The following is a 113,269-nucleotide window of genomic DNA, read 5'->3' on the forward strand; positions in this document are numbered from 1 at the left end:
GCCCAGGCCTGCAGGACGGGGGCGGTGGCGGGGTGGTGGGGGGCGGTGGTGTGAAGGAGTGCGATGGCGTGGGCGGCCTTGGCGGGGCCGCGCATGGGGGGTACGGCGGTGGGGGCGGGGGTTCGGTGGAGGCGGGCGAGGAGGGTGGCCGCGGCTTCCCAGGGGGCGGCGTCCGGGTCGTCCGGGTCCACGGGAGTGCCGTACGGCCAGTGGGTGACGAGTCGTCCGTGCAGTTCGGCGGGTGTCGGGGTGAGTGGGGGGAGGAGGATGCCGGGGAGTCGGGTGGCCACGGTGAGACGGAGGGTCAGCTCGGTGGGGTCGGCGTCGGGGGCGTGGGCCTTGGCGACGGTGCCGGCGTGTCGTACGACGGTGGCGTCTTCGCGGGCGGCGAGGGTGGCGGTGGTGCAGCGGCAGGTGCGGGGGCTCGCGTGGGCCGTTGCCGTGACGTGGGCTGTCAGGGCGGGGAGGAGGTCCGTGGTCACGGGGTGAGGGTACGGGGCGGCTGCCGGGGCGGCGTGGGCCCGCGCTTGCGGGCGCTCCGCGTTGGGGTGGGCCGGGGGGTGTTCGCGCGACCCGGCGCCAGCGGGGTGCCTCCCCCAGAGGGGGTACCCCCAGCGCCCACCCGTGCCGCCCTGGGGGCACCTCCCAGGCCCTTAAGGCACTGGGGGAGGCACGACTGCCCGCGGGAACGGCGGCAGGCGGCCGCAGGCGCAAGAAGCGCGGGCAGAGCAATGCCGGCGCAGCTCCCCAGCTGCGCCGGCATTTTGCCGTCCGCCGCACCCCCGTCCCCACGGGGTTTCATGGGTGGATGTCCCCGCCCGGACCGCTCTTCCGGGCCTGGGGTCGCTGTTCAGCGCCCCAGCATCTCGCCCACGGACGACGCCTGTGTGGCCACCGTCTCCCACCCGTCGAAGACGAGGAGGAGCAGGACCGCCAGGGGAAGGGCCATCAGCGTCGCCACCAGCGGATGGCGACGCCCCTCGCCGCGTTCCCGCGTGCGGATCAGCGTCCGCGGTGCCGTGTACGCCATGGTCCCTCTCCTGACCGTTTCTGTTGTCGTTGGCAGCGGCGGGCGTCTGACCTCGGGGGACGAGTGCTGCACCCGCCGCTTGACCTCAAATCTAGGCGCCGGACCCTCCCTCGACGTCATGCCCTCGTACCGATTGCCGGGCCTCCCGGAGGATGAGCCCCTCCCCCCGGTGTACTCCCCTGGGTGGAGACGGGGTGCTACGCCTCAGGGACATCCCCGAAGGGCCGCCCGCTCTGCCCCGCTTTCTCCGAGCCGTCCTCCCGCGGCACCGGCTGCTCCACCAGCGCGAGCACCCGGTTCGCCATGAACCGGGCCGTCCGCACCACGGCCCCGGTTCGGGTGACTTCGCTCACTTCCACCACCCCCCGCCGCACCGCCGTCTCCACCCGGCGCCCGGCCCTGCTCGCCACCACCTCGTACGTACGCGTCGTGTCCCCCGCGTCCACGACGATCTCCACACGGTCACCCTTCACGCGATCAATCCCCCTTCGCCGTCGGGTGGTTGGGACCATCGGCCGCGCGAACCAGGCTTGCCCGCGCGCTCCCTGACCACTCTTCAAGTCTCCCACCCCCCACTGACAATCCACCGCCCCGAGAGGGCGCGGCCTCTGCGCGCGGGCGGCCGTGGAAACGTAAGCTGTGGCACGTCACAGGACCGGGCAGCGGGGATGAACATGGCGATGATGCGCCTGAGGCGCGAGGACCCGCGCGTCGTCGGCTCTTTCAGGCTCCACCGACGACTCGGCGCGGGCGGGATGGGCGTGGTCTACCTGGGCTCCGACAAGAAGGGGCAGCGGGTCGCGCTGAAGGTCATCCGGCCCGACCTGGCCGAGGACCAGGAGTTCCGCTCACGGTTCGCGCGCGAGGTGTCGGCGGCCCGCCGCATCCGCGGCGGCTGCACGGCCCGGCTGGTGGCCGCGGACCTCGACGCGGACCGTCCCTGGTTCGCCACGCAGTACGTGCCGGGGCCCTCGCTGCACGACAAGGTCGCCGACGAGGGGCCGCTCGGCGCGGCCGACGTCGCCGCCGTCGGCGCGGCCCTCTCCGAGGGACTGGTCGCCGTGCACGAGGCCGGTGTGGTGCACCGGGACCTCAAGCCGTCCAACATCCTGCTGTCCCCGAAGGGGCCGCGGATCATCGACTTCGGCATCGCGTGGGCGACCGGCGCGTCGACGCTCACGCACGTCGGCACGGCGGTCGGCTCGCCCGGTTTCCTCGCCCCGGAGCAGGTGCGCGGCGCGGCCGTCACCCCGGCCACGGACGTGTTCTCGCTCGGCGCCACGCTCGCGTACGCGTCGATGGGCGACTCGCCCTTCGGGCACGGCAGTTCCGAGGTGATGCTGTACCGCGTGGTGCACGAGGAGGCCCAGCTGCGCGGCGTCCCGGACGCCCTGGCCCCCCTCGTCCGCGCGTGTCTGGCGAAGAACCCCGAGGAGCGGCCCAGCACGCTCCAGCTGTCGCTGCGGCTCAAGGAGATCGCCGCGCGGGAGGCCCAGGGCCTCGCCGACGTGCGTCCGCCGGCCCCGCGCGACGCCGAGACGGAGCGGCCGACCGGACGCCTCGCGGACACCTACCCGGAGCGGGCGCAGCGCCGGCAGAGCGGTCAGGGAACCCCGCCGCCGCGCAGACGCGGTCCCGCGCCCAGGAACAGCGGCTCGTCCCCCGGACGGAACAACCGGAGCGTGCCCCCTTCGCGGAGCGGCTCCTCGCGCGACGGCTCCCCGCACAGCTCCCCGCGCGGAGGCACTCCGTCACGGTCCGGTCCGCGCCCCACGCCGGCGTCCCGCAACACCACCCGGTCCGGCACCGGTGCCCGTCGTCCGGGACCCCGGACGACCGGGACCGGCCTGCGGCCGGCCAATCCGCGCCTGCTCAGGCAGCGGCTGTTCGTGTTCGTCGTCGTGACGCTGGTGGTGGCGCTGGGTATCGCACTGGTGCAGGGCTGCCAGGGCCCCGGCTAGGAACCCGGCAGCAACGACATCCGGGCCGCTACTCCCCTGGACGTCCCGTGGCCACCGCGTAGAAGGCGACCGCCGCGGCGGCTCCCACGTTGAGGGAGTCGACGCCGTGCGACATCGGGATGCGGACCCGTTCGTCGGCGGCGGCCAGGGCCCGGCCGGACAGACCGGACCCTTCCGCGCCCAGCATCAGAGCCACCCGGTCCATGCGGTGCGGTGCCACCTCGTCCAGGGCCCGGGCCTGCTCGTCGGGGGTGAGGGCGAGCAGCCTGAACCCGGCCTCGCGCACCGCCTCCAGTTGCTCGGGCCAGGTGTCCAGACGGGCGTACGGCACGGAGAAGACCGCGCCCATGGAGACCTTGACGCTGCGGCGGTAGAGAGGGTCGGCGCAGTCCGGGGAGAGCAGGACGGCGTCCATGCCGAGGGCCGCCGCGGAGCGGAAGATCGCGCCGATGTTGGTGTGGTCGTTGACCGACTCCATGACGACGACGCGGTGGGCGGTCCGGAGCACGTCGGCCGCCGCGGGCAGCGGTGTGCGCTGCATGGAGGCGAGCGCGCCACGGTGCACGTGGTAGCCGGTGACCTGTTCGGCGAGCGCGGGGTCGACGACGTACACCGGGGCGGTGGCCCGGTCGATGACGTCGCGCATGACGTCGACCCACTTCGCGGACAGCAGCATCGACCGCATGGCGTAGCCCGCTTCCCCGGCGCGCCTGATGACCTTCTCGCCCTCGGCGATGAACAGGCCCTCGGCGGGTTCGCGGCGGCGGCGCAGTTCCACGTCGGTCAGGCCGGTGTAGTCGTGCAGCCGCGGGTCGGCGGGGTCGTCGACGGTGATGAGTCCGGCCATGTCACGCCGTCCCGCGCGGGCCCACGGCGACGACCTCGCCGATGACGATGACGGCCGGCGGCCTGACCTCCTGGGCGGCGGCCGTTTCGGCGACCGTGGCGAGGGTGGCGTCGACCCGGCGCTGGGCGGCCGTGGTGCCCTCCTGGACGAGGGCGACCGGGGTGTCGGGGGACTTGCCGTTGGCCATCAGGGTCTCGGCGATCCGGCCGATCTTGTCGACGCCCATGAGGACGACGAGGGTGCCGGTCAGCTTCGCCAGGGACGGCCAGTCGACCAGGGAGCGCTCGTCGTCGGGGGCGACATGGCCGCTGACCACGGTGAACTCGTGCGCCACACCGCGATGGGTGACGGGGATGCCGGCCGCGCCCGGGACCGAGATGGAGCTGGAGATGCCGGGGACGACGGTGCAGGGGATGCCCGCTTCGGCGAGCGCGTGGAGTTCCTCCATGCCGCGGCCGAAGACGTACGGGTCTCCGCCCTTGAGCCGGACCACCGACTTGCCCTGCTTGGCGTGCTCGATCAGCGCGTTGTTGATGGCCTCCTGGGCCATGAAACGGCCGTAGGGGATCTTCGCCGCGTCGATCACCTCGACGTGCGGCGGGAGTTCGGCGAGCAGGTCGCGCGGGCCGAGCCGGTCGGCGATGACGACGTCGGCCTCGGCGAGCAGGCGGCGGCCGCGCACGGTGATCAGGTCCGGGTCGCCGGGGCCGCCGCCGACGAGGGCGACGCCCGGGGTGCGGGTGCGGTGGTGCGGGGCGACCAGGGTGCCGTCGCGCAGGCCCTCGACCACGGCGTCGCGGATGGCCGCGGTGCGGCGGGGGTCGCGGCCGCGCGCCTCCGTCGTGAGGACGGCCACCGTGACGCCCTCGCTGGAGCCCGTGGCCGGGGTCCACGCCGTCGCCGCGTCGGCGTCGTCCGAGCGGACGCACCACACGCGGTGCGCTTCCGCCTCGGCGGAGGCACGGGTGTTCGCCTCGGTGTCGCTGGTGGCGATGAGGGCGTACCAGGCGGTCGCGAGGTCGCCTTCGGCGTAGGGGCGCCGGTGCCAGGTGATCTCGCCGGCGTCCGCCATGGCCTCCACGGAGGGGGTGGCCTCGGGGGACACGAGGTGGACGTCGGCGCCGGCGGCGATCAGGGCGGGGAGGCGGCGTTGGGCGACCTGGCCGCCGCCGAGGACGACCACGCGGCGGCCGGTGAGGCGGAGGCCTACGGGGTAGGCGGGGTGTTCGGCCATCAGGTGAGGCTCCTCGGACAAGCGGTGGGTCAGCGGGCACGCTGCAGCTTCGGAGCGGGCCTGACGTGGGGATTTTAAGCGCGCGTCCGGTGGGGGCCGGGGTGGGTGGGGTGTTTTCCCCAGCCCTCCCCTTCCCGAAACCGGGGGCGCTGCCCCCGGCCCCCGCACGTGCGGGTGGGTGGACGGCTGTGCCCACCCGTTCCGCTCTGCGGAACGATTGCCCACAGCCGTCCAGGCTACTTCTCGGTCACCCCGGCCGAATCGAAGGTCGCCACCTCGTGCATGGCCCGCGCCGTGCTCTGGACCAGGGGGAGCGCCAGCAGCGCGCCCGTGCCCTCGCCGAGGCGGAGGTCGAGGTCGACCAGGGGGCGCAGGCCCAGTTTGTTGAGGGCGGCGACGTGACCGGGCTCGGCGCTGCGGTGGCCCGCGATGCAGGCGGCCAGGACCTCGGGGGCGATGGCCCGGGCCACCAGGGCGGCGGCGCCGGCGCTGACGCCGTCCAGGATCACCGGCGTACGCAGCGACGCGCCGCCGAGGAGCAGGCCCACCATGGCGGCGTGCTCGAAGCCGCCGACGGCGGCCAGGACGCCGACGGGGTCGGCCGGGTCCGGCTGGTGGAGCTCCAGGGCGCGGCGGACGACCTCGGTCTTGCGGGCGAGGGTCTCGTCGTTGATGCCGGTGCCGCGGCCGGTGACCTCGGCCGGGTCGGCACCGGTGAAGACGGAGATGAGGGCGGCGGACGCGGTGGTGTTCGCGATGCCCATCTCGCCGGTGAGGAGGGCCTTGTTGCCGGCCGCGACCAGGTCGCGGGCGGTCTCGATGCCGACCTCGATGGCCTTCTTGGCCTCCTCGCGGGTCATCGCGGGCCCGGTGGTCATGTCGGACGTACCGGCGCGGATCTTGCGCGGCAGCAGACCGGGGGTGGCCGGGAGGTCGGAGGAGACGCCCACGTCGACGACGCAGACCTCCGCGCCGACCTGGGTGGCGAAGGCGTTGCAGACCGCTCCCCCGCCGAGGAAGTTGGCCACCATCTGGGCGGTGACCTCCTGCGGCCAGGGGGTGACGCCCTGGGCGTGCACACCGTGGTCCCCGGCGAAGATCGCGACGGCCGCGGGCTCCGGGATGGGCGGCGGGCACTGGCGGGACAGGCCGGACAGCTGGGCGGAGATGATCTCCAGCATGCCGAGCGCCCCGGCCGGCTTGGTCATGCGCTTCTGGCGCTCCCACGCCTCGCCGAGGGCCTTGGCGTCCAGCGGACGGATCTGTGCGACGGTCTCGGCGAGCAGGTCGTGGGGGTCCTCTCCGGGCAGGGCACGACGGCCGTACGTCTCCTCGTGCACGACCCAGGACAGCGGGCGGCGCTTGGACCAGCCGGCCTGCATCAGCTCGGGCTCGTCCGGGAACTCGTCGACGTAGCCCACGCACAGGTAGGCGACGACCTCGAGGTGCTCGGGGAGCCCCAGCGCACGGACCATCTCGCGCTCGTCGAAGAAGCTGACCCAGCCGACGCCGAGGCCTTCGGCGCGGGCGGCGAGCCAGAGGTTCTCCACCGCGAGCGCGGAGGAGTACGGCGCCATCTGCGGCTGGGTGTGCCGGCCGAGGGTGTGCCGGCCGCCGCGGGTGGGGTCGGCGGTGACGACGATGTTCACCGGGGTGTCGAGGATGGCCTCGATCTTCAGTTCCTTGAACTGCTTCGCCCGGCCCTTGGGCAGCGACTTGGCGTAGGCGTCGCGCTGGCGCACGGCCAGTTCGTGCATGCTGCGCCGGGTCTCGGCGGAGCGGATGACGACGAAGTCCCAGGGCTGCGAGTGGCCGACGGAGGGCGCGGTGTGGGCGGCCTCCAGGACGCGGAGCAGCACCTCGTGCGGGATGGGGTCGCTGCGGAAGCCGTTGCGGATGTCCCGGCGTTCGCGCATGACCTTCAGTACGGCCTCGCGCTCGGCGTCGTCGTAGCCGGGGGCGGCCGGACCGGTGGGGCGCGCGGCTTCCGCGTCCACGCCGGCGCCCTGGGTGTCGAGGTCGTCGGGGCTCTGCGCGGGTTCGGCGTCCGCCTCGCGGGGTTCCCCGGTGGGGACGGCCACGCCCTGGGGCGGGGTCGGCGCGAGGTGCGGGATGGTGGGCACGGTGCCGTCCACGGGGACGGACTCCCCCACGGGCCGGCCCGGCTCGGGCTCCGGGGGGACGGTGCCGGTCAGGGGGGTGGCGGGAGTCTGCTGGGGGCCCTGGACCGGGGCCGCGTCGGACTCGGCCGCGCCCGTGCCGATGACGGGGACGGCGTCGGCCGCCTCGTCGGTGGCACGGGGTGTCTCCGGGCCTACGGCGGCCGGGACCTCGGGCGTGGGGGTCTCCGGGAGGGCTTCGTCGCCCGGCGTCCCGGAAGCGGGTGCGGCGGCTTCGGCCGCGGTGCCGTCCGCTTCCGCGGCGGGAGTCCCGGGGAGTACGGCGGTGTCGGCGCCCGGCGCGGGGGCGTCCGGGGAAGCCTCGGACGTCGGGGCGGGCTCCGGAGCGAAAGCCTCCGCACCTGGCACCGGAACGGCCCGGGCAGCCTCGGGCCCTTCGACGGCACCCGCGCCGGCCGCCTCGACGGCCTGCGGCGGGGCGGGTTCGGCACCCGGCACCTGGTCGGTCTGCGAGAACTCGGCCGCCTCGGTGGCCTGCGCCACGGCAGCACCAGGCGGCACCTGGACGGCCTGGGACGCCTCGGCCTCCTGCGCGGACTCCGGCGCGACGGCCTCCGGTCCGGGCGACTCAGCCTGCGGAACCTCCGCCTCCTGGGCGTGGTCCGGGGCGTCGGCCACCGCACCCGGTGCCTGAGCGTCCTGTGGCGCCTCCGCCGCCCGGGGCTGTACCGGTACGGCGGCCTCCGCGCCCGCCGCCGCGTCGGCCTGCGGTGCTGCGGGGCCGAGACCCGGCACCTGAGCGCCGTGGGAAGCGTCCGTCCCCGGGACGTACTCGGAAACGGCGGCCCGCGGTGCCTCGGCGACCTGAGCGGGGTCCGGCACGACGGCCGGAGCGGCGGGCACGGCGACCGGTGCCTGATCTGTCTGCGGTACCTCGGCCGCCAGGGCGTGCTCGGGTGCCGCGGGCTCGGCGGACGGCGCTTCGGCGGCCGGGGACGCCTCCGGCTCCTGGGCGTGCTCCGGTGCCGCGGGCTCGGCGGACGGGGTGAGCCCGGGTGCGGGTGCCTGGGCCGCCTCGGCGGTCCGCGGCGCCTCGGCCGCCTGCTCGGGACCGGCGGCGGGCGTGTCGGGCAGGCCGTGATCCGGGCCCGGGACGGGCCCCGGTTCCCCGCCCCCGGCCGGAACGCTCGCCGCGGCCTCGGCGCCGCCCGCGGCGGCACCGGGTCCGGTTTCCCCGGCCTCGGCCTCACCGGCGCCGGCGACCGCGACACCCCCGGTGTCCTGCGCGGCGATCGCGACAGCGGTACCCGCCGTGTCCTGTCGTACCGCCTCCGTGGCGACGCGGGCCACGACCGCCTGGGCCGCGTCCATCGGCTCCGGAGCCGGAACAACCGTTTCCCCGGCCACCGCCCCCGGACCCACCGTGGGCTGCGCGCCCCAGGGCGCCGCGGCCTGCGGTACCGCCGCCGCCTCGCGCGCGTGCGGAACGTCGAGGTACTCGGGGCCGAGGGACGGCGGACCGGCCTGGCGGGCCGGCACGTCGGCGGGACCGCGGTCGGCGAGGGAGCGCACCGGGCCGGCGTTGACGTCGGGGATGGGCGGGCCGAGGTGCAGCGGGCGGCGCGGCGCCGGCTGCGGCGGCTCGGGGAGCCGGACGCCGCCGAGGTCGACCGAGCCGCTGTCGCGGCCGGCCATCTCGTGCGGGCCCGGCTGGTGCACGGTCTCGACGACCGGCTCGGGCGCGGGCGGGGCGATCTCGTTGCCCCACGCGCTCTGCGCGCCGGGCAGCAACAGGTCTTCGTCCTCGGCGGGACTGTCGGAGAGGTAGGCGTACGCGTCGGGCGCGGGGACGCCCGGCTGCTCCACCATGCCTGCGTTCTCCGGCAGTCCCTCGCCCGGGACCTGGCCGGTGTCGGTCATGCGTACCCCTCGCCCATCGGTTAGTGCTCCTACGACCAGCTCACCCGGAACGGCGCACCGACCGCCCCACACTGAAGAACGAGCGTGCGTCCCCAGCGGCACGAACGGCCCGTCCGAAAAAGGCGACAAAGCCCTTCACCGTCATTGTCGCGGCCGTACGGCCGTCGCGTCAGCTTGATCGGCGACGGTTCCGCTGTGGACTGCGCCACGTTGCGCGTCCTCCGGTTCCTGCCGTACCACGACCCACCCCAAAAGGGGCGCGCTTTCCGGACATTGACCGACGAAGCATCGGGCGTCCGGGTGCGGTACAACGATCGGCCAGCCTACCTCGCACGGTCGGACAATCCGATCACGGGGACGGCAATCGGATCAGTTGCCGCGTGCGGGCAGCACCCCGCTGAGCAGGAACGCGACGCTCCGTTCCTTCTCCGTCCAGGCCCGCGTGTCGAGTTCGACGGACTGCAGCAGGGCGCACTCCACCTGATAGCCGTGCTCCGCCAGGTTCCGGCCGATGAGTTCGGCCCCGTCGCGGGTGGCGGCGTGCGTGACGATGCGCTGCGGACGGCGGTCGGCGACCGCGGAGACGACGCCCGCTCCCCCGCCGCCGACCCTGACGACGTCCGGCTCGGGGAGGTTCTCCAGGACGTGCGGGGCGGTGCCGTGCACGATCTGGAGCTGGACCCCGTACCGGCGGGCGGTGGACTCGGTGCGGGCGCAGGCGCGCGGGTCGCTGTCGACGGCGATGACGGCGGCGCCCGCGCGGGCCGCCTCGGTGGCGAAGGCGCCGCTTGCGCAGCCGATGTCCCAGACGAGGTCGCCGACCCGCGGCCCGAGCCGGGCGAGCTGGGAGACGCGCAGCGGTTCCCGCTCGCCCTCGCCGAGGTCGCCGCCGTACTCCTCGGCGGGCAGCGACCAGCCGCGGGGCCCGGCGGAGAGGTCGCGTCCGGCGAGCCAGCCGCCGGACTCACCGGCGCCGGCCCGGCCGCCGACGACGATGACGACATTGGGGTCGCGCCAGGTGTGGTCGGCGGCCTTGTCGGAGGTGACCACGCTGACCTGCTCGCGCCCGGTGCCGAGCTCCTCGCAGATGACGAAGGTGCGGTGGACGCCCTCCATGAGCAGACCCAGTTCGGCGGGCCCGGCACCGGGTGAGGTGAGAACCGCCACCTTGGTGTGGGCTCGGCATACATTCACCGCGCGTCGCAGGGTGCGCGGGTGTGCGACGACCACCTGGGCGTCGTCCCAGGGCATGCCGGCACGGGCGAAGGCCGCGGCGACGGAGGAGACGCCGGGGACGACCTCGACCTCGAGACCGAACTCGGGTGCGCGCAGGGTCCGTACGACGCCGAAGAAGCCGGGGTCGCCGTCGGCGAGGACGACCGCGGTGCCGCGGTGGGCGGCGATGCGGCGGGCGGCGAGGGCGACGGAGCCGAGCCGGATGCGCTCGGCGCCGGGGGGCACCTCGGGGAGTGCCAAGTGGTGGGCGGCGCCGGCCACCAGCGTGGCGGCGCCCAGCGCGGCGCGGGCCGCTGCGGTCAGCGGCGAACCGTCCCAGCCGATCACCGTGACCCGGTCGGCCATCGTCGTCAGTCTCCTGGGGTTTGCGCAGGTCGTCGTCGGCTGTCCCGCCATGGGCGGGCTCCGTGAGACTACCTGGTGCGGCCGGGGACCGTGCCGCCGGTGCCTCGTGCGAAGGTCAGTTCCAGTCCGCGTACGGGGCGAATCCGCCGGTGTCGGTCAGTTGTCCGTCCGTGCCCTCGATGTCCTCGGGCAGCAGGCTCCACACGATGAAGTCGGTGCGTACGTCGCTCCAGCCGCCGTCCTCGGTGTGGACGTGGGCTATGCAGGCGCCTCTCAGCACGCCCTCGCTGATGCAGCCGATCTTCTGGGCGACCTGCTGCGCGGCGGTGTTGTCGGCGGCGGTGCGCAGTTCGACGCGCTCGAACTTCTGGTCGCCGAAGAGCCACTGCGCGGTGGCCAGCGCGGCCTCGGAGGCGTAGCCCTCGCCGCGCGCCCAGGGGGCGACGATGTAGGACATCTCGGTCGACCGTACGTGCCAGTTGGTCTTGGTGAGCTGGATGACGCCGACCAGGCGCTGGGTGAGGAACTCGGTGACGGCGAGGGCGAGCCCGTCGCCGGCCGCGCGTTCGGCGGGGGCGCACTCGGTGATCCAGGTGCGGGCGGCCTCTTCGGTGAAGGGCCGGGGGACGTCGGTCCAGGCGGCGACCTGCTCGTCGTTCATCATCTCGGCGAGGGCGGGGACGTCGTCCGTGTCGAGGGGACGCAGCACCAACCGCTCCGTGCTGATGGAGATGTTGGGGAAGGTGCTCGTCATGCGCCGCTCCGTAACCTGAGAGACCGTCGGGTGCTGCTGAACTGCCCAGCATGCAGCATGAAAGCACTGAACCGCACCACGGGGTCCACTCCGGTACGCGGAGTGGACCCCGTGGGTGCCGTGCGGGTCGCGCCGGTCAGAACGAGGCGATGACGGAGCCCGCGTACTTGTCCTCGATGAACTTCTTCACCTCGGGCGAGGTGAGGAGTTCGGCGAGCTTCTTGACGCGCGGGTCGTCCTCGTTGCCCTCCTTGACGACGAGGAGGTTCACGTTCGGGTTGTTCTCGGCGGACTCCAGGGCGATGGCGTCCTCGGCCGGCTTGAGGTCGGCCTCCAGGGCGTAGTTGCCGTTGATGACGGCCGCGTCGACGTCGTCCAGGGAGCGCGGGGTCTGGGCCGCCTCCAGCTCCTTGAACTTCAGGTTCTTCGGGTTCTCGGTGATGTCCGCGGTGGTGGCCGCGGTGCCGACGCCGTCCTTGAGGGTGATGAGCCCGTTGGCGGCGAGCAGCTGGAGGGCGCGGGCCTCGGTGACGGTGTCGTTGGGGACGGCGACGGTCGCGCCGTTCTTCAGGCCGTCGGCCTTCTCGGTCTTCTTCGAGTACAGGCCGAGCGGCTCCAGGTGCACCGAGGCGACGGACTTCAGGTGGGTGCCGTTCTTCTTGTTGAAGTCCTCGAGGTAGGGCTCGGTCTGGAAGTAGTTGGCTCCCACCGAACCGTCCTCGGTGGCCGTGTTCGGCGTGACGTAGTCGGTGAACTCCTTGACCTCCAGGTCGAGGCCGGCCTTGTCGGCGAGGTTGTCCTTGACGTAGGTGAGGACCTCGGCGTGCGGGACGGGCGTCGCGGCGACGACCAGCGGTCCGGAGGTGTCGGAGGCGGCGTCCTTGTCCGAGCCGCAGGCGGTGAGCCCGAGGGTGAGGGCTCCGGCGGCGAGGACGGCGGTGGTGATCTTGGCGGTGTTACGCACGAAAAGTGCCTTTCCTTGGGTGGTGCGGCCCCGTGTCGGGTGTTACGGGGAGTCTTCGGGGGTTACGCGACCTTGCCGATGTCGGCCGCGGCGGGCTCCTTGGCCTTCAGGAGCCGGAGCCTGGGCGAGGGACCGGAGCGGCCGCCGCGGCGGTGCAGGGCGCGGGCCGCGTAGTCGCCGGCGAACTGGATGAGCGAGATGGCCACGGCGAGGACCGCGACGGTGATCCACATCAGGCCGGTCTCGAAGCGCTGGTAGCCGTAGCGGACGGCGAGGTCGCCGAGTCCGCCGCCGCCGACGGTGCCGGCCATGGCCGAGTAGCCGATGAGGGCGATGACCGTGGTGGTGGTGCTGGCGATCAGCGAGGGCAGCGCCTCGGGGACGAGGACCTTGCGAACGATCGTCCAGGTGTTGCCGCCCATGGCCTGCACGGCCTCGACGAGCCCGTGGTCCACTTCGCGTACGGCGGTCTCGACGAGGCGGGCGAAGAAGGGGATGCCGCCGATGGCGAGCGGCACGATCGCGGCCTCGCTGCCGATGGTGGTGCCGGTGACCCAGCGGGTGAAGTCCATCAGGGCGACCATGAGGATGATGAACGGCAGCGAGCGGCCGATGTTCACGATCTGCCCGATGACCTTGTTCACCAGCGTGTTCTGCAGCAGTCCGCCCTTGTCGGTGAGGACGAGCAGGACGCCCAGCGGAAGGCCGCCGACGACGGCGATCAGGGTGGACCAGCCGACCATGACCAGCGTCTCGGTACAGGCCTGTTCGAGCAGTGGCTGCATCTCGGACCAGGTCACTTGGCCCCCTCCTTCACAAGTGCGGGCTCCGCCTGGTTCACGACGTCGATCTGCAGGCCCTGTTCGCGCAGGAAGCCGACGGGTACGACGTTGTCCTCGTAGCGGCCGGGCAGTTCGATGCGCATCCGGCCGACCTGGAGGCCGCCGACGGTGTCGATGGCCGCGCCGAGGATCGATATGTCGATGTTGTAGGTACGGGAGAGCTGGGAGATGACCGGCTGGGTCGCGCTCTCGCCGTGGAAGGTGACGTCGAGGACGGTGCGGTCGTCGCCGGAGGCCTCGCCGCCGACCGGGAAGAGCGCGGCGGCCAGTTCGGAGCCGGGGGTGGCGAGGAGTCCGGTGACCGTGCCGGACTCGACGACGCGGCCGTTCTCCATGAGGGCGGCCGAGTCGCAGATCGACTTCACGACGTCCATCTCGTGGGTGATGAGCAGGACGGTGAGGCCGAGCCGGCGGTTCAGGTCGCGCAGGAGGTGCAGGATCGAGCGGGTGGTCTCCGGGTCGAGGGCGCTGGTGGCCTCGTCGGAGAGCAGCACCTTGGGGTCGCCGGTGAGGGCGCGGGCGATGCCGACACGCTGCTTCTGGCCACCGGAGAGCTGGGCGGGGTAGGCCTTGGCCTTGTCGGCGAGGCCGACCAGGTCGAGCAGTTCCATCGCCTTGCGGGAACGTTCCTTCCCCGACTTCCCGAGGATTTCCAGCGGCAGTTCGACGTTGTCCTGCACGGTGCGCGAGGACAGCAGGTTGAAGTGCTGGAAGACCATGCCGATACGGCTGCGCGCCTGCCGCAGTTCCCTACCGGCCCGGGGTCCGCGGCCGGCGAGCGCGGTGAGGTCCTGGCCGTCCACGGTCACCGTGCCCGAGGTGGGGCGTTCGAGCAGGTTGACGCAGCGGATGAGGGAGGACTTGCCGGCGCCGGACTGGCCGATGACGCCGTAGACCTCGCCTTCGCGGACGTGCAGGTCGACGCCGTCGAGGGCGGTGACCTCGCGGCCGCGTGAGCGGTAGACCTTGGTGAGGCCCGAGGTGGTGATCACGTGGGTATCCGTCACTGTCGAGTGCGCGGCACGTCGTGGGCGCCGGGCACGAGGCATTCAGGGTCGGAAGCAGCGGGCGGCACGACTCTCGCGGGCGTGGCGAAGGAGTCCGTGGAGAAACGTGCGCGCGGGGCGTGGCTCAGCCGCGCATGCGGGGCATGGGGACGGACATGAGCCGGCTCTCGCTTCGGGGCGCGAGGCTCAGATGGTGCGGGGGCCCTCTAGAAGGCGCACATTCGGCGCTGACACATACAACGAGCACCGGGCGTCAGGGTCGCCTCGGTCGCAGGGGTGCGGTCGCTCGTCGTGGTCATGCGATCAGTAAAGCAGACGTTCGCTCCTGACCGGACACGGCTGTCCGCATTCTGGACAGCCGTGGACAGCGGTGCGCGCACGTCAGGGACGTACGGAGATCTCCACTCCCCCGTCCGTGACCAGTGCGGACAGGGCCGAGAGGTCCTCGACGACGAGGTCGGCGGTCAGTTCGTGGGCCCGGTGGGTTGTGGCCAAGGCCACGGTGGTCATGCCGGCGGCACGGCCGGCCTGGAGTCCGGCGGGAGCGTCCTCGAAGACGACGCAGTGCGCGGGGTCGACGCCGAGGGTGCGGGCGGCGAGGAGGTAGGGCTCGGGGTCGGGCTTGCCGCGGGTGATGTCGTCGGCGGCGATCAGGGTCTTGGGCAGGATGCCGACGGCTTCGAGGCGGGCCTCGGCGAGGCGCCGGGTGGCGGAGGTGACGACGGCCCAGCGCTCGGCGGGCAGCGCGGCGAGGAAGTCCTCGGTCCCGGGCAGCAGGCGCACACCGCCGCCCGGTACGTCCTCCACCTCCAGGTCCTCGATCCGCGCGACGGCCTCCGGCACGACGTGGGCGGGCAGCAGGTCGGCGGCTATCTCGGCGGCCGGCCGCCCGTGCAGCTCGACCCGCCCGAACTCCTCGGCCGTGATCCCGTACTCGACGGCCCACCGCGTCCAGCAGCGGTTCACGGAGTCGAGGGACGAGACAAGGGTTCCGTCGTTGTCGAACAGCAGGGCCTGCGCGTGGATGGTCATGCCATCGACCCTACGGGGTCGCCCCGGCGGGCCCGCGGGCCCGGACGCTCCCGGGGGCGGGCGCGGTGGGGGAATTCCGGCGTAATAAAGTCACTGACATGCTTGATGTCCTGACGGTGGTGACCGGTGTCGCCGCGCTGTTGCTCGGCGCCTGGTGCGGGTGGGCCGCCTACCGTGACCAGCCGACGAAGGACTGGCACTTCATCGGGATGGCCGTGGTCACGCTGCTGGCGCTGGTCCAGCTGGTCGTCGGGATCGTGCAGCTGGCCCGGGGCGAGAAGCCGGAGCAGGGCACGACGGTCTTCGTGGCGTATCTGCTCGGCGCGTTCGCGTGCGTCCCGGCGGCCGGCTTCATGTCGCTGGGCGAGCGCTCCCGCTGGGGTTCGCTGACGGTCGCCGCGAGCGGTGTCGTGCTCGCCGTGCTCGAGGTGCGCCTCTATGACATCTGGGGAGGCTGAGATGGCCGCGACGCAGGAGAAGCCGGCCGGGACGCGGCTGATCGGCGGTCCCGGACTGCTGCTGGTGTGGCTGTACGGGGTGATGGTCGTCGGCGCGGTGTCGCGCTCCGCGTACCAGATCGCCACCGAGTTCGACCGGGCGCCGCTCGCCTACGCGCTGTCGGCGGCGGCCGGCGTGGTCTACGGCTTCATCACCTACACCCTGGTGCGCGGCGGGGAGACGGCCCGCAGGGCGGCGCTGGTGTGCTGCGCCGCCGAGCTCGTGGGCGTACTGACCGTGGGGACCTGGACGCTGGTGGAGCCGTCCGCGTTCCCCGACGCCACCGTGTGGTCGGAGTACGGGATGGGGTACCTCTTCATCCCCGTGCTGCTGCCCCTCACGGCCGTGTACTGGCTGCGCAGGGCGCGGCCCGCGTCCTGATCAGGCGGTCGTCGCGTAGGCCTGCGCCTGCTTCTCCAGGACGATCATCGGTACGCCGTCGGCGCCCTGGGAGGTGCCCACCCGCTGGTAGCCGACCTTGCTGTACAGGCTCAGGTTGCTCTCGCTGCGGTGCCCGGCGTGCAGGCGGAACGTCCTGGCGCCGCGCTCGTCGGCGAGGGCGGACTCCGCGGCCCTCAGGAGACGCGCGCCGATGCCGTGTCCCTGGAGGCGGGGGTGGACGCAGAGCTTGCCGATCGCGGCGGCGCCGTCCTCGGTGATCCTGCCGTGCACCGAGCCGACGATCTCGTCACCGAGGCGGGCGACGAAGACGCAGTCGACGGCGACCTCCTCGCGGACCGAGTCGAGGCTCTGGACGAGTGGGTCGATGCGGTAGTTGCCGTAGAGCGCCGCCTCGCTCTGGAAGCACAGGTACTGCAACCTGAAGATCTGCTCCGCGTCCTGCCCGGCCGCCGCAGAGATGGTCACGCTCATGCCCATGTGCGCATGCCTCCCGCTCACCTGATCACCTGTCGTCCTTCACTCCTATCCCCGTCCTCAGCGCGCCGCAACCTCCCGTGTGAGCAAACGACGCAGACATCCCAGGCATCTGGAACGTTCCGGGCCAAGACCGCCCTGTGAGATACCCAACTCCCCCGCGATCTCCCGGTATGTCGGGTCGCGCGGGGACAGCAGCGCCTCCATCAGCTCCGGGCAGCGGCCGGGCAGTCGGCGTACGGCGTCCCGCAGGGCGCGGCGACGGGCGGCGGCGAGTGCGAGCCCTTCGGGGTCGTGCTGGCCGGTGCCGGCGGGATCACCGGTCAACGCCGTTTCCCGGCGGGCCCTGCGGCGGATGCGGCGGGCCTCCGTACGGACGGCCCGGCGGAGCCAGCCCGGGGGGTCGGGCGGCGGACCGCAGGCGTCGAGGCGCTCCAGGAGGCGGAGCCACACCGCCTGTTCCAGATCGCCCGGTTCGGTCCCGGAGCCGAGCGTCTCGGCGGCGGCCTCCGCGGTGAGCAGCGGACGCAGGGAGACGACCAGCTCGTACGCGGGGACCGGCTCGTGTGTCATACGGGCGACGACTCGGCCGCCCCCGGCAGGGTTGCCCGGGGCGGCCCGAACTCACCCCTGACGGGGCGAAACAGGTCAGTTGTTGACGAAGTCCTCGCGGGCCAGCAGTCCGGTGTCCGGGTGGTCGGTGAAGACACCGTCGATGCCGGTGGCGAAGTACGCCCGGTAGGCGCCGAAGACGTCGCCGTAGGCGTCGGGGTCGGTGCCCTTGCGGAAGTCGGCGGGCAGGAAGGGGTTCTCGTTGCGCAGGGTGTAGGGGTGCAGGATCAGTCCCGCCCGGTGCGCGTCGCGGACCAGGGTCGTCGGCTCGGTGAGCCGGCCGGCCGCGTCGCGCGGGATGACCAGGTCGAGGGTGGGGCCGATGCCCTGGGCGTAGCCGGCGATCTCGCGCAGGCCCTTGCGGGTGACGAGGTCGGCGACGGTGCGCGGGTCACCCGCCTCGACGAAGTCCCAGGGGCGGGTGGTGGCGCCGGAGAGGAGGACGACGAGGGAGTTGTCGACCAGCTTGTTCAGGCGCTCGATGCTGGTCGGTTCGAAGGACTGGAGGATGACCGGCGCGTTCTTGTCGTCCTTGCCGTGCCGGCGCAGCAGCTTGGCGACCCGCTCCTCCAGGCCCAGCCCCAGCTTGCGGAAGTAGGTGGGGTGCTTGAGCTCGGGGTAGATCCAGACCTGCTTGCCGCGCTTGCGGGTCTGCTCGTCCTGCCAGCGCAGCACCTCCTCGAAGGTGGGGATCTCCCAGCGGCCGTCGTAGAGGGTGTTGTGCGGGCGGTTGGCGGGGATGCGCTCCACGGCGCGCAGCCGCTTCAGCTCGGCGAGGGTGAAGTCCTCGGTGAACCAGCCGGTGACGGGGACGCCGTCCAGCGTCTTGGTGGTCCGGCGGCCGGCGAACTCGGGGTGGTCGGCGACGTCCGTGGTGCCGCCGATCTCCGGTTCGTGCCGGCAGACGAGGTGGCCGTCCCTGGTGGGGACGAGGTCGCCGGCCTCGACGATGTCCGCGCCCATGTCGAGGGCGAGCTGGTAGGCGCCGAGGGTGTGCTCGGGCCGGTAGCCGCTGGCCCCGCGGTGGCCGACGATGGTCGGCACGGGCAGGCCCTTCAGCCCCCGGCCGCCGCCGTGCCGGGCGTCGGCGGCTCTCGCGGTGCCGCCCAGTCCCAGGACCGTTCCGCCCGCGCCGAGCACCGCCGCGCCGAGGAGGGCCCGCCGTCCGGTTCCGCCCGCCTGTTCGTTCGACTCCCGCGTTCCCATGAGGACCCCTTCTGCTGTCTCGGCTCGTCCGGTGCGGGGCGATCGTAGGTGGGCGCGGATGACGCACGGGAGACCCCGGGCCGAACACACGGATGATGTTGCGTGGCGCACGCCCCTCATACGGATGACGTACGTCTGTCGTATTCCGTCGGAGATGTGATGGCTCGTCCGGTTGGGCCGGACGGACGGGGGCACGCGTGCGGTGTGCGGGTCCGGACGGCTTCCGGCACGGCGTGACCGCCGTGTTGCGGGCGGGCCACCGCGGGTGAACCCGGGTCAAGAGTGAGTAAGACCTCGGTGAACTCCGCCGAGCCCGGTGTGCGCAACCCCCTGGGCCGCGAGTAATGTCCTCACCTGCACAGACTCATACGGCATAAACCGACGTCCGTTTCCCACCGGAGGGCCCGTTGTCCCGCTTCGCGCTCATCAAGGCAGTGCTCGGTCCGATCATGCGCCTGATGTTCCGCCCACAGGTGGAGGGCGCGGAGAACATCCCGGGCGACGGCCCCGTCATCCTGGCCGGCAACCACCTGACGTTCATCGACTCGATGATCCTGCCGCTCGTCTGCGACCGTCAGGTCGTCTTCATCGGCAAGGACGAGTACGTCACCGGCAAGGGCCTCAAGGGCCGGCTGATGGCGTGGTTCTTCACCGGCGTCGGCATGATCCCGGTCGACCGCGACGGCGGCCGGGGCGGGGTGGCGGCGCTGATGACCGGGCGCCGGGTGCTGGAGGAGGGCAGGATCTTCGGCATCTACCCGGAGGGCACCCGCTCCCCCGACGGCCGTCTCTACCGGGGCCGCACCGGCATCGCCCGGCTCACCCTGATGACCGGCGCGCCGGTCGTGCCGTTCGCGATGATCGGCACGGACAAGTTGCAGCCGGGGGGTGCGGGTCTGCCCCGGCCGGGCAAGGTGACGGTCCGCTTCGGTGAGGCGATGGAGTTCTCCCGTTACGACGGCATGGGCCGTGACCGGTATGTGCTGCGCGCGGTCACCGACTCGGTGATGACCGAGGTGATGCGGCTGTCCGGGCAGGAGTACGTGGACATGTACGCCAGCAAGGCGAAGGCGGCGTAGCGCGAGCTTTGCAGGGGTAGGGGCGGGCTCGGGTCGGCTTTCGGGCGCGGGTGCGTCGTGGCTTGTCGCGCCCACGCGGCGGAGCCGCATATTGAAACAGCCCCGCGCCCCTGAGGTTGGCTGCCCAGCCGCTTGTTTCCCGGCCCCCGTGCTTCTAGGGCAGGTCGTCCAGCCGTTGGTTCCGGAGCATGAACCATGCCGCTGCCGCCGCTGCCAGTAGGACTGTTGCTCCTGCGCCTGCTGCCAGGGTGAGGCCGTCCACGAAGGACTGGCGGGCCTCGTCGAGCATCGGGCCGGCGATGCCGGCGGGCAACTGGGACGCCGCTTCCACCGCGCCGCCCAGCGACTCGTGCGCCTCGGCCGGGGTGCCGGCCGGGCCGGTGAAGCCGCGGTAGACACCGGTGACGATGGAGCCGAGCACGGCGATGCCGAGGGCCGCGCCGAGTTCGTACGCCGTCTCGGAGACGGCGGAGGCCGCGCCCGCCTGTTCCTTGGGCACGCTGGAGAGGATCACGTCGGCGGTCACCGTGAAGGAGAAGCCGGCGCCCAGGCCGACCACCAGCAGCGCCGCCCCGAGCAGGGGGTAGCCGGTGGACTGTCCGATCACCGTCAGCGCGGCCAGGGCGAGACCGATGGCCGCCAGTCCCCCGGCGACGACCGAGCGCACCGACCAGCGCCGGGCGGCCCGGCCGGCGACCAGTCCGGCCGCCACCGCGCCGATCGCGGCGGGCAGTTCGGCCAGGCCCGCCTCGAACGGGCGCCTGCCCTGCACGAGTTGCAGATACTGCGAGAGGAAGAAGACCAGCCCGGACAGGCCGAGGACGGTCAGCAGATCGGCGAGTACGGCTCCGCTGAACCCCCGGTGGCGGAACAGCCGCATGTCCAGCAGCGGGACGGGGAGGGTGAGCTGACGGCGCACGAAGCCGTACAGGGCGCCCGCGCCCAGCAGCCCGGCGGCCGGGGCGGACCACGTGAAGCCGTGGCTCGCGGTCTCCTTCACCGCGTACACGACGCCGACCATGCCGACCAGGGACAGGACGACACCGGCCAGGTCCCAGGGGCCGGGGGCCGGGGTGCGGGACTCGGGGAGCAGCTTGGCGCCGACGGCCACCAGGACGGCCATCACGGGCAGGTTGATCAGGAAGACCGAGCCCCACCAGAAGTGTTCGAGGAGGAAGCCGCCGAGGACCGGCCCGACGGCGGTGCCCGCGGAGGCGGTCGCGCCCCAGATGCCGATGGCGAGGCTGCGTTCGCGCGGGTCGTGGAAGAGGTTGCGGATCAGGGCGAGGGTGGCCGGCATCAGGGTGGCGCCGGCGACACCGAGCAGGGCGCGGGCGAGGATCAGCAGCTCGGGCGTGTGCGCGTAGGCGTTGAGCACGGATATCGCGCCGAACGCGGTGGCGCCGACGAGCAGGAGCCGCTTGCGGCCGACGCGGTCGCCGAGGCTGCCCATGGAGACGAGCAGACCGGCGATCACGAACGAGTAGACGTCACCGATCCACAGCAGCTGGGTGCCGGTGGGGGCGAGGTCCTCGCTGATGTAGGGGGTGGCCAGGCCGAGGACGGTCGCGTCGACGGCCACCAGCAGCACGGCGAGCACCAGGACGGAGAGGGCGAGCCACCGGCCCGGGCGCTTCAGCTCCTCGATCGTGGTCTCCGGCCCCAGGGCGCTGGTCATGATTCCTTCCCTCACGCCGGGCCGTCCGGGCGTCGTACGCCGCCGAGCAGCAGCTCGACGATCATGTGGGTGAAGTCCTTGGGGGCGACCCGGCCCTCGGCCACCGCCCAGGCGGCGGAGGCGAGCAGTCCGTAGAACGCCTCGGTGAGCCAGGCCGGGGTGAGGTCGATGCGGAACTCTCCGCCGGCCTGGCCGCGCCGGAACAGCGCGGCGATGCGCTCGTCGATCGCGGCCCAGCCCGCGTTCTGCTCCTCGCCCTCGAACAGCTGGTTCTCGGAGTAGAGGAAGGCGAGCAACGGGGCGTGCGGTTCGATCCCGGCGACCAGGCGGCGCACGGCGTCGGCGGCCGGCCCCTCGTCGGGCCGGGCCGCCTCCAGCGCGGCCTCGCACTCGGCGATCCCGAGCGCCTCCAGCGCCCGGACCAGCGCGTCCCGCCCGGCGAAGTGCCGGTGCAGCGTGGCGCGGCTGATCCCGGCGGCCTTGGCGACCTCGTCCATGGTCGCGGTGGATCTACGGGTCAGCAGGGCGGCGGCGCTGCGCAGCACATGGTCACGATCGACAGCCATGAGACAACCGTACTCCACGTGAGACATAAATGTCTCACTCAAGGCGTACGGGTCTCACGGCTGTCGCGTGAGGAACGGCTGAACGGTCAGTGCCAGGGCAGCTGTCCGCGCCGCTCCCAGTAGGCCCGGGGCTCCTCGACCAGGGCGGCGAGGCGGGACAGCTGGTCGTCGGTGAGGTCGACGGCGGCGGCGTGCAGGTTGGAGGCGAGCTGGGCGGTGGTGGCCGCGCCGGAGAGGACCACGCCGGCCCACGGCTGCCGCAGGACCACCGCGAGGGCGACGGCGTCAGGGCCCAGCCCGGTCTCCTCGGCGACGGCCCGCAGCGCCTCCGGGGCGTGCGCGGCGGCGAGCCGGCCGTTGGCCATGCCCTCCTTGACGATCACGGTGAGCCCGGCGTCATGGGCCTCGGCGAGCGCGGGCCCGGCGGAGGTCTCCAGGGCGTTGTACGTCGACTGGACGGTACGGAAGAGGGGCGCGTCGTCGACCGTGACGGCGAGGGCGGCGCGGATGGCGTCGGCCTGTGCCGGACCGCTGGTGGAGAAGCCGACGGTGAGGCCCCGGCCCGCCGCCTCCGCGAGCCGGGCGTGCAGCTCCTTGTCGGTGAGGGCGGGGCTCTCGGGGGTCACCGAATGGATCTGGTAGAGGTCGAGCCGGTCCCCGAGCAGCGCCTCGGTCTCGGCGCGCTGACGCTCGTACGCCGCGAGGGAGTGGTCCTTGACCTCGTGCCGCTCGGCGTCGGTGGACCAGTCGGCGGTGTAGGTGTAGCCCCATTTGCTGCCGATGACGACGTCGTCGACGTCGGTCCTCCTCTTCAGCCAGTCGGCGAGGAACTCCTCGGAGCGGCCGTAGGAGCGGGCGGCGTCGAAGTAGCGGACGCCCTGGGCGTAGGCGGCGTCGAGGAGTTCGTGCGTGCGGGTGCGCAGCGTCTCGACGCTGCGGTTCTCTCCCAGGTCGTCGTCGCGGCCGAGGTTGATGTAGCCGGGGCGGCCGATGGCGGCGAGGCCGAGGCCGAGGTGGCAGGTGGGGGTTGTCGCTGTTGCCAGTCGGGCGAAGGGCATCGCGGGCTCCGTCGGTCGGGTCCGGTTCGGCGTTCCGACCAACGTAACCCGCGGTGTCGCTCCGCTCAGCCAACCGGGGCGCCTTGGAGCTCGGGTCGTGCGGTGGTTCGGCGAGTGCGGCGCCGTCGTGACTTGTCGCGCCCACGCGGCGGAGCCGCACATCTCCACAGCCCCGCGCCCCTGAGGGATGTCGCCCTACCGCTTCTTTGCCGTTGCCCAAGCGTGCTGGTTGGCCAGGTCCCGCTTCACCTCCGCCAGCTGGACCGCGACCGCGCTCGGGGCCGTGCCGCCCCTGCCGTTGCGGGAGGCGAGGGCGCCCGGGACGTTCAGGACCGACCGCACCTCGGGGGTGAGGTGGGCGGAGATCTTCGTGAACTGTTCGTCGGTCAGTTCGTCCAGTTCCTTGTTCTCGGACTCGGCGACCTTGACGCACTCGCCGGCCACCTCGTGCGCGACGCGGAACGGCACGCCCTGCTTGACCAGCCACTCGGCGATGTCGGTGGCGAGGGAGAAGCCGGCCGGGGCCAGTTCCTCCATGCGCTCGCGGTGCACGGTGAGGGTGGCCAGCATGCCGGTGAAGGCCGGGAGCAGGATCTCCAGCTGGTCGATGGAGTCGAAGACCGGCTCCTTGTCCTCCTGGAGGTCGCGGTTGTAGGCGAGCGGGAGGGCCTTGAGGGTGGCCATCAGGCCGGTGAGGTTGCCGATCAGGCGGCCGGACTTGCCGCGCGCCAGCTCGGCGATGTCCGGGTTCTTCTTCTGCGGCATGATCGACGAGCCGGTGGAGAAGGCGTCGTGGAGGGTCACGAAGGAGAACTCCTTCGTGTTCCAGATGATGATCTCCTCGGCGATCCGGGAGACGTTCACGCCGATCATCGCGGTGATGAAGGCGAACTCGGCGACGAAGTCCCGGGAGGCCGTGCCGTCGATGGAGTTGGCGGCGCTGCCGTGTTCGAAGCCGAGGTCCTCGGCGACCGCCTCCGGGTCCAGGCCGAGGGAGGAACCGGCCAGCGCGCCCGAGCCGTACGGCGACACGGCCGTGCGCTCGTCCCACTGGCGCAGCCGCTCGGCGTCCCGGGACAGCGCCTGGACGTGGGCGAGGACGTGGTGGGCGAAGAGCACCGGCTGGGCGTGCTGGAGGTGGGTGCGGCCGGGCATGGCCACGTCCGGGTGGGCCTCGGCGAGGCCGATGAGCGCGTCCTGGAGGTCGGCGATCAGACCGCCGACGGTGCGGGCGTGGTCCCGCAGGTACATGCGGAAGAGGGTGGCCACCTGGTCGTTGCGGGACCGGCCGGCGCGCAACTTGCCGCCGAGGTCGGGGCCGAGGCGCTCCAGCAGGCCGCGCTCGAGGGCGGTGTGGACGTCCTCGTCGGCGATGGTGCCGGTGAAGGAGCCGTCGGCGACGTCCGCTTCGAGCCGGTCGAGCCCGGCGAGCATGCGGGTCAGCTCGTCCTCGGTGAGCAGGCCCGCCGTGTGCAGCACGCGGGCGTGGGCGCGCGAGCCGGCGATGTCGTAGGGCGCGAGCCGCCAGTCGAAGTGGACGGACGCGGACAGCTTCGCCAGGGCCTCGGCGGGACCGTCGGCGAAACGGCCGCCCCAGAGCCGTACGTCACCGCTGTTGCTGCTCACTTGGTGCTCCTCGAAGGTTCCGGATGTGCCGCCGCCTCCCCACGGTCGAGTGAGGAGGCGGCTGTCAGGCTAGTGCGTGTGAGGGGTCGTCAGCCGGTTACGCGAGGTCGCGCTTGGCCGCGATCTTCGACGACAGGCTGTAGATGTCGATGAAGCCCTTGGCCGCCGCCTGGTCGAAGGTGTCGCCCGTGTCGTACGTGGCCAGGTTGAAGTCGTACAGCGACGACTCGGAGCGCCGGCCGGTGACGACGGCGCGGCCGCCGTGCAGGGTCATCCGGATGTCGCCGTTGACGTGCTGGTTGGCCTCGGTGATGAAGCCGTCCAGGGCGCGCTTGAGCGGGGAGAACCACTGGCCGTCGTAGACCAGTTCGCCCCAGCGCTGCTCGACCTGCCGCTTGTAGCGGGCGAGTTCGCGCTCGACGGTGACGTTCTCCAGCTCCTGGTGGGCGGTGATCAGGGCGATCGCGCCGGGGGCCTCGTAGACCTCGCGGGACTTGATGCCGACGAGGCGGTCCTCGACCATGTCGATCCGGCCGATGCCCTGGGCGCCGGCGCGCTCGTTGAGCTGCTGGATCGCCTGGAGGACGGTGACGGGCTTGCCGTCGATGGCGACGGGGACGCCCTCCTTGAAGGTGATGATCACCTCGTCGGGCTCGCGCGGCAGGGCGGGGTTCTGCGTGTACTCGTAGACGTCCTCGATCGGCGCGTTCCAGATGTCCTCGAGGAAGCCGGTCTCGACGGCGCGCCCGAAGACGTTCTGGTCGATGGAGTACGGGGACTTCTTGGTGGTCGCGATCGGCAGGCCCTTGGTCTCGCAGAAGGCGATGGCCTTGTCACGGGTCATGGCGTAGTCGCGGACCGGGGCGATGCACTTCAGGTCGGGGGCGAGGGCGACGATGCCGGCCTCGAAGCGGACCTGGTCGTTGCCCTTGCCGGTGCAGCCGTGGGCGACCGTGGTGGCGCCGTGCTTCTGCGCGGCGGCGACGAGGTGCTTGACGATCGTCGGCCGGGACAGCGCGGAGACCAGCGGGTAGCGGTCCATGTAGAGGGCGTTGGCCTTGATCGCCGGGAGGCAGTACTCCTCGGCGAACTCGTCCTTGGCGTCCGCGACCTCGGCCTCGACGGCACCGCAGGCGAGGGCGCGCTTGCGGATGACGTCCAGGTCCTCGCCGCCCTGGCCGACGTCGACCGCAACGGCGATGACCTCGGCGCCCGTCTCCTCGGCGATCCAGCCGATGGCGACGGAGGTGTCCAGACCGCCTGAGTAGGCGAGTACGACGCGCTCGGTCACGGGTTTCTCCTCACAGTGCATTCGCTGACATGCATGAGTATGCAGTAGTCCGCATGAATCGTCAATCCGGCCGTCGACCCGGGGCCGGATTGAACATCGGAAACCGCTTTCGCGTACTTGTCGCCGGACGCAGGCGCCGCGTCGGACCGATCGAGACACCACGACAGACACCCGTGACACCCCGACCCGAGTGAGGCATCCGCATGTCCAGGGCCCTTCCGAAGTACAACAAGCGCCGCGTCGGCTTCATCGGCGGTGCCGCCGCGCTGGCGCTGTCCGGCGCGGTGATCGCCGGCTCCGCCCTCGCCGGTGAGTCGTCCGGGGACGGCGGCGACGCGAACGCCCGGACACTGGCGGGACCGGGCACGATCTCCTGCCCCGACGTGGCCCCGCGGCTCCCCGCGATCCCCGCCTCCGTCCAGGCCGAGGTCGAACGCAACCTCGGCGACCTCGACACCCAGATCGCCGAAGCCGACAAACGCCTCGTCGACACCGCCGGACAGGGCGGACCCGACTTCGTCCGGAACGCCATCCTCGGCCCCCTCGAGGACAAGCGCGTCGCCGCCATCAACCGCATCGCCACCGCCATCGGCCGCACCGCCGAACGCCCCTCCGGACTCGACGCGCTCGCCCCGTGCTCGCTCGACGCGGAGGGCTCGGCCGGGCAGGACGACGCGGGCGCCGGCGAGGAGGCGACGGCACCGCCCGCCGAGGACGGCGGGGAGGACGCCGGACAGGGCGCCGGGGAGGACGCCGGACAGGCCGGGGACACCGGCGTCGGCACCGTCTCCTGCCCCGACGTGGCCCCGCGGCTCCCCGCGATCCCCGCCTCCGCCCAGGCCGAGGTCGAGCGCAACCTCGGCGACCTCGACACCCAGATCGCCGAAGCCGACAAACGCCTCGTCGACACCGCCGGACAGGGCGGACCCGACTTCGTCCGGAACGCCATCCTCGGCCCCCTCGAGGACAAGCGCGTCGCCGCCATCAACCGCATCGCCACCGCCATCGGCCGCACCGCCGAACGCCCCTCCGGGCTGGACTCCCTGGCCGCCTGCACGCTCACCCAGTGAGGTGACAGGCGCCGTGGCCGCCCCGCACAAGCGCCGGCCGGGGCGGCCACGGTATTTCTCCGGTCGGCCACCAATTGCTTAGACAAACGAAAGATCTGGCCTCATAATCGGTGGACATGGGAAAGACCTATGAGCGCATAGACGGCCGCCTCCGCACCTTCATCGAGGAACAGCCGGTCTTCTTCACCGCCACCGCCCCGCTGTCCGCCGACGGCACGGTCAACCTCTCGCCCAAGGGACTCAAGGGTTCCTTCGCGGTCCTCGACGAGCTCACCGTCGCCTACCTCGACTTCGCCGGCTCCAACGCCGAGACCATCGCCCATCTGCGGGAGAACGGCCGGATCACCCTGATGTGGTGCGCGTTCCAGGGGCCGCCGAACATCGTGCGCGTGCACGGCCGCGGCGAGCCCGTCTTCCGGGACGACCCCCGCTTCGGGGAGCTGCTCACCCGTTTCCCGGACATCGACACCTCCCTCCACGGCCTGCGCGCCGTCATCGTGGTGACGGCCGAACTGATCCGGGACACCTGCGGATACGCGGTGCCCTTCATGGCGTACGAGAGCGAACGGGACCTGCACGCGAAGCGGTTCGCGCGGGAGGACGACGCCTCGCTCGACGCGTACTTCACCAAGAAGGAGTACATCGCGACCAGCCTGGACGGACTCCCCGGGCTGCCGCTGCCGCTGCCCCCCTCCACCGCCTGAGCCGCGCGCCCGGGTGTCGCCCCCTGCCGTCCTCGTCCACCTGCTCCTGCTCGGCGTCGGCCGTCCGCGCCGCCGCCGGACCGGACGGCAAACACCGGGAGGGGGCGCACGACGGTCACTCGCCGCCGAGCCGCGAATCTCCTCTGAACACTCCTGCGTGACGGCACGTATCTGTGGGCCAAGGGTCAAGTCCCCACGGAGGAACCGTGACCACCACGCTCGCCGGCGGCCGTGCCGCCCGCCGCCAGACGATGCGCCGCATCCGTCCGCGCCGCTCCCCCGCCGTGCCCCTGCTGCTCGCCGTGGGCGCGGGCGCGGGGGGCGTGCTGTGGTTGTGGTGGACCAACACACCGTCCATCGCGGACACCACCGGGAAGATCGTCGCCGCGGGCCGGATCACCGGCCTGCTCGCCGGCTATCTGATGGCCCTGGTGGTGCTCCAGATGGCGCGGGTGCCCGCGCTGGAGCGCCGGGTGGGTTCGGACCGGGTCGCCCGCTGGCACGCGATGAGCGGCCGCTACACCGTCAGCCTGGTCATCGCGCACGTCTTCCTCATCATGTGGGGCTACGCCCGCCAGGCGGGCAAGAGCCTCGGCGACATCGTGCAGCAGACCATCACCTCCATCAACACGCTGCCCGACATGGGCAAGGCGGCCATCGGCACCGGTCTGCTGTTCGTGATCGCCTTCCTCTCCATCGGCCCGGTCCGGCGCCGGCTGCCGTACGACGGCTGGTACCACGTGCACCTGCTGACCTATGCGGCCGTCTTCCTGACGTTCTGGCACCAGATCACCACCGGCAACGAGTTCGCCGTCGAACCGACCGCGAAGACCTTCTGGTACGGGCTCTACGGCGTCGTGACCGCGCTGGTCCTGTGGTACCGGATCATCACCCCGGTGCGGCTGAACATGCGGCACCGGATGCGGGTCGAGGCGGTCGTCGAGGAGACGCCGGGCATCGTGTCCGTGCTGATCGGCGGGCGCAGACTGCACCGGATGGGGGCGGAGGCCGGGCAGTTCTTCCGCTGGCGGTTCCTGGCGCCCGGGATGCGCTTCAGCTCCCACCCGTACTCGCTGTCGGCGGCGCCCCGCCCCGACATGCTGCGGATCACGGTGAAGGCGATCGGCGACCACAGCTCCCGGCTGCGCGAGCTGGAGCCCGGCACGCGGGTGTGGGCGGAGGGTCCCTACGGGGCACTGACCGCGCAGCGCCGCAGCCGCGGCAAGGTGCTGCTGGTCGCGGGCGGGGTGGGGATCACCCCGATGCGGGCGCTGTTCGAGACGCTGCCCGGCGCCTCCGGTGACATCACGCTGCTGTACCGGGCGAACAGCACGCAGGACCTGGCGCTGTGGGGCGAGCTGGCCAGGATCGCCGACGAGCGGGGCGCCCGGCTGATGTACGCGGTGAACAGCCCCGACGGGGAGCGCCCCGACATCTCGGCGGAGAGCCTGCAACGGAAGATCCCGGACGTCGACCGCCACGACGTGTTCCTGTGCGGGCCGCCCGGGTTCGCGCAGTCGGTGTACGACGCACTGCGCGAGGCGGGAGTCCCCGCCCGGCGCATCCATCACGAGTCGTTCGAGATTTGAACCCTCCCCAGTTGGAGCAGGGGATTCCTGGCTCAAGCAGCTCATCCGCTCAGCGAACGAAAGAGTCTGACGCTCTCGGCACCAGCCGGGACGGAACCTGCCCGGTTGCCCGTTAAGACAAAGGAGTTGCGTGTGCTTGGTTCTCGCACCGCACGACAGTCATCCTGCCCGGACCTGCGGACGGTCTGTTGCCTTCTGGGCGAAATCGCGCGCCTCGACCTGCTCCCCCGGCGTCCGCATCACCCCCGGGCTGAAGCCCAGGGCTTCCTCGGAGGTTCCAGGTGAAGAAGAGTCACCCCGTCCGGCGTGCCGTGCTCGCGACCGCCGCCACCGTGTCCGGCATCGTGCTGCTGCTGTCGCTCAAACCGGCGTCCGATCCCGGCTCGGCCGCCGCGGCCGGCGGCGCGGCCCCTCCCGCGGCGGCCCAGTCGCCGCAGGGCGGCGCCCAGCCCATCGGGAACGGCACCGTCACCGGTGACGCCGCGCGGACCCAGTACGGCGCGGTACAGGTCCGGCTGACGGTGAGCGGCGGGAAGATCACCAAGGCCGAGGCGGTCCAGGCCCCCAAGGGCGGACAGAGCGACCAGATCACCTCCCGGTCCGTTCCCAGGCTCAACCAGGCGGCCGTCGCGGCGCAGAGCGCGGAGATCGACGCGGTGTCGGGGGCGACCTACACGAGTTCCGGCTACAGGAAGTCGCTGCAGTCGGCGCTGGACAAGGCGCGGGCGGCCGGGCCCGCGGAGTCCTCCGGACCGGGGAACGGCGGGAACGCCGGCAGTGCGCAGGCGCGGACCGTCACCGGGGACGTGGCGCGGACGCAGTACGGGCCGGTACAGGTGCGGATCACCGTCAGCGGCGGGAAGATCACCAAGGCCGAGGCGGTGCAGACGCCCAAGGGCGGACAGAGCGACCGGATCACCTCCGACGCCGTGCCGAAGCTCAACCAGGCGGCGGTGGCGGCCGGCGACGCGGAGATCGACGCGGTGTCGGGGGCCACGTACACGAGCGCGGGGTACAAACAGTCGCTCCAGTCGGCGCTGGACCGGGCCGGTGGCTGACGCGGTGGCCGAACCCGCCGAGGCTCCCGCCGCGGTGCGTCACGCGGAGGAGACGATGGGGACCGTCTTCTCCCTCGACGTCCGCGGCGGGGAACCCGCTGGGGTGCGCGCGGCGCTGGAGGAGGTGGTCGCCGGGCTGCACCGGGTCGACGAGGTGTTCAGCACGTACCGCGACGACAGCCAGCTCTCCCGGCTGGCGCGGGGGGAGCTGGGCGTCGGGGAGTGCGATGCCGAGGTCGCCGAGGTGCTGGAGCTGGCCGCGGAGGCGGAGCGGGTGAGCGACGGCTGGTTCAGTCCGCGCTACCGGGGGCGGCTCGATCCGACGGGCATCGTCAAGGGCTGGGCCACCGAGCGGGCGGCGCGGCGGCTCGCGGCGGCGGGGGCGACGGGGGTGAGCGTCAACGGGGGCGGTGACGTCCAGTTGTTGGGGGCGCCGGGGGCGGGGCGGCCGTGGCGGGTGGGCGTGTCGGACCCGTTGCGTCCGGGCGGTCTCGCCGCCGTCGTCTCCGCGGCCGGCGCGGGCGAACTGGCGGTGGCGACGTCCGGTACCGCGGAGCGGGGGGATCACATCGTCGATCCCCGGACGGGGCGGCCGGCGGTGACCGATCTGGTCGCCGTGACGGTCGTCGCGCCTCGGCTGACGTGGGCGGACTGCTGGGCCACGGCGGCGTTCGCGATGGGGTCGCGGGAGGGGTTGCGGTGGCTGGAGTCCTTGCCGGACGTCGAGGGGCTGCTGATCACCGCGGGTGACGAGGTGCGGTGCACCGGGGGGCTGGCGGGTTGGCTGGGGTGAGCAGCGCCGCGGCTGAGGTACCAGCGTGTCACTCACCCGCGTTCGCGGGTGCCGCTGCGCCCACCCGTGCCGCCCTGGGGGTACCTCCCAGGCCCTTAAGGCACTGGGGGAGGCACGACTGCCCGCAGCTGCGGCGCGGGGACTGCAGCTCCCTCAGGGGCGCGGGGAACTGCGCGACCAGCCGCATACGGCCCGCACCCGCGTGCCCGGTGTCCCCGCCCCCCGCGGAGCGTTCAGTGGCCGTTCTGGGCCAGGCGCAGCAAGTGGTCGGCCAGCGCCTGGCCCCCCGTCGGCTCCCGGCTGATCAGCAGCAGCGTGTCGTCGCCGGCGATCGTGCCGAGGATGTCGTGCAGTTCCGCCTGGTCGATCGCCGAGGCCAGGAACTGCGCGGCACCGGGCGGGGTGCGCAGGACCACCAGGTTCGCGGAGGCCTCCGCGGAGATCAGCAACTCCTGGGAGAGCCGCCGCATCCGCTCCTCCTTCGCGGACTCCCCCAGCGGCGCCCGGGGGGTGCGGAACCCCCCCTCGCTCGGCACCGCGTAGATCAGGTCGCCGTCGGTGTTGCGGATCTTCACCGCGTTCAGCTCGTCCAGATCGCGGGAGAGCGTCGCCTGGGTGACGCTCAGCCCGTCGTCGGCGAGCAGCTTCGCCAGCTGGCTCTGCGACCGCACCGGCTGCCGGTTGAGGATGTCCACGATCCGGCGGTGGCGTGCGGTGCGCGTCTGCGGCACGGCAGGCCCGGCGTGCTGGCCCTGGTCCTGCTCCTGGCTCATCGTCGTCTCATTCTCCGGATCGTCCTTCCCCGCCCGCCGTGCCGGCCTGGTCCAGGATGCCGGGCAGCGCCCCGAGGAAGGCGTCCACCGCGTCGTCCCCGAGGTTCAGCGGCGGCATCAGCCGTACGACATCGGGGGCGGGCGCGTTCACGAGGAATCCGGCGTCCTGAGCCGCCTGTTGCACCTGGGGCGCGAGCGGCTCGGTGAGCACGATACCCAGGAGGAGGCCCGCACCCCGGACATGGTCGATCAGGGCATGGCCGGATCCCTCGATTCCGTCACGGAGTTTCTCGCCCTGCCGCTTGACGTTCTCCAGCAGTCCCTCGTTCTCGACGGTGTCGAGAACGGCGAGTCCGGCGGCGCAGGCGACCGGGTTGCCGCCGAAGGTCGTGCCGTGGTGGCCGGGTCCCAGCAGGTCGGCGGCGCGGCCGAAGGCGACGGTGGCGCCCAGCGGCAGGCCGCCGCCGAGCTGCTTGGCCAGGGTGACGACGTCCGGCAGGACGCCCTCGTGGGCCTGGTACTCGAACCAGTTGCCGGTGCGGCCGATGCCGGTCTGCACCTCGTCCAGCACGAGCAGCGCGCCCTTGGCGGCGGTGATGGCGCGGGCCGCCTTCAGGTAGCCGGGGGGCGGGACGACCACGCCGCGTTCGCCCTGGATGGGTTCGATGACGACCAGGGCCGTCTCCTCGGTGACCGCGGCGTCCAGCGCCTGCGCGTCGCCGAAGGGCACGTGGGTGACGTCGGCGGGCAGCGGCTGGAACGGCTCCCGCTTGCCGGGCTGCCCGGTGAGCGCGAGGGCGCCCATCGTACGGCCGTGGAAGGCGCCCTCGGTGGCGACGACGTGGGTCCGTCCGGTGAGCCGGCCGATCTTGAAGGCGGCCTCGTTGGCCTCGGCGCCGGAGTTGCAGAAGAAGACCCTGCCGTCCCGGCCGAAGAGCCGGAGCAGCCGCTCGGCGAGGGCGACGGTCGGCTCGGCCATGAAGAAGTTGGAGATGTGGCCCAGGGAGCCGATCTGGCGGCTCACGGCCTCGACGATCGCCGGGTGGGCGTGGCCGAGGGCGTTGGTCGCGATGCCGCCGACGAAGTCGAGGTACTCCGTGCCCTCGGCGTCCCAGACCTTCGGGCCCTCGCCGCGTACGAGGGGCAGGCGCGGCGTGCCGTAGTTGTTCATCAGCGCGCCCTGCCACCGTGCGGTCAGTTCTGCGTTGCTCACGACTCCCCCTGTTCGTCGGGCACGACCATCGTGCCGATGCCTTCGTCCGTGAAGATCTCCAGCAGGATCGAGTGCTGGACCCGGCCGTCGATGACGCGGGCGGTGGTCACGCCGCCTCGCACGGCGTGCAGACAGCCCTCCATCTTCGGCACCATGCCGGAGGACAGCTCCGGCAGGAGCTTCTCGAGCTGGGACGCGGTGAGGCGGCTGATCACCTCGTCGGAGTTCGGCCAGTCCTCGTAGAGGCCCTCGACGTCGGTGAGGACCATGAGAGTCTCGGCGCCGAGCGCCGCAGCGAGTGCCGCAGCCGCCGTATCAGCATTGACGTTGTAGACATGTCCGTCGTCCTGGGAACGGGCGATCGACGAGACGACCGGGATGCGGCCGTCGGCGAGCAGGGCCTCGATCGCGCCCGTGTCGATCGCGGTGATCTCGCCGACCCGCCCGATGTCGACGAGCTCGCCGTCGATCTCGGGCCGGTGCCTGGTGGCGGTGAGGGTGTGCGCGTCCTCGCCGGTGAGGCCGACGGCGAACGGGCCGTGCCGGTTGAGCAGTCCGACCAGTTCCCGCTGCACCTGTCCGGCGAGCACCATGCGGACGACGTCCATGGCCTCCTCGGTGGTGACGCGCAGGCCGGCCTTGAACTCGCTGACGATGCCGTGCCGGTCGAGCGCGCGGCTGATCTGCGGGCCGCCGCCGTGCACGACGACGGGTTTGAGGCCGGCGTGCCGCAGGAAGACGACGTCCTGGGCGAAGGCGGCCTTGAGGTCCTCGTCCACCATGGCGTTGCCGCCGAACTTGATGACGACGGTCTTGCCGTGGTGCCGGGTGAGCCAGGGCAGCGCCTCGATGAGGATCTGTGCCTTGGGCAGCGCGGTGTGCTTACGCGTGGTGCTCATGACGAGTAGGCGCTGTTCTCGTGGACGTAGTCGGCGGTGAGGTCGTTGGTCCAGATGACGGCGCCGGCGTCACCGGCGGCGAGGTCGGCGACGATGTGCACCTCGCGGTAGCGCATGTCCACCTTGTCGCGGTCCTCGCCGACGCCGCCGTTCTTGCAGACCCAGACGCCGTTGATGGCGACGTTGAGCTCGTCGGGCTCGAAGGCGGCCTTCGTGGTGCCGATGGCGGAGAGGACCCGGCCCCAGTTGGGGTCCTCGCCGTGGATGGCGCACTTGAGGAGGTTGTTGCGGGCGATGGAGCGGCCCACCTCGACGGCGTCGTCCTCGGTCGCGGCGTTGATCACCTCGACCTTGATGTCCTTGCTGGCGCCCTCGGCGTCGCGGATGAGCTGCTGTCCGAGGTCGTCGCAGACGGTCCGTACCGCCTCGGCGAACTCGGCGTACGCGGGAGTCGCCCCGGTGGCACCGGAGGCGAGCAGCAGCACGGTGTCGTTGGTGGACATGCAGCCGTCGGAGTCGACCCGGTCGAAGGTGACCCGGGTCGCGTCCCGCAGGGCCCTGTCGAGCACCTCGGCGTCGAGGTCGGCGTCGGTGGTGAGGACGACGAGCATGGTGGCGAGGCCGGGGGCGAGCATGCCGGCGCCCTTGGCCATGCCGCCGACGGTCCAGCCGTCCTTGGTGACGACGGACGTCTTGTGGACGGTGTCGGTGGTCTTGATGGCGATGGCGGCCTTCTCACCGCCGTGTTCGGACAGTCGGGCGGCGGCGGTCTCGACGCCGGGGAGCAGCTTGTCCATGGGGAGCAGGACGCCGATGAGTCCCGTCGAGCAGACGGCGATCTCGCCCGCGCCGGTGCCGAGCACCTCGGCGGCCTTCTCGGCGGTGGCGTGGGTGTCCTGGAAGCCCTTCGGTCCCGTGCAGGCGTTGGCCCCGCCGGAGTTGAGGACGACGGCGGACAACTGCCCGCTCTTCAGCACCTGCTCGGACCAGAGCACGGGTGCCGCCTTGACGCGGTTGGAGGTGAAGACGCCGGCGGCGGCGCGGCGGGGGCCGTTGTTGACCACGAGGGCCAGGTCGGGGTTGCCGTTCTCCTTGATCCCGGCGGCGATGCCCGCCGCCGTGAATCCCTTCGCTGCCGTCACACTCACGGCGCAACTCCGATCGTCGTCAGCCCGGTGGACTCGTCGAGCCCCAGGGCGATGTTCATGCTCTGGACGGCACCGCCCGCGGTGCCCTTGGTCAGGTTGTCGATGGCGCTGATCGCGATGATCCTGCCCGCGGCGGCGTCGTACGCGACCTGGACCTGAACGGCGTTGGAACCGTGGACGGACGCGGTCGCCGGCCACTGCCCCTCGGGGAGCAGACGGACGAAGGGCTCGTCGGCGAAGGCCTTCTCGTAGGCGGCGCGCACGGACTCGGCGGTGACGCCGGGCTTCGCCTTCGCGGTGCAGGTGGCGAGGATGCCGCGGGGCATCGGTGCGAGGGTCGGCGTGAAGGAGACCACGACCCGCTCGCCGGCCGCCTCACTGAGGTTCTGGATCATCTCGGGGGTGTGCCGGTGCCCGCCGCCCACGCCGTACGGCGACATGGAGCCCATGACCTCGCTGCCCAGCAGGTGCGGCTTGGGTGCCTTGCCCGCGCCGGAGGTGCCGGAGGCGGCGACGACCACCGCCTCGGACTCGGCGAGACCGGCGGTGTACGCCGGGAAGAGGGCGAGGGAGACGGCGGTGGGGTAGCAACCGGGCACCGCGACGCGCTTGGACCCCTCCAGCGCGGCGCGGGCGCCCGGAAGTTCGGGCAGGCCGTAGGGCCAGGTGCCGGCGTGCGGGGAGCCGTAGAACGTCTCCCAGTCGGCGGCGTCCCGCAGCCGGAAGTCGGCGCCCATGTCGATCACGAGCACCTCCTCGCCGAGCTGCTCGGCGACGGCGGCGGACTGGCCGTGCGGCAGCGCGAGGAACACGACGTCGTGCCCGGCGAGCGCCTCGGGCGTGGTCGGCTCCAGTACGCGGTCGGCGAGCGGCAGCAGGTGCGGCTGGAGCGCACCCAGCCGCTGGCCGGCGTTGGAGTTTCCGGTCAGGGCACCGATCTCGATCCCGGGGTGTGTCAGGAGCAGACGCAGCAGCTCACCGCCCGCGTACCCGCTCGCTCCGGCCACCGCCGCACGTACCGCCATGGAAAACCCTCCTCCTGGATGGCATGACTATACGTTTCCTTGCACGTTTATGCAACGGTAGGCGCGTGCGGGCCGCCGTCATGGAGACGGCGGCCCGTGTCCCGGTACCCGCTACCGCTGCTTGATCCGCAGGAACGTCACCGAGTTCGCCGGGAAGGTGTACGTGAACTTCTCCGCCGCGCCCCGGAAGGTGGACGTCACCGGGGTGACCGGGGCGTCCGTCTCGGTGTTCACCGCGTCCGCGTCGGCGGCCAGGGTGGTCACGCGGGCCTTGGAGGAGACCCGCGCACCGCCGAGGTCGATCGCCGTGCGGGCCTCGGCCGGCTGGGCGTTGACGACCTTGACGATCAGGTCGCCGGTGCGGGCGTCCTCGGTGACCACCTGGCGGAACGGCTCGGCCGGCTTGTCGTCGGTGAAGCCGCCCCACTCCTGGCCGTCGAGGTAGAGGGTCACCTGGCGGCCCCGCACCTTGACGTCGATGTCGTAGGCGCGGCCCGTCTCGATCGAGCCGGCCTTGGAGATCAGCGTCGACTTGCCGCCGTCCGAGGCCTGCTCGACGGCGGACTGGGTGTTGTTCCAGCCGCCGAGGTTCCACCAGTAGTAGTTGCCGGTGTCCTTGACGCCGAAGGCGACGAGGAAGCCCTCCTTGCCGGCCTTCTTGGTGGCCTTCACGTGCAGGTCGTAGTCGTGCCAGGCCGGGTCACCGGCCGTGACCAGGGTGTTCTCGGCGGCCTCGTCGCTCTGCACGTACTGCCCGTCCTGGACGCTCCAGCTGCCGCCGCCTTGTTGCGTCCACTTCGAGGCGTCACCGGAGAAGTCGTCGCTCAGCAGCGTCGTGCCGTCGGCGGCGGTCACCTTCACATCGTCGTACGCCGCGCTCGTCGCCCACGTCGACAGGCCGACGGCACCGGTGACGGGGCCGCTGACGTCCGGGGTGGTGCTCGCCCGCGACGGGACCACGCGGTCGCCGACGTTGGTCATGAACAGCTTCTGGACCTCGTAGTTGGCCGAACCCCAGGAGTCGTGGTTGTTGAACCAGATCATGTCCGGCGACCACTGGACGTAGTCCTCGTTGGCGAGCAGCGGCGCGTACGAGGCCAGCTTGACGATGTCGGCGTTGCGCTCCAGGCCGGTCATGAAGGCGGCTTCGGCGAGGCCGTTCTTCCAGGCGTTGCCCTGGGAGGCGTACTCGCCGAGGAAGACCTTCGGGCCGTTCCTGTCGTAGGAGTCGTAGCGGTCGTTGTTCTGCAGGAACCACTGCGGGCTGTTGTAGTAGTGCTCGTCGACCATGTCGACCTCGCCCTCGCGGTTGAGCTGCCAGGCGGTGTCGAAGGTCGTGCCGGAGTCGTCGGGGCCGGAGTTGGAGACGACGGTGATGTCCGGGTGCTCCGCCTCGATGGCGGCCCGGAACTGCTGGAAGCGGGCGAAGAACTCGCGCGGCAGGTTCTCCTCGTTGCCGACCCCGATGTGGGTGAGGCCGAAGGGCTCGGGGTGGCCCATCTCGGCGCGGACCTTGCCCCAGGTGGAGGTGGCCGGGCCGTTGGCGAACTCGATCAGGTCGAGGGTGTCCTGGATGTGCCGCTTCAGCAGTGCGGGGTCGTCGGTGGCCTTGTTCTGGCCGCATCCGGTGACCAGCGCGGGGACGACGGGCAGCGGCATCGCGCCGATGTCCTCGGCGAAGCGGAAGTACTCGTAGTAGCCGAGGCCGTAACTCTGGTTGTAGCCCCAGAAGTTGGCGTTGGTGGCGCGCTCCTCGACCGGGCCGACGGTGTCCTTCCACTGGTAGGAGCGCTTGCGCTGCCAGCCGGAGGCCTCGCTGTAGTCCTCCATGGAGCCGGTGTTGACCAGACAGCCGCCGGGGAAGCGGACGAAGCCGGGATCCAGGGCGGCGATCTTCTCGGCGAGGTCCTTGCGCAGGCCGTTGGGCTGGTTCTTGTAGGTGTCGCGCGGGAACAGCGACACCATGTCGAGGGCGGCGGCACCGGAGGAGGCGACGGTGAGCCGGCCGCGGTTGCTGGTGCGGGACGCGGTGAACCTGGCCTCGTACTTGGCCCAGCCGCCCTCGACGGCCACCTTGCGGGCCTTCGCGAGCTCACCGGCGGCGTCCTTCAGCGTGACGGTGAGGGTGGTGCCGCTCTCGGCGCGGGCCCACACGGAGAAGTCGTACCGCTCGCCCTCCTCCACGTGGACGCCGGTGTTGTAGCCGGAGTTCGTGACCGACGAACCGGCGGCCAGGGAGAGGTAGTTGCGGTTGCGCTCGTTGAGCCGGCCGGAGTCGTTCACCACCTCGGCCGTGCCGCCCACCGCCCAGGAGGTCAGGGGCGTGTAGGAGCCGTTGTCTGCGGTGGAGTACTCGAAGGACCGGTTCTGCACGAGCTCGGCGTACAGACCGCCGTCGGCGGCCCGGTTGATGTCCTCGAAGAAGACGCCGTACATCGTGTCGTCGATCTCCGCGCCCTCGGCGCCCGGGTCGACGGTGATCGTGTAGTCGGTGGTGTCCTCGGCGTGCGCGGGGGCCGGGACGAGGGCGGCGGCCGTCAGGAGCGCGGTGGCGGTGAGACCGAGTCTGAGGCGGGTGCGGTGGCGTGCCGTGCGTGACATGGATACTCAGCGGCTCTCTCTAGGAGTGGGTGACTCTAGGAGGTGTTCGATATATCGATCATTGGTCAGCACTTCGAACGGCAAGATAGGGAGGAGGCAGGAGCACGTCAATGGGTCGTGCGACGACGAACACCACGCGGGAACGAGGCGGGATGGGCGAGTTCTGGCCAGTGCCCGACGTACTGGGCTATCTGAGCGGCCGCTGGCGGGCGGAACGGACCGTGCGGGACCTGGCGAGCGGCGAGGAAGGGCGCTTCGAGGGGACGGTCGTTTTCGGCCCACTGGAGGGCGGCGGCCTGCTGCAGAGCGAGTCCGGCGACTTCACCTGGCGGGGCGTCACCCGGCCCGCCGAGCGGACCCTGCGCTTCCTGCCCGGTCCGGGCGGCACGGCGGACGTACGGTTCGCGGACGGGCGCCCCTTCCACGACCTGGACCTCTCCGCGGGACGGTACGTCGCCGACCACCCCTGTTCGGCCGACCTCTACCGGGGCGAGTTCACCGTCCGGGACGCGGACCACTGGCGGACCCTCTGGCGGGTGCGCGGTCCCGCGAAGGACCTGGAGCTCACCACCGGCTACGCGCGCGTGGGCTGAGCGGACACCCCTTCGAGGCGCAGGCTCCAGCGGCCCGCCCGGCCGGCGACGCCGATCGTCGACAGCGAGCGGACGTCGATGTTCCAGTACGTGGCGGGCGGGGCCTTGAGCACGTACACCAGGGCCGCGCGGATCACCGACGGCTCGGCCACGGCGACGATCCGGCAGCCGTCCTCGACCGGCCGGGTGTCGAGCCAGCCGCCGACGCGGCCGATGAAGGCCGGCAGCGACTCCCCACCGTGCGGGGTGGACCGCGGGTCGGCGAGCCAGGCGTCGACGGCCCCCGGCTCCCGGGCCATCGCCTCCCCCAGGGTCAGCCCTCGCCAGCGGCCCATGTCACAGTCTCGCAGGGCGAGTTGCACCAGCGGCGCGTATCCGAGACCTTCCCCGGTGGCACGGCTGCGCGGGGCCGGGGAGCAGTAGCGCAGATCGGCCGCGGCGAGCGGCAGCAGTTCGTGCGCGACCCGTTGCACCTCGCTCCAGCCGGCCTGGTCCAGCGGCCGGTCGTCCTCGAAACGTTCGGCGAGGACCGAGGAGCTCCCCGCGGCGGCGACGAACGTGACCCGAAGTGCCATGCGGGGATCGTGAGTCTCCGGGGTGCGCGGGTCAAGAGGTGTCACGGAGACGTCACTCAAGGTACATCCGGGCTTACCGGCTGGTAGGGACGCCTCGGACAAGTGCCCCGAAACGCGCCGTCATTCCTGGACGAGCGCCATCCAGTGGTCGGGCCGCTCCAGCGGCCGGAACCCGAGCTTCGCGTAGACCCCGTGCGCGTCGTGCGTGGCCAGCATGATCCGCTTCAGCCCGCAGGGCCGCAGTTCCTCCCGCACGGCCGCCACCAGGGCCGTACCGATGCCCTTGCCGCGCACCGACGGGTCCACGTACACGTCGCACAGCCAGGCGAAGGTCGCCCGGTCGGTGATGACCCGGGCGTACGCCACCTGCTCCCCCGAGAGCATGTCGTGGACGCCGAAGTTGAGCGAGCCCTCGATCGCCCGGTCCTGCTTCTCACGGGAGCGGCCCAGCGCCCAGTAGGCGTCGGTGGACAGCCACCGGTGCACGCGTTCGGCGTCGATCCGGGCGGTGTCGGTGGAGATCTCGTAGCCCTCGGGGAGGCGCGGGGTGTCGGTCATGGCCGGATGCTCGCAGGTCGGGCGGGGCGGCGTCGAACCGTTATCCCCGGTGTCCCGGCACCTCGTCGCAGGCGGCGCGCAGTCGCCGTACCCCCTCCGTGATCTCCTCGGTGCCGGCCACCGCCGCGAAGCTCAGGCGGAGGTGGCCGGCCGGGGGTTCGGCGCTGAAGTAGGGGCGGCCGGGGGTGACGGCGACGCCCGCGCGCAGGGCGGCGGCGGTCAGGGCCGACTCGGACGTGCCGTCGGGCAGCCGCAGCCACAGGTGATAGCCGCCGGACGGGATGTGCGGCAGGGCGAGTTCGGGCAGGCGCAGGCGGAGCGCGGCGGTCATCGCGTCCCGGCGGGCCCGCAGCGCGGCCGAGACCGCGCGCAGATGGCGCGGCCAGGCGGGCGAGCCGACGAGTTCCAGCGTGGCCTCCTGGAGGGGCCGGGGCACGAAGAAGGTGTCGACGACCTGGATGGCCCGCAGCCGTTCCAGCACCGGGCCGTGCGCGGCCAGGGCGCTCACCCGGAAGCTGGGCGAGGTCGCCTTGGTCAGCGAGCAGACGTGCACCACCACCCCGTCGGGGTCGTCGGCGGCGAGCGGGCGCGGCAGCGGGCCCGCGTCCTCGTGCACCAGCCGCCGTACGAAGTCGTCCTCGACCACGAAGGCGCCCGCCTCGCGGGCGATGCGCAGCACCTCACCACGCCGGTCGGGGGCGAGCACGGCTCCGGTGGGGTTCTGGAACAGCGGCTGGCAGACGAAGACCCGGGCGCCGGTCGCCCGGAACGCGTCCGCGAGCAGCGCGGGCCGTACGCCGTCCGCGTCCACCGGGACGGGCACCGGGCGCAGTCCCGCCGCGCGGGCGATGGCCAGCATGCCCGGGTAGGTGGGCGACTCGACGAGGACGGGGGCGCCCGGCGGGGCGAGCGCGCGCAGGGCTGTGGTCAGCCCGGACTGTCCGCCCGAGGTGACCAGCACGCCCGCCGCCGTCACCGGCCCGCCGACACTGCGCGCGAACCACTCGCGCAGCTCCGGCAGCCCCTCCATGGGCGGCCGTCCCCAGGCGCCCGGCCGTCGTCCGGCCCGGGACAGCGCCGCCGCCATGGCCCGTTCCGGCTGCAGGGAGGGGTGCAGATAGCCCCCGTTGAACTCGATCACGCCGGGCGGCGGCGCGGCCAGCGAGACCAGCACCCCGGAGGCGTCCACCGAGCGCGGTACGAGGTCGGCGGCGCCGTCGGCGCTGAGGGCGACCTCCTGCCAGGAGGTGTCCCCGGCGGGCCCGGCCGTCGTCCGGGGCTGGGCGCGGAAGGCGCCGGCGCCGGGCCGGGTGACCACCAGGCCCTCGGCGGCGAGCTGCGCCAGCGCCCGGGAGACGGTCACCGGACTCACCCGGAACCGCTCCACCAGGGCCCGACTGGAGGGGAGCTTTCCACCGGGAGAGTAGCGGTCCAGCTCCCTCCGCAACTGCTCCGCCAGCTCACCGACACTGCTACGCTCATGCATGAGAGCACAGAGTAGCGCTACCACTGACCTGCCGATAGCAGTCACCGCCCCCCGCGACCGCCGCGGCTTCGGCACCCTCCAGGCCGCCCTCGGCGTGATCGCCTTCTCCCTCACCTTCCCGGCCACCGCCTGGGGTCTCGAAGGCTTCGGGCCCTGGTCGCTGGTGGCCGTGCGCAGTGTGCTCGCGGCGTTCATCGCCGGCGGCTGTCTGCTCGCCCTGCGCGTCGCGCCGCCGGCCCGGCGGCACTGGCCCGGACTCGCGGTGGTCGGCGCGGGAGTGGTGCTCGGTTTCCCGATGCTGACCACCCTGGCGCTGCGGACCTCGACCACCGCGCACGCGGCGGTCGTGGTGGGCCTGCTCCCGCTGACCACGGCGCTGCTGTCCGCCCTGCGCGTCGGCTCCCGGCCCTCGCGCGTCTTCTGGGTGGCGGCCCTCGCCGGGGCCGCCGCCGTCGTGGCGTTCACGGTGCAGCAGAGCGGCGGTGCGCTCACCACGGCCGACCTGTACCTCTTCGCGGCGCTCCTGGTGTGCGCGGCCGGTTACACCGAGGGCGGCAGGCTGGCCCGGGTGATGCCGGGCTGGCAGGTGATCGGCTGGGCGCTGATGCTGTGCCTGCCGCTCACCGTGCCCGCCGCCGCGATCGCGCTGGCCGTCGAGCCGGTGACGCTGACCGCCCACAGCGTGACCGGCCTGCTGTGGGTGGCGGCGGGCTCGCAGTTCCTCGGGCTGATCGCCTGGTACCGGGGCATGGCGGCCATCGGCATTCCCAAGGCCAGCCAGTTGCAGCTGGCCCAGCCTCTGCTCACACTGGTGTGGTCGGTGCTGCTGCTGAACGAGCAGCTGACGGTGGCCGCCCCGCTGACGGCCGCGGCTGTGCTCGTGTGCATCGCCGTCACCCAGCGGGCACGCGGTTGAGAGGAGGCCCCGATGCGCGCAACCGAGGGCGACCAGCTTGTCCAGCACGGCAGGGTGGTCGGCCAGCACGACAAGGTCGGAGAGATCGTCGAAGTGATGGGCCAGGAAGGGAACCCGCCCTACCGCGTCCGTTTCCAGGACGGACACGAGGGCGTGTGCTCGCCGGGACCCGACACCGAGATCCGGCACAAGACCCCACAGCACTAGATCAGCGCGGGGGTTCCGCCGGCTGCCGGTAGTGGTCGGCGACCACCCGCGCCATCGCCCCGACGGGGTCGGCCGTCACCTCACGGGCGGCGAAGAAGACGTGCCCGCGCACCTCCGGGTGCTCGGCGGCCAGCGTGAGGTGGCGGGACAGCTCGGCCGGGTCCCGCCAGGCCGCGGGCTGGGCCGGGTCGCCCGCCTTGTAGAGGGCCTCCCCCGCGTACAGCAGGGTCCCGGAGCCCCGGACGACCTCGGCCCACCAGGGCAGCAGCTTCGCGTAGTCGGCGGCGGCGAAGCCGATGTTCCAGTACAGCTGCGGGCAGATGTAGTCGATCCAGTTCTCCCGGGCCCACCGGCGGGTGTCGGCGTGCAGGTCGTCGTACGTCTGCACGCCCGCGCGGGTGTCGGAGCCCCGCTCGTCCACGTCGGCGTTGCGCCACACGCCGAAGGGGCTGATGCCGAAGCGGGTGCCGGGCCGGATCTCCTTGATCCCGGCGGCCGTCTCGCGCACCAGCCGGTCGACGTTGTCCCGCCGCCAGGCCGCCCGGTCGGGGAAGCCGCCGCCGTGGGTGTCGTAGGCGAGGTCGTCGTCGAAGGTCTGGCCGGCCACCGGGTACGGGTAGAAGTAGTCGTCGAAGTGGACCGCGTCGACGGGGTAGCGGCGCACCGCGTCGAGCATCGCCTCCCGTACGAAGGCGCGGACCTCGGGCAGCCCCGGGTTGTAGTAGAGCTTCCCGCCGTACGGGACGGTCCAGCCGGGGTTGCGGCGGGCGGGGTGGGAAGCGGTGAGCCGGCCGGGATCGGTGTGCAGGGCCATGCGGTACGGGTTGAACCAGGCGTGCAGCTCCAGACCGCGGGCGTGGGCCTCCGCGACGGCCGTGCCGAGCGGATCCCAGCCGGGATGCGCGCCCTGGGTGCCGGTGAGGTACTGCGACCACGGCTCGTACGGCGAGGGCCACAGCGCGTCGGCCGTGGGCCGCACCTGGAAGATCACGGTGTTGAGGCGGTTGCGGACGGCCGCGTCGAGGTGGGCGAGCAGTTCGGCGCGCTGCCGCGCGGCGCTCAGCCCCGGCCGGGAGGGCCAGTCCCGGTTGGTGACGGTGGCCACCCACATGCCCCGCATCTCACCGGTCGCCTCGGCCGGCACCGCGCGTCGCCGCGGCGCGGCGGACGCCCGCGGCACCATCGCCAGCGCGGCCAGCCCCGCCGTCGCGAACATCCTGCGTGACACCCGCCCCATGACGCCCCCCTGGACACCGACGAACCGCCTGGCCGGACACGGTCCTGCGCCCAGGATGCCCCACCCCCGCGATCGATCATCGATACTTCGGAGTAACGTGCACGGACGGAGCAGGAACCGGGACCCGGCGACCTGCCACAGCCGTAAGCAGGAGCGAAAGGACCGATGTGACCGACATCGAACGCGTCGGAGTGGTGGGCTGCGGTCAGATGGGTGCGGGGATCGCCGAGGTGTGCGCCCGGGCCGGACTGGACGTCAGGGTCGCCGAGACCACCGGCGAGGCCCTGGAGATCGGCCGTACCCGGCTGTTCAACTCCCTGTCGAAGGCGGCCGAGCGCGGCAAGATCTCCGAGGAGGAGCTGGCGGCCACGCAGGCCCGGCTGAGCTTCACCACGGACCTCGGCGAGTTCGCCGACCGTGATCTGGTGATCGAGGCCGTGGTCGAGAACGAGCAGGTCAAGACCGAGATCTTCCAGGTCCTCGACCAGGTGGTGACCCGGCCGGACGCGATCCTGGCCTCCAACACCTCCTCCATCCCGCTGGTGAAGCTGGCGGTCGCCACCTCGCGGCCCGACCACGTCATCGGCATCCACTTCTTCAACCCGGCCCCGGTGCAGAAGCTGGTCGAGCTGATCCCGGCGCTGACCACCTCCGAGGGCACGCTGAGCCGGGCCCAGGTCTTCGCCGAGAAGGTGCTGGGCAAGCACGCGATCCGCGCCCAGGACCGCTCCGGCTTCGTGGTGAACGCGCTGCTGATCCCGTACCTGCTCTCCGCGATCCGGATGTTCGAGTCGGGCATCGCCAGCCGCGAGGACATCGACAACGGCATGGAGATGGGCTGCGCCCACCCGATGGGCCCGCTGAAGCTGTCCGACCTGATCGGCCTGGACACGGTGGCCTCGGTGGCGTACTCGATGTACGAGGAGTACAAGGAGCCGCTGTACGCCGCTCCGCCGCTGCTGCAGCGCATGGTCGACGCGGGCCGGCTGGGCCGGAAGTCGGGCTCGGGGTTCTACACCTACGGCTGACACCGCGGTCGTGGGCCCGGTCCGGTGGTTCCGGGTCGGGCCCACAGTCGTTCCCGCCGGGCGACGGCTGGACGGAGTCGCGTCACTCCCGGGACGGCCTGTCCCTCACGACGCTCCTTCGTCACACTCGTCCGACTTCTCGACCTCCTTCGTGAAGGAGACGATCAGACGCTTCATGGCGTCGGCGTCCCTGTGGTCGGAACCGTAGGCCTGAATTCCGGTGTAGAGCTCCTGCTCGTACTTCTCGTCGACGCAGCCCTCCGTCTTGCCGAACGCCTGCCAGTCGGAATACACGTACCGCCCCTCGTCCGCGGTCTTCTCCACCCGCTCGAGGGTCTGGCTGCGGAGGAAGTACGCCGTGTCAACGCCGCCCTGCCACCATTTCTGGACCGTTCTGACGGCGAGCTTCCCGTCCACGGCCACATCACACCAGATCGACGTGGGGCGGACTTTGGGCTTGACGGAGAGCTTCTTACCCGGAGGGAGGAACGGAGTGAGTTCCTCGGCGTCGACGCGTACGCCGCAGAGGGTGTCCGGCACGGAGTAGTCCCTGGTCTCTTCGTCGCCCCCGCATGCCGTGACCGTGGGGGTCAGGACGGCGAGAACGACGGCGACGAAGGCACCGGAGCGTGGTCCGGGAACCGGTCGACGGCGGGTCATGGGGTACCTCTCCAGGGCTGCTTGATGTCCGAATGGGGTCGGTGACTTCGTCAGGACGTTGTCCGGCTGCCCGGGGTACGGCCGTCGACGATCGCCTGGGCGTTCAAGAAGCCCTGTTCGCCCCCTGCCCGGGCCCAGGCCTCGGCGTCGGCGGGGTCGACCATGCCGTACTCCTCCGCGGCCAGCCGTGCCGCCTGGCCCGAGCGGTTGCCGTTGGTCTCCGAGCCCTGCTGCCAGCGCTCGCCCCTCGCGTCCTCGGAGTCCTCCAGTTCCGTACTCTTGAAGTCCTGGAACACGGATTCGAGGACGGTGCCGGTGATGGTGGTGGTGGCGCCACCCGCGAGGGCCCCGACCCAGGGGGTGGCGACGAAGGAGGTTCCCACGCCGACCGCCGTACCGAGACCACCGGAGATGCTGCTCTTGACCAGGTCCATCGAGTCCTTGTAGTCCTCGTCCCGCTCCTTCCCGGCAGCCGCCAGTTCCTCCTGGCGGCCCAGGGCGAGGATGCCGGAGACCTCCCCCGACTTCTGCGCGATCTGCCGCACGACACCTTCCGTGTCGTCGTCCACGACCCGGCCGGCAGGCAGATCGGGGTTGAGGTGGTACTCCATCAGCTGGCTCATGTACGCCTTCTGACCCGTCTCCACCGCCGCGTAGCCGTCCGGGTTCTGGCCCACGGTGAAGAGGAGCTTCGTCACGTCCCGCGGATCGAGTACGGCCTCTTCCCCGTACATCGGGTACATCTTCTGCGTCCGCTCCCACGACGTCGATTCGGGGTCGTCCCGGTCCGCGCCGCTGATGGACCGGTTGATGTCCGGGAGGTACTCGGCGGTGATCTGACCCACGCTGTCGATCATGTGTCCGTGCTTGAGCAGGCGCTCGTCCGGGTCCTCGCCGATGGACGACACGAGGCGTTCCATGAGCTTGGTCTGCTCGGCGTTGTGGTGCGGTGTGTCCAGGGTCGGCTGCTCACCGGCCGGGTGACCCGTGGTGGCGGCCTCGAGGGCCATCGCCAGGTTGTTCCGGCCCGCGATGCTCTCCTCGTGTTCGGAGTCGTAGTCGGTGGGCCAGTCGCGCTCCTCGAAGAGGTAGTCGAAGTTGGTCAGTGACTTCTTGACCTCCTTGTCGTCCTTCTTCTCGGTGAAGTCGTGGTCCTCGTCCTTGGTGAGGAAGGTGTCGTTGAAGAAGGACGTCGCGGCGTCCGGGTTGTTGGCGAGGGCCTTGAGGTAACCCGTCATCGGGTCCCAGCCGCTGTCCGTGCCCGTGTGGTTGAGCGTCGCGTCGGGACCCATGCGCTGCCAGGCGCCGTGCCGCCCGTTGCCCGTGAACTTCTTCTCCGTGGCCATGAGCTTGTCGCCGTAGCTGTTCAGGAACCGGTCGTCGTAGTCGCCCCAGCGCATCAGGTTGCTCATCACCTGTCCGCCCAGCGGGAAACCGCCGCCGCGGCCCACGGGCTGGTCGACCAGGGCCACCATGTTGCCCTTCCAGGAGGTCATCGCGGCGCTGTCGCTCTGGGTGGCGCTGGCGAGGGTGAGGCTCAGGTGCTTCTGGAGGTCGTCGAACTGCTCCCGGCGGTCGTGGCGCAGGTCCCACCCCGTGTGCGGGTCGGTGATGCCGGTCCAGAAGTCCAGTGTCTTCCGCGGTCCGAGCGTGGTGGCGAAGCGTTCGGCGAACAGCGGGTCGGCGGAGTACTTCTTCAGCCCCGCGTTGAGCCGGTCGAATTCGGCGGTGGAGAGCTTGTCCGGGTCCTTCTTGGCGAGTGCCGCCAGCTCGTCGGCCGTCTTGAGCGCTTCGGCGGCCGCGTCCCGGTCCTGGTAACTGGCGTCGCCGAAACCGTAGTTGGTCTGGTCGGCCAGTGCCTTGAGGACTTTGCTGGCGGAGTTGTCGCTCTCGGTGGCCTTGCCGAGGATGCCCTGGATCTCGTCGCGCAGGGCGTTGACGTCGCTCTGGGTGTGGGAGGGCGGGGTGTAACCCTCCGCCGCGCGGTCCGGGTGGACGTTCATGGTGACGGTGAAACCGCCGTCGCCGGTGTCCATCACGGTGAGGTTCTTCTTCAGGCCGCGGTCGATGGCGTCCTTCAGCTGGGTGCGGTAGCCCTTCAGCTCCCCGGCGGTGTCCTTGAGGATGCTGTGGATGGACTTGGCCTGGGTGTGGGCGTCCTTGATCTCGCCGGCCGTCTTGCCGATGAACTCCTTGGAGACCCGTGAGTTCTCACCGGCCCAGTTCGCCTTGTTGGCCGCCTGGCGCAGGCCCTTCTCGGCGTCCTCGGCGAGGGTGTTCAGGTTGCGGACGATGGTCGACCAGTCCTCGACGGCGTCGTCGAGCAGCTTGAGGTTGGCGTGGCGCAGAGTGTCGAGATCCATGAGTGGTGCCCCCGTTGTGCGGTTACTTCTTCTTCTCGCCGTAGATCGGGTTCTTCTCCCCGGCCGGTCCCACCCGCTCGTCGAAACCGGCGTCGAGGGTGGCGATGCTGCTCATCTGCCGCTGGATGTAGGCCTCGTCACCATTATGGATCTTCTTGGTGACCTGCATGTGGTTGGAGATGTGCGCGCAGGCGTCGAGAACGGTGTTCAGCTGCGTGGACCAGCGGTTCGACACGTGCTGGAGTCCGGAGCCGAGTGCGAATCCCTGTGAGGACAGGTCGCTCGCCGCCTCGTCGACGCTCGTGTTGTCCAGGCGGGCCTGGTCCCAGAGCCGGTCGTAGAGCTCGTGCGCGTGGCTGCCGATCTTGGAGAGGTCCTGCTGGTTGACGTTGAGGTCACCCGTCTTGTCGGGCGTCGTCGGGGCCGAGCCCGGGCCGGAGTCGCCGGGATACTGGTTGAGCTGCATCTGTGTCGAGCCGCCCTGCTGGCGTTCCAGCGCTTCGGCCTTCAGTTGGTCCCACTCGTCCCACGCCACCGACCTGCTCCTTCATCCCCGAAGACCATCACCGGCAGGCCACTGATCGGCCCCGGCGCCGCTAGCGTAGTCATTCGTCCTGGAGTTCGGGACCGCTGATCGAAGTCTCCTCCAAGGTCTCCACAGGACGTGGCCCGGGGGCCGGCGAGCCGGTGGTGCGTCCGACGGCCCGGCCGGGCGGCATGGGCGGCTCGGGCTTTCGCACGTGCCGAGACCCCGTGAGGGCCCGACACCCGAGGGTGCCGGGCCCTCGGTGTCAGGGCCTGCCGTCCTGGCCGAGCCTGAGGTGGTGCAGCAGGAGTAACGCCGCCGCCATGCCGGCGGCCGGGACCTCGCCGGCGGCGACCAGGTCGGGGACCACTTTCAGGGGCACCCACTCCCGGCGGTCCGACTCGAAGTCGTCCACGGGGTGTCCGACGTACTCGCCCTCGTCGGACCAGTAGATGTGGTGCCGGGCGTCGGTGAGGCCGTTGGACGGCTCCACGCTCATCAGGTGGTGCAGCGGCCCCGGCCGCCAGCCGGTCTCCTCCTCCAGTTCCCGCGCGGCGGCCCCGGCGACGTCCTCGCCGTCCTCGACCACGCCGGCCGCGAGTTCCCACCCCCAGCTGTCGGTGATGAAGCGGTGGCGCCACAGCAGGAGGACCTCGTTGGCCTCGTTCACCACCGTGGCCACGGCGACGGGCCTCAGCCGGATGAGGAAGTGATCGAGATGCCGGCCGTCCGGCAGTTCGACATCCGCGAGATTGACGCTGAGCCAGCGATTTGAGTACACGGTCTGTTCGTTCTGCTTCGTCCACTGCACGGTTCTGCCACCTTCCGACGGGTAAGGGGCAATATCGCAGCAGCGGTGGTCCGGCAGGCAGGCGCACGGGAGGCCGCCCGCGGTGCAGCGACGGGCGCGGCGGAGGCGCGCGGCCGGGCACGGGGGCCCTTGGCCCGCGCCCGCGCTACAGCGGTACGCGCAGTGCCCCGTCGATGAGTTCGGCCGCCTCGGCGGTGCCCGCGCAGCCGCTGCGGACGAGGTGCTCGCGCACCTCGCGCAGTCTGTCCCGCAGCCGCTGCGACTCCATTCCCCGGGCCTGCTCGGCCATCCGCACCGCGATGGCCACCGCCTTGTCGGCATTGCCCTGGCGCAGTTCGATGGTGCTCAGCATGGCCAGCCGGTGCACCCGGCCCCGGTCGTGCGCGGGGGTGTCCACGGCCGCCGCCGCGTGTTCCCCGGCCGCCGCCAGCTCGCCGAGGCTGAGCAGCGCCTCCGCCACCTGGACGTTGACCAGGCCGGGCTGGACATAGCCGGTCTCGTCGGGTTCGGTTCCACGCCGGATCCGCTCGGCGGCCCGCTCGGCCCGCCGGATGCGGGACAGCGCGGCGGTGCCGTCGCCGAGGTGCGCGTACGCCTTGGCCTGCATCGCGTACAGGTCGGAGGCGAGGGCCGGGGTGATGTGGGTGCCGGCGGCGCGCAGCGCGGCCTCCGCGAAGGCGACGGCCTGCCGGTACTCCCGCAGGTACAGCGACTGGTTGACGAGCAGCGCGATCACATAGGCGCCGAATCCCCGGTCGCCGCTGGCCTTCGCCAGCCGCAGCGCCTGGTGGAAGTAGCGCTGGGCGAGGCCGTGCGCGTCGGAGTCGTACGCGCAGATGCCGGCGACCGCCACCAGGCCGCCGGTGGCCCGGTGCAGTTGGCGGCCGGTGGCGTCGGTGTAGCCGCCGCGCAGCAGCGGGGCGGCCTCGGCGTTGAGGAAGCCGACGATCCGGGCGCGGGTCGCGACGCCGCCCGCCTTGCGGTACATCTGCTCGTAGTGGGTGCGGGCGGTGCGCAGCATGTCGAGGTCGCCGGAGGTGACCCGGTGCCGGCCGCCGCGGGAGACGTCCACGTCCTCGGGCGGGTTCTCCCACTCCCACACGGGCATGACGGCGGGCGTGCCGGTGACGGCGGGGGCGCCGAGTATGTGCGGGCGCCGCTGCTGGTCGGAGCGCCACAGCGCGGTGGCCCGCTCGACGAACCCGCAGAGCGAGCCGGTGTGCGGGGCGGACGGCTCGCCGGGCACGCCGAGGCCGATGTCGTCGAGGGTGACCTGGCGGTGCAGGCGGGCGGCGAGCACCTCGCAGATCAGGTCGGGCACCTGGCCCCGGGGCCGCTGTCCCTTCAGCCACCGGGCCACGGCGGTGTGCTCGTAGCGGAGCGACAGACCGCGCGCCCGGCCGGCCTGGTTGACGTGCGCGGCCAGGCCCGCGTGCGAGATCCCGGCCTCGTCCAGGATCGCGTCGAGCAGAGTATTGGGCTGCATTCCAGGCCCCCCGGTGGCTCGGTGCCGGACAGAGTAGTGGCTGCGCGTTCACACGGGGTGTGAACGGAGTGCCCGAATCCGCAGTGTGCGCGCACTGTCGCCGAACGTGTCCGGCCGGTTGACTGAAATGCCTCGAAAGAGGCCGGCCGGGCCGCCGGCTCCCCCTCATACAGTGCGGCGGCCCGTTTCCACGCCGTCCGCCCTGCTGCCTGCCCGACACTCCGTGGCGGGACGGACGGCGTGGCGCCGCCGGTCACGCCGGGGACTGGAGGTGACCCGTCGGGTGCGGGTGCGCGGTGGCCGGCCGCACGGTGGCGCGCATTCCGGTGGGGGTGCTCCCCACATGCCGCTCGTTCCTCAGGATGAGCAGGGCCACGTCGTCCTTCGGCGGGCCGGCGGTGTGCCGCAGCAGTGCCGTGAGGACCGTGCGCAGCACGGACCGGGCGGTGAGCGGGTGCTCGCGCGCGGCCTCGGTGAGGACGTCCCGCAGGGGGAAGAACCGGCCCTCGGCGTCCCGTGCCTCCTCGGCTCCGTCCGTGTGCAGGACGAGTGCGTCGCCGGGCAGCAGGGCTCCGCAGGGGACGGCGGGCAGCTCGGACGGCAGCGGGAACGGGCCGAGCGGCGGGAGCGGATCGGTGCGGGCGAGCGGTTCGGCCCGTGCGCCGGTCAGCAGATACGGCCAGGGGTGGCCGCAGTTCAGGGCCCGCACTCCCCCGTCCGGGAGGATCTCCAGCAGCAGGACGGTGACGAACTCCTCGCCGGGCGGGCCGTCCTGGGCGGCGCCCGCCGGGTCGTGCCCGCCGTGGACCCGCTCCCTCAGGTGCCGGGCCATCGCCCGCTCCAGCCGGCGCAGCACACCGGCGAGTTCGGCCTCGTCGTGGGCGGCCTCGCGGAAGCTGCCGAGGACGGCGGCGGCGGTCCGTACGGCTCCGAGTCCGTGCCCGCGGACGTCACCGATGACGGCCCGTACGCCGTGCTCGGTGGCGACCACCTCGTACAGGTCGCCGCCGATCCGGGCTCCCGGGTCGGCGGAGAGGTGGACCGCGGCGGCGGCCAGGCCGTCGATCCGCGCGGGCGGGGGCCGCAGCAGCGCGCTCTGCGCCTCCTCCGCGACCCGGCGGGCCCGCCGCAGTTCGCGCAGCAGTCGGCGCCGCACGTGCATCACCAGGCCGGTGACGATCGCGCACATCACGGCGCTGCTGACGAGGCGTGCGCCGAGGGCGGCGTCGTGGGCGAGCGGGCAGGCCAGCCGGTAGGCGACCGCGGTGGCGCCCAGGGCCGTGGGCACCGCGAGGGTGGGCACCCGTGAGGACAGGAACCGGGGTGGCACCCTGCGGGGAGCCCCAGGCTTGAAGCGGATCATGCCGATGGCCCCCCATATAGGCCCGGACAGCGCAGACCGGCCTCGAGAGGCCGGTCTGATTCTGTCGACCATATGGCCTGATCCGGACGTATCACCTCGAATAGTCACCCGAACGAGTGAGGTGACCGGCGGGATGAGGGGAACGGGGGGTGCGGGAGGCGCATGTCACGCCCCCGCACCCCCCGGGACCCGGCGGTTATCGGCCCCGCGGACCGGCTTCGGTGCGCTTGGCTGCGCGGGCGGGTGCGGGGCAGGGGGGTCGCCCCCGCCGCCCCTTCCCTTCCCGTCCCTGGGGGCTGCGCCCCCAGCCCCCCTTTGTCCTCAAACGCCGGACGGGCTGATCGTGCCGGACGGGCTGAAACGGGGCGCTAGCCCCTCAGGACCGCTCCGGTGCGGTCGCCCGCGAGGGTGACCGCCGATTCGCGGGCCGCCGAGGCCTCGTCGACGGTCAGCGTGCGGTCGGTCGCGCGGAACCGCAGCGCGTACGCCAGGGACTTGCGGCCCTCGCCCAGCTGCTCGGCGTTCTCGTACACGTCGAACAGGCGGATGGACTCCAGCAGTTCACCGGCGCCCTCGCGCAGCGCCGCCTCGACGTCCGAGGCGGGCACGAACGCGTCGACGACCAGCGCGACGTCCTGCGTGGCGACCGGGAAGGTGGAGATGCCCGGCGCCTGCGGGATGCCGTCGCCGACCTGCTCCAGGGCGTCCAGGTCCAGCTCCATCGCGCAGGCGCGCGCGGGCAGGCCCAGGGCCTTCAGGACGCGCGGGTGCAGCTCACCGGCGTGGCCGATGACGCGCTCGGCGCCGTCGACGGTGACGGTCAGCTCGGCGCAGCGGCCCGGGTGCCACGGCCCGTACTGGCCCTTGCGGACGCCCAGTTCGGCGCCGGCCTCACGGGCGACGGTCCGGGCGGCCTCGACCGCGTCGGCCCAGTCGGCGGTGCGGCCCTTGCCCCACCAGCCGGCCTGCTCGCGGGCGCCCGCCAGTACGACGGCGACGTGCCGCGGCTGGTGGGGCAGCGCGGCGTTCAGCGCGGCGATGTCGTCCTCGCTGGGGCGCCGGTCGACGGACAGGTTCGCGGCGACCCGCTGCTCCTCGCGCGGCTGGAAGACCAGGCCGGTCTCGAACAGCGCGAGGTCGTGCGAGCCCCGGCCGTCGTTGCGGCGCAGCGCGCCGAGCAGGCCCGGCAGCAGCGAGGTGCGCAGCGCGGGCTCCTCGTCGCTGAGCGGGTTGACCAGCTTGACGACGCGGCGGGCCGGGTCGTCGGCCTCCAGGCCGAGCTGGTCGAAGACCTGCTCGCTGACGAACGGGTAGTTCGGCGCCTCGACGTAACCGGCACCGGCCAGGGCCCGGCCGATACGGCGGTGCAGGCGCTGGCGGGCGGTCAGACCGCGGCCGGCCGGCGGCTTGGGCAGCGTGGAGGGCAGGTTCTCGTAGCCCTCCAGGCGGATGACCTCCTCGGCCAGGTCGTTGGCGTCGGCGAGGTCGGGCCGCCAGGACGGCACGGTGACGATCAGCTCGTCCTTCCCGCCCGTCGCCCGACCACCACCCCCCAACGACGCGTTCCACGCGGCAGAACTTCCATAAACGTCGCAGCCGACCTCCTGGAGGCGGCGTACGACGGTCTCCCGGCCGTACGTCACCCCCGCGACCTTGTCCGGGTGGTCGGCGGGGACCGTGACGGTGTGCGGCGCGGTCGGGGCGATGACCTCGGTGACACCGGCCTCGGCGGTGCCGCCCGCGAGCAGCACCAGCAGGTCGACGGTGCGCTGCGCGGCAGCGGCGGCGGCCTGCGGGTCGACGCCGCGCTCGAAGCGGCGGGACGCCTCGGAGGACAGCTTGTGGCGACGGGCGGTGCGCGCGACGGACACCTGGTCGAAGTGGGCTGCCTCGATCACCACGTCGGTCGTCGAGTTCCCGCCGTTCTCGGCGGCGTCGTGGTCGGCGATCTCCGTGTTGGCGCCGCCCATGACACCGGCGAGCCCGATGGGGCCGCGGTCGTCGGTGATGACGAGGTCCTCGGCGTGCAGCTTCCGCTCGACGCCGTCGAGGGTGACGATCTTCTCGCCCTCCGCGGCACGGCGCACGCCGATGGTGCCCTGGACCAGGGAGCGGTCGTACGCGTGCAGCGGCTGGCCGAGCTCCATCATCACGTAGTTGGTGACGTCCACGGCGAGCGAGATCGGGCGCATGCCGACCTTCTGCAGCCGGCGCTTCAGCCAGATCGGGGAGCGCGCCTCGGGGCTGAGGCCGGTCACCGTACGGGCGGTGAAGCGGTCGCAGCCGACCGGGTCGGAGACCTTCACCGGGTAGCCGAAGGCGTTCGGTCCCGGCACGTCGAGGAGCGCCGGGTCGCGCAGCGGCAGGCCGTAGGCGATGGCGGTCTCGCGGGCGACACCGCGGAGGGACAGACAGTCGCCGCGGTTGGCGGTGACGGCGATGTCCAGGACCTCGTCGACCAGTTCGAGGAGCTCGATGGCGTCCTTGCCGACCTCGGTCTCCGGCGGCAGCACGATGATGCCGTGCGTGCCGTCGTCGCCCATGCCCAGCTCGTCGCTGGAGCAGATCATGCCGTGGGAGGTCTTGCCGTACGTCTTGCGCGCGGAGATCGAGAAACCGCCGGGCAGGGTGGCGCCGGGCAGGACCACGACGACCTTGTCGCCGACGGCGAAGTTGCGGGCGCCGCAGACGATCTCCTGGGGCTCGCCGGTGCCGTTGGCCTGTCCGACGTCGACGGTGCAGAAGCGGATCGGCTTCTTGAAGCCCTCCAGCTCCTCGATGGTCAGCACCTGGCCGACGACGAGGGGGCCCTTGAGGTCGGCGCCGAGGTGCTCGACGGTCTCGACCTCGAGCCCGGCCGAAATGAGCTTGGCCTGTACGTCACGGCCGGTCTCCGTCGCCGGCAGGTCGACGTACTCCCGCAGCCAAGAAAGCGGGATCCGCATCAGATCTCCATCCCGAACGGCCGGGTGAACCGGACGTCACCCTCGACCATGTCTCGCATGTCCTCGACGTTGTGGCGGAACATCAGCATCCGCTCGATGCCGAACCCGAAGGCGAAGCCGCTGTACTTCTCGGGGTCGACGCCGCAGGCGGTGAGCACCCGCGGGTTGACCATGCCGCAGCCGCCCAGCTCGATCCAGCCCTCGCTGGAGCAGGTGCGGCAGGGGCGGTCGGGGTTGCCGACGGACGCGCCCTTGCAGACGTAGCAGAGCATGTCCATCTCGGCGCTCGGCTCGGTGAAGGGGAAGAAGTTCGGCCGCAGCCGGGTCTTCATCTCCGCGCCGAACAGCGACTGGACCATGTGGTCCAGGGTGCCCTTGAGGTCCGCCATGGTCAGGCCCTCGTCGATCGCGAGCAGCTCGACCTGGTGGAAGACGGGGGTGTGCGTGGCGTCCAGCTCGTCGGTGCGGTACACGCGGCCGGGGCAGATCACGTAGACCGGCAGCTCGCGGTCGAGCGCGGAGCGGATCTGCACGGGCGAGGTGTGGGTGCGCAGCACCACGCCGGACTCGGTGCCGCCGTCCGGGCCCCGCACGAAGAAGGTGTCGGCCTCGCCGCGGGCCGGGTGGTCCGGGCCGATGTTCAGGGCGTCGAAGTTGAACCACTCGGCCTCGACCTCGGGGCCCTCGGCGACCTCGTAGCCCATGGCCACGAAGATGTCCTCGATGCGCTCCGACAGCGTGGTGAGCGGGTGGCGGGCGCCGGCCCGGACGCGGTCGTAGGGCAGCGTGACGTCCACCGCCTCCTCGACCAGGACGCGCGCGTCGCGCTCGGCCTCGAGTTCGGCCTGGCGGGCGGCGAGGCCCTTGTTCACGGCACCGCGCGCCTGTCCCACCCGCTTGCCGGCCTCGGCCTTGGCGTGCGGGGGCAGGGCGCCGATCTCGCGGTTGGCGAGGGACAGCGGGGAGGTGGGGCCGGTGTGGGCGACCTTGGCCTCGTGGAGGGCGTCGAGGGAGTCCGCGGCGGCGAAGGCGGCGAGCGCCTCGTCCCGCATGCGCTCGATCTCTTCCGGTTTCAACGTCTCGACCTCGACAGGGTCGTACGACTTATTGGGTGCCGACATCTCTTCCCGTGCTTCCGATTGGCTGGCTGATGGTCCCCGTACCGACTCGTGGACGGTGCGTCCAGGTTTTCGGGACACAAAGGTGCCAAAGGCCGAGTCTAACGGGGTGAGGGAACGCGAATGCGCCCGTGGGACCTTCGGACCTCTCAGGTGAGATACGCCGGTGCCGCCACGGGCAACGTAAATCGGAACTCGGCGCCGCCGCCGGGGGCGCGTCCGACCGTGATGGTGCCGCCGTGGGCCTCGACGATGCCCTTGACGATGTACAGCCCGAGGCCCGTCCCGCCGCGCTTGCTGCCCCGCCAGAAGCGGGTGAAGACGCGGTTCATGGACTCCTCCGGAATGCCGGGCCCCTCGTCGCTCACCGTGACCGACGTACCGACGTCCTCCCGTTCGCGGGGGGACGCCGAGGGCGTGATGTCAATCGTGACGGTTCCCTCGCCGTGCCGCACCGCATTTTCCAGCAGGTTGCCCAGCACCTGGTCGATCTTGTCGGGGTCGGCCCACAGGTCGGGCAGCGGGTGCTGCACCCGCAGCAGGAAGCGGTCGGCCTGCTGCCCGGCGGCGACGTGGGCCTGGATGTGCCGTCCGACGGCGGCCCCGATGTCGACGGGCTGGCGGCGCACCTCCAGGCGCCCGGAGTCGATGCGGGATATGTCGAGCAGCTCGGCGATGAGCCGGGTGACCCGGTCGGCGTCGGCGTCGACGGTCTCCAGCATCAGCCGTTTCTGGTCGTCGGTGAACCGCTCCCACTTGGCGAGCAGGGTGGCGGTGAAGCCCTTGACGGAGGTGAGCGGGGAGCGCAGTTCGTGGGCGACGGTGGCGATCAGCTCGGCGTGGCTGCGCTCGGTGCGGCGCCGGGCCTCGGTGTCGCGCAGGGTGACGACGACGCGGCGGACGGGGCCGGTGGGTGCGGCGCGGACGTAGCGGGCGGAGACGAGGACCTCCCGGCCTCCGGGGAGCAGCAGGTTGCGTTCGGGCTGGCGGACGCGGATGGCGAGGCCGCCGTAGGGGTCGGTGAGCTGCCACCAGCGGCGGCCCTCCAGGTCCTCTAACGGCAGGGCCGTCTCCAGCGGCCGGCCGAGGGCCCGCTCGGCGGGGACGGCCGTGATGCGGACGGCTGCCGCGTTGAAGCAGATCACCCGTCCGTGTTCGTCGGCGACGACCAGTCCGTCGGGCAGCTGGTCGGGGTCGATGCCGAGTTCGGCGAGATCACCGGGCCGGGGCGCGGGCGGGCGCGCCGCCCGTTCTGCTCCCGGTGCGCTGCTCGTGCCGACGCTCATCCCCGTACCCCACCTCTCGGAACGTCCTCGGGGCGCCCCGTGCTCGAGCCCTGCCGAGAGCTTGGGGGAGGGTCCCCGAGCTGGTCACCCTACTAGTTCCCGGTGACGGAGCGGCACCCTCCGGCGGCGCGCTGTGCACGCGCCGACGCGTAGAGACATACGGCGGCGGCGGTGGCGAGGTTCAGGCTCTCCGCCTTTCCGTGGATGGGGACGCGGACGACGGCGTCGGTGAGGGCGCGGGTCTCCTCGGGCAGGCCCCAGGCCTCGTTGCCGAAGACCCAGGCGGTGGGCCCGCCCATGGTGCCCTTGTCGAGCTCGTCGTCGAGGTCGCGGTCCCCGGCGCCGTCGGCGGCGAGCAGCCGCACGCCCGCGTCCCGCAGCCCGGTCACGGCCTGTGCGACGGGGACGCCGACGGCGACCGGAAGATGGAACAGGGAGCCGACGGAGGCGCGTACGGCCTTGGGGTTGTACAGGTCGACGGAGGCGTCGGTGAGGACGACGGCCTCGGCTCCGGCGGCGTCGGCGCACCGCAGCACGGTGCCGGCGTTCCCGGGGTCGCGCACGTGGGCGAGGACGGCGACGAGCTTGGGCCGGGCGGCGAGGATCTCCTCGAACGGCGTGTCCAGGAACCGGCAGACGCCGACCAGCCCCTGCGGAGTGACGGTGGTGGAGATGTCGGCGATGACGTCCTCGGAGGCGAGGTGCACCCGGGCCCCGGCGTCCCGCGCCGCCCCGACGATGTCGGCGTACCGCTCGGCGGCCTCGACGGTGGCGAACAGCTCGACGAGCGTGCCGGCGTTCCCGGCGCGATGCCCGGCCGCCTCCCGCACGGCCTGCGGCCCCTCGGCGAGGAACAGCCGCTCCTTCCCCCGGAAGTTCCGCTTGCCGAGCCGCCGGGCGGCGGACACACGGGGCGAGCGGGGGGAGATCAGCTCGGGGCTGACGGGAGGCATCTTCTTCACCTTCGGGAGAATCACAACGTGCGGCGCTTCTTGGGACTGGGACAACAGTGTCGTCCCCTGGCGTCGGCGTGATGCGGCTGCCGTGGAAGCGGGCGTCGCCGCAATTCCCAGGGGCGCGGGGCTGTATCGACATGCGGCTTTGCCGCGTGGGCGCGACCGGCCACAACGGACCTGCGGCCGAACGACGGCCGACGACCTGGCAACAACAGGACCCGCAAGCTGCGAAGCCTGCGGGTCCTGGAAAGTCACGTCGGCTCAGAGCCGGCGCGGCGTCACGCGGCCTTGGGCGCGTTCACGTCCGCCGGCAGCGCCTTCTGCGCGACCTCGACGAGCGCGGCGAACGCCGTCGCGTCGTTGACGGCCAGCTCCGCCAGGATCTTGCGGTCGACCTCGACGTTCGCGGCCTTCAGACCCTGGATGAAGCGGTTGTACGTGATGCCGTTGGCGCGGGCGGCGGCGTTGATGCGCTGGATCCACAGCTGGCGGAAGTCACCCTTGCGCTTCTTGCGGTCGTTGTAGTTGTAGACCAGCGAGTGGGTGACCTGCTCCTTGGCCTTGCGGTACAGGCGCGAGCGCTGACCGCGGTAGCCGGAGGCCTGCTCGAGGATCGCCCGGCGCTTCTTGTGGGCGTTGACTGCCCGCTTGACGCGTGCCACTTGTTAACTCCTTGTAGCGGGGCCGTGGTTGTCCTCACACGGCCCGGAAACGATTGGGTCCCGGTGTGGGTGGATCAGGCGCTGGGCGCCCGGTCTCACTTGCCGAGAAGCTTCTTGATCTTCGCGGCGTCGCCCGGGGCCATCTCGGCGTTGCCGGTGAGGCGACGCGTCACGCGGGACGACTTGTGCTCGAGCAGGTGGCGCTTGCCGGCGCGCTCACGGAGCACCTTGCCGGAGCCGGTGACCTTGAAGCGCTTGCTGGCACCGCTGTGCGACTTGTTCTTCGGCATAGCGCCGTTCTCTCCTCGTCGGTGGCGCTCCGGTGCCCGGCCATGAGAACCGGGCACGGTGGAGCGTCGTACTTGTATCGGTTACGTCCTGGGGACTCGCGTCCCCCGGGGTCACGCCTCGGCGGAAGCCTCGGCCGGAGCGTCGGCGTTCGCGGCGTCGGGGTCCGCGGCGTTCATCGAGCGGCCGGGGTTGGCCTTCGCCTCCGCCTTGCGGGCTTCCTGCGCCTGGCGAGCCTCGGCCATCGCCTCGGTCTTCTTCTTGTGCGGACCGAGGACCATGATCATGTTGCGGCCGTCCTGCTTCGGGTTCGACTCCACGAAGCCGAGGTCCTGGACGTCCTCCGCGAGACGCTGCAGCAGTCGGTAGCCGAGCTCCGGCCGGGACTGCTCGCGACCACGGAACATGATCGTGATCTTGACCTTGTCGCCCTGCTTGAGGAACCGGACGACGTGACCCTTCTTGGTGTCATAGTCGTGCGGGTCGATCTTCGGCCGGAGCTTCATCTCCTTGATGACCGTGTGCGCCTGGTTCTTGCGCGCCTCACGGGCCTTCATGGCCGACTCGTACTTGAACTTCCCGTAGTCCATGAGCTTGCACACGGGCGGACGGGCGTTCGCCGCGACCTCGACGAGGTCGAGGTCGTACTCCTGCGCAAGCTCCAGGGCCTTGGCAAGCGGGACAATCCCGACCTGCTCGCCGCTGGGACCGACAAGTCGCACCTCGGGAACGCGAATCCGGTCGTTGATGCGGGGCTCGGCGCTGATGGATCCTCCTCGGTAGCACCACGCGACGGTCTGGCGGACAGCCGCGTAACGTCTGTGTTCGTGAGACCTAACCGCGCCGGAGCAAAGAAAATGCCCCGGACGATCACAGGCGGGGTTCCTCGAACTACCGGAACACCGCCGCGATGATCACGGGGCGCACTTTCGGGCGGATCGCCGCCTCGGGACGGGACCGCCTGACCGGTGACCCGCCGCCCTGAGGGCGGTCAGGTGGGAGTTCGAAGCCTCCACTTGTGGGCCGGGCTCGTGAGCCGCGAGGCATACGGGTCCGACCGGTCGTTACACAAGGTTAGCAGCTCCCGGCGGGGCGCACCAACCGGCCGTCTCCCGCCTCCTGCTGTCAAGGGGGTCGTCCCGCTGCGCCTATCGTGTGGGGCATGAGTGACACCTCCCCCTCGGACACCCCCGAGACCCCCGGCAACCCCGACTTCGACGCCATGGCCCGCGACATCGCCGAGGTCCCGGCCGTCGAGGTGATCGTGACGGTCGCCGTCAACCTGATGAGCGCCGCCGCCGTGAAGCTCGGTCTGTCCGAGGAGGGCGACAAGTTCAAGGACCTGGACGAGGCCCGCAAGCTGGTGCACGCGCTGGCCGGTCTGCTGGACGCCTCCGCCACGGAGATCAGCTCGTTCCACGCGGCGCCGCTGCGCGACGGCCTGAAGTCGCTCCAGCTGGCGTTCCGCGAGGCCTCCCTGGTCCCGGACGAGCCCGGCCAGGGCCCGGGCGAGAAGTACACCGGGCCGCTCTACGGCTAGGACGTCAGGGACGCACGTACAGGGGCTCGCCCGGGGGCGTGGTCCCGGCCGGCAGGACTGCCAGGTCGAGGCCGCGCACCAGGCGGGCCCTCAGCGTTTCGTCGGCGGCGAGCCGCTGGGCCACGGCGCGGGCGGCCTCGGCGACGGGGGCGTCCGGGCCGAGGACGAGGGCGAGAGTGCCGTCGGCCTGCCCGGGCCCGAGGTGGGCGCGCAGCACGGCGGGCTCCGCGGCGACGGCGGCCCGTACGGCCTCGATGACGGCCGGGTCGGCGAGCGGGTCGGTGCTCGTGCGGCCCTCGGCGAGTGCGAGCAGCGTGGGACCGGTCAGTTCGAAGGGCACAGGGCCGGACACGTCCAGGACGACCGTGTCCGCCTTCTCGTGCGCGGCGGCCTGCAGGGCCTGGTGCAGCGGTACGGCGACGGGGCGGGCCGCCGGGTCCCAGCGGGCGAGCGACTCGGTGGACGTGAAGGCGGGCAGGGCGGTGCGCCCACCGGCCTTCAGGGTCGGTACGGCCATGTCGCTGGTCTTCTCGCGGCGCAAGCCGTTCTCGTCCTCCTCCACCTCGCCGAGCAGGGCCACGACGGGGACGAGCAGCCGGGCGCCCTTGAGCGCCTCCAGGACGGGGCCGACGGCGTCGCCGTCCTCGGCCCAGGCGGCGAGCGCGGCGCTCAGCCGGGGGTCGGCGGAGCCGTCGTCGTCGCGGAACGGGGAGTCGGGAATGTTCTTGTTCGCCACGGTCACCGACCCTATCGGGGAAGAACAGAGCGTTCCTCGGACGCCTTCCATTGACTTTTAAGCCAGGTCTCACTCCAGCACTACAATCCGCACAGCCGATGTACCGATCATTGCGGGCATGCCCTCCCACAGCGGACCACCGCGGCACCGTCGTGCCCGACGGTCGCAGCATCGCGGCCGTCGTGCCCGACGGCCGCGGCGTCGCGCCCTGCTGCCCCTCGCGCTCACCCTGATCGTCGTCGGGGGCGGCGCGACGGCCGGTGTGATGTACATGGGCGCGTGGACGCGTCCGCGGGCGGAGCCCGTGTCCCCGTCGGCGTCCTCGTCGGTCTCGCGGGCGGCGGACAAGGAGGAAGCGGTGGAGAGCGCGACGAACGCGGCGGTGGACCGGGGCGCACTGCTGGCGACGGCCATGAAGTCGGTGGCCGTGGCGGACGGCACCGAGGTGTCGGTGGTGGTGCTCGACCAGGACTCCGGGGAGTCGGCCTCGTACGGGGCGGGCGCCTTCGACACGGCGAGCATCGTCAAGGTCGACATCCTGGCGGCGCTGCTGCTCCAGGCGCAGGACGCGGGGCGGACACTGACCGCCGAGGAGAAGACGTACGCCGCCGACATGATCGAGAACAGTGACAACGACTCCACGTCGGCGCTGTGGCGGGCGATCGGGACGGCGGACGGGCTCGACGCCGCGAACGAGCGGTTCGGGCTGACGGAGACGGTGGGCGGGGACGGTCCCGTGTGGGGGGTGACGCAGACCACGGCCGCCGACCAGATCGCGCTGCTGCAACAGGTGTTCGGCACGGAGGGCTCAGAGCTGAGCGAGGCCTCACGGGCGTATGTGCGGGGGCTGATGGAGCGGATCGCCGTGGGGCAGCGGTGGGGTGTGTCGGCGGCGGCCGACGGTGCGGCGTGGGCGTTGAAGAACGGCTGGCTGCGGCGCAGCACCACCGGGCTGTGGGTGGTCAACAGCATCGGGCGGGTGACGGCAGGAGGCCACGACTACCTGGTGGCGGCGCTGTCGCAGGGCAACGCGACCCAGGAGACGGGGATCGCGCTGACCGAGGCCGCGGCGCGGGCGGCGGTGTCCGTGTTCACCGGGGACGGCGCGGCGGGGGGTCAGACCTCGTCGTAGCGGGTGCGGCGGCCGCGCCAGAGGACCACCGCGGCGACCAGCAGCACGCCGCCGGCGCTGCCCGCCAGGGGGGCCGCCCAGTCGGCGGTGTCGTCGTCGGAGTCGGCGGTGTCCGGGCCGGGACCGAAGTACTTCTCGCCGTACGCCGCCGGCTTCAGGCCCTCCGGCTCCAGCCGGGACGCGGCCTCGATCGCGGCGGCCGGGTCGATGAAGCCGAAGCCGCGGGAGTCGTCGCGGCCGTCGGCGGGGGCGTTGCGGGCGGTGTCCTCCAGGAGCCGCTTGATCTGGGCCGGGGTCAGGTCCGGGTGGGCCGCCTTGACCAGGGCGACGGCGCCGGAGACGAACGCGGCGGCGGCGCTGGTGCCCCAGCCCTCGTAGTACTTGTGGTCGGGCGCGGCGATGATCACGTCGACGCCGGGGGCGCTGACCGTGGCGTACCAGCGGCGGGTGGAGAACGGGGCGCGGGTGCCGTAGCGGTCGACGGCGGTGGCGGCTATGACGCCCGGGTAGGCGGCCGGGTAGGAGATGTGGTCGCCCTTCTCGCCGCCGTTCCCGGCGGAGGCGACGACGGTCACGCCCTTGCGCAGGGCGTACTGGATGGCCTGGTCCTCGCCGGGTTCGGGGTGCGCGGAGGCGGAGTCGTCGCCGAGGGAGAGGTTGATGACGTCGGCGCCGTGGTCGGCGGCCCAGCGGATGCCCTCGGCGAGGGCGTTGCCGCGGGTCTTGCGGGCCTCGGCGCGGGAGGGGTCGTCGTCCTCCAGGATCACGCGGACGGGGAGGATCTTCGCCTCGGGCGCGATGCCCATGACGCCGTCGGCGTTGCCGGGGCCGTGTCCGTGGCCGGCGATGATGCCGGCCATGGAGGTGCCGTGGAGGGCCCAGGCGCGGTCGCCCTCGCTCGCGCCGAAGCCGACGAGGTCCTTGCCGGTGAGGACGTTGCCGTCGAGGTCGGGGTGGTCGGCCTCGACGCCGGTGTCCAGGACGGCGACGGTGACGCCCGCGCCCTTCGTGGTCCGCCACGCCTCCTCGGTGTGCATGGCCTCCAGGGCCCACTGCCGGGCGCGGATGCCGTCGGCGTGCGCGGCGGTGGCGGGGACGAGCACGAGGGCGGTGGCGAGGAGGCCGCCGAGTGCCGCCGTGGCGGGACGCCGACCGGTGACGGGCCTCATGACGGCTGCTCCGTGGGGGTGCCGGCCTTCTTGCGCAGGCCGCGTTCGACGCGGTCGGCGAGGCCCTGGGCCTCGTGGCCGAGGCCTGCCTGGGCGGGGGCGGTGGTGGCTCCGGACTCCATGGCGTCCTCGGCGGGTTGCGGGGTGTCGACGCTGCGGCCGTCGGCCCACCCGGAGACGGCGTAGACGACGACGGGCGCGTCCGTGAGGACGGAGATCGCCCAGGAGGCGCGCTGTCCGGCGCCGAAACCGGCGGCGGCGGTGCCCTTCGCCGCGTACGGCAGGGGCATCAGGTCGGTACGGCGGTCCAGGCGCTCGGCGTCGAAACGGCGGGCGAGGGAGGTCATGCCGGCGGCGTCGGCCTCGGTGAACAGCAGGCCGACGGTGGTGACGTGGCTCTGGGTGGCGTCGGTGTAGGTGGCGCGCAGCAGACGCTCGCAGCCGACGGGGGCGAGGACCTTGCGCAGCAGGGCGTCGAAGGCGTCCTCGCAGCCGCTGTCGGGGGCCACGGCGATACGGGTCCAGGACCGGTCGGCGCCGCCGGGGCCCGCGCCCTCGCCCTGCAGGGTGGGCGGGAACAACTGGTCGACCGGGACGTCGTGCCACATGTCCTGGGCGGCGGCGAAGCCGTGCCGGGTGCCCGGCCCGTCGGAGTCCCCGGCGAGCCAGCTCCCGGTGACGGCACCGCCGATGAGTCCCGCCCCGAGGACGAGGCAGGCGGCGGCCGCGACGGCCTGCGCCCGTCCCCGCCGTCCGAGGGGGCGCGGCCGCGCCCCCTCGTCGTACCCCTCCGGCTCCCCGAACGACACGACGGGCCGCCCCGCTCCGGGCGTACCGCCCGGCGCCGTGGGGGCGCTCCAGGAGAGTGCGGGATCGGGCGCGTGCGCCGGGTCCGTCCCGGCGCCCGGCCGCGCGTCCGGGGCCCGGTCGCCGGGACCGGGCCGCCACGCGGGGCGGGGGGTACGGGCGGGCGCGTGCGCCGGGCCCGCCTCGGAGCGGCCCGCGCCGCCGGTGCCCGGGCGCGCGCCGGACGCCGGGGTCGTGCCCGGACGGCGCGCTTCGTCCGTGCCCGGCCGTGCGGGCGGCACGGCGCGCAGGCGGGTGGTGGTCTCCGACGGGGTCTCGGGAGGGGTGGCCGTGCCGCGTGCGGTGGGCTGCGGCGGTACGGAGCGTGAGCCGGCCGGGGACCCCGTGCCGCGCCCGGCGGCCGGCGGCGCGTCGGGGAAGCGGGCGGAGGCACGCGGAGGCGGGGGCGCCACCGGCCCCGTACCGGCGGGCACACCGTCGCCGAAGCCCGGAAAGCGCGGCCGGGGCGCCGGGCGGCCGGCGTCACCGACGCCCGTACCGTCCCGCCCGGCGTCCCCGGCCGACGGGTGCGAGGTCTCACGGACCTCGAACGCACCGGATCCGCCGGAGGTCCGTCCACGGGGTTCGGGCGCGGCCGAGCCGCCGCGGCCGCCGGCCGGCGGGTGGGACGGCGCGGGCGGGACCGGGGCGCCGGAGGCGGGTTCGCCGGGCGTGCCGGCCGGGGGGCGGGACGGTTCGCGGGGGTCGAAGGGGCCGGAGCCGCCCGAGGTGCGGCCTCGGGGGCCGACGGGACTCTCCGGTTGCTCCGTGCCGGTCTCCGCCGGCCCCGGCGGATGCGCGGGGCGCGGAGGGACGGTGGGGCGCGGGGGGTGGGAGGCGCGGCGCGCTTCCGTGCTCATGCACCCCCCGTTTCGTCGCGCCCGCCCGGCACGGACTCGTCCCGGGCACAGATACCCGCACGGACGGCGCGTCATCCCGGCACGGCCCTCCGGCCGGCCCCGTTCCGCCGTGCGTGCGCGTCACTCTACGGCGTGGTCCGCGTCGGACGGGAACCAGTCCGCACGGCCGCGGCATCTGCCCGGAACATCCCCTACCGTGCGGTAATCCCGTCTGGCAGGCTGCGCCCATGACTGCGCGCGCCGCCGACCGGGCCCGTTACGACAGGGCCACCGCCCACCTCGACGCCCCCTTCGCGATCGTGGACCTGGACGCCTTCGACGCCAACGCGGACGATCTGGTCCGCAGGGCCGGCGGGAAGCCGGTCCGGGTCGCGAGCAAGTCCGTACGCTGCCGCGCGCTGCTCGAACGGGTCCTCGCCCGGGACGGTTTCGCGGGCGTCATGTCGTTCACGCTCGCCGAGTCCCTGTGGCTGGCCCGCTCCGGTTTCGACGACGTCCTGCTGGCCTACCCCTCCGCCGACCGCGCCGGCTACGCCGAGCTCGCCGCCGACCCCAAGCTCGCCGCCGCCGTCACGGTCATGGTCGACGATCCGGCGCAGCTGGACCTGATCGACGCCTCACGCGCGGGCGGCGGTGAAGTGGTGCGCGTCTGCCTGGAGCTGGACACGTCCCTGAGGCTGTTCGGCGGGCGGGTGCGGATCGGCGCCCGGCGTTCCCCGCTGCACTCCCCCGCCCAGGTCGCCGAGTTCGCGCGGGCGGTGGCCCGCCGGCCCGGGTTCGCGGTCGTCGGGATCATGGCGTACGAGGGCCATGTGGCCGGTGTCGGCGACGCGGTGGCCGGACGGCCGCTGCGGTCGCGTGCGGTACGGCTGATGCAGGCCGCCGCACGCCGTGAACTCGCCGAGCGGCGGGCCGCGGTGGTGCGGGCGGTGCGGGAGGTCGTACCGGATCTGGAGTACGTCAACGGCGGGGGCACGGGCAGCGTGCAGCACACCGCCGCGGAGGACGCGGTCACCGAGATCGCGGCCGGTTCGGGGCTGTACGTGCCGCGCCTGTTCGACAACTACACGTCGTTCAGCGGGCGTCCGGCGGCCCTGTTCGCCCTGCCCGTCGTACGGCGGCCCGGTGTCGGCGTGGTGACGGTGCTGGGCGGGGGCTATCCGGCGTCCGGCGCGCCCGGCGCGGACCGGCTGCCGGTGCCGTGTCTGCCCGAGGGGCTGCGGTACGACGCTCAGGAGGGGCCGGGCGAGGTGCAGACGCCGCTGCTGGGCTCGCCCGCCGACGATCTGCTGATCGGCGACAAGGTGTGGTTCCGGCACGCCAAGGCGGGCGAGCTGTGCGAGCGGTTCGACGCGCTGCACCTGGTGGAGGGCGACGCGGTGACGGCGACCGTGCCGACGTACCGGGGCGAGGGGCACACGTTCCTCTAGGGGTCCGCGCGTTCCTTCGGCGGCTCAGTCCGTCGGGCCGATGCTGCTGCCGACGCCGCCGCCGGAGGCCGGGTCGGTGACCGAACGGATGCCCTTGGTGATGCGGTCCATGTCGGCCGGGGGCGGGCCGTCCTCGCCGGCGTCGAAGACGTAGCGGACGAGGACCGGGGACCCGGTGCCGACGCTGGAGGGGAACACCAGCGACTGCACGTAGCCGCCGGGCCCCTCGACGGTGGTGACGCGCCAGCGCACGAAGTACCCGGCGCGGCCCGCCACCGCGACCGGGCCGGACTTCACGACCTCGTGGGACTCCAGGCCGCCGTAGGGGCGCCGGCCGAGGACGTCCTCGTCGAAGGCCTCTTCGGCCGCGTCGGAGACGTCCTCCTCGGCGAGCGCCTCGGGCGAGGTCTCGTCGTTCTCGGTGACGGTGCGGGAGATGACGAGGCCGTGCCGGCAGACGGTGCCGTCGCCGGGGCAGTCGTAGGTGCCGTCGGTGGTCATGACGACGTCGTCCTGGGTCACGTTCTCGGGGCGGACCCAGCCGTCGAGGAGCGGGAAGGTGATCCCGTTGAGCTGGTCCTCGACGACGTCCGGGTCCTCGGCGGGCGCCTCGGACGTGGACGGGGGCTCGGGGGCCGGTGTGGTGGCCGTCGGACCGGTGCGCGTCTCCGGGTCGCCGTCGTCCCCGCCGAGGAGCACCGCGCCGGTGACGATCGCCGCGACCAGCACGGCACCGGCGGTGGTGAGGGCGATCGCCTTGACGCGTCCGGTGCCGCCCGTGGGCGGGGCCGGCGGCACGGCGGGAGCCCCGGGCGTGCGCCGGTGCCCGGTCCAGGCCGTGCCGTCCCACCAGCGTTCCAGGTGCGGGGCGTGCGGGTCGCGGTACCAGCCGGGCGGGGGCGTCATGCTCATCCGGGCACTGTAGGGCGAACGCTAGAGCGGTGTGACGTACGCCCCCGAGATCCCGCCGTCCACCAGGAAGTCGGTGGCGTTGACGAAGGAGGAGTCGTCGCTGGCCAGGAAGGCGACGGCGGCGGCGATCTCCTCGGCCTCGGCGAACCGGCCGAGCGGGATGTGCACCAGGCGGCGGGCCGCGCGCTCGGGGTCCTTGGCGAACAGCTCCTGCAGCAGCGGGGTGTTGACCGGGCCGGGGCACAGGGCGTTGACGCGGATGCCCTCGCGGGCGAACTGCACGCCGAGTTCCCGGGACATGGCGAGGACGCCGCCCTTGGAGGCGGTGTACGAGATCTGGCTGGTGGCCGCCCCCATCCGGGCCACGAACGACGCGGTGTTGATGATGGAACCCTTGCCCTGGCGCCGCATGTAGGGGATGGCCGCCTTGCAGCACAGGTAGACGGAGGTGAGGTTGACCTCCTGGACGCGTTTCCAGGCGTCGAGGCCGGTCTCCAGGATGGAGTCGTCGTCGGGCGGGGAGATACCGGCGTTGTTGAAGGCGATGTCGACGCTGCCGTAGGTGTCGTACGCGGCCTTGAACAGGGCCTCGACCTGCTCGGGGTCGGTGACGTCGACGCCGACGAAGATGCCGCCGGTCTCCTCGGCGGCGGCCTTGCCGCGTGTCTCGTCCACGTCCCCGCAGACGACGTGGGCGCCCTCGGAGGCGAGTCGGCGGGCGGTGGCGAGGCCGATGCCGCTGCCGGCTCCGGTGACGACGGCGGTGCGGCCGGCCAGTCGGCGGCAGATGGTCTCTTCGCTCATGTGCGGTCAGGCCTCCGTGCTGATGAAGACGTTCTTGGTTTCGGTGAAGGCGCTCAGCGCGTCCGGGCCGAGCTCGCGGCCGACGCCGGACTGCTTGAACCCGCCGAAGGGGGTCCAGTAGCGGACGCTGGAGTGGGAGTTGACGGACAGGTTGCCCGCGCGCACCGCCCGGGAGACGCGCAGGGCGCGGCCGACGTCCCGGGTCCAGATCGATCCCGAGAGCCCGTAGTCGGTGGCGTTGGCCAGGCGTACGGCGTCGGCCTCGTCGTCGAAGGGGAGGACGACGGCGACGGGGCCGAAGACCTCCTCGACGGCGACGCGCGCGCGGGGGTCGACGCCGGTGAGGACGGTGGGCGGGAACCAGTAGCCGGGGCCCTCGGGGGCCTTGCCGCGGATGCCGTCGAGGCCGTCGGTGGCGTAGGAGCGGACGCGGGCGAGCTGGCCGGCGGAGATCAGCGGGCCCATCTGCGTGTTCTCGTCGGCCGGGTCGCCGACCCGGACCGCCTCGATCGCGGGGGCGAGCAGCTCCAGGAACCGGTCGTGCGCGGAGCGCTGGACGAGGATGCGGGTGCGGGCGCAGCAGTCCTGTCCGGCGTTGTCGAGGAAGGACATGGGGGCGGCGGCCGCGGCGGCCTCCAGGTCGGCGTCGGCGAAGACGATGTTGGGGCTCTTGCCGCCGAGTTCGAGGGTGACGCGCTTGAGGTGTGCCGCGCCCTTGGCCCACACCTGTCTGCCCACGGCCGTCGACCCGGTGAACACGATCTTGGCGACGCCGGGGTGTTCCACGAGGGCGTTTCCGGCGACGGGACCGTGTCCGGGCAGCACCTGGAACAGGTCCTCGGGGAGCCCTGCCGTCAGGGCGAGCTCGGCCAGGCGCAGGGCGGTGAGGGGGGTGGTCTCGGCGGGTTTGAGGAGCACCGCGTTGCCGGCGGCGAGGGCGGGTGCGGTGCCCCAGGCCGCGATGGGCATCGGGAAGTTCCAGGGGGCGATCACGCCGACGACGCCGAGCGGTTCGAGGAAGGTGACGTCCACGCCGCCGGGGACCGGGATCTGGCGGCCGGTGAGGCGTTCCACTCCCCCGGCCGCGTAGTCGAGCAGGTCGCGGACGTTGCCCGCCTCCCAGCGGGCGTTGCCGAGGGTGTGGCCGGCCTCGCGGACCTCCAGGCGGGCCAGTTCCTCGAGGTGCGCGTCGACCGTGGCGGCGAACCGGCGCAGCAGCCGGGCCCGGTCACCGGGGGCGAGGGCGGCCCAGGCGGTCTGCGCGCGGGCGGCGCGTACGACGGCCGCGTCGACGTCGGCGGCGGTCGCGGCCGGGACGGTGGCGATCACCTCCTCGGTCGCGGGGTTGCGTACCTGGAGCTCGGAGGGCTGGTCGGACAAGGAGGGCCTCACATGCGTTCGAAGGAGCGGCGCAGTTCCCAGTCGGTGACCGCGGCGTCGAAGGCGTCGGTCTCGACGCGCGCCATGTTGCGGTAGTGCGCGACGACCTCGTCGCCGAAGGCCGCCTTGGCGATCGCGCTGTTCTCCCACAGCTCGGCGGCCTCGCGCAGGGTGGTGGGGACGTGCTCGAAGCCGGCGGTGTAGGCGTTGCCGGGACAGGGGTCGGGCAGCTCCAGCTTCCGCTCGACGCCGTACAGCCCGGCCGCGACCATGCCGGCCACGGCGAGGTGCGGGTTGACGTCGCCGCCGGGCAGCCGGTTCTCGAACCGCAGGGAGCGGCCGTGGCCGACCACCCGCAGGGCGCAGGTGCGGTTGTCGTGCCCCCAGGCGACGGCGGTCGGGGCGAAGGAGCCCGGCTGGAACCGCTTGTAGGAGTTGATGTGCGGGGCGTAGAGCAGGGAGAACTCGCGGAGCGCGGCGAGCTGCCCGGCGAGGAAGTGGCGCATGACCTCGGACATGGCGTCCGGCTCCTCGGCGGAGTCCGGCATGGCGCTGTCACCGTCGAGGTCGGCGAGGGAGAGGTGGATGTGGCAGGAGTTGCCCTCGCGCTCGTTGTACTTGGCCATGAAGGTGAGCGAGACGCCCTCCTGGGCGGCGATCTCCTTGGCGCCGGTCTTGTAGATCGCGTGCTGGTCGCAGGTGACCAGGGCCTCGTCGTAGCGGAAGGCGATCTCGTGCTGGCCGGGGTTGCACTCGCCCTTGGCGGACTCCACGGTGAGTCCGGCGCCGGCCATCTCGTTGCGGATGCGGCGCAGCAGGGGCTCGATGCGGCCGGTGCCGAGCACCGAGTAGTCGACGTTGTACTGGTTGGCGGGGGTGAGCCCGCGGTAGCCGGCGTCCCAGGCCTGTTCGTAGGTGTCCTTGAAGACGATGAACTCCAGCTCGGTGCCGACCTGGGCGGTGTAGCCGAGGGCGGCGAGGCGGTCCAGCTGGCGGCGCAGTATCTGCCGGGGGGCGGCGGCGACCGGGGTGCCGTCGGCCCAGGCGAGGTCGGCGACGACCATGGCGGTGCCCTCGTTCCAGGGCACCCGGCGCAGGGTGTCGAGGTCGGGGTACATGGCGAAGTCGCCGTAGCCGGTCTCCCAGGAGGACATGGCGTAGCCGTCGACGGTGTTCATGTCGGCGTCGACGGCGAGCAGGTAGTTGCAGCCCTCGGTGCCGTGCCGGAGCACCTCGTCGAGGAAGAAGCGCGCGGCGAACCGCTTGCCCTGGAGCCGCCCCTGCATGTCGGGGAAGGCCAGGACGACGGTGTCGATCTCACCGCCGGCGACGAGGGCGTGCAGCTCCTCGACGGAGAGCGGGGGTGTGCGGTCTGCCACGGGAGAGCCTCCTCGGCTTCTTCGGGCTTCTTCGGGCTTCTTCGGTCGAGCCGGGAGCCATAAGGTATTGCCGAGAACCATTGCTTGGGAAGGGGGCACGGCCGAATGCCGGAGGACGCGGTGGGCGCGGTCGGGGACCGCCTGGCGCCGGTGCTGCGGCAGGTCCGCGCGGGCAACGGCTTCGAGGAGGCGCTGGAGCAGATCCTCCAGGTGGTGCGGCTGGGCCTGGTGGCGGGCGGGGAGCGGCTGCCGGCCGAGCGGGAGCTGGCGGAACGGCTGGGGATCAGCCGGGTGACGCTGCGCGAGGTGCTGAAGGTGCTCCAGGACCAGGGCCTCGTGGAGTCGCGGCGCGGCCGGTACGGCGGAACGTTCGTGCTGCCCCGTCCGACGGACACCGGCGGGGAGGAGCTGCGGCGGCGGATCGCCGGGGTCGACATCGAGGACGTGCTGCGCTTCCGTGAGGTGCTGGAGGTGGGCGCGGCGGGACTGTGCGCGGCGCACGGGCTGGCGGAGGAGCAGGCGGCGCGGCTGCGCGAGGCCCTGTCCGGCACGCGGGAGGCGCCGCTGACGGAGTACCGGCGTCTGGACACGCTGTTCCACCTCACCCTGGCGGAGCTGTGCGGCTCGCCGACGCTGACCGCGCAGTACGCGGCGGTACGGGCGACGGTGAACGACCTGCTGGACTGCATCCCGCTGCTGGTGCGCAACCTGGAGCACTCCCAGCGGCAGCACACCGCGCTGGTCGAGGCCGTACTGGAGGGGGACGCGGACGGGGCGCGGGAGATGATGCGCGAGCACTGCGCGGGGACGGCCGCGCTGTTGCGGGGGTTCCTGGCGTGAAGGTCCCCGGGGATGGGCACGGTTTACCGGGGATCGACGCAGAGGGCTTGCGCTGACGCCGTCCGCGCCACGAAGGTATGGGCCCACAAAGGTCTGGATCCGTTCCATTGCCCCCTCCGTCGCCGCCCCTTGGGGAGTCGCCTCGTGAGCCTTCCGTCCGCGTCCCACGATCCCGCCGGTGAGGCGGACGACTACCTCGAACGCAGGAAGCTGCGCCGCGGCAGCGCCGGCTGGCTGCTGCTGACCGGCCTCGGCGTCGCCTACGTCGTGTCCGGTGACTACTCGGGCTGGAACTTCGGCCTGGCCGAGGGCGGCTTCGGCGGCCTGGCGATCGCCATGGTGCTGATGGGAGCCATGTACACCTGCATGGTCTTCGCCCTCGCCGAGCTGTCCTCGGTCCTGCCCACGGCCGGCGGCGGCTACGGCTTCGCCCGCCGGGCGCTCGGCCCGTGGGGCGGGTTCCTCACCGGGACCGCGATCCTCATCGAGTACGTGCTCGCGCCCGCCGCGATCTCCATCTTCATCGGGGACTACGTCGAGTCGCTGGGCCTGTTCGGGCTGGAGTCCGGCTGGCCGGTGTACCTGGCCTGCTTCGTGATCTTCATCGGCATCCACCTGTGGGGCGTGGGCGAGGCGCTGCGCTTCAGCTTCGTCGTGACGGGCATCGCGGTGGCGGCGCTGGTGGTGTTCGCGCTCGGTGCGCTGCCCGACTTCGACGCCTCCTCGCTGGACGACATCCCGGTGGACCCCTCCGCGTTCGGCGCGAACTCCTGGCTGCCGATGGGACTGCTGGGTATCTGGGCGGCGTTCCCGTTCGGCATGTGGTTCTTCCTGGGTGTGGAGGGCGTACCGCTGGCCGCCGAGGAGACCAGGGAACCGGCCCGTACGCTGCCGAGGGCGATCCGCTGGTCCATGGGCATCCTGGTGGTGCTGGCCGTGGTGACCTTCTTCGCGGCGGCCGGGGCACGGGGCTCGGCCGCGGTCCAGGACGCGGGCAACCCGCTGGTGGAGGCGCTCCAGCCGGACGGCGGGGCGACGGCGCTGAGCCGGGTCGTGAACTACGCGGGCCTCGCGGGACTGGTCGCCTCGTTCTTCTCGCTGATCTACGCCGGTTCGCGGCAGCTGTTCGCGCTGTCCCGCGCGGGCTACCTGCCGAAGTTCCTCTCCCTCACCAGCAGCCGCAGGGCGCCGTACCTCGGTCTGCTGGTGCCGGGGGCGATCGGCTTCGCGCTGGCGGCCGGGTCGGGCAACGGCGCCCGCATGCTGAACATCGCCGTCTTCGGCGCGACGATCTCGTACGCGCTGATGTCGCTCTCGCACATCGTGCTGCGCCGCCGCGAGCCGGAGCTGCCGCGGCCGTACCGCACGCCGGGCGGGGTGCTCACCTCGTCGGTGGCGCTGGTGCTGGCCTGTGCGGCGCTGGTGGCGACGTTCCTGGTGGACGTGACGGCGGCGTTCATCGCGCTGGCGGTGTACATCGTGGCGGTGGCGTACTTCGGGCTGTACAGCCGCAAGCACCTGGTGGCGAAGGCGCCGGAGGAGGAATTCGCGGCGCTGGCGGCGGCCGAGGCGGAGTTGTCACGGGACTGAGGCACGGGAAAGGTGATCGGCATGACGGCCAGGCCACTCATCGGCATCAGCACGTACGCGGAGTCCGGTGTGCGCTGGGGAGTGTGGCGACTGGACGCCGCGCTGCTGCCGGCCGGCTATCCGCGGCTGGTGCAGCGGGCGGGCGGACTGGCCGCGATGCTCCCGCCGGACGCGCCGGAGCGGGCGGCGGCGACCGTGGCCCGGCTCGACGGCCTGGTCGTCGCGGGCGGCCCCGACGTGGAACCCGTCCACTACGGCGCCGAGCCCGACCCGCGCACCGGACCGCCCGCCCGGGCCAGGGACGCCTGGGAACTCGCCCTGATCGAGGCGGCCCTGGACCGCCGGATCCCGCTGCTGGGGATCTGCCGGGGCATGCAGCTGCTGAACGTCGCCCTGGGCGGCACCCTGGTCCAGCACATCGACGGCCACGCGGAGACCCCGGGTGTCTTCGGCCACCACCCGGTCAAGCCGGTCCCGGGCACGCTCTACGCCGACATCGCCCCGGAACAGACCTCCGTCCCCACTTACCACCACCAGTCGGTGGACCGCCTGGGCACCGGCCTGATCCCGTCGGCCTACGCGGAGGACGGCACGGTGGAGGCGATCGAACTCCCGGGACCCGCGTGGGTCCTGGGCGTCCAGTGGCACCCGGAAATGGGAAACGACCTACGCGTCATGCAAGCCCTGGTCAAAGATATCCGCGGGCAGTCGTGCCGCTGGGGCGGCACGGGTGGGCGGTGGGGGTCCCCCCGCTCGAGCGAAGCCGAGAGTGGGGGAGGCACCCCGTGAGCGCCGGGCTGCGCGACCCACCCCCGCCCAGCCACGACAAGGCTCACCCCCGCGTCAGCGACAACAGATCCCGCGCCGGCCCGGTCGGCCGATGCCCCGTGGGCCACACCGCCCGCAGATCCCGGGCAAGGGCAATCCCATTGACAGGAATCCGCACCAGCCGCCGCATCGCCAGCTCCTCCCCCACCGCGAGCTCGCTCAACACCGCCGGCCCCGCCCCACCCACCGCCGCCGCCTTCACCGCCGTGGTCGAGGACAACTCGATCAACGGCCGGGCCAATCCGCCCAGCGCGGCGTCCAGCACCTGCCGCGTCCCGGATCCCTTCTCCCGCAGGATCAACGGCGTACTGGCCAGCTCCTCCGCCGCGAGCGGCCGCCGCCGACGGGCCCACGCGTGCGACGGCGCGGCCACCACGATCAGCCGGTCATGGGCGATCACCACCGAGTCCAGCCCACCCGGCACCGTGAGCCCTTCCACGAACCCCACGTCCGCCTCCCCCGACAGCAGCCGCTCCGCCACCGCCGCCGAGTTCCCGGCCAGCAGCGACACCGCCGTGTCCGGCCGGTCCGCGCGCAGCGCGAGCAGCCAGCCCGGCAGCAGGTACTCGGCGATCGTCATGCTCGCCGCCACCCGCAGCCGCGAGTCCCTGCGGTCCCGCAGCGCCTGCGCGCCCACGTCGAAGGCCTCCGCCGCCTCCACGATCCGCCGCGCCCAGTCGGTGACCAGCGCCCCCGCGTCCGTCAGCCGCGACCCGCGCGGCGACCGGTCCACCAGGGCCACGCCGAGCTGCCGTTCCATCGACCGGACCCGGCTGCTGGCGGCGGGCTGGGTGATGCCCAGCTCCCGCGCCGCCCCGCCCAGACTCCCCAGTCGTGCCACCGCCAGCAGCAGCTCCAGCGCCCCGAGGTCCGGCACCCGGTGAGCCAGGGACCCCGGGCTCGCGGAGCGGTGCTCGGGATGGTCGTGGTCGTCCGTTCTGCTCATAAGCCCAGCTTATGCCGCCATAGAGGGGGGCTCCCTGGTGGCGGCGCTCCGCCGGTCCGACCGTATGACCATGGTCACCGCAACCCGGCCCCTGCCACCCCTTCCCCGTGCCACCGCACGGCCCCCGCGTACCGGCGCCCTCCGTCACCTCGGACCCAACTGGTACGCCTGCGTCATGGGCACCGCCGTCGTCGCCGGAGCGGGCGCCGCGCTCCCCGTGCACGCGCCCGGCTGGCACCCCTCCCTCACCGCTGTCTGGGCGCTGTCCCTCGTCCTCCTGGCGGTCCTGCTCGCCGCCCGCGCCCTGCACTGGGCCCGCCACCGCGACCGGGCCCGCGCCCACCTCCTCGATCCCGCCGTGGCCCCCTTCTACGGCTGCCTCTCCATGGCCCTGCTGGCCGTCGGCGGCGGCGCGCCCGTCCTCGGACGGGACTGGATCGGGCTGCGCGCGGCCGTCGCCCTCGACGCCGTGCTGTTCACCGCCGGTACGGCCGTCGGGCTGGCCGCCGCCGTGGCCGTCCCGTACCTCATGGCCGTACGCCACCGGGTGACGGCGCGGGAGGCGACGCCCGCCTGGCTGCTGCCGCTGGTCGCGCCCATGGTGTCCGCCGCGCTCGGGCCCCGCCTGGTGCCGTACCTCCCGGAAGGCCAGCCCCGCGCGACCCTGTTGCTGGCCTGCTTCGCGATGTTCGGGCTCAGCCTCCTCGCGACCCTGATCACGCTGCCGCTGGTCTTCGGCCGGCTGCTCACCGGCGGTCCGCCGCCCCTCGCGCTCACCCCGACGCTGTTCCTGGTGCTCGGACCGCTCGGCCAGTCCACGACCGCGGCCGGCGCCTTCGCGGACGTGGCGCCGGGGGTGGTGCCGGCGCCGTACGACGAGGGGTTCGGGGTGTTCGCCGTCCTGTACGGGGTGCCCGTCATGGGCTTCGCGCTGCTGTGGCTCTGCCTCGCCACCGCCCATGTCGTACGGGCGTGGCGGCAGGGGATGCGCTTCGCGATGACGTGGTGGTCGTTCACCTTCCCGGTGGGCACCTGCGTCACCGGTGCCGGTGCCCTCGCCTCGCACACCGGGCTGGTCGTCTACGACGCGCTGGCGTTCACCCTGTACGCCCTGCTGGCCGGGGCCTGGGCCGTCGCCGCCTGGCACACGGCGCGCGGTCTGTTCAGCGGCGCGCTGCCCGCAGGGCCCGCCCCAGCACCGCCGGGGCCTCGGCCAGCGACGGACCGTACCAGGTGAGGTGCCGGCCGTCGACGAGTGCGCAGGGCAGCCCGGGGAAGGCCTCCGGGCCGTCGTCGGCGGTGAAGCGGTAGGGCTCGTCGGGGAGCACGACGAGGTCCGGGTCCGCCGCGCGCAGCGCGTCGAGCGGGACGCGCGGATAGCGCTCCGGGTGGTGCGCGTACAGGTGGTCGACGCCGAGGCGGGAGAGCAGGTCGCCCGCGAAGGTGTCCCGGCCCAGCACCATCCAGGGCCGCCGCCAGACGGGCACGACCGCCGTCCGGCGTTCCGCGGGCGGGGGCAGGGCCGCCCAGGCGGCCTCGGCCTCGTCCAGCCAGCGGGGGCGGGCGGGCACCCCGCACGCCGTCAGCACCCGGTCCAGCTCGCGGAAGGCCTGGGGCAGCGTCCGCACCTCGGTCACCAGGACGTCGAGGCCCGCCGCGCGCAGGGCCGCCAGGTCGCTCTCGCGGTTCTCCTCCTCGTTGGCGACCACCAGCTCGGGGCCGAGGGCGACGATCCGGTCCACCTTCGGGTTCTTGGTGCCGCCGACGCGTACGACGTCCAGCCCGGCCGGACGCGTGCACCAGTCGGTGGCGCCGGCCAGGGAGCCGGGGGCGGAGAGCGCCACGGCCTCCGTCAGCGACGGGACGAGGGAGACGACCCTGACGGGACTCATCGGCGCGGCTTGTCCCGCAGCGCCTCGATGTGGTCGGCGACGGCGACGACCAGCAGCCGTGTCTCCGGGACCGTGGCCCGCCAGCGGTGCCGGACGCCTCCGGTGAGGTACAGGGTGTCGCCGCGGCCGAGACGGTACGCGCGGCCCTCCGCCTCGATCTCCACGGCGCCGTCCGCCACGTACATCAACTGGTCGTTGCGGAACTGGAGTTCACGGCCGGCGTCATGGTCGCCGGTGAATTCGGAGGCGTGCATCTGGTGGTGACCGCGCACCAGGGAGCGCACCTGCGGTTCCGCCCACGGCTCGGCGCCCTCGGCGCGGACGACGTCCACGCTGCACGCCGGGTCGGCGGCTGCGAGGAGCTCCACGGCGGTGGTGCGCAGGGCGTCGGCGACCTTCTCCAGGGAGCTCTGGCTGGGACGCGCTCTTTCGTTCTCGATCTGGCTGAGGAACGGGACCGACAGGCCGCTGCGCTCGGCCACGACGGCGAGGGTGAGGTCGAGCGCGCGGCGTCGCCGCCGCACGGCCGCGCCCACCCGCAGGGGCTGTTCCTTGTGATCGCCCATCGCTCCGGCTCCCTCCTCCGCCGATCGTCCCGCGCCCCGCGCGCCGCCGGTCCGGCGCACTCCTTTTCGTGAGTTGTCTGCACCCTACGCATGTTCGGCAAACCGTTTCAGGCGCCTGTCACGTCGCCGTCACACGCGACCGGCGCCGACCCGCCAGTTCGCGCCAGTCGCCCCACGGACCCCTCGTTCCTCCCGCGTGCGCGACAAAGGGTGTTCCCGCCATTGTTCCCCTCACCCGGCGGAAGGTCACGGGGAGGTTCGAGGAGGTTCGGGGAGAACATCACGCTGCGTGGTTGTCCGGATTCCCACCGTGCTCCCGCTCGGCCCCGGGCATGCCCGAGGGGCGCTCCGGACATGCCCGAGGGGCGGGCCCGGCCGCGCCGTCGGGTGCGGGTCCGGGCCCGCCCCTCGGGGGCGGCCGGTACGGCGGTTACCGCGGGGTCATCCGCTCCACCATGTCCGGGTGCTCCTCCAGCCAGGCGGCGACGGCCTCCTCCTCGTGACCCTGGCCGCGGTCCTTGATCTCGGCCTCCAGGGTGCCGAGCTCGTCCTCGCTCATCCGGAAGCCCTTGATCCACTCGGTGAGCTGCGGATACTGCTCCGGGAACTTCTTGCTGGCGATGGTGCGGATCGTGTTGCCCTCGCCGAAGGCCTTCTTGGGGTCCTTCAGCTTGGTCAGCTCGTAGTCGCTGTACGCCCAGTGCGGCGACCACAGGGTGACCGCGACGGGCTCCTTCTCGGCGAGGGCGCGCTTGAGCTCGGCCAGCATCGCCGGCGTGGAGCCGTCGACGACCTCGTACTCGTCCTCCAGGCCGTAGCCCGGCATGACCTCGTTCTTGAGCAGCTGCATCTCACCGGTGCCGGGCTCGATGCCGATGATCCGCCCGTCGAAGAGGTCGGCCTTGCCCTTGAGGTCCTCCAGGGACTTGACGTCCTTGACGTAGGAGGGGACGGCGATCTCCAGCGAGGTGGGCTCGTACCAGGTGCCCAGGTCGGTGAGCTTGTCCTTGCTCCTGTCCCAGTAGTTCTTCTGCGCGTACGGCAGCCAGGCGTCGAAGTTGAGGTCGAGGTCCCCGGAGGCGAGGCCGGTGTAGACCGGGCCGACGTCCATCTGCTTGAGGTTCATCGTGTAGCCGCGACGCTCCAGGACGTTCTTCCACAGGTAGGTGACGGCGACGTCCTCCTCCCAGGGGAACCAGGCCACGTCCAGCGGCCGCTTCGCCTCGGCCGGGGTGGCGCCGGAGCCGGACTCGACCGGGGCCAGCTCGTCGACCACGCCCGGGTTGGCCTTCAGCCAGGTCCGGACGGCGTCCTGCTGCCTGCCCTTGCCGGCCTTGTTGATCTCGGCTTCCAGGCCGGTGAGTTCCTCCTCGGTCATCGAGAAGTCCTTCAGCCACTTCCCGACGAGCGGGTTGTCGTCGGCGAAGCCCTTGCGCGACACCGTGTGCACGCCGTCGCCCTTGCCCCAGCTGCCCTTGGGGTCCTTCAGCTTCTTCAGGTCGTAGTCGCTGTACGCCCAGTGCGGCGACCAGAGGGTGACGACGACCGGTTCCTTCTTGCTGTAGGCCCGCTTGAGCTCGGCCAGCATCGCCGGCGTGGAGCTGTCGACGACCTCGTACTCCTTGTCCAGGCCGTACTCCTTGAGGACCTTGCTCTTCAGCAGGCCCATCATGCCGGCGCTGGACTCGATGCCGGTGATCTCCCCGCCGAAGACGGACGCCTTGCCCTTGAGGTCCTCCAGGCTGTCGACGTCCTTCATGTACGCCGGGACGGTCAGCTCCAGCGACGTCTCGCCGTACCAGGAGCCGAGGTCGTCGAGCTGCTTGCCGTACTTCTTCCAGTACGCCTCGTGGGTGGTGGGCAGCCAGGCGTCCGTCTGGAAGTCGACGTTGCCCTGCGCGAGGGCGGTGTAGAGCGGGCCGGCCTCGAACTGCTCGGCCTCGACCTCGAAACCGCGCCGCTCCAGGATCTCCTTCCACAGGAAGGTGGAGGCGACGCCCTCGTCCCAGGGGATGTAGCCGATGGTGATCTTCTTGCCGTCGCCGACGTTCTCGCCGTCGGCGGTGGTGCCGGAGCCGCCGGCGCCACCGCCGAAGATCCCCATGCCGCCCGCGACCAGGGCGAGGACGACGACACCGATCACGGCGACCTGCGGGCGGGGCCGGTAGGACCAGATCCTCAGCCCCTGCGCGGCGCGCGCCTTGGCGGCGGCGCGCCGGCCGAGCGGGGAGACCTGGGTGCCCAGGGCGCTGGTCATGCGGTCCAGGTAGATCGCCAGGACGACGATGGCGATGCCGGACTCGGCGCCGAGACCGATGTTGAGCTGCCCGATGGCCTCGATGACCGCGCCCCCGAGTCCGCCGGTGCCGACCATGCCGGCGATCGCGGCCATGGACAGGCCCAGCATGATGACCTGGTTCACGCCCGCCATCACCGTGGGCAGCGCCAGCGGCAGTTGCACGCGCAGCAGGGTGTTGCGGGGCGTGGTGCCGAACGCCTCGGCCGCCTCGACCAGTTCCTTGTCGACCTGGCGGATGCCCAGCTCGGTCATGCGCACGCCCGGGGCGAGCGCGAAGATCAGGGTGGCGACGATGCCCGGGGCGGAGCCGGTCCCGAAGAACAGGATCGCCGGGATGAGGTAGATCATCGCGGGCAGCGTCTGCATGAAGTCCAGGACCGGCCGGACCACGGCGCTGACCCGGTCGGAGCGGGCCGCCCAGATGCCCATCGGCACCGATATGACCAGCGCGATCACCGTGGCGACGATGACCAGTGACAGCGTCACCATCGAGTCCTCCCACAGTTCGAGGGAGTCCAGGAAGGCGAAGCCGGCGAAGGTGAGGACACCGGCGAAGGTGCCGCGCAGCCAGAAGGCGATCACCGCGAAGATGCCGCAGAGGATCAGCGGTTCGGGGGCCTGGAGGACGGCGTTGACGCCGTCGTAGGCGCCGGTGAAGACGGCCTTGAAGAAGTCGAACAGCCAGGTGACGTGGGCGAGCAGCCAGTCGACGGCGCTGTTGACCCAGTCGCCGAGCGGAATCCTAGGCACGGGCCATCACCTTCTCGCCGCCCTTGTCCCGGGGGGTGTCGCAGATCCCCGGGGCGGACTCCTCGTCGCCGAGGAAGCCGACCAGGCGCTGCCGGGGCACGACCCCGACGAGCGCGTCCTCCTGGTCCAGCACCGCCACGGGGTGCGGGACGCGGGCGCTGATCGCGCACAGGTCGGTGAACGGCGTGTCGGGCGTCGCGGTCTCGCAGCCGCAGTCGGCCTCGTCGCCGCGGACCTCGCGCTCCATCACGGCGCCGGCGGTGAGCACGCGGGAGCGGTCGACGTCCTGGGTGAAGGAGGCGACGTAGTCGTTGGCCGGGCGGATCAGGATGTCCTGCGCGGTGCCGATCTGCACGATGCGGCCGTCGCGCATCACCGCGATCCGGTCGCCCAGGCGCATGGCCTCGTTGAGGTCGTGGGTGATGAAGACGATCGTCTTCTTCAGGGTCTTCTGCAGTTCGAGCAACTGGTCCTGCATGTCGCGGCGGATCAGCGGGTCGAGGGCGCTGAAGGACTCGTCCATCAGCAGCAGGTCGGCGTCGGTGGCGAGCGCGCGGGCGAGCCCCACGCGCTGCTGCATGCCGCCCGACAGCTCGTCCGGCCACGACTTCTCCCAGCCGGCCAGGCCGCACAGGGCGAGCGCCTCGTCGGCGCGGCGTTCGCGCTCGGCGCGGGGCACGCCCTGCACTTCAAGACCGTAGGCGGCGTTGTCACGGACGCTGCGGTGCGGGAACAGCGCGAAGTGCTGGAAGACCATGCTGATCTTCTTGGAACGGACCTTGCGCAGCTCCCGGCCGGGCAGCGCGGTCAGGTCCTGGCCGTCGAAGCGCACGTGTCCGGCGGTGGGCTCCAGCAGGCCGTTCAGCATCCGCAGCAGGGTGGACTTGCCGGAGCCCGACAGGCCCATGACGACGAAGATCTCGCCCGGCTCCACCGTGAACGAGGCGTCGATGACGGCGGCGGTGGTGCCGTCGGCGCGCAGTTCCTCCCGGTCGGTCTCCTTCTGGCGCAGTCGTTCGACCGCCTGGTCCGGTCGTCTGCCGAACACCTTGAACAGATGCTCGGCCTCAAGCCTGGATGACACGCGTACCTCTTGTCTCGACGGCAATGGCAGGAGCGATGCCCGGCGGACGGCTCACGCGGCCCACAACAGTTGAATCTGTAACCGGCATCGCTCCGGGGCCGCGCCTCCCCGGTTTTGCACAGGACAAACGTTTTGGTGTGATGCCTCACACAGGTGGCACAGGACGCAACTTGTTGCGCGTCACGCACTCGCGCGCTTCTGCGGAGCGCTGTCAGCGGTGTGCGGCATGATGCGGGACGTGACCGGACGACTGATGCTTCTCGACACCGCCTCCCTGTACTTCCGCGCCTACTTCGGCGTCCCGGAGTCCGTCAGGGCCCCGGACGGCACGCCGGTGAACGCCGTGCGCGGACTGCTCGACTTCATCGACCGCCTGGTGAAGGACCACCGGCCGGACCACCTGGTGGCCTGTATGGACGCCGACTGGCGCCCGAAGTGGCGGGTGGAGCTGATCCCCTCCTACAAGGCGCACCGCGTCGCCGAGGAGCGCGCGGCGGGTCCGGACGAGGAGGAGGTGCCGGACACGCTGTCCCCGCAGGTACCGGTCATCGAGAGCGTGCTCGACGCGGTGGGCATCGCGCGGGTGGGGGTCGCCGGGTACGAGGCGGACGACGTGATCGGCACGTTCACCGCCCGCGCGGGCGGGCCGGTCGACATCGTCACCGGCGACCGCGATCTGTACCAGCTGGTGGACGACGCGCGCGGGGTGCGCGTGCTGTATCCGCTGAAGGGCGTCGGCACGCTCCAGGTCACCGACGAGGCCGTGCTGCGCGAGAAGTATGGGGTGGACGGCGGAGGGTACGCGGATCTGGCGCTGCTGCGCGGCGATCCGAGCGACGGTCTGCCGGGCGTGCCGGGCATCGGGGAGAAGACGGCGGCCAAGCTGCTGGCCGAGTTCGGCGACCTGGCCGGGATCCTGGCGGCCGTGGACGACCGACAGGCCAGGCTCACGCCGTCGCAGCGCAAGCGTCTGGACGAGGCGCGGCCGTATCTCGCGGTCGCCCCCAAGGTCGTCCGGGTCGCGGACGACGTCCCGCTCCCGGACGTCGACACGGCACTGCCGCGCGGGCCGCGCGACCCGGCCGGGGTGGAGTCCCTGGCCGCCCGATGGGGCCTGGGCGGCTCGCTGCAGCGCCTGCTGACGACCCTCTCGGCGTGAGCCGCACACATCGCTGAACCGGGCGGAGTCTCCGCCGACGAGGTGTCGACCGGGATCGAGGTGCTAACTTAGGTAACCCTAACTGTGACAGCTGGGAGGCTCCTCATGGCAGAGCGACCGGTACGCGCCCCGCGCGCGCCGCACACCGCCGAGGTCGTCCGCACCGAGCGGCTGACCCCGCACATGCAGCGCGTGGTGCTCGGTGGTGAGGGCCTCTCCGACTTCTCTGCGGACACCTGCACCGATCACTACGTCAAGCTGCTGTTCCCGGCCGCGGGGGCGACGTATCCGGAGCCCTTCGACCTCCAGCGCATCCGCGAGGAGTTCCCGCGCGAGCAGTGGCCGGTGACCCGGACGTACACGGTGCGGCAGTGGGACGCCGAGCACCGTGAGCTGACCCTGGACTTCGTGGTCCACGGTGACGAGGGCCTGGCGGGTCCCTGGGCGGCGAACGTCCGGCCGGGCGAGGTCGTCCGGTTCATGGGTCCTGGCGGCGCCTACGCGCCCGACCCGGCGGCCGACTGGCACCTGCTCGTCGGCGACGAGAGCGCGCTGCCCGCGATCGCCCGCTCGCTGGAGGCTCTGCCGCACGGTGCCAGGGCGTTCGCCTTCGTGGAGATCTCCGGCCCCGACGAGGAGCAGAAGATCGACTCCGATGTGGAGGTCCGCTGGCTGCACCGCGGCGACCGGCCCGTCGGCGAGGCCCTGGTGGAGGCCGTCCGGAATCTCGACTTCCCGGAGGGCCGGGTGCACGCCTTCGTGCACGGCGAGGCCCACTTCGTGAAGGAACTGCGTCGGCTGCTGCGGGTCGAGCGCGGCATCCCGCGCGAGGACCTGTCGATCTCCGGCTACTGGCGGCTCGGCCACAACGAGGACGGCTGGCAGGCCTCCAAGCGCGAGTGGAACGCCCGCATCGAGGCGGAGCAGGAGAGCACGGGGGCCGCCACCGCCTGACCGGTCGGGATGCCGGTCCGGTGTGCTCGCCGTAGCGCGGGGCCGGGTCCCCGCCGCGTCGACGGCCCCGGCAGGCGGGCGGCCCGGCGACCGGCCGCGCGGGCCACGGCCGGCGGCAGCGCGCCGATGGTGGTGACCTGGTATGTCCGCGATCTCCGGTAAGACACTTCTACCCTGGTCGACCTGGGGATCCGTAAGTGTCGCCCCGCATCATCGGCAGGCGTCCCCCTTCGGGCCGCCGAAGACGCCGACTGACCGGAGGAGCCTTCCCGCGGACTGCGCGGCGTGGCCGCCGGACTTCCCGGGGGCCCGGTGATCGGGACGTACGGCCCCGTCCTCACCGACGGTGGACGCTGACGGCATAGCCGCCGCCGTCGTAAGGATCGGCGTCCCAGGTGGCGAAGCGGTCGACGAGGGTGAGGCCGGCCGCGACGCAGCAGTCGTCGTACTCCGACAGCGTGAGGCCGGGCGGCACGGGCAGGTGTGCTTCGTCCAGGCCGAAACCCGCGACCAGCAGGCCGCCCGGACGCAGGGCTGCGGACAGGTTTTCGAGCACGGTGGTCTCGGTGCCGGGAGCGAGCAGCGGGAAAACATTGCCTGCGGCAACGACGAGATCGAAGCCCGCTGTGATGCCGAGCGGGGCCGGCTCGAACTCCGCCAGATCATGCTGGAACCAGGGCAGTCCGGGTGCCTGCTTCCGCGCCACCGCCAGCATCGACGCGTCGAGATCCACCCCGACACAGTCGTACCCCAGCTCCGCGAGCCGGATCATGACCCGCCCGGTACCGCATCCGGCGTCCAGCACCCGTGCTCCGGGAGGCACGAGAGCGGCGCAGAACCGCGCCTCCCCATGCACGTCCTCGCCGCTACGGGCCAGGGCCGCGAACCGTGCGGCGTAGTCCTCTCCGGACGTCTTCTCGGCCAACTCGGTCCAGCGGTTCATGAGGCTGAGTGTAGACCGACCGGGTGGCCGCTCGAGGGAGCGGCTGGACTCGCGGTGCCGGGAACCGGCGCGGGGAAGGGCACCGCGCCGTCCACGCGCTTCCTCACAGCGCGCCCCGGCACCACCGGCAGCACGGCGACGGAGGGGTCGGCAGGCCGGGGCTGTCCCGACGTGCGGGGAGAAGACCAGGATGCCGGCCTCGCGTCCTCGGCCGGTACGAGGCGCGGTGACTTGTTCGTCACTCGGCCGTTCACCGGGTCCGGCTGACGCCCGCCGCCGCGCCCTCCCTGGGTCGTTCCTCGTTCGGCCGCCTCCTCGCCCGTCCGGGAACCCCCTTCCGCGCACGGGCGTTGACAGGGGTTGCGGGGAGGGGCGAGGGGAGGACAACTGTGACACAGAGACACTCGCGGGATCCTTGGCGGCTGCTGTTGGTCGAGGACGACCGGGAACTGGCCGACATGCTCTCCGGCGTACTGCGGGAGGAGGGGTACGCGGTCGACATCGCGACCGACGGGCAGCGAGGCCTGCATCTCGGCCTCTCCCGGCAGTACGACGTGCTCGTCGTCGACCGGCGTCTGCCGGCGCTCGACGGCCTCGACCTCCTGAGGCGGTTACGGTCCCGCACCGTCCGGACGCCGGTCTTGCTGCTGACCGCGATGGGTGCGGTGCACGACCGGGTGGACGGGCTGGACGCCGGCGCCGACGACTACCTCGCCAAGCCGTTCGAGCTCGACGAACTGAGCGCCCGATTACGGGCGTTGTGCCGACGGGCGCTCGACACGACCGATGTTCTCAGGATCGGATCGGGGCATCTGCATGTGGGACGCCGGGAGGTCGAGCTGGCCAGCGGCGAGCAGGTCGCCCTCGCCGCCCGGGAGTTCGCGTTGCTGTGGGCGCTCGCCTCGCGTCCCGCGATCGTGCACTCGCGGGCGGAGCTGCGCCGGCTGGTGTTCCAGGAAGCGCCCGCGCCCTCCATCGTCGACACCTACGTCTACTACCTCCGCCGCAAGCTCGGCCGGCAGATCGTGCGCACGGTCCGCGGTCTCGGTTACCGCCTGGGGGGGCTGTGAGGCCGCCGGCGCCCGCCGAGTGGGCGGCGGTGCGCCGGGCGCGTCTGCGGATCGCCGTGATCACCGGGGCGATCATCACGCTGCTGATCACGGTCGTCGGCGGCATCTCGCACTCCGTGATGGTGCACGCGCAGAACGATCAGGTGTGGCGTGAGTTGCGCTACGGCGCGGGCTACGGCGACCTTACCAGCCCTCCGGTGTGCACCTGGCTGTACGCACCCGGCATGACCCCCCTGTCCAACGCACCGGACGGATTCCCGTTGCGCGCCGACGTGAGCCGGGTGCGCGTCACCCGCGAGGCCGTGGAGCGCACCGTGGAACGTAACCACACGGTCTACCTGGTGCGTACGCAGGTCCGGGCGGACGGGGATGTGGTGCAGGCGGTGTTCGACATGCGCTTCCAGCTGGCCGACCGTAACCATCTGTGGTTCGCACTGGGTGTGGCCGAACTGGTGGGGCTGCTCGCCGCGGCCGTGACCGGGGCGCTCCTCGGGCGACGGGCCGTGGCCCCTCTGGCGGAGGCCCTCACCCGGCAGCATCAGTTCGTCACGGACGCCAGTCACGAGCTGCGCACCCCCATCACCCAGGTGCACACGCGGGCCCAGGTGCTGGCCCGGCAAGCGGCCGACCAGGATCTGCCGGTCCCGCATCGCGACGGGCTGGCCCGGCTGGTCGTCTCGGCCGGCCGGCTCGGCGAGGTGCTCGACGACCTGCTGCTGTCCGCGAGCCTCGCGGCAGGCCCGGCACGGCCGCCGGAACGCCGACCGGTCGATCTGGTCGCGCTGGCCCGGACCGTGGTGGCCGAGGAGTCGGACCGGGCGCGGGCCCGTCGCCTCACCGTCGTCGTGGACGGCCCTCCACATCCCCTCTTCGTCGACGGCATAGAGTCCGCGCTGCGCCGCGCCGTCGGTGAGCTGCTGTCCAACGCGATCAGCCACAGCCCGGCCGAGGGGCGGATCGAGGTGACGCTGTCGCGCTCCGCCGGCATGGTCGTACTGGCCGTCACGGACTCCGGGCCCGGGTTCGAACCGGCGACGGTGGAGCAGCTGTTCCAGCGGTTTCACCGCGGCGACGGCGGACGGTACGGGCTGGGGCTCGCGCTGCTGCGGGAGGTCGTCACGCGCCATCAGGGCACGGTCGCCGCCACCGGCCGTCCGGGCCACGGCGCCCGGTTCGTCATCCGGCTGCCGGAGTACGGGCCACAGCCTGCCGAGCTGACTCTGGCGGGTCCGGTCACGACAGTTCGCGCGCGGCGAGCAGGCGTGCTGCGGCGCGGACGTCCGCGTCCAGCGGACGGTCCGGCTCGACCGGGGGGATCACCTCGATGAGAGCGTCGAGGAGTTCCGCGCAGCGGGGCGCGGTGGGGCGGCGGGCACCGACGTGGACGGCCTGGCGCAGACCGAGCGCGAGCGAGCCGGCCAGCAGGCCGAGCAGCTCCGCCATGTCGTAGGAGCGCAGGGCGGCCTGGGTGCCGAACGGTACGACGTCCTGGTTGTGCAGGTTCGTCGGCAGGCTCTGCATGCCTGCTGGTGTCGCGTTGCGGCGGATCTCCGCGACGAACGCGGTGCCGGCCAGCTGGACACCCTGGAGACCGTGCTGCAGGCCCGGTGCGGTGGCGAGCATCGGCGGCAGCCCTCCATTGCGTGCCGGATCCGTCAGCAGGTCGAGCTGGCGTTCGGCGAGGTTGCCCAGCTGGGCGGTGACGGAGGCGAGCAGGTCGGCCGCGAACGCGGCGGGCTGCCCGAAGAAGTTCCCGCCATGCACCACCTTTCCCTTCTCCGCGTCGTCGTCGGGGAAGAACAGCGGGTTGTCGCTGACGCCGCCGAGATCCGCGGCGACCACACCGTCGACGTAGCGCAGCGCGTCCTCGGCGGCGCCGAGCAACTGCGGTGCGCAGCGGATGCTGTACGGCTCCTGCAGCGGCCGGGTGCCGGAGGGGACGATGCCGGTGAGCGTCTCCCGCATCCGCGCGCCGGCGTCGATCGCTCCGGTGTGGCCGTAGACGCGCAGCAGGTCCCCGTCGAGGAAACCCGGCTCGCAGCCGAGCGTGTCGGCCAGCAGACAGGTGAGGGCCATGAGTGAGCGGTGCGCCGTGCGGACGGTGTCGCGGGCGAGTGCCAGCGCGGCCGTGGTGACGGAGGTGCCGTTGACGAGGGCCAGCGCGTCGCGGCCGTCCAGTGCGAGCGGGCGGAGCCCGGCGACGGTCAGTGCCTCACCGGCCGGCATGCGGCGACCGTCCACGTAGGCGTGCCCCCGGCCGCGCAGTGCCTGGGTGGCGTAGGCGAGCGGGATCAGGTCACCGCTCGCCCCGACGGAGCCGTAGCGGGGGACCGCGGGCGAGAACGTCGTGGCGAACATCGCGGCGAGCCGGTCGACGACCTCCGCGGACACGCCGGAGAAACCCTGGGCGAGGGACCAGGTGCGCAGCAGGAGGGCGGCGCGGCTGATCTCGTGCGGCAGGTCCGGTCCCTGACCGGCCCCGAGGTGGGCCAGGGTGTTGTCGCACTGGTCCGCCTCGTCGGGGCGGCCGGCGTACCCCACGAGTGCGCCGAATCCGGTGGTGGCGCCGTAGATCCTGGGGGATTCGCCACCGCTGTCACCGTGCCGCAGGCCGTGGAGGAACCGGCGGCCGCGGCCCAGCCGCGCCCGGACCCCGGCGTCCACGCCGACGGTGAGCGGCGTCGCGGCGCGGCGCAGCGCGGCGGGGTCCAGGGGGCCGGTGAGTGAGACCGTATCCGTAGGGGTGAGCACGTCCGGAAACGTAGACGGGGAATCTCAGAGTGCTCTGAGATCCGGTGACTAGCTTCCGGAGCATGACCCATGACTACCTGATCATCGGTGCGGGGCCCGCCGGACTCCAGCTTGCCGCCTTGCTGGAGCGGGACGGCGCGGACTACGTCGTTCTGGAGCGCGGCAGTGGTCCGGGTACGTTCTTCACGCGGTTCCCCCGGCACCGCTATCTGATCTCGAACAACAAGGTGCACACGGGGTACGACGATCCGGAGTTGCGGCTGCGGATGGACTGGAACTCCCTGCTGAGCGACGACCCGGAGCTGCTGTTCACCCGGTACAGTCCCCGCTACTTCCCGCCGGCCGACGACCTGGTGCGCTACCTGTCGGACTTCGCCTCCCGGACCGGGGTGCGCGTGCGGTACGACACCTCCGTCGAGAAGGTCTCCCGCGACACCGAGGGCTTCACCGTCACCGACCACACGGGAAAGGCGTGGCGTGCACGGCGTCTGGTGGCCGCCACCGGAGTGCCCGTACCGAACCTGCCGTCGATCCCGGGCATCGAGCTCGCCGAACGCTACGACACGATCGACACCGATCCGAAGTCCTTCACCGATCAGCGGGTGCTCATCATCGGCCGGGGCAACTCCGCCTTCGAGACGGCCGAGAACCTGATGGAGACCGCGGCGGTCATCCACGTCGTCGGCTCGGGCTCGCTGAAGATGGCCTGGCGGACGCACTATGTGGGACACCTGCGCGCGGTCTACAACAACTTCTTGGACAGCTACCAGCTGAAGTCGCAGAACGCTCTCCTCGACGGCCGGGTGCTCGCGATCAGACGTGAGCCGGACGGTTTTCACGTGCCGGTCTCCTTCGAGCGGGTCGACGAGGTGGTCAAGGAGATCCGCTACGACCGGGTGATCGTCGCGACCGGCTTCCGGTTCGACGACTCGATCTTCGACGACACCTGCGCGCCGGACCTGATCGTCGACGGCCGCTTCCCGGAGTTGACGCCTCTCGGCGAGTCGGTCAACGTGCCCGGCCTGTACTTCGCGGGGACGCTGATGCAGGGCCGCGACTTCGGAAAGGCCACGACCGGCTTCATCCACGGCTTCCGCTACACGGTGCGGGCGCTGCACCGCGGACTGCGGCAGCGCCACGACAAGGTGCCCTGGCCGACGACGGTGCTCGGGGAGGCCACGGAGCGGGCCGTCGACACCGTGATCGCCCGCGTCAACCGGTCCTCCGCGCTGTGGCAGCAGTTCGCCGTCCTCGGTGACCTGCTGCTCCTCGACCCGGACGGCACACTGCGCTACGCCGAGGAGGTGCCGGTCGCCCACGTGCCGGGCGCCGTGGGCGCCGGGGACTTCGGTGAGGTGGACGCCTACGCGGTGATCACGCTGGAGTACGGGGAGGACCACGACCGGGTGGACCCCTTCGACGTCACCGCGGGCCGCAAGTCCCAGCAGGACGTGTCGGGCCTGGACGGACGCTATCTGCACCCGGTCGTCCGCTGGTACCGGGACGGCGAGTTCGTCGCCGAGCACCACCTCACCGAGAACCTGGAGAACGAGTGGGACAGCGAGGAGGTCCACCGGGCCCCGCTGGACGCCTTTCTCACCACGCACCGGAGCCCGGCCGCCCCGGTGGCGCCGTGACGCTCCGGGAACTGCACGACAGCGCACGGAAGACACTGGATCCGACGCGCTACGACTACGTGGCGGGCGGCGCGGGCGAGGAACGCGTCCTCGCCGGCAACGAGAAGGCGTTCGCCCGGTACGCGCTGCTGCCGAGGGTGCTGAGCGGCGCCGAGACGCGGGACACCGCCGTCGATCTGCCGGGGGCCCGGCAGGCGGCGCCGGTGATCGTCGCACCGACCGCCTTCCACCGGCTGGCGCACCCGGGCGGCGAGCGGGCCACGGCCCGTGCCGCCGCGGCCGAGGGCGCCGTCCTGGTGACGGGGACGGCCGCGACCACCGCGGTCCTCGACGTCGTCGCCGCGGCGCGCGAAGCGGCGCCCGACCCGGCCGTGTGGTTCCAGCTGTATCTGCACCCCCGCCGGGAGGTCACCGGGGCCCTCGTCCGGCGCGCCGAGGAGGCGGGCTGCACGGCGCTGGTGGTCACCGTCGACTCGCCGGTGTTCGGCCGGCACACCAGAGACCTGCGTAACGGGTTCACCGACCTGCCGCCCGGATTCGCCGCGGAGAACATGCGCGACCTGCCCGGTGCCGAGCCGGGCGCGCTCACCGCCATCCCCATGTCCCCGGCGGTGCGCTGGCCGGACTTCGCCGAGTCCCTGCGCGGCACCTCGCTTCCCGTGCTGATCAAGGGAGTACTGCATCCGGACGACGCACGGCTGGCCGTCGAGCACGGTGCGGCCGGGGTGATCGTCTCCAACCACGGGGGCCGCCAGTGCGACGCGGTCCCGGCGGCCGTGGACTGCCTGCCCGCCGTCGCCGAGGCGGTCGCGGGCCGGGTACCGGTGCTGCTCGACGGAGGGGTGCGCCGGGGCAGCGATGTCGCGGTGGCGCTCGCGCTGGGCGCGAGCGCCGTCGGCGTGGGACGCCCGGTGGTATGGGGTCTGGCCGCCGAGGGGGAGACGGGGGTACGGCGGGTCCTCGCGACACTGTGCGACGAGTATGACCACACGCTCGCCCTGTGCGGCGGGCGCCGAAACGCCGATCTGACGGCCGACATGGTCGTACGGAACGGGGGACCGTGGTGAGGAACCGGACGGGCACGGAGGCATGGTGGCTGCCGCGCGCCGTGGTGGCGCTGCGCGTACGCATCTTCGAGAAGGTCAACGGAGACCGGGTGGTGACCCTGCCCAACGCCACCCACGGGCCGGAGGTGTTCGAGCGGGTCTACGCCCACCCGGCCGCGAACGGGCGGAGCGAGGGGGCGGGCCTGTCCGACCTGTTCTGGTACTGGCTGGCGCCGGGGCCCGAGGTGCACCAGGAGCACCTGGAGCCCGGCGAACGCTACGAGGACGTCGCCGCGACCACGCGGCGCATCCTGGCCGGGAACTCGGCCGATCTCACGACGGCGGCCGCCCGCGCCGTCGCCGGTGCGCTGGACACCCTGCCGGGCACGCGGATCAGCCTCGTACGGCTGCGGGACCTGATGATGCCCGCGTGGGCCGAGTTCTGTTATGAGCTGGTCTTCCAGGAGCCGTGCCCGCCGCGTGCCCGGGACCTGATCACCGCTCACGCCGATGACGTGATCACCGCGCTGAAGTGCACCGGTCTGCGCCATCCGCGGCGCCGGGCCCGGCTGACCACCTATCTGCGGGACCGGGTCGCGGCCGGCCACGTTCCGCACCGGCTGCCTGCCTCGCTGTCGATGCGGGAACAGGTGCACTACCTGCAAGGGACCTTCTTCAACACGGCGGTCGTGCAGCTGTCCGAGGCGACCGCGCACGTCCTGCTCGCCCTCGCCCACCACCCGCGGGTGCAACAGCGCCTGGCCGCCGCTCCCGAGGACGACCGGTACCTGACGCGGGTGCTCGACGAGACGATGCGGCTGTACCCGTTGTTCGGCATCGCCCACCGCATCACCACGGGTGAGATCCCACTCGACGAAACGACGGTGCTGCCGGCCGGCTCCGTGGTGTGCTTCAGCTACCCCGACTACCACGCCACCGGGTACGAACGGCCCGACGTGTTCGACCCGGACCGCTGGACCCGCCTGACCGCCAAGGACGTCCATCACATCCCGTACGGCGTGGCGGCGAACCGTCCCTGTCCGGCCTGGCGGATCTCGCCGCTCGTGCTGCGGGCCGCGGTCCGCGAGGTGCTGGGCCGCTTCCGGCTGGACTCGACGGCCGCGCACACCCGCTCCAATCCGCACCGGGCGCCGTGTCTGCTGATTCCGCGCGGCCTGCCTGCCGAGCCCCGCCGCCTGAACGCGTTGCGGAGCTTCGTCCGGCTGCGGGACGGGGTGGAGGACGTCACCCGCGGCGTACGCCAGCTGGTGCTCGGCACGGTCATGGTCCTGCACGCCCGCCGACGGCGTCCGGCGGCACGGTACTTCGCCGAGCGGCGGGCCGGACGCTGTCCGGTCCCCCACCCGGGAAAAGAGAACGGATGACTCACACGGGGTTCGGCCCCGCGTTCGTTCCGGCGGTCGTGATGACCCCGGCCGGCTGGCGGGGGTCGCGAGCCGGTGGCTGCGACCGGCCGGGCGGCCGCCCGTCGTCGAGGCGGTCCGCTCCAGCGGGGAACCGCGTCCGGTCTTCTACAAGGTGGAGAACTGACCTTGCCCGCACAAACGGCTTCGCTGATACCCCGGCCCTCGCTGTTCTGGACCGGCGTCGCCCTCACGTGCGCCGGAGTCGGCCAGCACGTGTGGATGTTCATCGACTCCGCGTCCATGGACTTCCACATGGCCATGATGGGCATGTCGGGGGTGATGTGGGCCGCCATGGCCGCCATCGTCGTGGGCGTGCTGCTCTCCGGGTTCGCGGTCGTGCAGCCTCCTGGAGCAGGTCCCGCGGCCACCCCCGCTCCGGCCCGGACGACCCGGGCGAGCCGGCGCAGTCTCATCGCCGTGCTGAGCTTCGCGCTGATGGTGGACCAGATGAAACCCGCCACTCTGGCGTTCATCCAGCCCGGCATGCGTGCCGAATTCCATCTCAGCGCCGCCGAGATCTCGTGGTTGCCCACCGTGGCACTCAGCGGCACGGTGGTGGGATCACTGGTGGGGGGCCGTGCCGCGGACCGTATCGGGCGCAGGGCCACGGTCCTCATCGCGTCCCTTCTCTTTCTCGGTACGACGGTGTGCGGTGCCATGCCGACGTACGGCGGCATCCTGGTCATGTGCGCTCTGATGGGGATGGCGGCCGGAGGCATGCTGCCCGTCGTCTACGCCCTGATGACCGAGAGTCTGCCGCCCGGCCGGCGCGCGGCCATCATGGTGCTCCAGGCCGGGCTCACCACCACGGGGGGCTACATGGCGGCCGCCGGACTGGCCGCGGTGCTGATCCCGCTGACCGGGTGGCGCGTTCTGTGGTTCGCCCAGCTTCCGCTGGTCCTGATCCTGATCGCGCTGAACCGGTGGATCCCGGAATCGGCTGCCTTCACCGCAGCCCAGCGGTCACAGGCCGGGCGGGTTCCCGCCTCCACCCTGTTCAAACGCCCTCAGACAGCCAAGACGCTGGTGGTCAGCGGTTACGCACTGGCCTGGGGCCTCGTCTACTGGGGCTTCATCACCTTCCTGCCCAGTCAGTTGGAGGCCTCGGGCGAGAAGGGCATGTCCGCCGCCACGCTGCTGTTCATCTCGTCACTGTTGTCCATCCCCACCTGCGTCGTGGCCGCGTGGCTCTACATGCGCTGGTCGGCGAAGGGCACCATGGTCGTCTACGCGGCCCTCACCGTCGCGGCGCTGCTCGTTCTGGCCGCCGTCGGAATGGACGGCAGCCGGCCCGTCCTTCTGACCGCGGTGATCCTGCTGTTCGCCGGAACCGCCGGTGTCATCGCGCTCATCGGCCCCTACACGGCCGAGATCTACCCCATGGCCATCCGGGGGACCGCCGGCGGTTGGGCCGCGGCGGTCGGCAAGTCGGGTGGAGCCTTCGGGCCCCCTCTCATCGCCCTGGTCCTCTCCGCACCGGGAGGCATGCGCACCGCCGCGGTCCTCGTCGCTCTCCCCATGGCCGTGGCGGGCGGAGCCGTCGCCTTCCGCGGGAGCAACCCGCAGGACACCGCCCAGCACCCCGAAGACGCCAGGCTGAACGCCGAACTCGACGATCTGGTACGGGGCGAGGCTCTTCCCGCCGAGCGGACCACGTCGGCGACGCCCGCAGCGGGCGAGGACGGCACGGCGGCGCCATGAACGGCAGCGTCGACGGCGCCGCACTCACCGACCCGCCCTCCTGCCGCCCGGGGCCGTCCCGGTCAGCCCTTCCGGAACGGGCCGTGCCCCGCCCTCGCGGTTCGCGCGAGGGCGGGGCACGGCCCGGGACGGGGCTCCGGCCGGCCCGCTAACCCCCGTCCGCGAGACGCCGTTTGTCGGGTTTTCCGGCGGCCGTGAGCGGTACCTCGCCGATGAGGGTGAGCCGGGTCGGAGCGCAGGCCTCACCCAGGTGCGCTGCCACCAGCGCGCGCAGCTCGCCGAGGTCCGGGGTGTGACCGGCCGCGGGCACGACGAAGGCGTGGACGGCCTCGCCCGTACTGTCGTCGGGCACGGCGACGACGTACGCCTCGGCCACCGCGGGATGGCCGGCGAGCAGCCGCTCGACGGGCCCGGCGTAGTACACGTTGGCGTTGACGATGATCACGTCACGGATCCGTCCCGTGAGCCACAGCCGGCCCGACGCGTCGAGATGGCCGAGATCGCGAGTACGCACCCATCCGCCGGAGAACACCTCCGCCGTGAGGGCGGGCTCCCGCCAGTAGCAGGAGCTCTGCGACGGGGTACGGACGAAGAGTTCGCCGTCGGTCCCCTGCCGGACCGGGCGGCCGGAGGCGTCGCGGATCTCCAGCGCGACGGGCGGCACCCCGAGGGAGCCTGCCGGCTCCTCCGGGGTGGCCATGGAGATCATGCCGGTCTCGGTCTGTCCGTAGCCATGGAAGACGACCGGGCCGAGCACCTCGACGGCCTCCCGCAGCCGTCCCGGCTCCAGCGGTGACCCCGACACCATCAGCGCGCGGAGACCACCGAGGTCCACCGGCGACTCGCGCTGGTCCGCCACGAGTTTCGCCAACCGGGCGACCGTCACGACACTCGCGGTCGCCCGGTGCCGCACCAGGGCGTCGGGAAAGTCCGGTGGGTCGGCGGTGACCAGGGTGCCGCCGGCGGCGAGTGCCAGCAGCCCGTACTCCATCATCACCTGGCTGGCCAGAGTGCCGAACACCAGGAACCGGTCCAGGCGCCCGGCGAGTCGACGGACGGCGGGCGGCCAGGCGTCCGGCCGGTGCGCCCAGCCCGCGGTCATCGCCGCGTAGGTCTGGGCGCACGCCTTGGGTACGCCGGTGCTGCCGCTGGTGTGCAGGAGCCGGGCGACGTCCTCGGGCCGTGCCAGGACCCGTGGCCGGACACCGTCGTCCTCCGCCGACAGCAGGCTGTCGAGCGTGAGGAGGGTTCCGGGCCCACGGGCGCCGGGACCGTCCGGCCGATCGGTGACCCGTACACCGGCGTCCCGCAGAAGGTGCTCCCGCTGCCGCCCGGTCAGGCCGGGCCGTACCCCGACGACGCGAGCCCCGACGACGTGGGCGGCGATGATCGCGGCGAACTCCCGGGGACCCACCCCCAGCAGCATGGCGACGCCGTCGCCGGGCCCGACACCGCAGCGCCGCAGGCCGTTCACCGCGCGCCTCACCATGCTGAGGAGCCGGGCTCCCGAGACCCCCTGGCCGGCGTGCTCGAACACCGTACGGTCACCCGCCGCGTCGAGAAGGTCGAGTACGCCACCCGGGAACTGCTCAGCCAAGGCTCTCTCTCACAAACGTGGTGAGCGGCTGCCGGTGGACCGCCGTCAGGTTCCATTCGTTCTCCAGGTTCTCCGCCAGGTGGTGGGTCCCGGCGAGTACGCCGTCCCGGTAGTGGCGGACGACGGGATGGAGATACGTGGAGTCCGCGGCGTGGTCGACGTCGTTCTCGAGCACGCGCGGGACACCGACGTCGAACGGGTCGGTCTGGTCGTGTTCGGGTCCGTACTCCAGGTCGACGACGAACCGGTGCGGGGCGGGCCCGAGACCGCCGTCGGTGATGTAGTCGAGCGGGACCTCCTCCTGGTACACGGCGTGGTCGCCGTCCACGCCGACCACGTCACCGAGGAACCCGAACTGCTGCCACAGGCCCGACGAGCGGTTGACGCGGCCGATGAGGGCGTCGGCGATCGCCTCCGGCGTCGCGGTGAACGTCCGGGCCGGCCAGGGGGTGCCGAGGTGGCGAGCGCCCAGGATGCGGTGCAGGGCACGGGTGGCGTAGCGGAAACCGTGGATGAAGCCGTTGGTGGACTTCTTGAAGTCCCGTTGTTGCGTCAGGGTTCCGGCGAAGTACAGGTCCGGTACGTTGACCGACTCGAAGGACGAGGTCTGTTCGGGGAACCGGTCGTTGATGACGAGCGCGGGGCGGCAGGTTTCGTCGAAGACGGACGCGTCGAAGCGGAAGCCGGTGCATACGATGATCCGGTCGTAGTGCAGTTCGCGCAGCGGTTCCTCGGTCCGCGCGTAGCGGAGCATCACACGGAAGCCGCCGCTCGCCGACTTCTCGATGCTCTCCACGGTGCCGTCGAGTACCGCGTTCTGCGACTTGAGCTGGTAGGTGTCCAGGAAATTGTTGTTCACCGCGCGCAGATGCCCGAGGTAGTGGGTCTTCCAGGCGAGTCTGACCGAGTGCGGGCCGGCGACGTGGATCACCGCGGCCTTCTCGATGAGCCCGTCGGCGGTTTCGAACGCGGAGTTCCCCTTGCCGATGACCAGCACCCGCTGGTTGGTGAAGGATGCCGGGTCGGGGTCGAAGGTGTCGTACCGCTCGGCGTGTTCGATGCCCGGGACGGGTGGCTCGTAGAGCCGGGAGATGCCGGTCGCCATGACGAGCCGCTTGGCCTGCCAGGTGCGTCCCTCGCCGTCGCGGACGGAGAAGACGCCGTCCGCGCGGGAGACCTGGACGACCTCCGTCCCGTACTCGGCGCGCACGCCGGTGCGTGCCGCGAAGTCGGCCAGATAGCGCACCAGGTCGTCCGCCGGCGGGAAGTAGCGCTCGCTGTACCGGGTGAAGAGCAGCTCCGGGTCGTCGCTGAGCAGCGAGTTCCAGTCCATGCGCAGGTTGAGTTCCGGGTCCGTGAAACCCGTGTTCACCTTGTTGGTCGATATCAGCTGCCGATGACGGGGATACCGGGTGAAGAACGTACCCGGTCCTCTCCCTCGCTCCAGGACGACGTAGTCGCGCCCGTCGCGTTCCAGCAGAGCGGCGAGTTGAAGTCCGGCCGGCCCGGCCCCGATGATGAGATAGTCGCGCACCATGGGCCGGACGGTAGCGACACCACATCAGAGGGCTCTGAGATTCGGCAGCCCGCACGGCGCCGCTGGACTCCTGACAGGTTCACAGCCTTGCCGACACCGGACGTTCGAGGAGCGGTTCCGCCCCCCGACCGGATCAGACCTTCCTGCACAGGATCCGATCCAGCCCTCACGCGGTCGGAACGCGGTCTCGTCGCGGTCGGTGTTCCGGTGCGCGGCTCGCTTTCCCTCCCGAGGTCCTCCGGTACGGCGTGCCCGGAGCACCACCGGCGGGCGAGCTCCTCGAAGTGCGGGACGTGTGTCTTCGCGGCTCCCGTACCCGGCCGTCCCGGCCCTCGCGCCGTACGCCACCTCGATCGCCGCGGCCCTGGTGTATGACCGGTTCCCGCCCGTGCCGCTCAGGGGCTTCCCGCGTTCCACCGCCTTGCGCCGGCACTCTCGAAGGGGGCGTCCCCCGACCGGCGCGCCCGTGTCGTCCGGAGAGGCCGACGGCGCGGACGCGCCGGCCACCGGGCCGGACGCTCCCTCCTCGTCGTCTGCGGCTGCGCCACGCCCCGTGCCGCACACACCGCACACCCGTACGCGACTGCGGCCCGCGGCCGCTCCGGCGGGCGACCGTGCCTCCCGCCGTGCCCGAAGGCCGACAGGCACCCACGGGGCCGGAGGGCCCTGCTCGAGCGAAGCGGGGAGCGGGGGCGCACCGGCCCGAACCCGCCCACGCCGACCTGCGCGAACGTTTCGGCCGAGCACCGACGCGGGCGCCTCGGGAGCGGATCGGCGGGCCGGTCGGGTGAACCGTTGCCCGTCCCCCCGGGCCCGGCGGCGTGGCGAGCCCTCCGGGCCCGCGCGCTGCCCCAGGATCCGGGCCCGTGACACACACCTTCGACCAACTCGTGGCCAAGCAGCGCGCGGCGGACGAGGCACACAGCCGGGTACGGCAACTGCGGGACACCTACGATCCACGCGCCCGCGCCCACTGGAGCGCGCACCAGCGGGCAACGTGGGAGACAGCCTGGCGGGCGTGGCGCGACCTCGCGCGTGACGTCCGCGTCGCGGTGAACGACTACGCCCGTGCCGAGAGCAGACCGCTGCACGAGATCGAGGCGGAACTGACACACGCGGTACGCCACGGAGAGCCGCCGGAGCCGGGCACTCCGGGCGGGTAGTCCGCCGGACGGCCCGTGCGCGCGGGGCGCCCGTGCCGGGGCCGGCTGCCGCCCGCGGTTGGACAGCGGACGGCCCGTGCGCGCGGGGCGCCCGTACGCTTGCCCGGTGTGAGACGCAGACGGCCGATTCCGCCCCCTCCCCTGCCGCAGCGCGACGGTGTGGACCCGGTGCGGGTGCGGCTGCCCGCCGACACCCGGTGGGCCACGGTGCGGGAGCATCTGGTGCAGCGGCTCTCGGCCGGCCCCGGGGTCGTGGACGGGATGTTCGCCGCGGGGCTGATCGTCGGGGCGGACGGGCGGGCCGTACCGGCGGACACACCGTACGCACCCGGCCTGTGCGTGTGGTTCCACCGGGAGCCGCCCGCCGAGGTGCCGGTGCCGTTCCCGCTGGAGGTCGTCCACCGGGACGAGCACATCGTCGTCGTCGACAAGCCCCACTTCCTGGCCACCACCCCGCGTGGCAGCCACGTCACCCAGACCGCGCTCGCCCGGCTCCGCCGTGAGCTGGGCCTCCCGGAACTCGGCGCCGCGCACCGCCTCGACCGGCTCACCGCGGGCCTGGTGCTGTTCACGGTGCGGCCCGAGGAGCGCGGCGCGTACCAGACGCTGTTCCGCGACCGGCGCGTGCGCAAGGAGTACGAGGCCGTCGCGCCCCACGATCCACGGCTGGAGCTGCCCAGGACCGTGCGCAGCCGGATCGTGAAGGAGCGCGGGGTGCTCACCGCCCAGGAGGTCGAGGGCGAGCCCAACGCGCTGACGCGTGTGGAGCTCGCCGCCCACCGCCCGGACGGCCTCGGCCGGTACCGGCTGGTGCCCGGCACCGGGCAGACCCATCAGCTGCGGGTGCACATGAACGCCCTGGGCGTGCCGATCCTCGGCGATCCGCTGTACCCCGAGGTGACCGGCCCCGTCCCGGCCGGTGACTTCCGGCGTCCGCTGCAACTGCTCGCGCGGGCGCTGGAGTTCACCGACCCGGTGACGGGGGTGGAACACCGGTTCACCAGTGGCCGGGTGCTCGCGGCCTGGTCCTCGTACGAGGACTGGGCGGCCGGTCAGTAGCCGCGCCACCAGCGCAGGAAGCGCTGCCACGCGTTCCGCGGCGGGGCGGGTTCCGTCACCGGCGGGGGCGGCGGCGCCGGCACGGGCGGCTCGACGTGCGGCTCGGGCGGCACCGGGGCCGCGGCGGCCGGCCCGGTCCCCGGCCGGGCGTGGCCGATGTGCCAGTCCTGCTGCGGGGGCGCGTCGTTCTCGTGGCTGGGCCGCTGCGTCACGTCCTGCTGCGGCCGGGGCGTGAAGTGGACGGGCAGTTCCACGAGATGGCGTGAGGCGATGGACTCGGTGAAGGACAACTCCTCCTCGTCGATGCTGAGCTCCACGTCGGGCAGCCGCATGAGCAGGGCGTCGACACCGACTTCGGCGATGGTGCGGCCGATGTCCTGACCGGGGCACTCGTGCGGGCCGCCGCCGAAGGCGAGGTGCGAGCGGTTGCCCTGCATGTCGGCGGTCGGGTCGGGGCGCACGCGTGGATCGACGTTGGCCGGCGCGGGCGCGAACAGCAGGCCGTCGCCCTTGCGGATGCGCTGGCCGCCGAGCTCCGTGTCCTGTTTGGCGAAGTAGGCGAAGATGGTGCTGAACGGCGGCTCGTCCCAGAGCAGTTGCTCCACCGCCTGGGGCACGGTCATCTGGCCGCCGTTGAGCTGGGAGCGGAAGCGCGGGTCGATCAGCACCTGACGCAGCACGTTGGCCAGGAGGTTGGCGGTGGCCTCGTAGGCGGCGATCAGCACCACTCTGAGGTGCTGGCTGACCTCGTCGTCGGTCAGCCCGGCCGGGTGGGCGATGAGGTGGCCGGTGAAGTCGTTCAGCGGCTCGGCACGGCGGCGGGCGGTGAGGCGCTCCAGGGCCCCCATGACATAGGCGTTGCTGGCGATCGCGGTCTCGGTGCCCCGGATCATGTCCCGGGCGGCCTCGACCATCCGGTCGTTGTACTCGTCGGGCATGCCGAGGACGTGGCACATCACGGCCATCGGCAGGTGCTCGGCGTACTGGCCGACCAGCTCGGCCTCGCCCGCCTCGCAGAACCGGTTGACGACGCGCTGGACGCTGCGGTTGACGTGCCGGCGCAACCCGCGGAAGTCGGTGGCCGCCACGGCGGCGTCGATCGCGCCGCGCAGCCGCTTGTGTTCGTCGCCCTCGGCGTGCGCGCACATCGGCTGCCAGGCGATGTGCGGCATCAGCGGATGGTCGGGCTTGACCAGACCGGCCGTGAGCGGGGACCAGATACGGCTGTCCTTGCAGTACTGCGCGGGAGTGCGGACCAGCTGCTGGCTCTCGGAGTGGCCGAGGACCACCCACATCGGCAGGTCGTCGTGGATGAGCACCGGTGCCACCGGGCCGTGTTCGGCGCGCAGTGTCTCGTACAGCTTCCTCAGGTCCTCCGACTCGTGCAGCCGGCTCAGCCCGCCGGGGCCCAGGCCGTGCGCGGGGCAGCCGGGGGGCGGGCCGGGCCGGGGTGCGTCCGTGCCGGTCGGGGAGTCTCCCGTCAGGGAGTTCGGTTCAGGCGTCACAGTGGTCGCTCCGAGGGGAAAGCGGGATGTGGGCGGGGACGGGTCCGGGTTCAGGTGAGCGAGCCCGTCATGGCGAGGGAGTGCAGGAACCGCATCAGGGTCATCAGGACGTCGCGGCTGGAGGCGCGGCGCCGCACATCGCACTCCAGGATGGGGATCTGCTCGGACAGGTCGAGGGCGGACCGCAGGTCCTCGATGGGGTAACGCGGGCCGTCGGGGAAGGAGTTGACCGCGACGACGAACGGCACGCCGCGCTCCTCCAGCCGCCCCATGACGTCGAAGCTGACCTCGAGGCGACGGGTGTCGACGAGTACGACCGCGCCGAGCGCCCCCTCGAACAGCCCGTTCCACAGGAACCAGAAGCGTTCCTGGCCCGGGGTGCCGAAGAGGTACAGCACCAGCTGGTCCGTGATCTTGATGCGGCCGAAGTCCATGGCGACGGTGGTGGCCGTCTTGGACGCGGAACCGAAGTCGTCGTCGACCCCGATGCCGGCCTGTGTCATGGTCTCCTCGGTGGTCAGCGGTTTGATCTCGCTGACCGAGCCGACCATGGTCGTCTTGCCGACGCCGAATCCGCCGACGATGACGATTTTCACCGCGGCCTGTGCCGTGTGCGGCAGCTGATCCTCGGCCCGGGGTCCCGGGATGGTCTCAGAGCCTTTGAAGTCCATGCATCACCGCTTCGAGAAGGGAACGGTCGGGGAGCGCCTTGCGGACGATCGGCGAGCGCGCCTGGACCAGTTCCGCCGTCAGCATCTCGGTGAGCAGCACGGTCACCACGCTGAACGGCAGGCTGAGGTAGGCCGACAGTTCGGCCACGGACAGGGGTGCGACGCAGAGCCGGAGCAGCGCCGCCTGCTCGGGGGTGGCGGAGGGCGGGGGGTCCGGGGAGCGGGCCACGATCAGCGTCACGAGGTCGATGTCCGCCCGTTCACCGTCCGGGCCCGCGACGACGTACAGCCGCTCGGGATTGCCGCCCTCACCCTCCTTCTTGGCCGGTCCGGCCGACTGCGGAGGGGGGCCGTCCTGGGGAGAGCGCCTCTGGCGTTGCGGAGGAGTCATACGGGCTGCCCGTTCCGTCGGGGCGGACTGGTCAGATGGGCGCCGATGCGGACGACGAGGTCGCGCATCATGCCGCCCATGCGGCCGGGTTCGCAGGTCATGTCGGAGAGCACCGCGAGATAGGCGTTGGCGCCGGCCGCCATCAGGTAGAAGTAGCCCTCGTCGATCTCGATGAGCACCATCTTCATCTCGCCGTTTCCGTACGGGAGTTCCTGGGCGACGGCCCCGGCGAGGCTCTGTACGCCCGCGCAGGCCGCGGCGACCCGGTCGGCGGCGTCCGGTTCACCGCCGTAGCGGGCGATGCGCAGACCGTCGGCGGAGAGCACCACGATCATCTCGACGCCGGGTACGCCGTCGGCGAGCTCCTTGAGCATCCAGTCGAAGTTGGCTCGTTGCTGGATCACTTGAGGTCCCCCTCGTCATCGGCCTCGGTGCGGGCCGGTTCGTTGATGAGATGCAGGTAGGCGGTCGGGTTGCGGGTGAAGTCGGTGGGGTGGACGCCGGGGTCGAGGCCCTTCTTCATGCCCTCCCAGAAGGCGTCGACCCACAGCCCGGGTTCGCGGTCGTTCCGCTTCTTCTCGGGTTCGGGCGTGGCCCAGACGTCGTGGTACTCCTCGCCCCGTTCCCTGGCCTCCCGCTCGGCCCGTTCGGCGGCGGCCTGCTCGGCGTACCGCTGGGCCAACGGGGTCTTCATCCGGCTGCGGCGCTGCGGCAGGCCGCCCGCGGTCCACTCGGTGACCTCGGGGACGTCGTCCTCCATGAGGACCGTGTCGGGGATGCGGGGGCTGGTGGGGCGGCGCTTCTTGGGTGTGCGCTCGGGGCCCGGGAGGGCGTCGACCGGCCGGGGCACGGCGGTCGCCCCGATGCCGTGGGCGAGGCCCACGCCGGGCTCGTCGGTGATCATCTCGCTCGGTACGACGAGGACGGCGCGGACCCCGCCGTAGGCGGAGGCGCGCAGCGAGACCTGCATGTTGAACGCGGTGCAGAGCCGGCCGACGACGGCGAGGCCGAGGCGCGGGTTGGCCCCGATCTCCTGGAGGTCGACGCCCCGCTGGGCCTGCTCGAGCATCCCCTCGATACGGGCCCGGGCCTGCTCGTCGAGGCTGACTCCGGCGTCCTCGATCTCGATGGCGACACCGGTCTGCACCTCGGTGGCGGTGACGCTGACCTTGCTGGTCGGCGGCGAGTAGCGGGTGGCGTTGTCGAGGAGTTCGGCGGCGGCGTGGATGACCGGCTCGACGTAGATGCCCTTGATGTTGATCTTGGCGATCGACTTCAGGTCGATGCGGCGGTACTCGAGGATGCGGGACATGGCGCCGCGCAGCACGCTGTAGAGGGCGACGGGCTTGGGCCACTGGCGTCCGGGACGGCCGCCGCCGAGAACGGAGATGGAGTCGGCGAGGCGGCCGATCAGCGCGGTGCCGTGGTCGATGCGCAGCAGGTCGTCGAAGACCTCGGGGTTGCGGCCGTGGTCCTCCTCCATCTCCCGGAGCTCCTTGGCCTGCTGGTGGACGATCGCCTGGACGCGGCGGGCGATGCTGACGAAGGAGCGCTGGGAGGAGTCGCGCAGGTTCTCCTCGTCGTCGATGATCTTCAGCATCGTCCTGAGCAGGTCGATCTGGTACTTCGGCAGGTCGCGCCAGGCCGGGTTGAGCCGGGGCAGGCCGCGGATCACCTCCTCGGGGTCGTTGCCGCTGTGCAGGTAGTCGAGGGTCGCGGGGATGACCTGCTGGGTGAAGTACTGCGTCTCCGTGTCATGGGCGGCGATCCGGGACTCCAGATACGCACGGTGACGGTCGTGTTCGGCCTGCGCCTCCCGCAGCACACGGCCGCGGCGCACCGCCTCGGTCGCGGCGGCGGTCACCAGCAGGGTCGCGACGGCGCCGCACACGCCGACGGCGATCCGGGCGGGCTCCGCCACCAGGGCGACGGCGGCTCCGGTCGCCGCGGCCATCACTATGGCCGGCAACAACAGCACGCGTGTGTAAGGAAGTTGGACACTCGCCATGTGAGCCCTCTGAAACGAATCGACTGACGGTCGGGGAACGTGCACATAAGGGAACAAGCGCACGAATTCATCTCAACCCGGTGCGCTGCGGGCGAGCTTAGTCCGACCGGATCATCGCGATGTCATATTCGGCAAGTGCCGGAAATGGCCCCTGGGACAGGAGTACGCTCAGGTCGTTTACACGACGTGCGACTGTTCGAACACAGTGCGTCACCGCGATCGGGCGTGCGAAAACCACTCACCGTCACGGGTGAGGAAGGTCCCGGGCTCCGTGATCCTGCCCACGAAACCGGGCGGTGACGCCCCCGATGAGAGCGCACGGAAGGCAGAAGCCCGGCGCGCACGGGGCGCACCGGGCTTCTCCCGAGGTTCAGGGCCGGGCGGTTCAGCCCACGGACGAGTAGGCGACCACGCCGCGCAGCAGTCCGTCGACCGCCTTGCGGGCGTTCCTGGCGACCGTCGAACCCTCGGCGGACGGCGCCGCGGCCGAGATCTGCCCCAGCACGTCGATGACCTGCTTGCACCAGCGCACGAAGTCGCCGGCCGGCATCTCCGCCTCGCGCAGCACCTCGTCCAGGCCCTTGCCCGAGGCCCACATGTAGGCGGCCCAGGCGAAGCCGAGGTCGGGCTCGCGCTGGCCCACGCCCTCGGTCTGGTTGATCCGGAAGTCCTCCTCCAGGGCGTCCAGCCGGCCCCAGATGCGGACCATCTCGCCGAGCGCCGCCTTCGCCCGGCCCGAGGGCAGCTTGGGCGCCATCGCGTCGTCGGCGGCCCGGGCCTCGTACACCAACGCCGACACGCACGCGGCGAGTTCGGCGGGGGCGAGCCCTTCCCAGACGCCCTCGCGCAGGCATTCGCTGGCCAGCAGGTCGAGTTCGCCGTACAGCCGGGCCAGCCGCTTGCCGTGTTCGGTGACCTCGTCGCCGCGCAGATAGTCCATCTCGGTCAACAGCCCGACGATCCGGTCGAAGGTGCGGGCGATGGTGTTCGTCCGGCCCTCGATACGGCGCTCCAGCTGCGAGGTGTCGCGCAGCAGCCGGTGGTAGCGCTCGGCCCAGCGGGCGTGGTCCTCACGGTCCTGGCAGCCGTGGCACGGATGCGCCTTCAGCGCCTTGCGCAGCCGCGCGATCTCCCGGTCGTCGACCGCCTCGGACCGCTTCTTGCGGTGCCGCTCCGGCGTGATGTGCCCGGCCTTGGTGCGCAGCGCGGAGGCGAGGTCCCGGCGCGACTGCGGGGAACGCGGGTTGAAGGACTTCGGGATCCGCATCCGCTCCAGCGCCTCGACCGGCACCGGGAAGTCGATCGACGCCAGCCGCTTCACCTGCCGCTCCACGGTCAGCACCAGCGGGCGCGGACCGTCGTACTGGTCGAAGCCGCGGTGGCCGTTGGAACGCCCCGCGGGCAGCCCCGGGTCGAGCACCAGCGCCAGGCCCGCGTACTTGCCGGTGGGTACGTGGATGACGTCCCCGGGTTTCAGCTTCTCCAGCGCGACGGCGGCCTCCGCGCGCCGCTGGGACGCGCCCTGCCGGGCCAGCTCGTTCTCCCGGTCCTTCAACTCGCGGCGCAGCCGCGCGTACTCCTCGAAGTCGCCGAGGTGGCAGGTCATGGAGTCCTTGTAGCCCTCCAGGCCCTCCTCGTTGCGCTGCACCTGCCGCGAGATGCCGACGACCGACTTGTCCGCCTGGAACTGCGCGAACGACGTCTCGAGGAGCTCGCGCGAGCGGTGCCGGCCGAACTGCTCGACCAGGTTGACCGCCATGTTGTACGACGGCTTGAAGCTGGACCGCAGCGGATACGTGCGCGTGCCGGCCAGCCCCGCCAGGTGCTCGGGGTTCATGGCGCGCTGCCACAGCACGACCGCGTGCCCCTCGACGTCGATGCCGCGCCGGCCGGCCCGGCCGGTCAGCTGGGTGTACTCGCCGGGGGTGATGTCGGCGTGCTGCTCGCCGTTCCACTTGACGAGCTTCTCCAGGACCACCGAGCGGGCGGGCATGTTGATGCCGAGCGCGAGGGTCTCGGTCGCGAACACGGCCTTCACCAGACCGCGCACGAACAGCTCCTCGACGACCTCCTTGAACGTCGGCAGCATGCCCGCGTGATGGGCCGCGATGCCGCGCTCCAGGCCCTCCAGCCACTCGTAGTAGCCCAGGACGTGCAGGTCCTCGGCCGGGATGGAGGCGGTGCGCTCCTCGACCAGGGAGCGGACCTCGGCCCGCGCCTCCTCGTCGTTGAGCCGGAGCCCCGCGTACAGGCACTGCTGGACGGCGGCCTCGCAGGCGGCGCGGCTGAAGATGAAGGTGATGGCGGGCAGCAGGCCCTCGGCGTCCAGCCGCTCGATGACCTCGGGCCGGCTCGGCGTCCACACGCGCGAGCGCTGCCGGCGCTCCCGCTCCCGGTCGGCCTCGCGCATGTTGTTGCGTCCGCGCCGGCGGTCGCCCCAGGACGGGCGGCTCGCCTCCAGGCGCGCCATGCGCGTGAGGTCCGGGTTGACGGCCCTCTTGCGGCCCTCCCCCTCCTCGAACAGGTCGTATATCCGGCGTCCTGCGAGCACGTGCTGGAACAGCGGCACGGGCCGGTGCTCGGAGACGATCACCTGGGTGTCACCGCGGACGGTGTCCAGCCAGTCGCCGAACTCCTCCGCGTTCGACACCGTCGCCGACAGTGACACCAGGGTCACGGACTCGGGGAGGTGGATGATCACTTCCTCCCAGACGGCACCGCGGAAGCGGTCCGAGAGGTAGTGCACCTCGTCCATCACCACGTAGCCGAGGCCGAGCAGGGTCCGCGACCCGGCGTACAGCATGTTCCGCAGCACCTCGGTGGTCATCACGACCACCGGGGCGTCGGAGTTGACGCTGTTGTCGCCGGTGAGCAGGCCCACCTTCTCCGTGCCGTAGCGGCGGCACAGGTCGGCGTACTTCTGGTTCGACAGCGCCTTGATGGGGGTCGTGTAGAAGCACTTCTTGCCCTGCTGGAGGGCGAGGTGGACGGCGAACTCGCCGACGATCGTCTTGCCGGAGCCGGTGGGCGCGGCGACCAGCACGCCCTTCCCCGCCTCGAGCGCCTGGCAGGCCTCGATCTGGAAGGGGTCGAGGCCGAAGTCGTACATCTCGCGGAAGGAGGCGAGCGCGGTGGCCTGCTCGGCAGCGCGCCTGCGTGCTGCCGCGTACCGCTCGGCCGGTGAGAGGTCCTCTGTCATCGTGCTTTCGAGCGTACCGGGCCGCACCGACAACAGGACGATCATTATCCGGAACCGTCCCGGTGAGCGGCGGAAGCCGCCCGGATCAGGGGCCCACGACCCGCAGGGCGCCCGGCACGCACCGCGCGGTCAGCGGCAGCGGCCCCACCGGCTCCCCGTCCGCGTAGCCGGTGACCTGCTCGGCGGCCAGCTCCACGCTCGCCGCCCGCAGCACGGTGATCGCGGGGTGGCCGACGTGCGTCCCCCGGTACACCCTCGGGAACACCCGCAGCAGGGTGGCCCGGCTGCACTCGCCGACCACCGTGATGTCGAACAGCCCGTCGGTGAGATCCGCTCCGGGGCATATCCGCATGCCACCGCCGTACGACGGCCCGTTCCCGACGGCCACCAGCGTCGCCTCGACCTCGCGGACCTCGCCGCCGTCGAGGGTGATCCGGTACGGCAGCGGCCGGAAGGCGGCCAGCTCGGCGACGATCGCCAGGTCGTACGTGAAGCGTCCGAGGGGCAGCCGCATCCGGTTGCCGCGGTCGTTGACCCGGGAGTCGAAGCCGGAGGCGAGCACGGCGCCGAACCAGCGGTCGCCGACCCGGCCGAGGTCGATGTCGCGGACCCGGCCGCACTTGAGGGCGTCGGCGATCATCCGGCCGGCCGCGGCCGGTTCCCGCAGGGGCATGCCGAGCGCGCGGGCGAAGTCGTTGCCGGTTCCCGCGGCGACCAGGCCGAAGGGGGTGCCGGTGCCGACGACGGCCTGCAGGGCGAGGTTCGCCATGCCGTCGCCGCCGACGGCGATCAGGGCTCCGGTGCCCTCCTCGACGGCGGCGCGTGCCCGGGCCAGGGCGTCCCGCGGGTCGTCGCCGAGCACGGTCCGCACCTGGAAACCGGCGTCCCGCAACGCGGAAGCGGCCGGCCGCGCCGCGCGGGCGCCCCGGCCGCGGCCCGCGGTGGGGTTGACGAAGAGGGTGATCTCGCTGGTCACGGGAGTGACCCTACGAGTTGCGGCCCGGTCTTCAGGTCACGTCGTCATAACCGTTGACCCGGTCCTTGGTCGCCTGCTCGGGCAGGGCGGCCACGGGTTCCACCGGATCGATGGACTCGGGGGTGAGATCCAGCTCGGACGCCTCGTCGTCGGCGGGGCCCGCGGACTCCTTGCGGGCGCGCCGTCTGTCGTTGAGCAGCGAGATCGCCACAGCGACGAAGTAGAGGACGACGATCGGTCCGGAGAGCGCGATCATCCCCACCGGGTCGGTGGTGGGCGTCGCGACCGCGCCGAAGACGAAGACGCCCATGACGACACCGCGCCACCAGCCGATCATGCGGCGTCCGGAGACGATGCCGACCATGTTCAGCATGATGAGCAGCAGGGGAAGCTCGAAGGCCAGGCCGAAGACCAGCACCATCCTGATGGTGAAGTCGAGGACCTCGTCGAGCGAGAGGATGTTGGCCGATCCCCCGGGCGTGAGGCTGAGCAGCACCTTGATGCTGACGGGGAGGATGACGTACGACAGGTAGGCACCGCCGACGAACAACGGAACCGCGGCCGAGACGAAGACGTAGGTGTACTTCTTCTCGTGCTTGTGCAGCCCGGGGGCGACGAAGGCCCAGAGCTGGTAGAGCCACACAGGACTGGAGACGATCAGGCCGGCCATGAGGCTCACCTTGATCGTCGTGGTGAACGGCGACGTCAAAGTGTTGAAGGACACGATGGCGCAGTTGCCGCCGTCGCTGTTCGCCAGGTCCTCGCATTTCGGCACCGGCTCCGCGAGGAACTGCATGAGCTGCTCGCTGTAGAACGCGGCCGCGATCATCACCACGACGATCGCGACGACGGCCTTGGCGAGCCGATTGCGCAGCTCACGCAGGTGTTCCACAAGAGGCATCCGCCCCTCGGGATCCCTCTCCTGATTGCGGGCAGACTTGAGCAACCCACGTTCCCATCTCGTGCGGCGGGCCGGAGATCACCGGCCCTGCGTCAGCGCTTGGTCGTGTCCGTCGGCTCCGTGACCGGGCGGGAGCTGGTCACGTCGCCGGGGGCCGCCTGGATGGTGCGCTGCGCGGGGGGCTGCTCGCCGGTGGCCGGCGGATCGGCGGGGGCGGAGGACTTGTTCTCGTCCTTCATCGCCTTCGCCTCGCTCTTGAGGATGCGCGCGGACTTGCCGAGCGACCGCGCCATGTCCGGAAGCTTCTTCGCGCCGAACAGCAGGATGATGACGACGAGGATCAGAATGATCTCGGTAGGTCCGAGCCGTCCCATAAGTCTTTACCTTCTCACCGAGGCGGGTGGGTGGGTGGCTGTCCGACCGGTCGGACATGCGTCCGAACGACGGTGCTGGCAGCGATCGTAACGCCCAGGGGTAAACGTCCGGCAATCCCTGTGCGTACTCCCGTCCGCGGTCCGGGCCTCGTTCTCCGGGCCGCGATCAGCAGCGTACCTGCCGTGACCCACAGCGTGACAGGGCGAAGCCCCCACGGGCAGCACCACGCCCCCTCGTGCGGCACGGCCCGGATCCCGCGCGCCCGGCAGCGCACCGCTTTGCCGTTCGCGGGCGCCACGTGCCGCCGCCGCGGGCGATCAGTGCCTCAGGACGGCACGAGTGGGCGCTGGGGTACCCCTCCGGGGGAGGCGCTCCGCAAGCACCGGAGTGCGCGAACCGCCCCCGGCCCGCAGCGACGCCGTGCACCTCGGAAGCGCCGGGGCCTGCAAGCCCCGCGCACAGGACGCACCCGGCCATGCGCCGGCCGTCGAAGGGTGCGGTGCCCGGACCGTTCAGAGCGCCCCGGCGGACCGCGCCGTACTCGCCGACGCCCGCTCCAGATCCTCCGCCGCCCGACTGATCCGGCGCGCCGAGTCCGTGACCTGCCTCCCCAACCGCTCCGCCTCGACGAAGACCCGGACGGCGAGCACCCCGAGCACCAGCAGACCCAGGAACCCCACGGTAACCGCGAACATCGGCCAGAACATGAGGGCGAGCCTAGACGGTCGAGTGCAGCCGCAGCGTCCGGACCCCGCCGCCGGTCAGCAGCTCCACGATCCGCTCCCCCGCCGGCTTGCGGACGGCCGCCCCGCACTCGGGGCAGGTGAAGGAGTAGAAGGTGGTGCGGCTGCTGGCGCCGATGGCCAGACGCAGCGCGCTCGCGGCGAGCTCGAAGCGCTCCCGGCAGTCCGGGCAGCCCGCCCGGAACATCACCGGGGCCACGCTTCTCATCCCCGCGAACGCGGACGCCGCCGTCATGGTCCGCGCACCGGACGTCGCCGACTCGCTCACAGCACTCGCTCCTGCCTGTCGTCCTGTCCGTGCGGCCCCGCTCATCCGGCCGCCTCGACCCCGTCGTACGCCGCGAGCGCCTCGCGGGCCGCCTGCCGGGCGCTGTCGGCCAGCGCGCGCGGCTCGACGATGCGGCCGTCGCGGCCGAGCCGCAGGGCCAGCCGTCTGAGCGAGGCCGGGTCGGGCGTGCGCAGGGTGATACGCAGCCCGCCGTCGGGAAGCTCGTCCGCGCTGTCGTGCGGGTAGTACTCGGCGACCCAGCGGCCGCCCGGTCCGACCTCGACCACGACCTCGGGGTCCTCGGCCGCGGGCTGCACCAGCGCTTCCGACAGGTCCCGCAGCTCGACCTCGGGCGGCGCGGACGGCTCGTCGAGGATCCTGATCTCGGCGACCCGGTCGAGCCGGAAGGTGCGGCGCGCCTCGGAGCGCCGGCACCACGCCTCGACGTACGTGTGCCCGACGCTGACCAGGCGGATGGGGTCGATCTCCCGCTCGGTGACCTCGTCGCGCGCGGGCGAGTAGTAGCGGATCCACAGTCTGCGGCGCTCGGCGATGGCCCGGTCGACGTCCGCGAAGACGCCGCCCTCGGACTCGAAGGTCACCGAGAGCCGGGAGCTGGCGCCGGCCGCCTCGCCGGCCGCGGTCTCCACCTTCGCGGTGGCCCGCAGCAGCGCCTGCCGGTCGCCCTCGCGCAGCCCCGGCAGGGTGGCCACCGCACGGGCGGCGACCAGCAGCGCGGTGGCCTCGTCGGCGGCGAGCCGCAGCGGCTCGGCCGCCTCCGCGCCGAGGGCGGCCGGATTGTGCCACCAGATGCGCTCGCCGTCGGTGTCGATGTCCAGCAGATCGCCGCCGCGGAAGCTGGTGCCGCACATGGGCAGTACGTCGAGGTCGGAGACCAGCTCGTCCTCGGTGACGCCGAAGGCGCGCGCCACGTCCTCGATCCGGGCGCCGGGGCGCTCCCGCAGATACGTCACCAGGGAGAGCATCCGCCGGGTCTGGTCGATGGCGTTCACGGGCCTGACCGGTTTGCCTGCCACGTCCTTCTCCGCTCCCCTCAGCCCTTGGCCACGGCGCGCAGCCGGTCCATCACGTCGGCCCGCAGCTCGGCGGGCTCCAGGACCACCACGTCCGGCCCGAACTCCACCAGCCAGGCGTCCAGGCCGTGCCCGTACGGAATCTCCAACTCGTCCCAGCCGTCGCCGAGTTCCCGCACCGCGGTGGCCTTCGCCCGAAGGGGGTAACCGGCGTCGGAGCGCAGCCGGATCCGCGCCGAGCGGTCGGCGGTCTCCCCCGCCCAGCTCGCCACGGTCTCCCGCACGGTGACGACGTCCGGCACCGGGACGGTGAACCGGCCGCTGCGCGAGCGCACCTTCCCGGTGATCCGGGAGAGCCGGAAGACCCGCTCGGCGCCCCGGTCGCGGTCCCAGCCGGCCAGGTACCAGTGGCCGCGCCAGCACTCCAGCGCCCACGGTTCGACGTGCCGCTG

The 113,269-nt window shown here is 72.3% G+C and carries 101 protein-coding genes and 1 pseudogene (1 of these 102 cut by a window edge); 30 read left to right on the top strand and 72 right to left on the bottom strand.

The window, feature by feature from the left end; all coding sequences use genetic code 11:
• The 3 genes and pseudogenes from KUM38_RS16895 to KUM38_RS16905 all read right to left on the bottom strand — a co-directional run.
• A pseudogene (locus KUM38_RS16895) lies at positions 1 to 482 on the bottom strand (DUF4769 domain-containing protein); the annotation flags it as partial.
• A gap of 368 nt (positions 483 to 850) precedes the next feature.
• Positions 851 to 1,030, bottom strand: coding sequence for a hypothetical protein (locus KUM38_RS16900; RefSeq protein WP_030867596.1), 180 nt, complete (start codon positions 1,028 to 1,030; stop codon positions 851 to 853).
• Between the two features lie 197 nt (positions 1,031 to 1,227).
• The gene (locus KUM38_RS16905) at positions 1,228 to 1,503 is read right to left on the bottom strand and encodes a hypothetical protein (RefSeq protein ID WP_030221752.1); all 276 of its coding nucleotides are present in this window, start codon (positions 1,501 to 1,503) and stop codon (positions 1,228 to 1,230) included.
• A 195-nt stretch (positions 1,504 to 1,698) separates the two neighbouring features.
• On the opposite strand from KUM38_RS16905, the gene KUM38_RS16910 reads away from it, so the two are divergent.
• Positions 1,699 to 2,991 carry a serine/threonine-protein kinase gene (locus KUM38_RS16910; RefSeq protein WP_217130207.1) on the top strand — a complete coding sequence of 431 codons (1,293 nt, stop codon included), beginning with the start codon at positions 1,699 to 1,701 and terminating at the stop codon, positions 2,989 to 2,991.
• 28 nt (positions 2,992 to 3,019) lie between these two features.
• On the opposite strand, the gene KUM38_RS16915 is transcribed toward KUM38_RS16910, so the two are convergent.
• The 9 genes from KUM38_RS16915 to KUM38_RS16955 form a co-directional block, all read right to left on the bottom strand.
• Entirely contained in the window at positions 3,020 to 3,838 is an 819-nt protein-coding gene (locus tag KUM38_RS16915; protein WP_217130208.1) for an RNA methyltransferase, read from the bottom strand.
• A 1-nt stretch (position 3,839) separates the two neighbouring features.
• Positions 3,840 to 5,072: a uroporphyrinogen-III C-methyltransferase gene (cobA, locus tag KUM38_RS16920; RefSeq protein WP_217130209.1), complete on the bottom strand. Its 1,233-nt coding sequence runs from the start codon at positions 5,070 to 5,072 to the stop codon at positions 3,840 to 3,842.
• Between the two features lie 236 nt (positions 5,073 to 5,308).
• Positions 5,309 to 9,112, bottom strand: coding sequence for a nicotinate-nucleotide--dimethylbenzimidazole phosphoribosyltransferase (gene cobT, locus KUM38_RS16925; RefSeq protein ID WP_217130210.1), 3,804 nt, complete (start codon positions 9,110 to 9,112; stop codon positions 5,309 to 5,311).
• 369 nt (positions 9,113 to 9,481) lie between these two features.
• Positions 9,482 to 10,693 carry a precorrin-6y C5,15-methyltransferase (decarboxylating) subunit CbiE gene (gene cbiE / locus KUM38_RS16930; RefSeq protein ID WP_217130211.1) on the bottom strand — a complete coding sequence of 404 codons (1,212 nt, stop codon included), beginning with the start codon at positions 10,691 to 10,693 and terminating at the stop codon, positions 9,482 to 9,484.
• Positions 10,694 to 10,808: 115 nt separating this feature from the next.
• Positions 10,809 to 11,447: a GNAT family N-acetyltransferase gene (locus tag KUM38_RS16935; protein WP_217130212.1), complete on the bottom strand. Its 639-nt coding sequence runs from the start codon at positions 11,445 to 11,447 to the stop codon at positions 10,809 to 10,811.
• A 136-nt stretch (positions 11,448 to 11,583) separates the two neighbouring features.
• On the bottom strand, positions 11,584 to 12,411 hold the full coding sequence (locus KUM38_RS16940) for a MetQ/NlpA family ABC transporter substrate-binding protein (protein ID WP_217130213.1): 828 nt from the start codon (positions 12,409 to 12,411) through the stop codon (positions 11,584 to 11,586).
• A gap of 62 nt (positions 12,412 to 12,473) precedes the next feature.
• Positions 12,474 to 13,211: a methionine ABC transporter permease gene (locus tag KUM38_RS16945; protein ID WP_217130214.1), complete on the bottom strand. Its 738-nt coding sequence runs from the start codon at positions 13,209 to 13,211 to the stop codon at positions 12,474 to 12,476.
• Positions 13,208 to 14,245 (bottom strand): methionine ABC transporter ATP-binding protein, encoded by a 1,038-nt coding sequence (locus KUM38_RS16950; protein WP_217130215.1) that lies wholly within the window; start codon positions 14,243 to 14,245, stop codon positions 13,208 to 13,210. The genes KUM38_RS16945 and KUM38_RS16950 overlap by 4 nt, the downstream gene beginning before the upstream one ends.
• Before the next feature lie 396 nt (positions 14,246 to 14,641).
• Complete coding sequence (locus KUM38_RS16955; RefSeq protein ID WP_217130216.1) at positions 14,642 to 15,292, bottom strand: HAD family hydrolase; 651 nt, start codon at positions 15,290 to 15,292, stop codon at positions 14,642 to 14,644.
• Between the two features lie 98 nt (positions 15,293 to 15,390).
• Here KUM38_RS16955 and KUM38_RS16960 point away from each other — a divergent pair, with 98 nt between their 5' ends.
• Positions 15,391 to 15,750: a hypothetical protein gene (locus KUM38_RS16960; protein WP_217130217.1), complete on the top strand. Its 360-nt coding sequence runs from the start codon at positions 15,391 to 15,393 to the stop codon at positions 15,748 to 15,750.
• 1 nt (position 15,751) lies between these two features.
• Positions 15,752 to 16,171: a hypothetical protein gene (locus KUM38_RS16965; RefSeq protein ID WP_217130218.1), complete on the top strand. Its 420-nt coding sequence runs from the start codon at positions 15,752 to 15,754 to the stop codon at positions 16,169 to 16,171.
• Here KUM38_RS16965 and KUM38_RS16970 read toward each other — a convergent pair whose 3' ends face one another.
• From KUM38_RS16970 to KUM38_RS16980, 3 genes are all read right to left on the bottom strand, one after another.
• Positions 16,172 to 16,669 carry a GNAT family N-acetyltransferase gene (locus KUM38_RS16970; RefSeq protein WP_217130442.1) on the bottom strand — a complete coding sequence of 166 codons (498 nt, stop codon included), beginning with the start codon at positions 16,667 to 16,669 and terminating at the stop codon, positions 16,172 to 16,174.
• A gap of 57 nt (positions 16,670 to 16,726) precedes the next feature.
• On the bottom strand, positions 16,727 to 17,239 hold the full coding sequence (locus KUM38_RS16975) for a sigma-70 family RNA polymerase sigma factor (RefSeq protein ID WP_217130219.1): 513 nt from the start codon (positions 17,237 to 17,239) through the stop codon (positions 16,727 to 16,729).
• A gap of 75 nt (positions 17,240 to 17,314) precedes the next feature.
• Positions 17,315 to 18,484: a glycerophosphodiester phosphodiesterase gene (locus KUM38_RS16980; RefSeq protein WP_217130220.1), complete on the bottom strand. Its 1,170-nt coding sequence runs from the start codon at positions 18,482 to 18,484 to the stop codon at positions 17,315 to 17,317.
• Between the two features lie 407 nt (positions 18,485 to 18,891).
• Between KUM38_RS16980 and KUM38_RS16985 the strand changes: the two genes are divergently transcribed.
• On the top strand, positions 18,892 to 19,563 hold the full coding sequence (locus tag KUM38_RS16985) for a 1-acyl-sn-glycerol-3-phosphate acyltransferase (RefSeq protein WP_030832332.1): 672 nt from the start codon (positions 18,892 to 18,894) through the stop codon (positions 19,561 to 19,563).
• A 154-nt stretch (positions 19,564 to 19,717) separates the two neighbouring features.
• Here the strand turns inward: KUM38_RS16985 and KUM38_RS16990 are convergent, their stop codons facing one another.
• The 5 genes from KUM38_RS16990 to KUM38_RS17010 all read right to left on the bottom strand — a co-directional run bounded on the left by KUM38_RS16990 (position 19,718) and on the right by KUM38_RS17010 (position 25,782).
• The gene (locus tag KUM38_RS16990) at positions 19,718 to 21,241 is read right to left on the bottom strand and encodes an MFS transporter (RefSeq protein WP_217130221.1); all 1,524 of its coding nucleotides are present in this window, start codon (positions 21,239 to 21,241) and stop codon (positions 19,718 to 19,720) included.
• Positions 21,242 to 21,252: 11 nt separating this feature from the next.
• Entirely contained in the window at positions 21,253 to 21,807 is a 555-nt protein-coding gene (locus KUM38_RS16995) for a TetR/AcrR family transcriptional regulator (protein ID WP_254397308.1), read from the bottom strand.
• Positions 21,808 to 21,893: 86 nt separating this feature from the next.
• Complete coding sequence (locus tag KUM38_RS17000; protein WP_217130223.1) at positions 21,894 to 22,865, bottom strand: aldo/keto reductase; 972 nt, start codon at positions 22,863 to 22,865, stop codon at positions 21,894 to 21,896.
• Between the two features lie 195 nt (positions 22,866 to 23,060).
• On the bottom strand, positions 23,061 to 24,491 hold the full coding sequence (gene argH, locus KUM38_RS17005) for an argininosuccinate lyase (RefSeq protein WP_217130224.1): 1,431 nt from the start codon (positions 24,489 to 24,491) through the stop codon (positions 23,061 to 23,063).
• A gap of 97 nt (positions 24,492 to 24,588) precedes the next feature.
• Complete coding sequence (locus KUM38_RS17010; RefSeq protein ID WP_217130225.1) at positions 24,589 to 25,782, bottom strand: argininosuccinate synthase; 1,194 nt, start codon at positions 25,780 to 25,782, stop codon at positions 24,589 to 24,591.
• Between the two features lie 203 nt (positions 25,783 to 25,985).
• Here KUM38_RS17010 and KUM38_RS17015 point away from each other — a divergent pair, with 203 nt between their 5' ends.
• From KUM38_RS17015 to KUM38_RS17035, 5 genes are all read left to right on the top strand, one after another.
• On the top strand, positions 25,986 to 26,852 hold the full coding sequence (locus KUM38_RS17015; protein ID WP_217130226.1) for a hypothetical protein: 867 nt from the start codon (positions 25,986 to 25,988) through the stop codon (positions 26,850 to 26,852).
• A gap of 116 nt (positions 26,853 to 26,968) precedes the next feature.
• Positions 26,969 to 27,556: a pyridoxamine 5'-phosphate oxidase family protein gene (locus KUM38_RS17020; RefSeq protein ID WP_217130227.1), complete on the top strand. Its 588-nt coding sequence runs from the start codon at positions 26,969 to 26,971 to the stop codon at positions 27,554 to 27,556.
• A gap of 206 nt (positions 27,557 to 27,762) precedes the next feature.
• Positions 27,763 to 29,145: a ferric reductase-like transmembrane domain-containing protein gene (locus KUM38_RS17025; RefSeq protein ID WP_217130228.1), complete on the top strand. Its 1,383-nt coding sequence runs from the start codon at positions 27,763 to 27,765 to the stop codon at positions 29,143 to 29,145.
• Positions 29,146 to 29,426: 281 nt separating this feature from the next.
• Positions 29,427 to 30,203 (top strand): FMN-binding protein, encoded by a 777-nt coding sequence (locus KUM38_RS17030; RefSeq protein WP_217130229.1) that lies wholly within the window; start codon positions 29,427 to 29,429, stop codon positions 30,201 to 30,203.
• A gap of 55 nt (positions 30,204 to 30,258) precedes the next feature.
• Positions 30,259 to 30,996 (top strand): FAD:protein FMN transferase, encoded by a 738-nt coding sequence (locus KUM38_RS17035; protein WP_217130443.1) that lies wholly within the window; start codon positions 30,259 to 30,261, stop codon positions 30,994 to 30,996.
• A gap of 233 nt (positions 30,997 to 31,229) precedes the next feature.
• Here KUM38_RS17035 and KUM38_RS17040 read toward each other — a convergent pair whose 3' ends face one another.
• From KUM38_RS17040 to KUM38_RS17065, 6 genes are all read right to left on the bottom strand, one after another.
• Positions 31,230 to 31,769, bottom strand: a complete 540-nt coding sequence (locus tag KUM38_RS17040) for an arginine repressor (RefSeq protein WP_159530854.1) — start codon at positions 31,767 to 31,769, stop codon at positions 31,230 to 31,232.
• Between the two features lie 7 nt (positions 31,770 to 31,776).
• Positions 31,777 to 32,982, bottom strand: coding sequence for an acetylornithine transaminase (locus KUM38_RS17045; protein WP_217130230.1), 1,206 nt, complete (start codon positions 32,980 to 32,982; stop codon positions 31,777 to 31,779).
• The gene (argB, locus tag KUM38_RS17050) at positions 32,979 to 33,881 is read right to left on the bottom strand and encodes an acetylglutamate kinase (protein ID WP_217130231.1); all 903 of its coding nucleotides are present in this window, start codon (positions 33,879 to 33,881) and stop codon (positions 32,979 to 32,981) included. The genes KUM38_RS17045 and argB overlap by 4 nt, the downstream gene beginning before the upstream one ends.
• The gene (argJ, locus tag KUM38_RS17055) at positions 33,878 to 35,029 is read right to left on the bottom strand and encodes a bifunctional glutamate N-acetyltransferase/amino-acid acetyltransferase ArgJ (RefSeq protein WP_217130232.1); all 1,152 of its coding nucleotides are present in this window, start codon (positions 35,027 to 35,029) and stop codon (positions 33,878 to 33,880) included. The genes argB and argJ overlap by 4 nt, the downstream gene beginning before the upstream one ends.
• Entirely contained in the window at positions 35,026 to 36,054 is a 1,029-nt protein-coding gene (gene argC, locus KUM38_RS17060) for an N-acetyl-gamma-glutamyl-phosphate reductase (RefSeq protein WP_217130233.1), read from the bottom strand. The genes argJ and argC overlap by 4 nt, the downstream gene beginning before the upstream one ends.
• Before the next feature lie 111 nt (positions 36,055 to 36,165).
• Positions 36,166 to 38,655 carry an alpha-L-arabinofuranosidase C-terminal domain-containing protein gene (locus tag KUM38_RS17065; protein ID WP_217130234.1) on the bottom strand — a complete coding sequence of 830 codons (2,490 nt, stop codon included), beginning with the start codon at positions 38,653 to 38,655 and terminating at the stop codon, positions 36,166 to 36,168.
• A 152-nt stretch (positions 38,656 to 38,807) separates the two neighbouring features.
• Between KUM38_RS17065 and KUM38_RS17070 the strand changes: the two genes are divergently transcribed.
• A complete protein-coding gene (locus tag KUM38_RS17070; RefSeq protein WP_217130444.1) occupies positions 38,808 to 39,248 on the top strand; it encodes a DUF6314 family protein in 441 nt (146 codons plus the stop codon).
• On the opposite strand, the gene KUM38_RS17075 is transcribed toward KUM38_RS17070, so the two are convergent.
• The 3 genes from KUM38_RS17075 to KUM38_RS17085 form a co-directional block, all read right to left on the bottom strand.
• Positions 39,230 to 39,823, bottom strand: coding sequence for a histidine phosphatase family protein (locus KUM38_RS17075; RefSeq protein ID WP_217130235.1), 594 nt, complete (start codon positions 39,821 to 39,823; stop codon positions 39,230 to 39,232). The genes KUM38_RS17070 and KUM38_RS17075 overlap by 19 nt on opposite strands.
• A gap of 120 nt (positions 39,824 to 39,943) precedes the next feature.
• A complete protein-coding gene (locus KUM38_RS17080) occupies positions 39,944 to 40,381 on the bottom strand; it encodes a GNAT family N-acetyltransferase (protein WP_217130236.1) in 438 nt (145 codons plus the stop codon).
• A gap of 40 nt (positions 40,382 to 40,421) precedes the next feature.
• Positions 40,422 to 41,867 (bottom strand): PLP-dependent aminotransferase family protein, encoded by a 1,446-nt coding sequence (locus tag KUM38_RS17085; RefSeq protein ID WP_217130237.1) that lies wholly within the window; start codon positions 41,865 to 41,867, stop codon positions 40,422 to 40,424.
• Here KUM38_RS17085 and KUM38_RS17090 point away from each other — a divergent pair.
• Both KUM38_RS17090 and KUM38_RS17095 read left to right on the top strand, forming a co-directional pair.
• Complete coding sequence (locus KUM38_RS17090) at positions 41,866 to 42,783, top strand: DMT family transporter (protein ID WP_217130238.1); 918 nt, start codon at positions 41,866 to 41,868, stop codon at positions 42,781 to 42,783. The genes KUM38_RS17085 and KUM38_RS17090 overlap by 2 nt on opposite strands.
• A gap of 12 nt (positions 42,784 to 42,795) precedes the next feature.
• Positions 42,796 to 42,990 carry a DUF1918 domain-containing protein gene (locus tag KUM38_RS17095; protein ID WP_217130239.1) on the top strand — a complete coding sequence of 65 codons (195 nt, stop codon included), beginning with the start codon at positions 42,796 to 42,798 and terminating at the stop codon, positions 42,988 to 42,990.
• Between the two features lies 1 nt (position 42,991).
• Here the strand turns inward: KUM38_RS17095 and KUM38_RS17100 are convergent, their stop codons facing one another.
• Positions 42,992 to 44,206 carry a glycoside hydrolase family 10 protein gene (locus KUM38_RS17100; RefSeq protein ID WP_217130445.1) on the bottom strand — a complete coding sequence of 405 codons (1,215 nt, stop codon included), beginning with the start codon at positions 44,204 to 44,206 and terminating at the stop codon, positions 42,992 to 42,994.
• 188 nt (positions 44,207 to 44,394) lie between these two features.
• Here KUM38_RS17100 and KUM38_RS17105 point away from each other — a divergent pair, with 188 nt between their 5' ends.
• Positions 44,395 to 45,255: a 3-hydroxybutyryl-CoA dehydrogenase gene (locus KUM38_RS17105; RefSeq protein ID WP_217130240.1), complete on the top strand. Its 861-nt coding sequence runs from the start codon at positions 44,395 to 44,397 to the stop codon at positions 45,253 to 45,255.
• A gap of 105 nt (positions 45,256 to 45,360) precedes the next feature.
• On the opposite strand, the gene KUM38_RS17110 is transcribed toward KUM38_RS17105, so the two are convergent.
• The 13 genes from KUM38_RS17110 to infC all read right to left on the bottom strand — a co-directional run bounded on the left by KUM38_RS17110 (position 45,361) and on the right by infC (position 60,486).
• The gene (locus KUM38_RS17110) at positions 45,361 to 45,795 is read right to left on the bottom strand and encodes a hypothetical protein (RefSeq protein WP_217130241.1); all 435 of its coding nucleotides are present in this window, start codon (positions 45,793 to 45,795) and stop codon (positions 45,361 to 45,363) included.
• A gap of 170 nt (positions 45,796 to 45,965) precedes the next feature.
• A complete protein-coding gene (locus tag KUM38_RS17115; RefSeq protein WP_217130242.1) occupies positions 45,966 to 48,278 on the bottom strand; it encodes a DUF6571 family protein in 2,313 nt (770 codons plus the stop codon).
• A 22-nt stretch (positions 48,279 to 48,300) separates the two neighbouring features.
• Positions 48,301 to 48,813, bottom strand: a complete 513-nt coding sequence (locus KUM38_RS17120; protein ID WP_217130243.1) for a hypothetical protein — start codon at positions 48,811 to 48,813, stop codon at positions 48,301 to 48,303.
• Between the two features lie 256 nt (positions 48,814 to 49,069).
• A complete protein-coding gene (locus KUM38_RS17125; protein ID WP_217130244.1) occupies positions 49,070 to 49,615 on the bottom strand; it encodes an NUDIX hydrolase in 546 nt (181 codons plus the stop codon).
• A gap of 145 nt (positions 49,616 to 49,760) precedes the next feature.
• On the bottom strand, positions 49,761 to 51,101 hold the full coding sequence (locus KUM38_RS17130) for a transcriptional regulator (RefSeq protein ID WP_217130245.1): 1,341 nt from the start codon (positions 51,099 to 51,101) through the stop codon (positions 49,761 to 49,763).
• Positions 51,102 to 51,354: 253 nt separating this feature from the next.
• Positions 51,355 to 52,464: a PP2C family protein-serine/threonine phosphatase gene (locus KUM38_RS17135; RefSeq protein ID WP_217130246.1), complete on the bottom strand. Its 1,110-nt coding sequence runs from the start codon at positions 52,462 to 52,464 to the stop codon at positions 51,355 to 51,357.
• Between the two features lie 368 nt (positions 52,465 to 52,832).
• Entirely contained in the window at positions 52,833 to 55,409 is a 2,577-nt protein-coding gene (gene pheT / locus KUM38_RS17140; protein WP_217130247.1) for a phenylalanine--tRNA ligase subunit beta, read from the bottom strand.
• Entirely contained in the window at positions 55,409 to 56,530 is a 1,122-nt protein-coding gene (gene pheS / locus KUM38_RS17145) for a phenylalanine--tRNA ligase subunit alpha (RefSeq protein ID WP_217130248.1), read from the bottom strand. Before pheS ends, pheT begins: the two co-directional genes overlap by 1 nt.
• 146 nt (positions 56,531 to 56,676) lie before the next feature.
• The gene (locus KUM38_RS17150; RefSeq protein ID WP_217130249.1) at positions 56,677 to 57,813 is read right to left on the bottom strand and encodes an ATP-binding protein; all 1,137 of its coding nucleotides are present in this window, start codon (positions 57,811 to 57,813) and stop codon (positions 56,677 to 56,679) included.
• Between the two features lie 92 nt (positions 57,814 to 57,905).
• Positions 57,906 to 58,766 carry an RNA methyltransferase gene (locus KUM38_RS17155; RefSeq protein ID WP_217130250.1) on the bottom strand — a complete coding sequence of 287 codons (861 nt, stop codon included), beginning with the start codon at positions 58,764 to 58,766 and terminating at the stop codon, positions 57,906 to 57,908.
• 281 nt (positions 58,767 to 59,047) lie between these two features.
• Positions 59,048 to 59,431 carry a 50S ribosomal protein L20 gene (gene rplT / locus KUM38_RS17160; protein WP_004933571.1) on the bottom strand — a complete coding sequence of 128 codons (384 nt, stop codon included), beginning with the start codon at positions 59,429 to 59,431 and terminating at the stop codon, positions 59,048 to 59,050.
• A gap of 95 nt (positions 59,432 to 59,526) precedes the next feature.
• Positions 59,527 to 59,721 (bottom strand): 50S ribosomal protein L35, encoded by a 195-nt coding sequence (rpmI, locus tag KUM38_RS17165; protein ID WP_004933563.1) that lies wholly within the window; start codon positions 59,719 to 59,721, stop codon positions 59,527 to 59,529.
• A gap of 111 nt (positions 59,722 to 59,832) precedes the next feature.
• Positions 59,833 to 60,486, bottom strand: coding sequence for a translation initiation factor IF-3 (gene infC / locus KUM38_RS17170; protein ID WP_217130446.1), 654 nt, complete (start codon positions 60,484 to 60,486; stop codon positions 59,833 to 59,835).
• Positions 60,487 to 60,881: 395 nt separating this feature from the next.
• On the opposite strand from infC, the gene KUM38_RS17175 reads away from it, so the two are divergent.
• A complete protein-coding gene (locus tag KUM38_RS17175; protein WP_217130251.1) occupies positions 60,882 to 61,259 on the top strand; it encodes a DUF1844 domain-containing protein in 378 nt (125 codons plus the stop codon).
• Positions 61,260 to 61,263: 4 nt separating this feature from the next.
• Here the strand turns inward: KUM38_RS17175 and KUM38_RS17180 are convergent, their stop codons facing one another.
• Positions 61,264 to 61,995 (bottom strand): SseB family protein, encoded by a 732-nt coding sequence (locus KUM38_RS17180; RefSeq protein WP_217130252.1) that lies wholly within the window; start codon positions 61,993 to 61,995, stop codon positions 61,264 to 61,266.
• Between the two features lie 118 nt (positions 61,996 to 62,113).
• Between KUM38_RS17180 and KUM38_RS17185 the strand changes: the two genes are divergently transcribed.
• Positions 62,114 to 63,127, top strand: coding sequence for a serine hydrolase (locus KUM38_RS17185; RefSeq protein ID WP_217130253.1), 1,014 nt, complete (start codon positions 62,114 to 62,116; stop codon positions 63,125 to 63,127).
• Here the strand turns inward: KUM38_RS17185 and mycP are convergent.
• Complete coding sequence (gene mycP, locus KUM38_RS17190; protein WP_217130254.1) at positions 63,112 to 64,296, bottom strand: type VII secretion-associated serine protease mycosin; 1,185 nt, start codon at positions 64,294 to 64,296, stop codon at positions 63,112 to 63,114. The genes KUM38_RS17185 and mycP overlap by 16 nt on opposite strands.
• Positions 64,293 to 66,002: a hypothetical protein gene (locus KUM38_RS41905; RefSeq protein WP_254397311.1), complete on the bottom strand. Its 1,710-nt coding sequence runs from the start codon at positions 66,000 to 66,002 to the stop codon at positions 64,293 to 64,295. The genes mycP and KUM38_RS41905 overlap by 4 nt, the downstream gene beginning before the upstream one ends.
• A 227-nt stretch (positions 66,003 to 66,229) precedes the next feature.
• Here KUM38_RS41905 and KUM38_RS17200 point away from each other — a divergent pair, with 227 nt between their 5' ends.
• Positions 66,230 to 67,432: an amino acid deaminase/aldolase gene (locus tag KUM38_RS17200; protein WP_217130255.1), complete on the top strand. Its 1,203-nt coding sequence runs from the start codon at positions 66,230 to 66,232 to the stop codon at positions 67,430 to 67,432.
• A gap of 24 nt (positions 67,433 to 67,456) precedes the next feature.
• Here KUM38_RS17200 and KUM38_RS17205 read toward each other — a convergent pair whose 3' ends face one another.
• The 4 genes from KUM38_RS17205 to KUM38_RS17220 are packed head-to-tail and all read right to left on the bottom strand — an operon-like array spanning position 67,457 to position 71,907.
• Positions 67,457 to 68,338 (bottom strand): DUF2510 domain-containing protein, encoded by an 882-nt coding sequence (locus KUM38_RS17205; RefSeq protein ID WP_217130448.1) that lies wholly within the window; start codon positions 68,336 to 68,338, stop codon positions 67,457 to 67,459.
• A 27-nt stretch (positions 68,339 to 68,365) separates the two neighbouring features.
• The gene (locus KUM38_RS17210; protein WP_217130256.1) at positions 68,366 to 69,148 is read right to left on the bottom strand and encodes a 3-oxoacyl-ACP reductase; all 783 of its coding nucleotides are present in this window, start codon (positions 69,146 to 69,148) and stop codon (positions 68,366 to 68,368) included.
• A gap of 6 nt (positions 69,149 to 69,154) precedes the next feature.
• Positions 69,155 to 70,528, bottom strand: a complete 1,374-nt coding sequence (locus KUM38_RS17215; protein ID WP_217130257.1) for an aldehyde dehydrogenase — start codon at positions 70,526 to 70,528, stop codon at positions 69,155 to 69,157.
• An 8-nt stretch (positions 70,529 to 70,536) separates the two neighbouring features.
• Positions 70,537 to 71,907 (bottom strand): glutamine synthetase family protein, encoded by a 1,371-nt coding sequence (locus tag KUM38_RS17220; protein ID WP_217130258.1) that lies wholly within the window; start codon positions 71,905 to 71,907, stop codon positions 70,537 to 70,539.
• A gap of 105 nt (positions 71,908 to 72,012) precedes the next feature.
• On the opposite strand from KUM38_RS17220, the gene KUM38_RS17225 reads away from it, so the two are divergent.
• The 3 genes from KUM38_RS17225 to KUM38_RS17235 all read left to right on the top strand — a co-directional run bounded on the left by KUM38_RS17225 (position 72,013) and on the right by KUM38_RS17235 (position 75,126).
• Entirely contained in the window at positions 72,013 to 72,747 is a 735-nt protein-coding gene (locus KUM38_RS17225; RefSeq protein ID WP_217130259.1) for a FadR/GntR family transcriptional regulator, read from the top strand.
• 144 nt (positions 72,748 to 72,891) lie between these two features.
• Positions 72,892 to 74,337 carry an ethanolamine permease gene (gene eat, locus KUM38_RS17230; protein WP_217130260.1) on the top strand — a complete coding sequence of 482 codons (1,446 nt, stop codon included), beginning with the start codon at positions 72,892 to 72,894 and terminating at the stop codon, positions 74,335 to 74,337.
• 21 nt (positions 74,338 to 74,358) lie between these two features.
• Positions 74,359 to 75,126: a gamma-glutamyl-gamma-aminobutyrate hydrolase family protein gene (locus tag KUM38_RS17235; protein WP_217130261.1), complete on the top strand. Its 768-nt coding sequence runs from the start codon at positions 74,359 to 74,361 to the stop codon at positions 75,124 to 75,126.
• A gap of 43 nt (positions 75,127 to 75,169) precedes the next feature.
• Here KUM38_RS17235 and KUM38_RS17240 read toward each other — a convergent pair whose 3' ends face one another.
• Entirely contained in the window at positions 75,170 to 76,111 is a 942-nt protein-coding gene (locus KUM38_RS17240) for a LysR family transcriptional regulator (RefSeq protein ID WP_217130262.1), read from the bottom strand.
• A gap of 70 nt (positions 76,112 to 76,181) precedes the next feature.
• Here KUM38_RS17240 and KUM38_RS17245 point away from each other — a divergent pair, with 70 nt between their 5' ends.
• The gene (locus tag KUM38_RS17245; RefSeq protein ID WP_217130263.1) at positions 76,182 to 77,348 is read left to right on the top strand and encodes a TDT family transporter; all 1,167 of its coding nucleotides are present in this window, start codon (positions 76,182 to 76,184) and stop codon (positions 77,346 to 77,348) included.
• Here the strand turns inward: KUM38_RS17245 and KUM38_RS17250 are convergent.
• From KUM38_RS17250 to KUM38_RS17265, 4 genes are all read right to left on the bottom strand, one after another.
• Positions 77,275 to 78,003, bottom strand: a complete 729-nt coding sequence (locus tag KUM38_RS17250) for a helical backbone metal receptor (protein ID WP_217130264.1) — start codon at positions 78,001 to 78,003, stop codon at positions 77,275 to 77,277. The two genes, KUM38_RS17245 and KUM38_RS17250, sit on opposite strands and share 74 nt — an antisense overlap.
• A complete protein-coding gene (locus KUM38_RS17255) occupies positions 78,000 to 78,569 on the bottom strand; it encodes a helix-turn-helix domain-containing protein (protein ID WP_217130265.1) in 570 nt (189 codons plus the stop codon). Before KUM38_RS17255 ends, KUM38_RS17250 begins: the two co-directional genes overlap by 4 nt.
• Positions 78,570 to 78,999: 430 nt before the next feature.
• Positions 79,000 to 81,618 carry an ABC transporter permease/substrate binding protein gene (locus KUM38_RS17260; RefSeq protein ID WP_217130266.1) on the bottom strand — a complete coding sequence of 873 codons (2,619 nt, stop codon included), beginning with the start codon at positions 81,616 to 81,618 and terminating at the stop codon, positions 79,000 to 79,002.
• Positions 81,611 to 82,702, bottom strand: coding sequence for a glycine betaine/L-proline ABC transporter ATP-binding protein (locus KUM38_RS17265; protein ID WP_217130267.1), 1,092 nt, complete (start codon positions 82,700 to 82,702; stop codon positions 81,611 to 81,613). The genes KUM38_RS17260 and KUM38_RS17265 overlap by 8 nt, the downstream gene beginning before the upstream one ends.
• A gap of 253 nt (positions 82,703 to 82,955) precedes the next feature.
• Here KUM38_RS17265 and KUM38_RS17270 point away from each other — a divergent pair, with 253 nt between their 5' ends.
• Positions 82,956 to 83,861 carry a 5'-3' exonuclease gene (locus KUM38_RS17270; protein WP_254397333.1) on the top strand — a complete coding sequence of 302 codons (906 nt, stop codon included), beginning with the start codon at positions 82,956 to 82,958 and terminating at the stop codon, positions 83,859 to 83,861.
• A gap of 105 nt (positions 83,862 to 83,966) precedes the next feature.
• The gene (locus tag KUM38_RS17275; RefSeq protein ID WP_217130269.1) at positions 83,967 to 84,815 is read left to right on the top strand and encodes a siderophore-interacting protein; all 849 of its coding nucleotides are present in this window, start codon (positions 83,967 to 83,969) and stop codon (positions 84,813 to 84,815) included.
• A 337-nt stretch (positions 84,816 to 85,152) separates the two neighbouring features.
• On the opposite strand, the gene KUM38_RS17280 is transcribed toward KUM38_RS17275, so the two are convergent.
• A complete protein-coding gene (locus KUM38_RS17280; RefSeq protein ID WP_217130270.1) occupies positions 85,153 to 85,758 on the bottom strand; it encodes a bifunctional 2-polyprenyl-6-hydroxyphenol methylase/3-demethylubiquinol 3-O-methyltransferase UbiG in 606 nt (201 codons plus the stop codon).
• Between the two features lie 389 nt (positions 85,759 to 86,147).
• Here KUM38_RS17280 and KUM38_RS17285 point away from each other — a divergent pair, with 389 nt between their 5' ends.
• Positions 86,148 to 86,828 (top strand): response regulator transcription factor, encoded by a 681-nt coding sequence (locus KUM38_RS17285; RefSeq protein WP_217130271.1) that lies wholly within the window; start codon positions 86,148 to 86,150, stop codon positions 86,826 to 86,828.
• Complete coding sequence (locus KUM38_RS17290) at positions 86,825 to 88,156, top strand: HAMP domain-containing sensor histidine kinase (RefSeq protein WP_308408983.1); 1,332 nt, start codon at positions 86,825 to 86,827, stop codon at positions 88,154 to 88,156. Before KUM38_RS17285 ends, KUM38_RS17290 begins: the two co-directional genes overlap by 4 nt.
• On the opposite strand, the gene KUM38_RS17295 is transcribed toward KUM38_RS17290, so the two are convergent.
• Positions 88,062 to 89,579 carry an aromatic amino acid ammonia-lyase gene (locus tag KUM38_RS17295; RefSeq protein ID WP_217130272.1) on the bottom strand — a complete coding sequence of 506 codons (1,518 nt, stop codon included), beginning with the start codon at positions 89,577 to 89,579 and terminating at the stop codon, positions 88,062 to 88,064. The two genes, KUM38_RS17290 and KUM38_RS17295, sit on opposite strands and share 95 nt — an antisense overlap.
• A 62-nt stretch (positions 89,580 to 89,641) precedes the next feature.
• On the opposite strand from KUM38_RS17295, the gene KUM38_RS17300 reads away from it, so the two are divergent.
• From KUM38_RS17300 to KUM38_RS17315, 4 genes are all read left to right on the top strand, one after another.
• Positions 89,642 to 91,216, top strand: a complete 1,575-nt coding sequence (locus tag KUM38_RS17300; RefSeq protein ID WP_217130273.1) for an NAD(P)-binding domain-containing protein — start codon at positions 89,642 to 89,644, stop codon at positions 91,214 to 91,216.
• Positions 91,213 to 92,283, top strand: a complete 1,071-nt coding sequence (locus KUM38_RS17305) for an alpha-hydroxy acid oxidase (RefSeq protein ID WP_217130274.1) — start codon at positions 91,213 to 91,215, stop codon at positions 92,281 to 92,283. The genes KUM38_RS17300 and KUM38_RS17305 overlap by 4 nt, the downstream gene beginning before the upstream one ends.
• Positions 92,277 to 93,647, top strand: a complete 1,371-nt coding sequence (locus tag KUM38_RS17310; protein ID WP_217130275.1) for a cytochrome P450 — start codon at positions 92,277 to 92,279, stop codon at positions 93,645 to 93,647. Before KUM38_RS17305 ends, KUM38_RS17310 begins: the two co-directional genes overlap by 7 nt.
• A 168-nt stretch (positions 93,648 to 93,815) precedes the next feature.
• Positions 93,816 to 95,390, top strand: coding sequence for an MFS transporter (locus KUM38_RS17315; RefSeq protein WP_254397313.1), 1,575 nt, complete (start codon positions 93,816 to 93,818; stop codon positions 95,388 to 95,390).
• Between the two features lie 148 nt (positions 95,391 to 95,538).
• On the opposite strand, the gene KUM38_RS17320 is transcribed toward KUM38_RS17315, so the two are convergent.
• Positions 95,539 to 96,987, bottom strand: coding sequence for a class I adenylate-forming enzyme family protein (locus KUM38_RS17320; RefSeq protein WP_217130276.1), 1,449 nt, complete (start codon positions 96,985 to 96,987; stop codon positions 95,539 to 95,541).
• On the bottom strand, positions 96,980 to 98,524 hold the full coding sequence (locus KUM38_RS17325) for an NAD(P)-binding domain-containing protein (protein ID WP_217130277.1): 1,545 nt from the start codon (positions 98,522 to 98,524) through the stop codon (positions 96,980 to 96,982). The genes KUM38_RS17320 and KUM38_RS17325 overlap by 8 nt, the downstream gene beginning before the upstream one ends.
• A gap of 866 nt (positions 98,525 to 99,390) precedes the next feature.
• On the opposite strand from KUM38_RS17325, the gene KUM38_RS17330 reads away from it, so the two are divergent.
• Together KUM38_RS17330 and KUM38_RS17335 are read left to right on the top strand one after the other, a co-directional pair.
• Positions 99,391 to 99,687 carry a hypothetical protein gene (locus tag KUM38_RS17330; RefSeq protein ID WP_217130278.1) on the top strand — a complete coding sequence of 99 codons (297 nt, stop codon included), beginning with the start codon at positions 99,391 to 99,393 and terminating at the stop codon, positions 99,685 to 99,687.
• Between the two features lie 108 nt (positions 99,688 to 99,795).
• Positions 99,796 to 100,746 carry an RluA family pseudouridine synthase gene (locus KUM38_RS17335; protein ID WP_217130279.1) on the top strand — a complete coding sequence of 317 codons (951 nt, stop codon included), beginning with the start codon at positions 99,796 to 99,798 and terminating at the stop codon, positions 100,744 to 100,746.
• On the opposite strand, the gene KUM38_RS17340 is transcribed toward KUM38_RS17335, so the two are convergent.
• The 13 genes from KUM38_RS17340 to KUM38_RS17400 form a co-directional block, all read right to left on the bottom strand.
• Positions 100,740 to 102,251: a cytochrome P450 gene (locus KUM38_RS17340; RefSeq protein ID WP_217130280.1), complete on the bottom strand. Its 1,512-nt coding sequence runs from the start codon at positions 102,249 to 102,251 to the stop codon at positions 100,740 to 100,742. The genes KUM38_RS17335 and KUM38_RS17340 overlap by 7 nt on opposite strands.
• 50 nt (positions 102,252 to 102,301) lie before the next feature.
• Positions 102,302 to 102,922, bottom strand: a complete 621-nt coding sequence (locus tag KUM38_RS17345; RefSeq protein WP_217130281.1) for an ATP/GTP-binding protein — start codon at positions 102,920 to 102,922, stop codon at positions 102,302 to 102,304.
• Positions 102,903 to 103,313 carry a DUF742 domain-containing protein gene (locus tag KUM38_RS17350; RefSeq protein ID WP_217130282.1) on the bottom strand — a complete coding sequence of 137 codons (411 nt, stop codon included), beginning with the start codon at positions 103,311 to 103,313 and terminating at the stop codon, positions 102,903 to 102,905. Before KUM38_RS17350 ends, KUM38_RS17345 begins: the two co-directional genes overlap by 20 nt.
• Complete coding sequence (locus KUM38_RS17355; RefSeq protein WP_217130283.1) at positions 103,310 to 103,717, bottom strand: roadblock/LC7 domain-containing protein; 408 nt, start codon at positions 103,715 to 103,717, stop codon at positions 103,310 to 103,312. The genes KUM38_RS17350 and KUM38_RS17355 overlap by 4 nt, the downstream gene beginning before the upstream one ends.
• The gene (locus KUM38_RS17360; protein WP_217130284.1) at positions 103,714 to 105,291 is read right to left on the bottom strand and encodes a sensor histidine kinase KdpD; all 1,578 of its coding nucleotides are present in this window, start codon (positions 105,289 to 105,291) and stop codon (positions 103,714 to 103,716) included. The genes KUM38_RS17355 and KUM38_RS17360 overlap by 4 nt, the downstream gene beginning before the upstream one ends.
• A 415-nt stretch (positions 105,292 to 105,706) precedes the next feature.
• Complete coding sequence (locus KUM38_RS17365; RefSeq protein WP_217130285.1) at positions 105,707 to 108,565, bottom strand: RNA helicase; 2,859 nt, start codon at positions 108,563 to 108,565, stop codon at positions 105,707 to 105,709.
• Positions 108,566 to 108,605: 40 nt separating this feature from the next.
• Positions 108,606 to 109,496: a diacylglycerol kinase gene (locus KUM38_RS17370; RefSeq protein WP_217130286.1), complete on the bottom strand. Its 891-nt coding sequence runs from the start codon at positions 109,494 to 109,496 to the stop codon at positions 108,606 to 108,608.
• Between the two features lie 31 nt (positions 109,497 to 109,527).
• Positions 109,528 to 110,397 (bottom strand): twin-arginine translocase subunit TatC, encoded by an 870-nt coding sequence (gene tatC, locus KUM38_RS17375; protein ID WP_217130287.1) that lies wholly within the window; start codon positions 110,395 to 110,397, stop codon positions 109,528 to 109,530.
• A 92-nt stretch (positions 110,398 to 110,489) separates the two neighbouring features.
• Entirely contained in the window at positions 110,490 to 110,771 is a 282-nt protein-coding gene (tatA, locus tag KUM38_RS17380; protein ID WP_217130288.1) for a Sec-independent protein translocase subunit TatA, read from the bottom strand.
• 513 nt (positions 110,772 to 111,284) lie between these two features.
• A complete protein-coding gene (locus tag KUM38_RS17385; protein ID WP_217130289.1) occupies positions 111,285 to 111,479 on the bottom strand; it encodes a hypothetical protein in 195 nt (64 codons plus the stop codon).
• A gap of 10 nt (positions 111,480 to 111,489) precedes the next feature.
• Positions 111,490 to 111,783, bottom strand: a complete 294-nt coding sequence (locus KUM38_RS17390; protein WP_030835703.1) for a hypothetical protein — start codon at positions 111,781 to 111,783, stop codon at positions 111,490 to 111,492.
• Positions 111,784 to 111,824: 41 nt separating this feature from the next.
• Complete coding sequence (locus KUM38_RS17395) at positions 111,825 to 112,820, bottom strand: YafY family protein (protein WP_217130290.1); 996 nt, start codon at positions 112,818 to 112,820, stop codon at positions 111,825 to 111,827.
• Positions 112,821 to 112,837: 17 nt separating this feature from the next.
• A protein-coding gene (locus tag KUM38_RS17400) for a YafY family protein (RefSeq protein WP_217130291.1) crosses the window boundary here: on the bottom strand, positions 112,838 to 113,269 show its 3' portion. It continues 522 nt past the right edge of the window; the window shows 432 of its 954 coding nt (coding positions 523–954); the start codon falls outside the window, past its right edge; the stop codon is at positions 112,838 to 112,840.

The sequence above is a fragment of the Streptomyces sp. AC558_RSS880 genome (assembly GCF_019049255.1).
Classification (GTDB): Bacteria; Actinomycetota; Actinomycetes; order Streptomycetales; family Streptomycetaceae; genus Streptomyces.

What these genes read in the sequence shown, in the direction of transcription:
- KUM38_RS17210 (WP_217130256.1), bottom strand. Translation starts at nt 69,148, where the DNA reads ATGAGCGAAGAGACCATCTGCCGCCGACTGGCCGGCCGCACCGCCGTC.
- KUM38_RS17095 (WP_217130239.1), top strand. Translation starts at nt 42,796, where the DNA reads ATGCGCGCAACCGAGGGCGACCAGCTTGTCCAGCACGGCAGGGTGGTC.
- KUM38_RS17090 (WP_217130238.1), top strand. Translation starts at nt 41,866, where the DNA reads ATGAGAGCACAGAGTAGCGCTACCACTGACCTGCCGATAGCAGTCACC.
- KUM38_RS17325 (WP_217130277.1), bottom strand. Translation starts at nt 98,524, where the DNA reads ATGGTGCGCGACTATCTCATCATCGGGGCCGGGCCGGCCGGACTTCAA.
- KUM38_RS16960 (WP_217130217.1), top strand. Translation starts at nt 15,391, where the DNA reads ATGCTTGATGTCCTGACGGTGGTGACCGGTGTCGCCGCGCTGTTGCTC.
- KUM38_RS16995 (WP_254397308.1), bottom strand. Translation starts at nt 21,807, where the DNA reads ATGGCTGTCGATCGTGACCATGTGCTGCGCAGCGCCGCCGCCCTGCTG.
- tatC (WP_217130287.1), bottom strand. Translation starts at nt 110,397, where the DNA reads ATGCCTCTTGTGGAACACCTGCGTGAGCTGCGCAATCGGCTCGCCAAG.
- KUM38_RS16915 (WP_217130208.1), bottom strand. Translation starts at nt 3,838, where the DNA reads ATGGCCGGACTCATCACCGTCGACGACCCCGCCGACCCGCGGCTGCAC.
- KUM38_RS17300 (WP_217130273.1), top strand. Translation starts at nt 89,642, where the DNA reads ATGACCCATGACTACCTGATCATCGGTGCGGGGCCCGCCGGACTCCAG.
- KUM38_RS17175 (WP_217130251.1), top strand. Translation starts at nt 60,882, where the DNA reads ATGAGTGACACCTCCCCCTCGGACACCCCCGAGACCCCCGGCAACCCC.
- KUM38_RS17255 (WP_217130265.1), bottom strand. Translation starts at nt 78,569, where the DNA reads ATGGGCGATCACAAGGAACAGCCCCTGCGGGTGGGCGCGGCCGTGCGG.
- cobA (WP_217130209.1), bottom strand. Translation starts at nt 5,072, where the DNA reads ATGGCCGAACACCCCGCCTACCCCGTAGGCCTCCGCCTCACCGGCCGC.
- KUM38_RS17245 (WP_217130263.1), top strand. Translation starts at nt 76,182, where the DNA reads ATGGTCACCGCAACCCGGCCCCTGCCACCCCTTCCCCGTGCCACCGCA.
- KUM38_RS17000 (WP_217130223.1), bottom strand. Translation starts at nt 22,865, where the DNA reads ATGCCCTTCGCCCGACTGGCAACAGCGACAACCCCCACCTGCCACCTC.
- pheS (WP_217130248.1), bottom strand. Translation starts at nt 56,530, where the DNA reads ATGTCGGCACCCAATAAGTCGTACGACCCTGTCGAGGTCGAGACGTTG.
- KUM38_RS17225 (WP_217130259.1), top strand. Translation starts at nt 72,013, where the DNA reads ATGCCGGAGGACGCGGTGGGCGCGGTCGGGGACCGCCTGGCGCCGGTG.
- KUM38_RS17070 (WP_217130444.1), top strand. Translation starts at nt 38,808, where the DNA reads ATGGGCGAGTTCTGGCCAGTGCCCGACGTACTGGGCTATCTGAGCGGC.
- KUM38_RS17270 (WP_254397333.1), top strand. Translation starts at nt 82,956, where the DNA reads ATGCTTCTCGACACCGCCTCCCTGTACTTCCGCGCCTACTTCGGCGTC.
- KUM38_RS17205 (WP_217130448.1), bottom strand. Translation starts at nt 68,338, where the DNA reads ATGACGCCCCCGCCCGGCTGGTACCGCGACCCGCACGCCCCGCACCTG.
- KUM38_RS17275 (WP_217130269.1), top strand. Translation starts at nt 83,967, where the DNA reads ATGGCAGAGCGACCGGTACGCGCCCCGCGCGCGCCGCACACCGCCGAG.
- KUM38_RS17080 (WP_217130236.1), bottom strand. Translation starts at nt 40,381, where the DNA reads ATGACCGACACCCCGCGCCTCCCCGAGGGCTACGAGATCTCCACCGAC.
- argC (WP_217130233.1), bottom strand. Translation starts at nt 36,054, where the DNA reads ATGGCGGTACGTGCGGCGGTGGCCGGAGCGAGCGGGTACGCGGGCGGT.
- cobT (WP_217130210.1), bottom strand. Translation starts at nt 9,112, where the DNA reads ATGACCGACACCGGCCAGGTCCCGGGCGAGGGACTGCCGGAGAACGCA.
- pheT (WP_217130247.1), bottom strand. Translation starts at nt 55,409, where the DNA reads ATGCGGATCCCGCTTTCTTGGCTGCGGGAGTACGTCGACCTGCCGGCG.
- tatA (WP_217130288.1), bottom strand. Translation starts at nt 110,771, where the DNA reads ATGGGACGGCTCGGACCTACCGAGATCATTCTGATCCTCGTCGTCATC.
- KUM38_RS17020 (WP_217130227.1), top strand. Translation starts at nt 26,969, where the DNA reads ATGGGAAAGACCTATGAGCGCATAGACGGCCGCCTCCGCACCTTCATC.
- KUM38_RS17200 (WP_217130255.1), top strand. Translation starts at nt 66,230, where the DNA reads ATGACTGCGCGCGCCGCCGACCGGGCCCGTTACGACAGGGCCACCGCC.
- mycP (WP_217130254.1), bottom strand. Translation starts at nt 64,296, where the DNA reads ATGAGGCCCGTCACCGGTCGGCGTCCCGCCACGGCGGCACTCGGCGGC.
- KUM38_RS17065 (WP_217130234.1), bottom strand. Translation starts at nt 38,655, where the DNA reads ATGTCACGCACGGCACGCCACCGCACCCGCCTCAGACTCGGTCTCACC.
- KUM38_RS17035 (WP_217130443.1), top strand. Translation starts at nt 30,259, where the DNA reads ATGGGGACCGTCTTCTCCCTCGACGTCCGCGGCGGGGAACCCGCTGGG.
- KUM38_RS16955 (WP_217130216.1), bottom strand. Translation starts at nt 15,292, where the DNA reads ATGACCATCCACGCGCAGGCCCTGCTGTTCGACAACGACGGAACCCTT.
- KUM38_RS16975 (WP_217130219.1), bottom strand. Translation starts at nt 17,239, where the DNA reads ATGACACACGAGCCGGTCCCCGCGTACGAGCTGGTCGTCTCCCTGCGT.
- KUM38_RS17075 (WP_217130235.1), bottom strand. Translation starts at nt 39,823, where the DNA reads ATGGCACTTCGGGTCACGTTCGTCGCCGCCGCGGGGAGCTCCTCGGTC.
- KUM38_RS17135 (WP_217130246.1), bottom strand. Translation starts at nt 52,464, where the DNA reads ATGATCCGCTTCAAGCCTGGGGCTCCCCGCAGGGTGCCACCCCGGTTC.
- KUM38_RS17100 (WP_217130445.1), bottom strand. Translation starts at nt 44,206, where the DNA reads ATGTTCGCGACGGCGGGGCTGGCCGCGCTGGCGATGGTGCCGCGGGCG.
- KUM38_RS16900 (WP_030867596.1), bottom strand. Translation starts at nt 1,030, where the DNA reads ATGGCGTACACGGCACCGCGGACGCTGATCCGCACGCGGGAACGCGGC.
- KUM38_RS17185 (WP_217130253.1), top strand. Translation starts at nt 62,114, where the DNA reads ATGCCCTCCCACAGCGGACCACCGCGGCACCGTCGTGCCCGACGGTCG.
- KUM38_RS17385 (WP_217130289.1), bottom strand. Translation starts at nt 111,479, where the DNA reads ATGTTCTGGCCGATGTTCGCGGTTACCGTGGGGTTCCTGGGTCTGCTG.
- KUM38_RS17250 (WP_217130264.1), bottom strand. Translation starts at nt 78,003, where the DNA reads ATGAGTCCCGTCAGGGTCGTCTCCCTCGTCCCGTCGCTGACGGAGGCC.
- KUM38_RS17350 (WP_217130282.1), bottom strand. Translation starts at nt 103,313, where the DNA reads ATGACTCCTCCGCAACGCCAGAGGCGCTCTCCCCAGGACGGCCCCCCT.
- KUM38_RS16965 (WP_217130218.1), top strand. Translation starts at nt 15,752, where the DNA reads ATGGCCGCGACGCAGGAGAAGCCGGCCGGGACGCGGCTGATCGGCGGT.
- KUM38_RS17115 (WP_217130242.1), bottom strand. Translation starts at nt 48,278, where the DNA reads ATGGATCTCGACACTCTGCGCCACGCCAACCTCAAGCTGCTCGACGAC.
- KUM38_RS17015 (WP_217130226.1), top strand. Translation starts at nt 25,986, where the DNA reads ATGTCCAGGGCCCTTCCGAAGTACAACAAGCGCCGCGTCGGCTTCATC.
- KUM38_RS17240 (WP_217130262.1), bottom strand. Translation starts at nt 76,111, where the DNA reads ATGAGCAGAACGGACGACCACGACCATCCCGAGCACCGCTCCGCGAGC.
- KUM38_RS17155 (WP_217130250.1), bottom strand. Translation starts at nt 58,766, where the DNA reads ATGCCTCCCGTCAGCCCCGAGCTGATCTCCCCCCGCTCGCCCCGTGTG.
- KUM38_RS17040 (WP_159530854.1), bottom strand. Translation starts at nt 31,769, where the DNA reads ATGAGCCAGGAGCAGGACCAGGGCCAGCACGCCGGGCCTGCCGTGCCG.
- KUM38_RS17235 (WP_217130261.1), top strand. Translation starts at nt 74,359, where the DNA reads ATGACGGCCAGGCCACTCATCGGCATCAGCACGTACGCGGAGTCCGGT.
- KUM38_RS16970 (WP_217130442.1), bottom strand. Translation starts at nt 16,669, where the DNA reads ATGGGCATGAGCGTGACCATCTCTGCGGCGGCCGGGCAGGACGCGGAG.
- KUM38_RS17280 (WP_217130270.1), bottom strand. Translation starts at nt 85,758, where the DNA reads ATGAACCGCTGGACCGAGTTGGCCGAGAAGACGTCCGGAGAGGACTAC.
- KUM38_RS17150 (WP_217130249.1), bottom strand. Translation starts at nt 57,813, where the DNA reads ATGAGCGTCGGCACGAGCAGCGCACCGGGAGCAGAACGGGCGGCGCGC.
- KUM38_RS16980 (WP_217130220.1), bottom strand. Translation starts at nt 18,484, where the DNA reads ATGGGAACGCGGGAGTCGAACGAACAGGCGGGCGGAACCGGACGGCGG.
- KUM38_RS16935 (WP_217130212.1), bottom strand. Translation starts at nt 11,447, where the DNA reads ATGACGAGCACCTTCCCCAACATCTCCATCAGCACGGAGCGGTTGGTG.
- KUM38_RS16990 (WP_217130221.1), bottom strand. Translation starts at nt 21,241, where the DNA reads ATGACCAGCGCCCTGGGGCCGGAGACCACGATCGAGGAGCTGAAGCGC.
- KUM38_RS17365 (WP_217130285.1), bottom strand. Translation starts at nt 108,565, where the DNA reads ATGATCGTCCTGTTGTCGGTGCGGCCCGGTACGCTCGAAAGCACGATG.
- KUM38_RS17130 (WP_217130245.1), bottom strand. Translation starts at nt 51,101, where the DNA reads ATGCAGCCCAATACTCTGCTCGACGCGATCCTGGACGAGGCCGGGATC.
- KUM38_RS17345 (WP_217130281.1), bottom strand. Translation starts at nt 102,922, where the DNA reads ATGGACTTCAAAGGCTCTGAGACCATCCCGGGACCCCGGGCCGAGGAT.
- argB (WP_217130231.1), bottom strand. Translation starts at nt 33,881, where the DNA reads ATGAGCACCACGCGTAAGCACACCGCGCTGCCCAAGGCACAGATCCTC.
- cbiE (WP_217130211.1), bottom strand. Translation starts at nt 10,693, where the DNA reads ATGGCCGACCGGGTCACGGTGATCGGCTGGGACGGTTCGCCGCTGACC.
- KUM38_RS17085 (WP_217130237.1), bottom strand. Translation starts at nt 41,867, where the DNA reads ATGCATGAGCGTAGCAGTGTCGGTGAGCTGGCGGAGCAGTTGCGGAGG.
- KUM38_RS16910 (WP_217130207.1), top strand. Translation starts at nt 1,699, where the DNA reads ATGAACATGGCGATGATGCGCCTGAGGCGCGAGGACCCGCGCGTCGTC.
- rpmI (WP_004933563.1), bottom strand. Translation starts at nt 59,721, where the DNA reads ATGCCGAAGAACAAGTCGCACAGCGGTGCCAGCAAGCGCTTCAAGGTC.
- KUM38_RS41905 (WP_254397311.1), bottom strand. Translation starts at nt 66,002, where the DNA reads ATGAGCACGGAAGCGCGCCGCGCCTCCCACCCCCCGCGCCCCACCGTC.